The following is a 111,612-nucleotide window of genomic DNA, read 5'->3' as shown; positions in this document are numbered from 1 at the left end:
ACAAGCTGCCGCCGAAACAGCCTCCCCTGCCCGTGGTGGCGGATTTCGTCCGCCACGCCGCCGAACAGTTCCAATTCACGCCATCGCGTCCCCGCAGCGAGAGCGAGTTCAAGAAAGCCTATGCCGCGGTCGCGGCCTCACTCGGCGTGAGCCGCGAACAGGCGGTGCGAGTCTACTGCTTCGAGGCGGGCGGCAACGGCAAATACGACGTACAGGCCGGTCTCGAATTCCCCCGACCCAATGCCCGCGCGATCTCGACCGCGCTCGGTTACAACCAGCTGCTGACGACCAATACCGTCGAGGTTCTGGCCGAACAGGGCGACGGCATCCTCGCCGGTCTCACCGCCGCCATGCATCGCGCACCGGAGCCGCACCGGAAGGTCATGGCCAGCAAGATCGCCATGTTGCGCAGGATGATTGCCTTCGCCAAATCCGTGCCCGACGACTGGAGCGCGCATGCGCGGCTTGCCAAGACACCCAAAGGTCTCGCCATCCACGCGCTCAATCTCGATGTCGATATCGGGCCATGGCTGCAGACGCACAAGCTTTTGACCTCGGTCCACTTCGCACGGCACAGGGGCTACACCCGGCCGTTGAGCGCCGCCGAACTGGAAATGATGAACCTCACCGGCGACGGCAATGGTTTCGATATGGTCTCGATGCCGCAAGCATTGCGCATGCAGGTGCCGACCTCGAATTTCTTCCAGCGTGGCGGCTATGAGCGGAATCCGGTCGCAAGCCGCAACAACACGGTGGCGAAACTGATTGCCGCCACCAACGCGCGAATGGACAGCGAAAGCAGCCGCCCCGGCGCAAAAGAACTCGCCGCCGCGTTTTGAAGCACGGCGGCGAGGGATCAGCCTAGCAGTTGCTCATGCACGCCTTGTTATGTGCATCCGGGCGCGGGTCCTGAACGAACCCGTTGCGGTTTGGCATCTTCACAGCAGCGAGCGACTTGGCATCGAGCGTCGCGTTGTCCGGTACCAGACCGTTCAGATTGAGAACGTAGGCCGACACCGCATAGACCTCATCGTTGGTCAGGGACTGCGGTGCGTTCAGCGGCATCGCCCGGCGGATATAGTCGAACAGCGTCGGCGCATAAGGCCAGAAGCTGCCGACGGTCTTCACCGGCTTCGGCGTGGCGAGCGTGCCCTGCCCGCCGACGAGCTTGTCGCCGAGACCACCTTCGCCCTTCTCGCCGTGACATGACGCGCACTGGGCCGCAAACACCTCGTGCCCCTGCGCGACACTTCCCTTGCCCGGCGGCAAGGCCTTGCCGTCGCGGTCGACGTCGATATTCCACGCGGCGATTTCCGCCGGTGTCGCCGGGTTTCCGAAGCCGTATTTCGGCTGCGCATCGGCGGCCGTCGCCGCGGCGAGAACAACAATCGCGGCACCTGCCAGCTTAAGCCTTGACGTTCGCATTGCTGACCTCCCCGCTCTCCGCGACCTTCCACGGCTGCATCGCATTGTTGTGGTAAAACGACTTCAATCCGCGCACCGCCTTCAACTCATCGAAGCTCGGCTGCACATAACCAGTTTCATCCGTCGCACGGCTGAGAATGACAGTGGGTTTGCCATCCCACGTCCATGGGAAGCGGAAACGCACCAAAGCACGGGTGAGAACCGGCTCCTGTAGCTTGGCCGTCTGCCAACTCTTGCCGCCATCGGTGGAAATATCGACCTTGGCGATCTTGCCGTGGCCGCTCCAGGCGAGGCCGGTGATCTCGTTGAAGCCCTTTTCGATCTTCTGGGTGCCTGACGGGCGCGTGATGATCGACTTCGCTTCCATATAGAAAGTGAATTGCCGCGCCGTCCCGTCCGGCATCAGATCGGTATATTTCGACGTTTCCTCGCGAGAGTAGACCGGCTCGGTCACGACATGCAGCCGGCGCAGCCATTTGACGTTGGTGTTGCCCTCAAAGCCCGGCAACAGCAGGCGCAGCGGATAACCCTGCGCGGGGCGCAACCGCTCGCCGTTCTGGCTGTAGACCAGCATCGCGTCGTCGAGACATTTCTCGATCGGAATGCTGCGGGTGAGCGCCGCCGCATCCGCGCCTTCGGCAACGATCCATTTTGCACCGGGCTTCAAGCCGACATCATCCAGCACCGTCTTGAGCGGCACGCCAGTCCATTCGGCGCAGCTCAAGAGCCCGACAAGATCAGACGCCGTCTTGCTGTAGATCGCCTCGAAGCCTGGATTGCCCGAACATTCAAGGAAGTGAATCCGGGATTCGGAGGGATAGCGCCGGATCTGATCCATGGTGAAGATCATCGGCCGCTCCACGAGACCATGGATCATCAGCCGGTGCTGCGCCGGATCGATTTCCGGGATGCCGCCATGATGGCGCTCATAGAAAACGCCGTTCGGCGTAATGATGCCGTCCAATTCCTGCAAGGGCGTGCGGCTGGATGCCGATGTGTATTGCTTGAGTTTCTTCGGAACATTGCGCACCACCTTCTTCTCGAAGGGTGACGGCGTGCCATAGATCTGGCTGCCGACATCGGCGCCGGGCTGCTTCATCCACTCCGGAATGTTCGGCGGCCCGTTCGGATCGGCCGATGCATCAAGCGCAGCGGCCTTCCCTCCACTCGCCACCGCAATCGCCGCACCGCCCAGCATCGCGGAGCCCGCGCCGATAAACTGCCGCCGCGTCGCCGCAGACGCGCGGACGGAATCCTTCTGTCGTGATGTCACGTCGTCCTCCCTGCAAACATATTTCGCACGAGACACGCCGATCGCACTTGCCTTTGGGATTGCGCCCCGAGGAAGCCAACCGGCTCGAATAGATCGAAGACATCATCTCCGTGAGTCTTCGTGCTTCGATACTCATCCAGGATCGGGAGAGCGTCAATTTTCCCACTATGCGATACAAATGGCGCCAGAAGCGCACCTGCCATTCGCAACGAAATTGCCAAAAGCGTTACGCCGGTAGTAAAGGGATGCCACGCGGCGGCGCATGCTTCCCGAACCGCCATACGATCCGTTTCAATGAAAATCATTCCGGCGATTTCGTTCAAGCTTTTCAGCACGATCATGTTCGCGCTGATGGGCGCCCAGGCACGCTATCTGGAAGGAGCCTATCCCGCCGGAGAGGTCGCATTCTTCCGCTCGCTGTTTGCCCTGATTCCCATCTTTCTTTTCTTCGGGCTGCGCGGCGAACTCGATCAGGCGTTCAAGACGAAAAATCCGGCCGCGCACCTCATTCGCGGCAGCTTTGCCGTTGTCGGCACCTTCTGCACCTTTGCAGCACTCGCGCGGATGCCGATCGGCGATTACACCGCCATCGTCTATATCGCGCCACTGCTGACGGTCGTGTTCTCGTGGCTGGTTCTCAAGGAAGAAGTGCGGGCCTACCGGTGGTCCGCCGTCGCCGTCGGATTCTGCGGCGTCCTGCTGATGCTCGTTCCATATTTCCGAAACCACGTCGCCTGGTCCTCGACGATCGGCCTCGGCATCATGTTCGCACTGATGAACGCATGCACGACCGCAGGCGCGACCATCCAGATCCGGCGCATCACGGCGACAGAGACGACGCCAGCCGTCGTGACTTTCATGGCGCTGATCGTGTTGACGTCTTCGCTGTTCACGATTCCGTTCGGCTGGACCCTACCGGCGACACCGCTGCACTGGCTGCTTCTGATCGGGATCGGAATCACCGGCGGGCTCGGTCAGATGGGCTTTACCGAGAGCTACCGTTACGCGCCCGCCTCTTTTCTCGCGCCGCTGGATTATTCCGCGATGATCTGGGCGTTCCTGCTCGGCTACTGGGTCTTCGACGAGGTGCCGACGGGTTATGTTCTCGGCGGAGCGGCCATCATCGCCGGCGCTGGCATTTTCGTGATTGTGCGCGAACGGCTGCTCGGCCTGAAACGCTTGCGGGAAATGCCCACGGCCGCCATCGGCTCAATGTCCGAGGACGAGAAGGACGCGCAATACTGAACCGCTGGTGGTTAGCGGCGGCGCGGCCGGTGAGCCAGCCGCTTGGCGATTGCGATGATCTGCGGGATCAGCGGCGACGCGGCATCGCGCCGCCAGACCGCATGAACCTCGACCGGAGCTTTTGAGCGCAACGCGACCGGCCGCATCACCACATTATCGAGGTGAAGTCCGGTCGCGGATTCCGGAACCAGCGCCAGCCCAAGCCCGGCCCGCACCAGTGACAGCAGGGAATGAACCTGCCCGAGATACTGCACATAGCGCGGCTGGACGTTGGCCTGCGCCAGTTGCGCCACAACCAGTTCATGGAAGTAGCGGGACTCATGCGGCGAGTACATGACGAAGGGCTGCTCGTGCAGATCGCGCAACGTGGGCGATCTCTTGCGCGCCAGCGGATGCCCGGCCGGGGCCGCCAGACACATGCCTTCGGCGAACACCTTCATGGATTCGATGCCGTGCCGGACCAGAAGCGGACGGATAAAGCCGATATCGATCTGACCCGAGCCGAGCGCCTCCATCTGGTCGCCGGACACCATCTCCTTCAGCGACAGATCGACATCCGGCAATTCCGCCTGACATGCCGTCACCAAGCGCGGCACGAAATCGTAAGCGGATGCGGCGGTGAAGCCGATCCGGATCGAGCCGGTTTTCCCGAGCGCCACTTTCTTGGCGAGCGACGAGGCTCCTTCCGCCAGCCGCAGGATCTGGCGCGCCTCGACGAGAAACCGCTCTCCCGCAGGCGTTAAACGCACGGTGCGACTGGTGCGGTCGAACAGTTTGGTATCGAGGTGATGTTCGAGAAGCTGAATCTGCCGGCTGAGCGGCGGCTGCGTCATCGCCAGCCTGCGCGCGGCGCGGCCGAAGTGCAATTCTTCCGCCAGCGTCACGAAACAGACAAGCTGATTGAGTTCGAACAACGGACGCTCCTCGCGGCGGCCTTTTCATCAATACAAGAATTGTATCGATCCATCTACCCTTTGGATTAGACCCGCCCGCAGCACCCGGATAGCCTTCTCGCCAAGACATAACCCCTCGCGAAAGGGGACGTAAAGTCCGCGACAGCCGGACCATGGGACGAAACAACAGGGAGGATAAGGCAATGAGGGCACTGCCGAGCAAGATTTATCGTACCGCAATATTGGGGCTGGCACTTCTCGGTGCAGGCCCCGCATTCGCACAGGAAAAGACCGAGATCACCATCACCCGGCAACCGGGCATCGTGTACCTGCCAAGCCACGTGATGGAGAAGATGAACCTGATCGAGAAGCAGGCCGCCAAGCTTGGCCTGAAGGATTTCAAGGTCAACTGGGTCAACCTCAGCGGCGGCGGCGCGCAGACCGATGCGCTGCTCGCGGGCAACATCCAGGTGGTGAATACCGGCGTCGGCAATCTGCTGCTTCTCAACGACCGCACCAAAGGCGGCGTGAAGGCGATTGTCGCAAGCTCCGCCCTGCCGCTGGCCCTGATCTCGCGCGATGCAAACATCAAGACGCTGGCCGACATCAAGCCCAGCGACAGGATTGCCGTGCCAACCATCAAGGTCTCGACTCAGGCCATTCTGCTGCAAATGGCCGCCGCCAAGATGTTTGGCGACAAGGAATATGCCAAGTTCGACGCCAACACGGTTCAGCTCGGGCATCCCGACGCATTCGGCGCCATGACCAATCCAACGAGCGAAATCCGCAACCACTTCGCCGCACCGCCCTTCCAGTTCCGCGAGTTAAAGAGCGTCCCCGGCGCGCACATCGTCGTCCAGTCGCAGGACATCATCGGCAGCCCGCTGACGCAGTCGCAGTTCTTCTGCACGACCAAGTTCGCCGATGCCAATCCCAAGGCCATTCAGGCCATTTATGCCGCGACGCTGGAAGCGCAGGCCTTTATTCGCGAACACACTGCGGATGCGGTCAAGATGTATAAAGAGGTCACGCACGACACGACCAGCGACGTCGATCTGCTGTCCTATCTGAAAGAACCCATGATGATGGAGTTCAATCCGCAGCCGCAGGGCGTTATGAAGTTCGCGCAGCATCTCTACAAGATCGGTACGTTGAAGACCGAGCCGAAGTCATGGAAGGATTACTACCTTCCCATCGCCCACAGCTTGCCGGGCAACTAGCACCTACCCCACGATTGAATGACGAAGGGATGAACGTGACACAGACTTCGACACCAATCGTGACGAACATGCGTGTTATCCCGGTCGCGGGCCGGGATAGCATGCTGCTCAATCTCTCCGGCGCGCATGGCCCGTTCTTCACCCGGAATATCGTCATTCTCACTGACAATTCGGGCCATACCGGCGTCGGTGAAGTGCCGGGCGGCGAGAAGATCCGCAACACGCTAGAAGACGCCTGCGAGCTGGTGATCGGCAAACCAATCGGCTCCTATCAGGCGATCCTGAACGCAGTTCGAAAGGCCTTCGGAGACCGGGATTCCGGTGGCCGCGGCCTGCAGACCTTCGATCTGCGCACCACGATTCACGCCGTCACCGCGCTTGAGGCGGCCTCGCTCGATCTGTTGGGACAGCATCTTCAGGTGCCCGTTGCAGCTTTGCTCGGCGAAGGACAGCAACGCGACGCCGTCGAGATGCTGGGCTACCTGTTCTATGTCGGCGACCGCAACAAAACTAACCTGCCCTATCATCACGAGTCCTCGGCCAGGGACGACTGGACCTCTCTGCGCCATGAGGTTGCGCTGACGCCTGAAGCCATCGTCCGGCTCGCCGAAGCCACAGAGCAGCGTTACGGCTTCAAGGATTTCAAGCTGAAGGGTGGCGTGCTCGCGGGCGAGGACGAAGTCGCCGCCATCGCCGCGCTGAAGAAGCGCTTTCCCGATGCGCGCATCAATCTCGATCCCAATGGCGCGTGGTCACTCGAAGAAGCGATCCGGCTTTGCAAGGGACGCGGTGACATCATGACTTACGCCGAAGACCCCTGTGGCGCCGAACAGGGATATTCCGGCCGCGAGATCATGGCGGAGTTTCGCCGCGCCACGGGTCTTCCGACCGCGACCAACATGGTCGCGACCGATTGGCGCCAGCTCGGCCACGCGATCCAGTTGCACGCCGTCGATATTCCGCTCGCCGACCCGCATTTCTGGACGATGCAGGGCTCGGTGCGTGTCGCGCAGATCTGCCACGAATGGGGCCTGACATGGGGCTCGCATTCCAACAATCACTTCGACATTTCCCTTGCCATGTTCACGCAGGTCGGAGCGGCCGCGCCGGGACGGATCACCGCGCTCGACACGCACTGGATCTGGCAGGACGGCCAGCGCCTCACCAAAGAGCCGCTGCAAATCAGGAATGGCATGATCAAGGTGCCGGAACGTCACGGCCTCGGCATCGAACCCGACATGGCCGAGATCGAGAAAGCGCACGCGCTTTACAAAAAGCATGGGCTGGGCGCGCGCGACGATGCCGCCGCCATGCAATTCCTCATCCCGAACTGGACGTTCAATCCCAAGCAGCCCTGCATGGTGCGCTAGTTTTCATCGAGGACAAAAATAATGCGTGAAAACAAAATTCGCTCGATCTGGAAAAGCGGCGGCGCTGTCGTCAACGGATGGCTCGCCATTCCAAGCTCGTTCTCCGCCGAGGTCATGGCCCATCAGGGCTGGGACACGCTGACCGTCGATTTGCAGCACGGCGTCACCGACTATGCATCTGCGGTCGCGATGTTCACCGCGATCTCGACGACACCCACGGTCCCGATCGCGCGCGTGCCATGGCTCGATCCCGGCATCATCATGAAGACGCTGGATGCAGGCGCCTATGGCATCATCTGCCCGATGGTGAATTGCCGCGAGGATGCCGAGAAATTCGTCCGCGCCTGCCGCTACCCGCCGGACGGCGGGCGCAGCCTGGGTCCCATCCGCGCGACGCTTTATGCCGGTGCCGATTATCCGCAAAAGGCGAACGAAACCATCGTCACGCTGGCCATGATCGAAACCCAGCAGGCGCTCGACAAGCTCGACGAAATCCTCTCGGTCAAAGGGCTCGATGCCGTCTACATCGGCCCAGCTGATCTGTCGCTGTCACTCGGATGCGCGCCAACCTTCGACGACGTCGACAAGCCCGTCGCGGAAGCCATCGACATGGTCCTCGCCAAAGCCAACGAGCATGGCGTCATTCCGTGTATTCACAACGGAACGCCCGAGATGGCGCTGAAGCGCATCGAACGCGGCTTCCGCCTCGTGACCATCGGTTCGGATTCACGCCTGATGACCGCCGGTGCCCAGCAGGTGATGTCGAAGATGCGAAGCGGCATAAAGGCCCCTGCCGCGTCGGCTTATTGACCGGCTAGCGCCTTCAATTGCTCAGCGCATAGATTCCCTCTGCATCCTTCTTGAGCCTGTTCCGGCATGTCCGGATGACGGACGGAACTTCGGATGCGGCAACCGGTTTGCTGAAGAAATAGCCCTGCACCTCATTGCAGCCTTCCGCCGCAATATAATTGAGTTGCGCGATATTCTGCACGCCCTCCGCCGTCGTCCGCATACCGAGGCTCTTACCCAGGCTGACGATTGCTCGGATAATGACCCTGGAGCCTTCGGCATCGGTCAGATCGCGAACGAACGACTGATCGATCTTCAGCTTGTCGAAGGGGAAGCTGCGCAAATAACTCAACGACGAATAGCCGGTTCCGAAATCATCCAGTGCGATCCGCAGCCCGAGGGCGCGAAGCTTGTGTAGGGTTTCCGTGGTTTCGCCGTTGTTGGTGAGAAGAACGGATTCCGTGATTTCGAGCTCCAGCCGCTTCGGCGGAAGTTTCGAACTGGCCAAGGCGGACGAGAAAGCTTCCAGCAATCGCGGGCTGCGAAATTGCACGGAAGAGACATTCACCGCGACCTTAAGATCGTCCGGCCATAACGCGGCCTCCCGGCACGCCTGCTGGATCACCCATTCGCCCAGCGGGATGATGAGGCCGATCTCTTCGGCGACGGAGATGAACTGTTCGGGCGTCACCACGCCATGGACCGGATGACGCCAGCGCAGCAGGGCTTCGAAGCCGCAGACCTTGTCGAGATCGATGTCATACAGCGGCTGGTAAAAAAGCTCGAACTGCTTCTTGTCCATGGCCTCCCGCAGATCGAGCTCCAATGCGCGGCGCTTCTGCAGGCTTTCATCCATCTCGGTCTCGAAGAACCGCCAGATTCCTCGGCCCTCCGCCTTTGCACGATACAAGGCGACATCCGCGTTCTTCAGAAGCTTTTCGCCCGATGTGCCATCGCCCGGCGAGAGGGAAATGCCCACGCTGCAACCGATAACGATGCGTTGTCCGTCGAACTCATAAGGCTCGCCAAGACATTCGACAATGCGCCGCGCCAGCCGCGCGGCATCCTCCGGGCGCTGGGTGTCGGCCTGGATGATCGCAAATTCGTCGCCGCCAAGGCGGGCGACCGTATCGATCTCGCGAACACAGGACCCCAGCCTGTCAGCGACGGCACACAGCAATTCGTCACCCACCGCATGGCCGAGCGTATCGTTGACCTGCTTGAAATTATCGAGGTCGAGACAGAGGATCGCAAAGCCGGACCCGCGCCCGACTTGCGCAATCGCCTGTTCGATCCGTTCCGCCAACAGAACGCGATTCGGAAGACGGGTCAGCGCATCGTGGCGGGCCATGAAAGTAATCTTCGACTCCGCCTGACGCTGCTCGGTGACATCCTCACATGTCGTCAGCCATCCCCCATCGGAGGCCGGCCTGTGCCTGACGCAAATCACGCGATCATCGCTGAGTTGCTGATAGTAACTGTCGATCTTCTCGCGGGACAGGAAGCGTTGCCGTTCAGCCAAGAGGTCGCTGACGTTCTGACCCGCATGATTTCCAGCCATGACACTCAGCATCAGGACGGATTCGAAGCTCATGCCGGCATGAACGGAGCCCACCGGAATATTGAATATCTCGCAGAACCGGCGATTGACGACTTGAAGACGCGCATCCTTGTCATACAGGCACAGGCCTTGCGACATATTCTCGAGCGCGGCGTCGAGCCTCCGGTTGGTTTCGTGAAGTTGCTCTTCCTGCATCTTCAGGGCGGTGATGTCGCTGAAAACGACGATCACGCCGCGCTCCTGCGTCATGCTGCGGCTGACGCGCAGCCAGCGCCCGTTCGGAAGGCGAGCCTCGCTTGCCGAATCCCGCAGCGCCGCAGGCGCAAAATCGACCAGCGGGTTTTCAATCCACTGATCCTCGAATGGGCTGCAACGCAGCAGGTCTGGCGCCTCCGCCAGGAATTCGCACGCGCGAGAGTTAGCCAACGCAACCTGACCATCAGCCTGAAGCAGAACGACGCCTTCCTGGGAGGTTTCAAGTGCATCGGTGAGGCGCGCTTGCGCGGAGCGCCGCTGAGCGATCTCCCGCTCCATCATATCCCTGATGTTGTTACGCATGACGCCCATAGCGGTGATCAGCGTGCCGAGCTCATCCTCGCCTCCGGCGGGAATATCGACATCGAGCTTGCCCTCCGCGATGTTGCGCGCAGCCTTTGACGCCACCGCAACCGGCCCGATGATCCGGCGGCTTAACCGCCACGATAGGAATCCGGACAAGATCAGCGCCGCGGCCAGCGCGACCAGATTGAAGTTGATGTCGCGGTTGATCGCGGAAAGCGCATGCTGGCGAAACAGAAAGCCATCGCCCGCCGTGTAATTGATCAGCAGGTCAACCTGCTGGTCGACAACCTTGGCATAATTATCGAGACTGGCGGCCTGCGTGCTCTGCCCCTTCCCATCGGTCGGGTTGTCCGTCGCATCTTCCTCCAGCACGACCTTGTGATGCAGCGCGGTCCACGCGTCGGCGGCCTCCTGCACCTTCCTCGCTGAGGCGACGGCAAGAGTGGATTGAGAGCGTTCGGCAGCGATGTTGAGGTCTTCGTGGAGCGTCTTTCCGAGACTGTCGATTTCCTTGTCGAGGGCTGCGCGCGACGCAGGATCCGTACTCACCAGCCGGCGGGAGGAAGCCGCGCGCATATTGGAGAAGTCGGCAGCAGCCGCGCGCGCATAATTGATCGACATCAGCGATTCATCGAAGGTCTTGGCGACCAGATCCGCTGCGTGCCTAATGCCGGATGTCGCGTAGACGCCGAGTGCCGCTGTGATGGCGCTCATCAACAGGCAGCAGATCAGAATTTGCGTCCGAATAGTTCCTTTGACTGGCATGGCGGCCAGAAGACGGCGGGGCATCGCGAGAAACGATCCGCGATCGGCCCTGCGGCCCGGTAAAACCCTCATACTGAAACTTCGCTTTCTTCATTGGCTGAAGAAGACATTCTTGTCTCACGCCACTCTCCCTCGATGTGGCCTATTCTGAGGTGACATCGACTATCCAAATAGCCATATAACGTTTACAGGCAGTATCAGGCGGTATTGAGTAAAAGGCGTCGCGAGTCATGGTAACCAGTTGGTGCATCTTATCGTTCAGGGTTCCGCGATGAACGGGACCGCCAAGGAGAAGAAGATGCTTGGGCACAGACGGCTTCTCGCCATCACGCGGCATCTCGGGTTCCAGATTATTGCCGCAAGCCTCGGCGGCCTGCTCACGGGAGCGGCACTGGCGGTGGGTCCGTATCAGATTTCTCAAAAAAACCGGCAGTTCCAGCCGGGCCAGATCACCATAAATCGCGGTGAGGCCTTACGCTTCATTAACGATGATGGCGAACTGCTCCATCACGCCTATCTCAAGTCCCCGGAATTTCAATTTGATTCCGGAGACCAGAAGCCCGGCAGCAAATTCGAGGTGACCTTCCCGGTCGCGGGCAATTTCACCGTACTTTGCGCGATTCACCCCAAGATGAAGCTGCTCGTGAGCGTCAAATAAGCAGCTTCGAATCCGGCACCCGTTCGATTTTACAAAATCGTCGTGCTGAACAAATAAGCGTGCCCGACATAATAGACAAAAAGCGTCGTCGCGAGCGCGGCACAAAAAGTCGCCGGGGCAAGTATCGGCACGCGACGGTCGTTTTCCGCGACACGCCGGTTGTCAGCGATGATCGCAAATAGCACCGCAATGATGCCCGAGTGCCCGATCAGGTCGATCTTGCCGAACTCGAAACATGCGGCGATGAACATTCCGGCAAGGATGGCTGCCGCGCAACGCCGGACCAGCGGAGTCCACAACAGGGCGAACGCCAGCGTGAACTCAACGACACCCGCCGCACGCATATAGAAGTCCTGGTCGAACCCGAACGTGATGCCCGGATGGGTGACGAAAATCGGGAAGCTCCACTGCGGATAAGCCCACTTTTCGACGGAAGCCCACATCAGCGTGATGGCCGTCGCATAACGCATGACATCGATCGGCTCGATTCCGAAGAACTTCTTCTGAAGTCCGGTCAGAGCGAGATAGGCGGCGATACCGAGAAAGATCGGGTAATCGGCCAGATGAAAAATCCCGTAATCATGGACCGCGATGCCGAAAAGAGTGGCGATGCCGAGCGCGGAGATCGGCAAGGTGCGCCGCGACAACAGGCAGGCAATGATCACCAGTTGGATCGGGCCGATAATGGCTGACGTCGATTTCAGTTCCGGCGTCAGAATGATCCCGCCAATGGCCCATAACGAGACGAAAAAGAAAAAGACAGTCGCGCGGACGATCAGTTCGGTATTGACCTGCAATCCGCTGGTGACCCGATCCATCGAACGCAACATGGCATCGCCGACCGATGTCCTCTCGATCAGACAGCCCGCGAAAAGCCAGACGATGGCAACGAAGACCAGGATTTCAAAATCCTGGCACAGCACGTTCTCCAGCCCCTCTGGCTGCCCGGCGACGTTGTAGGCGCAGAACCATTTGACATGAGCGCTCGCACTTTCGGTGCCGATGGCGCCGAACAAGACAACAAGCGCGAAACGAAAGAACATCGAGGATGAACAACGGAGCGCGGAGCCAAGCCGCTCACAATAGGTCATCATCACCAGCCCCGATTTTTTTAGCGATTATATAAAGGGTTTGTTTACTATACTGGATTTTCAGAATCGAGCGAGCGTAGTCTGACGAGGCCTTGTTTTGTGGTTAACGATTGTTAAGGAGACGAATGAACTAGCCAGCTCAATAACTTGAGACGAATATTTCAAGCATTTCAAATTCTACGGATTCAAATCACCGAACTTAAGCTCATCAAGTCCATTTTGATGGCCGACCTATTTCAGGAGAGTGGAATGATTGCCTTGCTGAGTGTGGCGAGCGTTTTGGGCGGCTCTGCATTGGCGATCGCCGCCGACAGGCACATCCCACATCGCGAGATACTGGAAACCTGCGCCGGCACGCTCCTGTTCGCGGGCTTCGGCCTGCTGGGATCGGTGCTGCAGCATTACACCTGATCGTGCGGCTTAAGCGGCGCGCCGCCTCTCCTGCTCTCGCTTAACCTGTTACTTGGCCAGCTTCGGTGAGTGCGCTTCGACCGCGGGCGCCGAGAGTGTCTTGAGAAAAGCGATCAGCTCCGCTTTTTCCGCTGCCGTCAGTCCAAGAGGCTTGATCGAGGGCGAGCGGCTCGGACGATCGATGCCGCCTTTATTATAAAGCTCGATCACGCCTTCCAGCGTCGCGACCGAACCGTCATGCATATACGGTCCGCGGTCCGCGACATCACGCAATGTCGGAGTCTTGAAGGCGTATTGCAGCTTCTCGGAAGTCGGAAACAATCGGCCTCGCCCGATATCATTGCCGGTCGCAGAGCCGATATCCTGAAACGATCCATCAGTGAACGAAGGCCCGCTGTGGCAGCTTGAGCAGTGCGCCTTGCCATTGAACAAGGCGAACCCGCGCTTGGCCTGCGGGGAAATCGCGCTCTCGTCTCCCATGATCCAGCGGTCGAACGGCGCTTCGCCCGCAACAATGGTGCGCTCATAGGTTGCGATCGCCAGTTCGATGCGCCGCCGCGTGACGTGCTTGTCGCCAAACGCCTTGGCAAAGGCCGCGGTATAACGTGGCAGCGCGCGCAGCCGCCGCACCAGTTCGCGTTCGGTGATGTTCATGTTCTGCGGGCTCGTCAGCGGCCCGAAGGTCACCGATTCCAGATCGGAAAACTTTCCATCCCACCCAAGGATATCCACGAACGCGATATCGATCAGGGTCGGCGTACGGATTTCCATCCCTGCGGGATCTTCGCCGATCGCGTGCGGCAACCCGTCGCCCCATGACTTGGCCGGCACATGGCACGAGGAGCACGAATGCTTGCGCGACCCGGACAGCAGCGGGTCGAAGAACAGCATTTTCCCTAAGTGGGCCTTCGCCTTGGAATAGGGATTGTCGTCAGGGAAAGGGATCGTGGCGGGCCGGCGATATTTTGCCCGAACGGCATCGAGATCATGCAGCCCCGCGGCTGCCAGATATCCCATTGGCAGTCCGAAAAGCAGCAGCGCTGCAAAGGCCAGTCCCGTCCGTCGTTTCATCGCATTTCACCAAGCTAAACATTGGCTTGGATATGCTTTAGCAAGCCTTAAGGTTTGGTAGTGGCGCCCCTATCCCAAAGGCCTAGGGGGCAAACGATCCCTAGCATTCGCGTTTACTTAAAATTTTTCGCCATCCAGAGCTCAATGTAATGTCAGTTCCGGAACCTCTTAGCTCATCGCACTGGTATCCGGTTGCCACCCTAACCGAAAGCGGCGCGGGATACTTTGCCGCTCCTTACCTAGATCAACGCCTCACCGATTTCTCGGCACGGGCTTGATAATATCTCTATCGCCGTTCACGAAGCCAAGTGTTCAGTACTCCCTTCGATCAAAGCGACCGCAGCGCTTCGGTCGAGATAACGTGTTTATCGAGGCGCAATTCTTCATGCGACATGCCAAGCGCCAACCCTACGAGTTGGGGCAAATGAAGCACCGGCATATTGAGTTTCTTCCCGGCATCCTTCTCGATTTCCTTCTGGAAACTATCGAGCACCGTATGACAGAGCGGGCACGGCGTCACCATCGCATGCGCGCCGTTGGTCTTGGCAGACTGGATATGCTGGCCGGTCAGCTTGATCGCGATGCGCTCGTCATGCGCGGCAGTATGAAAACCGCAGCATTCGGTGCGGCCAGTATAATCCACCGGCTTGCAGCCAAGAAGCTCGGAAAGCTGCTCCAGCGAACGGTTGTTGCGTGAATCGATAAACCCATATTTCTCTGGCGGCCGAGTGATGTGACATCCATAGAAGGCCGCCACGGACATTCCAGTCAAAGGATTGACCACCATCTTCTGCAGTCGCTCGCTGCCGATATCTTCGAACAACATCCACAGGAAATGGGTCACACGGGTCGTACCCTTGTATTCAAGGCCTTCCTCCGCGAGCCGCTGATTCACCTGCCGGGCAAGATTCTTGTCTTCCGCGAAGGTGGCATTGGCATCGATCAGATTGAGCGTGCAGGTGTTGCAGACCGTCATCAACGGCAGTCCTTGCTGCTCTGCGAGTGCGAGAATCCGGACATTCAGCGTCAAAAAACCGACGGGATCGATGGCCCGCAGTTCCCGCGCGCCGGTGCAGGTTGCCGATTCAAGTTCGGTCAATTGCAGATCGAGCGCGACCGCGACCTTGCGCAACGCGACGTTCAATTCTGCACATGTGCTTTTCGCCGAGCAGCCGGGATAATACGCAAACTTCATGATGCGGCCTTCTACTGATCGAGGATGCGGGACGCGGCTTTCGCTGCGCCCGGGCTTTTCCCGAAGAGGGTTTTCCACGGATTGATCTTGCCCCGCACCAGCAATCGCCAGGCACGGACGATTTGCAGCAGCACTTTCGGCCCCTGTACGCGCAGGACGAGTTCGCTCGGATCGATCCGCCCCCGCGAAGCGATAATCGTCTTGAAGGCCAGCGAGTGTCGCGCCGCGTGCGGCACCAGCGCGGCTGTCTTTGCCTTCAGCGGCTCGATGATCCGCGTGACGATTGGAATTTTCGCCGGACAGGCCTCTTCGCACTTGTAGCAAGACACACAATTGAAAATGCCTGCGTGCTCGAGCGCGCGCGCCACCTTGGCCGGATCGTTCCGGGAATCGAGTGCGGTTTGAGCAAGCTGGACCAGGGGCGCCGGCCCGGCAAAATTCGTCAAGCCGCCAAGGCCGACAACCGGGCAAGCCGAAAAGCACGACATGCAACTGATGCAATCCAGCGCCTTCGAGGCATTCTTCATGTCCTTGTGGGACAACGGCTCCGGGAAGCCGGCATAATCGGAGGGGCGCTCAAGCCACGGCTCGAACTTTGCCACACGCGCTTCGTAGGGACTGCGGTCGACAACCAGATCGCGAATGACGGGTAAATTCCGCAGCGGCTCGATCGTCATCTCGGGCTCGACGCTTTCCCAGCAAGCCAGCACCTCGCGACCGTTCATCCTGACCGCACAAGTCCCGCACATCTTCGTTCCGCACAGCCAGCGATACGCCAGATCGGTCGCGAAATTCTCCGCGATGTAATTCAGCGCATCCAGCACCCGCATCGAAGTGTCGTAAGGAACAACGAAGCTTTCGAATTCGGACTGTTCGGGGTGTTCGGCATCAAACCTGCGAACACGAACGTGGACCGGATCGCCGAAATTGAGCCGCGTATTGCGCGCCAGCAACCCGTCCGAGTTTTCGACCTTTCCGATGCTCCGCGCGTCGATCTGCAGGTTCACCACGGCACCATCATGTTGTCGCGGCGTGCAAAGCCGGGCTGGAAGAACGTCAGTTCATAAGGATTTCGTTCAAACCGGAAGCCATTGTCGGTCTTGATCATGACATTCGCAGCCAGCCAGTTCTCATTGTCCGTCTCGGGGAAATCCGTCCGCATGAACGGGCCGCGGCTCTCGCGGCGCTCGATGGACGAATGAACGACCAGTTCCGCGGCGTCGATCATGTTGTGAACATCGATCGCATCGAGCCATTCGTAATTCGCGACGCGCGTCCGGTTCTTGACCTTCATGTTCGGCAGCACGGATGCACGAATGCGATCGAGATCTTCCAGCGCGCTCGTCAGACCGGCGTGATTTTTCTCAATGCCGGCTTTCTCCCACATGACCCGCCGAATCTTTTCCTTCACCACGACAGGCGTGAAGCCGTCTCCATCCATCATCAGCATCGCCTCGATACGGTGGCGCTCCCGCTCGATTTCATCGTCAGGCACCTTGCCGGACTGGAGCTTGTCGAAATCGGCAGCAATGCCGTCCGCAACGGTCTTGCCATCGAACGTCACCAGCGCGATCAAGCCGTTACTGTGACCGCCGACACCACCGGCGACATAAAGTCCCGGCACCGATGAGCGCATGTTGGAGTTATCGACCAGGATTCCGCCCTGCCGGTAATGTGCGGTAACGGCGGTTTCGATCGGCCCTTTGCGTGGGTCGAGACCAAGCTGGTAGAATGGCTTGCCGTATGTCGTGTAAGCGTCGATCTCCTTGAAATCGACGTGATCGAAACCAGCGTAATAGCCGCCGTCATAGCGCGCCTTTCCGGCATGCACCTGCTTCACCAGCCTCTTGAGCTGAATGGTGTAGGGCCCGAACGCCATCGGATCGTCGACCTGCTGGTTGAAAAACTCCTCGCCGGAAGAGTTCACCATCCGCGCCGAGTGATCCGACCCCAGAACCGGGTTGGGATAAATCTGCACCCGCTGCCAGGTCGGGGGGTGAGCCACATCGTTGGTGTGCCACCATTGCATTTCGAGATTGACGAGGCTGGCCCCTGCCCGCCATGCCATCGCAATGCCGTCGCCGGACATCTCTCGCGTGCCGGTCGAACGGATATGCAAGCGATCCGAATAGCCGGTGGCAAGAATGACAGCACGCCCGACAACGACGCTGTATTCGCCGGTCATGCAGTTAACGGCGAAGACTCCGCACACCTTTCCGTCGGCCCCGTGCAGTAGCGATGTGACGGTCGTTTCCTCAAGCCGGCGAATGCCTGCCTTCATTACCTGCTTGCGACGCAGATCCATGAACGGCACGCCGGAATTGCCCTGGATGTTCGCCGCAATGCTTCTGATCTTGCCGGGGCTGGTGACGACATTGCCATCGTCGTCGCGACGGAAATAAAGACCGGCCTCCTCAAGTTCGGGATAGTAGACGTTCTCGATCCACTGGCCGCATCGCTTGGCCCAGTTCTGATCGATCAGAAACTGATTATGATACTTGATCAGGAATTCTGCAGTGTTGCGGCCCTGCTCCGGTGTGTTGCCCAGCAGGCCGCCTCCGAGAACAAGATTTCCCGCGAAAAGTGAGGCGCCGCTTTTGCCGACCAATCCCTTGCAGACAATAACCGAGTCGATCCCCTTTCGGGACAGCTCAAGCGCCGCGTAGCATCCGGCCGCTCCTCCACCCACTACGACAACGCCGGTTGTTATGATCTGCATCGATCAAGTCTCTTGCCGCGCCTCAGCGGTCAACTCATATCGATCTGCATCACCAACCCTTCGCTGACAGAATTGAGGGCCAAAACGCAGATTTGCTTGCAAAGTAGTGTGGTATGCCAGCCCTCGCATTAGGCGTTTTTGCACCCGCCAGTGTTTGCGTGCAGCCAGCCTTGATCGAGGTTGCCGCAGTTGCGGTAATTGACGCGGTCGATTCGATAACTGCAATATCGGCGTCAAACTGCGCTCGTTGGCGGAGGCGCGGCGGAAGGAGTGACCATGTCTAAGCTGGACAGGCTCGCCTGGGACGACCTTCGGGTGATCCTCGAAGTGGCGCGTCAGGGCAGCATCTACAGCGCGGCAAAAATCCTGAAGGTCGATCACTCCACGGTGACCCGGCGGATCGCGCATGTCGAACTGATCCTGGAGCGGCGTCTCTTCGACCGCTCCAACCGCGGCATTACCGCGCGGCCGGAGACCGAGCACCTGCTCGAACATATTCGCCAGATGGAGGTGCATGCCGCCGCGATGCACGAGGCGATCGGACATGTCGAAACCCAGACCCGGGCCATCCGGGTGGCCACGATGGAAGGGTTGGCGAGCGGCTACCTCGCCCGCCGCATTCAGGATATCACGCTCGACGACCCCAGCATCCGGATCGAACTGTTCAGCAATCCTCACATCGTCGACCTCCTGAAGAAAGAGACCGACATCTTTCTGAGCTTTTTCGATCCCCAGATTCCCGGCCTTATCAGCCAGCAAATCGGCGAGACCGCGATCTATCTTTATGGTTCGGAGCGATACCGTGCGCATCATGGCCTGCCGACATCGCAAGCCGAACTCGGGTCGCACCGCTATGTCGGCTACATCCCCGAAATGATCACGATCGAATCGGTCAAATGGCTCGACCAGATCGTGCCCAACGCCCATCTGGCATTTTGCAGCAACAGCGTGATCGCGCAGCGCAACGCAGCCATCGCAGGCGCCGGCCTCGTCGTGCTTCCGACCTTTGTCGGCGAGGAGAACGAGGCACTGTTCCGGGTCATGCCGGATGAGATCCGCAGCCTGCGTCCTGTCTGGATGTCGGTCGGGCGCGATCAGCATGTCCTGAAAACCATCAGCCGGTCTGCGAAGGCCATCGCCCGTATCTTCGCAGCCGACAAACGGTTTCTTCTCGGAGAAACGCTGGCTCTCGAAGAGCGGGATCTGGCAACTGTCAAAATCTGAAGCAGCAAGCGGGCAATCACCTCTGGAGGGATGATTGCCCGCCGCGTGCCGCGTCACACCGGCATTGCCGACAGGTTGTGACGCACAGGCATGTTTTTCAGAAGGTCCTCTTTCGATACCTTCTTCTGCAACGTCAATTTGCCATTGACGACGCGGCTGATGTAGCAATCCATGATGCCGGCATGATCCTCCTTGCGGATCATTTTGTCGCCCTGCGGATGGCCGAGAGAATTCTTCATCTCCATGCCTTCAAGCACCCGAATGACACCTTCGACATCCTTGCGCGTCTTATAGCCGGATTTCTCAATGGCTTGCTTGAGCGCGAAGATATCTTCCCACGCCTGCCAGCAATGACTCTTGTCCATCACCGCCGTTCCGCCGATCTGGCGCGCATCGACATCGTCGATATTGAGCCGCTTGTTGAACTCCTTGTGATACTCGTCATTCTTCGACGTGAGCATGCGCGGGAAGTTCTCGAAGAAATAGACGCCTTCGGCCGCACCCTGAATGTCGTCCGGCGCGATCGATTCGATGCTCGCCGACGACGAGAACATCTTCATCTTCTTGTCGAGGCCCATGCTCTTCGCCTGGGTATAGAAGCCGAGCGACAGCGAGCCGATGAAGGCCGGCAGCAACACCTCGGTGTCCGCGGAAATCTGCGCCAGATAAGGTACGAAGTCCTTGGTATCGAGCGGCACCGCGATGCTGTTGAGAATCTTGCCGCCCGCTTTTTCGATGAAGTGGCGGGATTCCTGATTGGTGCTCTGGCCCCAGGCATAATCTGCGTAAATGATCGACCAGGTCTTGCCGAAGTTCTCGACGCACCACGGCATGCTCGCCGCAGCAATCGAGTAAGTATCGGTGCCGGTGCGGAACGAATAACGGGTGCCCTTGGAGCCCGTCGCCTCGGTTGCCTCGCCATTCGAGAAATAAATGGTCTTCAGTTCGGACGCGATCGGGATCGCGGCCAGCATGACGCCGGAGTGAACCGAGCCGATGATAAACTCGGCATTGGCGCGCTGGATCAGGTTTCGTAGTTTACGAGCACCGCTCGCCGGATTGGATTCGGTATCTTCCGTCGCAAGCTCGACCTTGCGGCCCGCAATGCCGCCACCCTGGTTGATGATATCGACGGCAGCGCGTGCGCATCTGTCATGCCACACGCCCCAAGACGAAATCACGCCGGTCAAATCGCAATGATGACCGATGACGATCGGACCGGATGCTTGCGCGAAAGCATCCCTCATGATTGTAAGGTTAGCGGTGCCCGCCGCTGCGCCGCCTGCGAGCGCGCATTCGAGGAAGCTGCGGCGCGTAAGTTTTTTGGCCATGATCTTCTCTCCTTGAAAGTCAGACTAACGGGACAGACCAAGATAACGGTGCACGATCGAGGTCTGCGATTTCAATTCGTGCGACGTACCGGAATAAACGACAGTGCCCTTTTCCATGAGGAACACACGCGGGCAAAGTTTGAGTGCGGTCTCGACATTCTGCTCGACCAGCAGGATCGATACCCCGCTTTGATTGATGCGGTAGATTTCGCGCCTGATCTGCGACACCAGTAGCGGCATGATGCCTTCGGTCGGCTCGTCCAGAATAATGAGCTTCGGCCGCATCATCAGGCACCGGGCAATCGCGAGCATCTGCTGTTCGCCGCCCGAGAGCGTATTGCCAGCCTGCTTGATGCGCTCCTTCAACCGCGGGAAACAGGTAAAGACATAGTCCTCCCGCTCGGTATCGCGCTTGCCGGGAAGCCCGATGCAGAGATTCTCCATCACCGACAGATTGGGGAAGATGCCGCGACCCTGAGGCACATAGCCGATGCCGGTGCGCGGCACCTTATGCGGCGCCATACCGGAAAGGTCAGTGCCGTCGAACTCAATCGAGCCGCTGCTCTTGGCAGCCAATCCCATGATCGCGCGCAACGTCGTGGTTTTTCCGACACCATTGCGTCCCAGTAGCGCCGCCGATTCACCCGGCTTGATCTCAAGATTGACACCCTGGAGGATATGCAACTTGCCGATATGGACGTGAACATTATGGAGGCTAAGCATGGGCCGCCTCCTCGAGGTAATCTTCATCTTCCGGGCGGCCAAGATAGGCTTCGCGCACCCGCTCGTTATTGGAGATTTCATCGGGATCGCCGCTGACGAGGATCGCGCCTTGCGCCAGCACAGTGATGTGGTCAGCGATGTTGAACACCACCTCCATGTCATGTTCGATGATGATGATATCGATCCTGCGTGCGAGCTCGCGAATCTTCTCAACCGCCCGCTCGGTCTCGGCGGGGCTCATTCCGCAGATTGGTTCGTCAAGCAACAAAAGCTTCGGGTCGGAAATCAAAGCCATTCCGATCTCAAGCATCGCGACATCGCCATAAGACAGCGTTCCCGCGATACGATTGGCGAGTGCAGTCATGCCGACCTGTTCAAGAGCCTGCTCGACGCGCTCGCGCGTGGCGTTGTCTCGCGAGGCGGGGCGGAACGGATGAAGAGACCGCTGCGAGGCCTGCCGCGTGATCCACAGGTTCTCCATCACACTGAGCTGATTGAAAACGCTTTTGATCTGCATGGTTCGCTTGACGCCAAGCCGGCTGATCTCGTGCGGCCGCAAACCGGTGATATCCCGGTCCCGAAAGAAGATGCGGCCGCTGTCAGGCCTCAACAGGCCCGAAATCAAATTGAACAGCGTTGTCTTGCCGGCACCGTTCGGCCCGATGATCGCCTGAAGACGACCGCCTGACAGATTGAGGCTGAGATTGTCCGTCGCCGTCAGACCGCCAAAGCGCTTCGTCAGATTTTCGGTTCGAAGGATCGTTTCGCTCATGACTCGACCCTTACTTTTGCGGGGCTGGCACGCTCCGCGCGCGGCGCCATCATCCGATCGACGGTCTCGCGCCACAGCCCGACCAATCCCTTCGGCGCGAAAATCACCACAAGAATCGCAAGTACGCCGACAATCAGCGAGTGATGCTCCCAATGTGACGAGACGACTTCCCGGATGATGATGAAAACCGTGGTGCCGATAACCGGCCCGAACAGCGTTCCCGCTCCGCCGACAATGGCCCACACCAACCCCTCACCGGAGACGTGATAGAACATGTAGGTGGCCGAGGCGTAACGGCCGAAGAATGCAAACAACACTCCTGATACGCCGGCCAAGAAGCCCGCCATCACAAATGCTGTCAGCCGGATCAGATAAACATTCAACCCGATCAACGAAGCTCTGACATCGTTCTCGCGAACCGCCAGGAACGCCTTGCCAAGCGAACTTCCGATCACGAGACGCATCAGCAAAAAGCAGACCGCGACCGTCGCAAGGATGAAATAGTATTGGAAATTCGCGTCCGCGAGACTCCATTGCGCCGAGCCGAGGGAGAATGTCGGCGGCAGCGAGAAGTTGATGCCATCGTCGCCACCGGTCAGCCATTTCATGGAGACCGCGAGGAAATAGAAAATCAGCGAGAACACGACGGTGATGATCGCGAAATAATGCCAGGTCAGACGAACCGCAAAAACGCCTGCGACCAGCGCCATTGCCATCGAAGCTGCAATTCCAAGGCCAAAGGCCGGCCAGAACGACAGGCCGAGCTGATCGATGCCAATCGCGACGCCATACATCCCGAAGCCGAAGAACAATGCCTGCCCGAATGAGAGCAATCCGACATAGCCGAACAGCAGGTTCGCGCTGGCCGCGAACAGCGACCAGATCAGAATTTCGGCGATGACGCTGACCCAAAAACTGTTGATGAGCGCCGGGATCGTCCACGGCACCGTCAACAGGAACGCGGCGAATGCCACCATGACACCGCGCTCGATTGCGATACGACCATTCGATGATGCCGTCACTTCGCAAATCCCTTGAACAGGCCTTGTGGCCGCAGCAACAACACAGCACTCATCAACACCAACGAAGAAATGCGCGCGACGGTGGGATTGGCGACGCTTTGAATGATGCCTTCCATCAGCGCCAGAAGGATCGCCGCGGCGGCGGTGCCCGGAAGGTTTCCGAGTCCACCGATAATGACCGCGATGAAGCACACCGGCAGCAGGTCTACACCACCCCTGAAATCAACCGTGGTGATGGGCGCCGCGACGACACCGCCGAAACCGGCAAGTGCGAACCCGACGGCGAATGTCAAAACGTAGACAAGCTTCGCCGGGATTCCCATTGCGGTCGCAGTTTCCCGGTCATGCCGCACCGCGCGCATCCATGTTCCGATTTTCGTGTAGTTCAGGAAAAGAAAGAACGCAGCCAGGGCAGCGATCGAAAAACCGGCGGCATAGAGCCGGTAGATGTCGTACTGAATTCCGAACAACGACAGCGTGCCTTCGACCGGCGGCAGAATGCGGCGCGGCGTCGCACCGAACGTCATGCGCACAACTTCCTGGAGGATCAGCGACACGCCGAAGGTTGCGACAATCGACAGCGCGGCCGCGCCGCGGATCGGCTGAATCACCACGCGCTGGATCAACGCACCGAGAATGAAGCAGATCAACGGCACGATCAGAAAGCCGATCCAGAAATTTCCAGTCGCTTCCAGCACGAACCAGGCCAGCACAGTGCCGACCATGAAGAAGTCGCCGTGGGCAATGTTGATGATGTCAAGGAGGCCGAATATCACCGACAGGCCAAGCGCGATGAGCGCGATGATCAGGCCCCAGATCAATCCGTTGAGTGCCAGCAGCAGCAATGTGTCCATCATGGCCGGCCACCGTCAGCGTGCGGTTTATTGAAAACCGCGCGCAGCCAGCCATCGGTTGACGGCACAAAAGACCTCTCGCGAAGCCACAAGATGTTCACAGTCCCCTCCCTGTCCGCTTTAACCGGATGCTCGATGGCTACCGGAATGCGAAATCTTTTATGGATGGCAGGCGACCATGGGTTTGCAGCTACCGCAATCGGCTTTTTTGCACCACACCGTGCATGATTGCAGCTCGTTCCAGCGCCGAAATATGCGCAATATCCTGCACTTGAAACACGATGCCACACGACGGCGGCGCCCAACATTGGGGGTGTGACGCACTGCCTCAGGCTTTGGCTTGCATCTTCGAAATGAGGTTATTGCGCCGCGAAAATGCATGAGCAATCGCAACACACTGACGTGCAGCGCAACAGGCATGAGTGAAAGGTGATGGCGCACCGAAGGATAACAACACAGGTTGCCGGATCCAATTCGCTCCAGCTAACCACGGGCGATCATGAACAGATCATCAAAGCATACCTGCCGAGACCTTGCACCACGAGGATTTCAGATTACGAGCGGCATACAATCAAGCGATCACGAGACGCCAATTGACACTCACATGCCCACTTGCGACGTTTTGAATCGACTTGCGAAGGACCGCCATGTCGCGCTCACCCGCAATCACCCAACAACTCTCACGACAAAAGGAAATTGGTGATGCCGCACGTTAAAGTCGCTGCCGTACATGCGGCGCCGGTTTTTCTCGATCGTACCGCGACCACCGCCAAGGCAATTTCGATTATCCGGGAAGCCGCTCGCGGCGGCGCGCAACTGATTGCGTTCCCCGAAACCTTTATTCCTGCTTTTCCGGTGTGGTCAGGACTGTGGGCGCCTACTGAAAACCACGATCTGTTCTCGCTCATGGCGAACCAGTCGGTGTCCGCGAACGGCCCCGAGATCGCCGCTTTGCGGCGCGAGGCAAAAGCACTTGGCGTCTGCGTTTCGATGGGTATCAGCGAAAGCTCGCCGGCCAGCGTGGGGGCGCTGTGGAATTCCTTCATCATGATCGGGCCTGACGGAGGCATTCTGAACCATCACCGCAAGCTGGTTCCGACGTTTTATGAAAAGCTGACCTGGGCTCCAGGCGATGGCGCCGGGCTCAAGGTTGTCGAAACGCCGGTCGGCCGTGTCGGTCAACTGATCTGCGGCGAGAATACCAACCCGCTGGCACGCTACGCTCTTATCGCGCAAGCCGAGCAGATTCATATTTCAAGCTGGCCCGCCTTATGGCCAACCCGCCCTGCCGGCAACGGCACCAATTATAACAATGTCGAAGCCAACCGCATTCGCTCCAGCGCGCATTCATTTGAAGCCAAGGCATTTGGAATGAACACCGCGGGATATATGGATTCAGCGATGCGAAAATTCCTGGTGGATCGAGATCCAAAGGTCGCGGACACCCTCGATCGCAGCTCGCGCGCCGCGAGCTTCTTCGTCGATCCCACCGGAGCACCTGTCGGCGATTTTCTTCAAGACGATGAAGGCATCGCCTACGCCGAGTTCGACCTAAGCCGCTGCGTGGAGCCCAAGCAATACCACGACGTCACCGGCTACTATAACCGGTTCGACATCTTTTCCCTGACCGTCAATCGTAAACGTCAGCATCCGATTACATTCGTTGATGACGTAGAGGCGTCATCTCAAAATGCGGACGACGCATCCTTTATGGAAGACAACTTCAGTCACGCGAAGCCATAACCGGGCCTCGAGCGCGTGTCATGCATCCTTGGAAGAATGGAGCACCTTGTCTGGCCCATATGCGCGCCCGAGAGATCTTCTCTTTTTCTTCCCGGTGAACATGGCAACAACGAGGTTTTGGCGTTGCATGATGCTAACCATCGCGACACCCAGAACATGCACGGCTGCCAAGGCAAGCAGGGCGTAAGATGACCACGTGTGCAGCACTTGAACCCACGCAACACCGAAAAACCTGACGGTAATCTGCATCCATCCGCTAATGCCCGAAATCAACGTCAGGCCAAGCGATGCCACAAGCATCACAGCTCCTGCGGGGTTGAGGCCGACGTAACCGCCGGTTCGACCCCGCATGAGTCTGCGTAGAAACCGGATTGCATTGGGCAATAGAAATGTCAGCCGGCTGAGGCGCGCGGAATCGGACCCTACGAAACCCCAGATGATCCGGAATGAGACAAGAGCGATTGCGATATATCCAGCCTGCCTATGCAACGAGTCGAAAACAACCGCGCTCAACCACGCCACGACAATAGACGCAGCTAACGACCAATGTACGATTCGAAGCGGCAGGTCCCAGACGTAAACATGGGACCGTGAATGATCGTCCTCTGTAGACATACAATCGCTAGCTAGCCTGTCCGCCGCCGACGGACGGCTCTTATTTTTTGATAGTGTGTTTTAGAGTAAGGTCTTCAGGGCTGTAAAACAGCTCGAACAGCTTTCCATCTTTTACGCCGTAAACTTCGTAACACGTACCTTCCACCTTGGAACGGCGCACCTCGTATCCGGCGGCGCTTGCCTTCGCCTCCGCTTCGCTGGCAGGCTTCCACTTCGCCTTTTCGAGCTTTGTGCAATCTTTAAATCCATCGGCGAGACAAGCTCCACCCAAAGCCAGTGAAAAGCCAGCGGCCAAAGCCAAGGGCATTGCGATCTTCATAATTACGTCTCCATGATTCAATTCGAGGAATTGTTTGCCACAACGAGTTCTGCACGAGAGTCTGGATTTTGTTCTAGCGCGAAATCGGACAGGCGCTCTGCTGGTCAGGCTGCGACACGCAGTCCCAGCAACGATGAGGGCGTTCAATACCCCTGCAAATGAATGACTTCGCAGTCGGCAGCTCCTTAGAATAGCTATAAATTAGAGATGCTCATCGCTTTCCATGAGTCCTCTCAGCGCTCCCTCACACAGAGTGACCGGGCGGCAATCTGAAACCCTTGGCCAATCCGAAAATGGCCGGGATGACGATCAGCGTGAGGAGCGTCGATGAAATCATGCCGCCGATCATCGGCACGGCGATCCGCTGCATGATTTCCGAGCCGGTGCCAGTGCTCCACATGATCGGCAGCAGTCCCGCCATGATGGCCACCACCGTCATCATCTTCGGCCGGACGCGCTCGACCGCGCCTTCCATGATTGCCTCGCGTAAATCGATCAGGTTTAAAGCCCGCCCTTCGGAGGCACAGCGCACTCTCATCTCCGCAAGCGCATGATTAAGGTAGATCAGCATCACAACGCCGGTCTCGGCAGCGACGCCGGCGAGTGCGATGAAGCCCACGGCGACAGCGACTGAAAGATTGAACCCCAACCACCACATGAGCCAGAGCCCGCCCACCAGCGAGAACGGCAGCGAGAGCATGACGATCATCGTGTCCGTGACCGACCTGAAATTAAGGTAGAGCAGCAGAAAGATGATCAGGAGCGTCGCAGGCACGACAATCTTCAGCCGGGCTGTTGCCCGTTCCAGATACTCGTACTGGCCGCTCCAAATTGCATAGTAGCCCGGCGGAAACTGAACGCTGGCCTGAACTGCATGTCGTGCATCTGCGACGTAGCCACCAAGATCGCGGTCGCGGATATCGACGTAGATATAGGTCGCAAGCTGGGCATTCTCCGTGCGGATCATGCTTGGACCACGCGTGAGCTGGACCGTGGCAACCTCTCCGAGCGGGACAGTCCCACCAGCCGGCATAGGCACGAGGACATCACTTGCGATCTTTTTTGGATTATCCCGCAAATCGCGCGGATAACGCATGTTGACCGTGAATCGCTCGCGGCCTTCAATCATCGTCGTGATTGCCTGCCCTCCAAGGGCCATTGCAATCGTGTCCTGGACATCCTGCATCAGAATCCCATAGCGCGTGAGCGCTGCACGATCGGGCGTAATTTCCAGATAGTAACCACCGAGACTGCGCTCGGCATATGCGGATGATGTTCCAGGCACCGCCCGCAATACCTGCTCGATCTGCTTGGCGAGCCTATCGATCTCGGCAAGGTCGGTGCCGATCACCTTGACACCGACGGGCGTTCGGATGCCGGTCGAGAGCATGTCGATGCGCGCCTTGATCGGCATCGTCCAGGCATTCGACACGCCCGGAAATTGTAGTGCCTTGTCCATTTCGGCGATCAGCCCATCAATCGTGAGGCCTGGCCGCCACTGCTCCTTCGGCTTGAGGTTGATGATAGTCTCGAACATCTCGGTCGGTGCGGGGTCCGTCGAGGTGGAGGCGCGGCCCGCCTTGCCGAAGACCGATGCAACTTCCGAAAACGACTTGATGATCCGATCCTGCGTCTGCATCAACTCAGCGGCCTTGGTGACCGAAATACCGGGCAGCGTCGTGGGCATATAAAGCAGCGTGCCCTCATTGAGGTTCGGCATGAACTCTGTGCCAAGCTGACGCGCAGGCCAGATTGTCACCACGAGAACGGCGAGTGCCAGCAGAACAACGAAGGCTTTTGCACGCAGTACGGCATTGATGATGGGACGATAAACCCAGATCAGGAAGCGGTTGATCGGGTTCTTGTGCTCGGAAATAATCCGCCCGCGAACGAAAAGCACCATGAGCGCCGGCACCAGCGTGACGGACAGCAACGCGGCCGCCGCCATCGCGAAGGTCTTGGTGAAGGCGAGCGGGCCGAAGAGACGCCCCTCCTGCGATTCCAATGTGAAAATCGGCATGAAGGACACGGTGATGATCAGAAGGCTGAAGAACAGCGCCGGGCCGACTTCGGAGGCTGCATCAATTAGAATGGCAACCCGCGGTTTTCCCGGCTCCGCACGTTCGAGATGTTTGTGGGCATTCTCGATCATGACGATGGCAGCATCCACCATGGCTCCTATGGCAATGGCGATGCCGCCGAGACTCATGATGTTCGACCCGATGCCCAGCAGCTTCATCGCCCCGAAGGCCATCAGCACACCGACCGGCAACATCACGATAGCAACCAGAGCGCTGCGAACGTGCAACAGGAACACGATGCACACCAACGCCACGACGAGGCTTTCTTCCATCAGCGTATGCTTGAGGGTGGCGATGGCCGCATAGATCAGATTCGATCGATCATAGACCGGTACGATCTCGACTGATTTAGGCAGGCTGGTCGCAATCTCCTTGAAACGCTTTTTGACATTCTCGATAACATCGAGCGCATTCATCCCAAAGCGTTGCAGAACGATGCCGCTTGCGACCTCGCCCTCACCGTTTAACTCGGTAATGCCGCGACGCTCGTCCGGCCCCAGTTCGACCCTGGCAACATTCTTCAGTAATACGGGCGTCCCCTTATCCGTCTTGAGGACGATGTCACCGAGATCGTCGATGCTTTTTAGATATCCTCTGCCTCGAATCACGTATTCGAACTCTGACAGTTCGACCGTGCGCCCGCCGACATCGGCATTGCTGGCCCGGATCGCGTCTCGAACCTTCTGAATGCTGATGCCAAGATCGCGCATACGCTGAGGATCGAGCACAACATTGTATTGCTTGACGAAGCCGCCAACGCTCGCGACTTCGGCGACCCCTTCGGCCTTTGCCAATGCGAATTTCAGATTCCAATCCTGAATGGTCCGTGTCTGGGCCAGATTCAGCTCTTTGGACGTGACGGCGTACTGATAAACCCAGCCGACGCCGGTAGCGTCCGGACCGATGGCCGGTGTCACACCCGCTGGCAGGCGCGACGCGGCGCCATTGAGGAATTCAAGAACGCGCGAGCGTGCCCAGTAAATATCGGTGCCGTCCTCGAAAATCACATAAACGAAGGAAACACCGAAGAAAGAGAAGCCGCGCACAACCTTGGATTTCGGCACGGTGAGCATCGCCGTGGCGAGCGGATAGGTCACCTGATCTTCAACCACTTGCGGGGCCTGCCCCGGATACTCCGTGTAGACAATGACCTGCGTATCGGAGAGGTCAGGAATGGCGTCCAGCGGCAGATGAGCTAGAGCGTAGATTCCGGCAGCAGCCGCAAAGCCGGTGCCGAACAGCACCAGCAGCAGGTTGCGTGCCGACCAGGCGATGAGGCGCGCAATCATGGATGCGCCTCCATGCCGTCCATCACCGGCTTGGCCGATTGTTCGCCGCTTGCTTCGGAAAATCCTTTCAAGGCGGCCTTCAAATTGCTCTCGGCATCGATCAGGAAGTTGGCCGAGGTGACGACACGCTCTCCCTCCGACACACCTTGGGTCACCTCAATGAGGTCTCCACCTCGACGGCCGAGCTTCACTTCGCGTGGTTCGAAACGCCCCTCCCCCTTATCGATCAGAACCACCTGACGGCTTCCACTGTCGAGCACGGCACTCTCGGGCACCGCCAAGACTGGCCCCGGCGTGCTGACCTCGATCTCGGCATCGACGTACATCTCGGGCCGCAACTGTTCGTCGGGATTTGGCACTTCGACCCGGATCTGCGCGGTGCGCGTCGCCGCGTTGAGATGCGGATAGATCAGCGCCACGGTACCGCTGAAAGTCCGCCCTGGAAACGCACGGGGTCTGATGGCAACCTTCGTCCCAACGGCAATCTGTGCGAGATCGCGCTCCGCAACATCGATGATCACCCAGACAAGCCGATGGTCGGCAATCCTGAACAGCACATCACCGGGCGCCGCACGCATCCCAGGTACGGCCTTACGCTCAAGAATCTCTCCGTCTTGCGGAGCGAGCCAGGGAACTGAAAGTGAAATTTCCCGGGTGCGTTCAAGCTCCTTGATGGCGGGCTCCGGCGTGGCCAGATTTTCCAACCTGCGGCGCGCGCCCTTAAGATCCCTTCCGGTGGCGCCCGCTGCGAGCGCAGTCAGATATTCGGCAGCGGCGCTCGACAACCCCGGGCTATAAACGTTCATCAGCGGTTGCCCTTTGTGAACATGATCACCCGTCGTGACGTTTGCGACGCTCTCGATAAATCCTTCGAAACGCAGCGTGACTACTGAGACACGCCTTTCGTCTTCCTGAACAGTCCCCGGCGCACGGATAAGAGATGTCACGAGTTGCCTCACGACGGGTTCGGATTTGACACCTGTTCGCTGAATCTTTCCCGGCGAGAGCTTTACCGAGCCGTCGTCACTGTCATCGCCTTCGTAGACTGGGATGTAATCCATCCCCATCGAGTCCTTCTTCGGCACGGGTGACGTATCCGGCAGGCCCATCGGATTCCGGTAGTATTTGATCTTCCGGCCGGCATTCGCTTCCGCGACTCCGGCCTTTGTGGCGGGGTCTTCGGGGGCGTCGAAGCCAACGTCGGCGCTCTCTGGTACAGGACGCCAATCGCGTCCATCCGGCGTCTTCTTCGGCGTAAGCGAGTAGAACGGCTTTCCGTCCGGGTCCTGATAGTAAACGGCCGCGCTGCCTTCGGCGGCCGTTGCCGGCGGCGCCAGAGTGTCGGCCTGTGGTTTCACAAGCGGGATTCCTCCCATGAAAAAGGTGACGCCGGCCGCCGCGCAAATCGCAGCGGCCGCGCCCAAGGCTATGGCGCGGCTCATTTCTGTGCCGTGACGACGAGTTTGCTTTCGACGGTACCGGTCTCGCCTTGCACCCGGGCGCGAAGCGATAACTGCCACCGTCCGGCCATGCTGAAGTTCGCCTTGAAGCGATAGCTGCCCGGCTCGGTCCCCGGCATGGGCACCACCTTGGTGACCATCTCTTGCATGCCGTCGGGTGCCATATCGAGCCGTGACGCAAAAATGACGGCATCCGAGACCGGCTTGCCCGTTTTCTTGTTGAGCAACCGGACCGTGACGATCCTGTCGGCACCGGCTTGAATCGTCGGCTCGATGAGCTGGAATTCGTAGTCATTGATGTCAGCGAGAGCAGCCTTCGGCGTGCTCATGATGAGAAGGCCAACCAGCGCGGCAAAAAGCAAGCGCGCAACAAAACTAGTCTTCATGATGTTTATCCTCGAAACGTCTGATGAGCCGCCGAAGCGACCCGATACGACGCGCGTCCTCAACGAGGCCGAGCGTCAACGCTCCGGCGCTGGAGCGCCGGTCAGACGATGATTCGAGGTGGATGGTCGGGGGGTGGCTGAGCGAGACCGTCGATCAGCAAATCGTCAGGCAGAGCGAAGACGTTACGTGAAAATGTGCGATCCACCAGCACACCGACGCCGTCCGGACTCGGCAGCGGGATCGTCAGCATACAGAGCGCGACGAAGGGACAGGATCCGCAGTCCTTGGACTTCTGGTCGTGCTGACCAGGGCAGCACGGCATATCATCCGCCATCGACTGCATGTTGTCGGCAACCGCCGTCGACTGCGTCGCGGCCATCACCGGCACCGACAAGGGCGCCACAAGAAGCCCTGCCACAACGAAGACAGCAATCAGCCAGTTAAAGATCTTTCTTGGACCCATGGCCCATTTTCGCACGCCCCGAGAGACTGCGCCAGCCACTAAACTGGTGTGAAAAATTCAACAACCATTTGGCGTTTATCGGGAAAATGGTGCCCAGGGGCGGGATCGAACCACCGACACTGCGATTTTCAGTCGCATGCTCTACCAACTGAGCTACCTGGGCATTGCTCCCGGGACAAAATCCAAGGGGAGCGCGCCGGTTTATAGAGAGGCTGGCGCGTCATGTCCAGCCACGCGGGGCCAGTTTTACCCCTCCCCGGGCATTCCTTGAGGCGTACGATAATAGAAGAAAATCAAGAGGATCGGCGAGCGCCCGGCGCGGACGGGGGCAACAGTTCTTCGTCGTCGTCCGCCTCTGTATCAGACGCCGGAATCGCGTAGGAACCGGACAGCCAGCGGTTGAGGTCGACATCGCGGCACCGCTCCGAACAGAACGGCCGCGAGGCCGCCGTTGGAGGCTTGCCGCAGATCGGACAGGGCTTTTGCGCCGCCATGCTTAACTCGCGTCGATCCAGCCTGCGCGTACCGGAAAGCCCTCGCCATCCAGCAACGCCGTGGACTCATATAATGGGAGCCCGACCACACTGGTGTAAGAGCCGACCATCTTCACCACGAATGAGCCGGCAATGCCTTGCACGGCATAGCCGCCTGCTTTGCCCCGCCATTCGCCGGAATCGATATAGGCCTGGATGTCCTCGGCCGTCAGGCGCTTGAAGCGCACCCGCGTCTCCACCAGACGCTGGCGGAAGGATTCCTTCGGCGTCACGAGACAGATCGCGGTGTAGACGCGATGGTTGCGCCCGGACAGCAATCGCAGGCACTGCACCGCCTCGTCCACCAGTTCTGCCTTCGGCAGGATGCGGCGGCCGACCGCGACCACGGTATCGGCAGCGAGGATGTACGCGCCGCGCAGATCGTCGTCGAGTTGCACCGATTTCAATGCGGCGTCCGCCTTGGCGCGCGCAAGCCGCGTCGCGCAGACGCGCGGCAGTTCGCCCCGCTTGGGGGTTTCATCGACATCGGCAGGGCGCAGCGCATCGGGCTCAATGCCGGCCTGGTTGAGCAGGCTGAGGCGGCGCGGCGAACCGGACGCAAGAACGAATTTGGGACGGCCAATCATGAGGGGCGATCTGGTCAGGGTGGGGTGCGCGGAAACTATCGGAACCGCTGTCCGCCGACAACCGGAGAAACCGCCGGGAACAGCTCCGGTACTCTATTCATTGGCGACAGGCGGGGGAGCGAACCGGGCGCGAATCTTGCGCATCAGTTCGTCGCGGGTGGCGCGGTAGGCATCGAGTTGCAATTCGCGGCGACCTTCGGTGCCGACCGGGTCCTGCGTTGGCCAGTATTCGACATCGGTCGCGAGCGTCGCCGTCATTTCCAGCGCGCGATGATGTGCCTGCGGCGCAAGCGTGATGATGAGATCGAAATTGAACCCTTCCCAGTTCTCCAGATCGTCCACCGTCCAGGGCCGGTGACCAGAGATGTCGATCCCGATTTCTTCCATCACCGCGACCGCGAATGGATTGGGCTCCCCGTGCGTGACCCCCGCCGACTGCACATAGAGCCCGCGCGGGCCGATCTGCCGCAGCAGCGCCGCCGCGATCGGCGAGCGCACGCTGTTCTGCCCGCACATGAACAGAACGGCCTGGGGCGCGCGGCGACGCGGCGCCTCGTTCATACGAGATCCGCCGGGCGCGCCGCCCTATCGCAAAATCGGGATTGACGGAAACGGGCCATACTCAGCCCTTCCAGTGCAGCACGCACAGCAGGGTGAACAGGCGGCGCGCGGTCTCGAAATCCATGTCGACCTTGCCGTTCAGGCGCTCCTTCAGCGTGTTCGAGCCTTCGTTGTGCACGCCGCGGCGGCCCATATCGATCGCTTCGATCTTGTCCGGCGTTGCGGTGCGGATGGCCTGATGGTAGCTGTCGCAGATCATGAAGTAGTCCTTCACGATGCGGCGGAACGGCGTCAGCGAGATCAGGTGCACGATCACCGGATCGCCGCTCTCCTTGCGGATATCGAACATCAGGCGGTTGCCGGTGATGCCGAGGCGCAGCGTGAACGGTCCTTTTGGTGTTCCCTGCGGCGCGAAGAAATTCTGTTCGATCAGGTCATAGATGGCGATGGCGCGCTCATGCTCGATGTCGGGACCGGAGCGCCCGATCGACTCCTCGTCCAGCGTCACCGCGATGATGCGGCTGTCGGGATCGTGGTCCTGATCGGGCTCGTTACTCATCGTAAATTCAGCCGCAGGCCGACCGAGCGCGCATGTGCGTCCAATCCCTCCGCGACGCCGAGCGTCATCGCCGCGGGGCCGAGCGCACGCAACTGGTCGGAACCGCACTTCAGGATCGAGGTGCGCTTCATGAAATCGAGCACACCGAGCGCGGAGGAAAACCGCGCCGAGCGCGCCGTCGGCAACACATGATTGGAGCCGCCGACATAATCGCCGATCGCTTCCGGCGTATGGGGGCCGATGAAGATCGCGCCGGCGTTGCGCACGCGCGCGGCCAAGGCTTCCGAATCCGCCGTCATGATTTCCAGATGCTCAGCCGCGATCGCATCCGCAAGCGGCAGCGCCTCCTCCATCGATTGCACGAGAATGATGGCGCCGAAATCGTTCCACGACGGGCGCGCTATGGCTGCGCGCGGCAATGTCGACAATTGCGACTCGATGGAGCGTTCGACATTCGCCGCCAGTTCTTCATCGTCCGTGAGGAGAATCGACTGCGCGTTGACGTCGTGCTCGGCCTGCGCCAGCAGATCAGCCGCGATCCAGTCAGCATTCCCGGTATGGTCCGCCATCACCAGAACTTCGGAGGGACCCGCGATCATGTCGATCCCGACCTTGCCGAACACGATGCGCTTGGCCGCCGCCACATAGGCATTGCCGGGGCCGACGATCTTCGCCACCGGCTTGATGGTCGCGGTGCCGTAAGCGAGCGCCGCCACCGCCTGCGCGCCGCCGACACGATAGACTTCCGTGATGCCGGCGAGCGAAGCCGCCGCGAGCACCAGCGGGTTGAGCTTGCCGTCGGGCGACGGCACCACCATCACCACGCGCGCGACGCCCGCGACCTTGGCGGGCACGGCGTTCATCAGTACCGAGGATGGATAGGCTGCCGTGCCGCCGGGAACATAAAGTCCCGCCGCATCGACCGCACTCCAGCGCCAGCCGAGTTCGACGCCCAGCGCATCGGTGAAGCGTTCGTCTTTCGGTAACTGGCGGCGGTGATAGGTCTCGATCCGGTCACGCGCGAGCTCCAATGCATCGACGGTCTTGGGATCGCAGGCCGCGGTCGCCGCCGCGATCTCCTCCGCGCTCACCCGCAACGTCTCCGCCGTCAGGGTCAGGCGATCATATTTCGCGGTCGCCTCAATCAGAGCGGTGTCACCTCGCGCGGCGACATCATCGACGATGGCGCGGGCGGCCGCATCGATATCCCGCGATACCTCGCGTTTCATCGACAGGAAGGCGGCAAAACGCTCAGCGAAATCAGGGCTACGGTGGTCAAGGCGGATCGGCATGGATGGCTTTCAAACAGGTCTTCCCACCTTCAATGGCGTCCCCGCGCACCGCCGTCAACAACCTGATTTCAGAGGGCTTCAGACGGGATCTCAGGCCCCGCCCTCCCCGCCGCCGGTTTCCAGCGCATCATCGCCGAACGCATCCTCACCGATATCGGCAAGTTCGCACTCGATGCATTCGACATCGAGCCGCAGCGCTGCCCCATCGGCGAACATCAGCACCACGCTGCCGCCGGGAGCCTTATCAGGGTGAAATTCAAGACCGAACAATTCCAGCACCGAATTGCGGTCGGTGAGGTCGATTCCACGTGCCTTGCAGGCCAGGACGCGATCGAACCGCAGCGCCGTCACCAGCCGGCGCTCGGACAGTTTTCCCGAGCAGACCGCCTGATCCCAGTCCAGCCGCTTCATGCCGATGACAAGTCGCTTTTCATTCTGGCGCCACAGGATATCGGCGACATGCACCGAGGCATCCTGCACATGGGCGGAAATTACCGCGAGGTCGTCCTCATCGAGCGCGATCAGTTTCCGCAAGGAAGCCATGTCTCTCTCCCAAAGGGGCACTCTCCCAAAACAACACGCGATACAAAAGCGGTCTCAGCCGCTGATCCGCTCAATGGTGGCGCCGCAGGCCGAGAGCTTGTCCTCGAGCCGCTCGAAGCCGCGATCCAGATGGTAGATGCGATTGACCATGGTTTCGCCTTCGGCGGCAAGGGCCGCGATCACCAGCGACACCGAGGCGCGCAGATCGGTTGCCATCACCGGCGCGCCGCGCAGCGTCGGGCGGCCTTCGATGGTCGCGGTCTCGCCGTCGAGCGTGATCCGGGCGCCGAACCGCGCCAGCTCCTGCACATGCATGAAGCGGTTCTCGAAAATCGTCTCGGTGATGTGAGAGGCGCCCTCGGCTCGGGTCATCAGCGCCATCAGTTGCGCCTGCAGATCGGTCGGGAAGCCCGGAAATGGTGCGGTCGACACCTCGACGGGACGAATGCCTGCGCCATTGCGCTGCACGCGGATACCTTCATTGTTCTGGGTGATGGTCACGCCCGCCTGCGTCAGCACGTCGAGCGCCGATTGCAGCAATTCCGGCCGCGCGCCCTGCAACTGCACGTCGCCGCCGGTCATCGCCACCGCCATCGCATAGGTGCCGGTCTCGATCCGGTCCGGCAGCACGGCATGACGCGCGCCATGCAGCTTCGCTACGCCCTCGATCACGATGCGCGGGGTACCCGCGCCGGTGACCTTCGCGCCCATCTTGTTGAGGCAATCGGCGACATCGGTAATCTCAGGCTCGCAAGCGGCATTGGTGATGACGGTGGTGCCCGCGGCCAAGGTCGCCGCCATCAGCGCGACATGGGTGCCGCTGACGGTGACCTTCGGAAAATCGATGGTCGCGCCATGCAGGCCCTGCGGCGCGCGCGCCACCGCATAGCCGCCGTCGATCACGATCTCCGCACCAAGCTTCTCCAGCGCCATGATGAGAAGATCGACCGGCCGCGTGCCAATGGCGCAGCCGCCCGGCAGTGAAACCTTCGCTTCCTTCATGCGCGCGAGCAGCGGCCCGATCACCCAGAAGCTCGCCCGCATCTTGGAGACGAGATCGTAGGGCGCGGTGGTGTCGATGATGTTGGCCGCCGAAATGTGCAGGGTCTGACCCTGATGCTCGCGGTCGCCCGGCCGCTTGCCGGCGGACATGATGTCGACGCCATGATTGCCGAGGATCCGCTGCAACAACGCAACGTCGGCGAGGCGCGGCACGTTCTCGAGGATCAGCGTTTCATCCGTCAGAAGAGCTGCAATCATCAGCGGCAGCGCCGCGTTTTTTGCCCCCGAAATCGGAATGGTGCCGTTGAGCTTGTTACCGCCGATGATGCGAATGCGATCCATGCTGGCCCTATCTTGTGAAGGGAGCCAGTCTTAGCGCGTTTTGGAATTCACGCAAACCGCACCGCTCCTTCCCAGTATCAGAAATATTCCAATGAATTCAATCTGATGGTAATTATTACCCTGTCTGACCGACGAAGAACCGGCTCAGGCAAGATGCATGGGGCTGGGCCGGAATCGCATGGCCCCGAGCACGGTTGCCGCCACGACCATCATCAAGGCCACGCCTTGGGTGGCCAGCAGCGGCCACAGCCCTTTCGTCAGCTCCAGTTCCGCGAGCGGCGCGACCTTCTCGAACATCTGGACGATCAGCACCACGACATTCAGATAAAGCGTGAGCATCGCCGAGACGACATAGGTCACGCGCCACCGGCCCTCCAGGCGCTTCACGACAAGCGCATGGATCACGAGCGCGAGCAGCACCAGTGTCACCACGCCGAAGACATGCGACGGCTTGATTTCGGTGACCGGAAACATGAAGCCAGTGACACTGGTCGCAATCGCCATCAGCAGAAACAGCCAAGTCCAGCCGCGCAGCAGGGTCGCGCGCAGCAGACCTCCCATCGCGATCAATCCGGCAACGATGCCGATCAGACTGAGCAGCACATGCACGGCGGTAAACGCCGGCAGGCTCATCCCCAGAACCATGGCCAGCCCCTCGCTGTGTCGAAATGATATGACGGCTTCACCGGATTGTCCTGCCCTCGAGGGACGACATCAACCTCTACCTCTCACGATGCGAGGCATCACCTTCGTTCTCACCGGCCGACAAGGCAGCCGCATCGTCCTCCGGCGTCACGATCGCCCGGCCGGAACGACCCTTGGCCTGCGATTTCCGCCGTTTCAGGTTCTCACGAAGCGCCGCACGCAGCCGTGCCTGCCGCTCTCGCTCTGCCCGGCTCGATTCACTGTTCATCACGCCCTGCCGCCCATATTCGCGCCCTGGGTTCCCATGCAGCCGTGCTGCCGGGCGCCATGGTCCCTAATGCCCTGATTTTTTGATCATAACACGGAAAATCCAGCATATTCGGCAGCATGGCCTCTCTCGCGCTTGCACGGAAAGCCTCGTTATGGCAAGGATCGCGCGCCTTCCGAGGCTTTTGGCCGATTCCGCCTCGGCCCGGCCGGTCCAGACCGGCCTTTGATGTCTGGCGTTCGCTGCCGTAGCTCAGTGGTAGAGCACTCCATTGGTAATGGAGAGGTCGACAGTTCAATCCTGTCTGGCAGCACCAGCCAACCCTCTCATTCAGGCTTGCCTCAAAACATCCGCTGACTGATTGCACTTGCCAAGTTCCTGCCTTGTGCAAGGATGGAACCGGACGGCCAGTGCCAATCCACACGTTGTTCGCTGAGCAATATTGGGGCTGCCATGAACGAGTCGCTGCATCCGCTCGCGCCGCATCATTTGCCACTGTTCATCACGGCGCCCGGCGATACCGACATACTCATGGTCGTCGTGGGCATCATTCTGCTCCTCTCTATTCTACTCGTCGGCAACATCTACCTGCAGATTCACTCCCTGCCGGAGCGGATGGCTCATAAATCGCAGAAGCTGCAGTTCGAAATCGTGGCGGTGCTGTGCCTGCTCGCGCTCTTCACACATAATCATTTGTTCTGGGTGGCCGGGCTATTTCTCGCCCTGGTCGACCTGCCCGATTTCAGCACTCCGCTGCGCAGCATCGCGGCCTCCGTTCAGAAAATAGCCGGCATTCCTCCCGACCCCGATCCATCGGAGCCGCCTGAGCCGACAACTCACGCGGCGACATCCATATCCGACAAGGCGCCGGACAGCGAGACGAGGGGGCAAGGCCATGCTTGAGCTGCTCCTTTGCTCGATTCTGACGGTGTTTCCCGACTATCTCTATCGCCGGTTTGCGCAGGACAAACGCATCGGGCGAGAGATCACGCTGTTTTCCGTCTGGTACGAATTGAGATGGGGCATCACCGCATGCGTGATGCTGACGGTCGCCCTGATCACCGTCATCTTCTATTTCCATCCCTCTACGACCAGCGCGACCTTGTACTTCAGAACCGTTCCGATCGTGCCCGAGACGATCGGGCGCGTCGCCTCGGTTCATGCCGACTTCAGCGCTCCTGTTCAAAAAGGAGAAGTCCTGTTCAGGCTGGACAGTTCAAAACAGGAGGCCGCACTTGAAGCCGCCCGCCGCAAGGTCGCGGAGGTCGACGCGGCACTTGTGGCGGCGCAAGCTGATGTCCTGAAAGCAGACGCGCAGATTCAGGAAGCCAAAAGCGCCTATCGGCAAGCCGCCGAGGAACTGGACGTCAAACGCGAATTGCAGAAGCGCAATCCGGGCATTGTCCCACAGCGTGACATTGAAAAGCTCGAAGTCGCCGCCACCGGTCGTCAGGCGTCCGTCGATGCGGCGACCGCCGCACATCAATCCATTATGGCGCGTGTGACGGCGCTGCTACCCGCGGAGAAGGCGAGCGCGGAAGCAGCGCTCGCTCAGGCGCAGGTGGATATGGACAAGACGTTCATTCGTGCCGGTGTCGCTGGGCGCGTCGAACAATTTTTGCTGCGGCCGGGCGATGTCGTTAATCCCATGATGCGGCCCGCCGGCATCCTCATCCCGGAAGGCGCGGGAAGGCGGCGACTCGCTGCAGGATTCGGGCAGATCGAAGCGCAGGTCATGAAAGTCGGAATGGTGGCCGAGGCCACATGCATTTCAAAGCCGTGGACCGTGATCCCGATGGTCATCACAAGCGTGCAGGATTACATCGCGGCGGGTCAGTTCCGGGGCGGCGAACAGCTCCTCGATGCCCAGCAAGCCATGGCGCCGGGTTCTATTCTTGTTGTGATGGAGCCTATCTACAAAGGTGGGCTTGATGGCGTGACTCCGGGCAGCCGTTGCATCGCGAATGCCTACACCAGCAACCATGATCTGATCGCCGCAAAAGAGACTGGTTTTCTCATGGGCCTCTGGCTACACGCCATCGATGCCGTCGGGATCGTGCATGCCATGCTGCTGCGTATCCAGGCGCTGCTGCTGCCGGTCAAGACGCTGGTGCTGAGCGGTCACTAACGCCATCGACGAAAGAGAAGCCGCATTTACTCTCGCAGCAACTCAAGAGCCCTGCCCTTGTGAGCCGCGACATGATCGGTCTTGTCGCTCTTGATCTCGTACTGGGGACACTCCTGCGAGGCGTAATGGGTGTGGCCCTTGTAATCGAAATCTTGCGTGTGGATGGCGATGACGGTCCCCGACACCCACCCCGCCTCGGAATGCCAGCCCACATGATCGCCGATCTTGAATCCTTCAGCCATGTCGCGAACTCCTCATTTTTGCAAAAGGACGTCCTTCAATACGACCGCATCGTTATGCTCTTCGTCATGCGCGCTGTAGACGAGAGTGACCGTCTTTGCCTTCGCCAGCGCGCGAATGTGCTCGAGTTCCTCAGCGTGTTGCCGTAATTCGCTCTTGTAGCGGCGCTGAAATTCCGGCCAGCGGGCAGGATCATGACCGAACCACTGCCGCAAGCCGGAGCTTGGCGCGATCTCCTTCATCCAGTCATCAAGCGCGGCTTTTGCCTTGCTCACTCCGCGCGGCCAGAGCCGATCAATAAGAATACGCACACCGTCCTCCGGTTCCGCCGGGGCATAAGCGCGCTTCAACCGAAGATGCGAGGCTGGAAACGGGGACTTTGTCATGCGCTAACCCTGCCGTGATGGGGTCATGCCTCGGGCGCACCGACCCTCAAGCAATACGACTGCACCTTTCCATTGGGGTCAAGGACCACGATAGCCCGTGACCCATCGGCACCGCTCCTATGAAAAAAGGGAGTGGCCATGGCCACTCCCTTCTTCAGACAGGCTTATTCCAGCAGGGCTGGTTAGAACTTGGCCCGCGCCAGCACGCGGAAGGTCCGGCCCTGACCGGGAGACAGGTTATTGTTGCCGTCCGCGCTCGCCCAGTAGCCCTTGTCGAAGATGTTTTCGACGTTGAACTGCGCGCTCCATGTCTTGTCGATCTTCCAATAGAGCGCCGCGTCGAACCGCACGAAGCCCGGCAATCTCACGGTGTCATCGTTACTTGCGTAGGAATTACCGAAATAGATCACACCGAGGGCCGCCGCCCAGCGTGGGTCGATCTGATACTTGTTCCACCACGAGAACTGGTTGTACGGCACGAGTTGAACGCGGTTGCCCGTCACAAAGACCGTCGACAGATCCCTCGCAACACGAGCATCGGTATAGGCATAACCGAGGATCGACTGCCAATCAGCGGTGACATAACCATTCAATGCAGTTTCAAATCCGCGAGTATGGGTTGCACCATTCGGGACGAAGAAGCCGTTTCCGACTGGGAATGGCTGATTGGTCCGGTTCAGATTATAGAGAGCCGCCGTCCACAGCAGCTTCGGATTGATATTCCACTTCGCACCTATTTCAGTGTTCTCGAACTTCTGCGGATCGAGAATGAGCGTCCCGTCCGACAGCGCACTGAACTGATCGCCCGACGCCGGAAGATAGGAAATGCTGTAGGCACCGTAGAGCGATACGTTATCGACCGGCTTGAAGATCACGCCAGCGCGGGGCGATACCTTGTCATCGACGCGATTACGCGTGACGCCTCCCGGAACATTCCGGTCGGTAGCTGTCATATCGAACCGGTCGAACCGCGCGCCTGCGATCAACTGCAACCAGCGCGTCACATCGATCTGGTCCTGCGCATAGGCCGACGAGATATTCAGGCGATAAACGCTATTGGAGTCACCGGTTGAGCCATTGACCGGCGGATTATTGATCAAATGATTAAACGTGACCGGCCCGAAATAAGTGGGATTAAACGGGTTGACCGCCACCGTCGTCGCGCCGTTGAAAAAGCCGGTATTACGAAGCCCGAGGCCGGTCTGTCTTCCAAATTCGGTTCCAAATGCAACCGTGTGGAAAATCGGCCCAGTAAACGTCTTGTAGGTAAAATCGGTCTGGTTGAACAGATTCTCGCGGTTCGTCGTATTCTGATAGGCGCTTAGATTCATCGTCCCGGTGCCGGGACCGGTCACGGTCGCCGCACTACCCGGATAGACATTGGTGTATCCGCGGTTGAAGTCGGCATACATCGTCGAGTTCTTGACGGTCAGGCCGTTGCCGAAGTCGTGGTCGATCACCGCCATCGTGGTCTGCACGTCGGCATAGGTGTTGTTGTAGATCGGGCTGCCGAAGAATTTCGAGAAATCGTTGCTCGGCACGAACGGCACCGTCGGGTTGAAACGGCTCGTCCCCGCCTGAGCGAGAGAGGGATTGCCGCGATCCGCCAATTCCTTGTCGTGGTAGTATTCGTAAGAGAGCTTGACCTTGGTGTCGTCGGTCGGCTTCCAGGTCAGCGTCGGATTGATGCCATAGCGCTCAAGCCGCCCGAAATCGCGGAACGTGTCCGAACCTTCATAGAACGCATTGAGGCGAACCGCGACCTTGTCGTTGACCGCCTGCCCCGCATCGATCGTAAAGCGACGATCGCCCCACGAGCCGGTCTGCGCGGTAGCCTCATAGATACGCTGGCCGTCCGCTTCCTTCAGTGTGCGGTTGACGAGACCGCCACCCGCCCCGCGCCCGAACGTCAGCGCGCTCGGCCCCTTGATCACCTCGAGGCTCTGCGTGTTGTAGAGATCGCGGAAATACTGGACGTCGTCACGGAAGCCGTTGACGAAGAAGTTCGCGCTGGAATCGACGCCGCGGATCACGAGTTCATCGCGGTTACCTTCGCCCTGATGCACCGAGACGCCCGGAATGTAGCGGGTGATGTCGGTGATGCTGCGGGTCGCCTGATCCTCGAGCATCTGCTTCGGAACCACATTGACCGATTGCGCAATGTTCAAGAGCGGCGTGTTGGTCTTGGTGGCGACCGACGTGCTGTTCGAATAATACCCCACGGTGCCGGTGCGCGCATCGAAGGTGGCCGTGTTCGCCACCGGCGCCGGTGGTTGCTGCGTCTGCGGCCGGCCTGAACGGCGCGCGGCGCGGCGCGTATTCGACGAGGATGATGCCGACCTTTTCCGCTTGTGCGTCCGCGGTTTCGCCGCATCGATTGTCACTGCCGGCAACGTCGCACTGGTTTGCCCGGCAGCCTGCTGGGCATGAGCAGGCCCGATAAAAATTCCGAGGCTCAACGCAGCACCCGCGGTTGACGCGAGCGCCACTCGTCGAACCATCTTCAACTCAAAGAGATGTTTTGAAACAGACACGGTTATTCCCCCAGTCAGTCGCCGTGCGGCGAGTATCATTGAGGGAGACAACCAACAACGGCAAAAATTCCTGGATATACCTTAGATGCCCTCTAAACCGTTTTGTTTAGATAGCTTCTAAGAAATCATACCAACACGCAACAATACCTCGCATCACGAGCGATCGTTATTCGACGCCGGTTTGAGAGAGATCATCCAGATCGTGAACAGACTGGGCGTCGCCGCGATCGCCACCGGCACGAATGCGAACACCGCCATGCCGCCGATGTCCCAGGCCATGCCGCTCACAAGCGAAACGAACATCGCGTAGGTGTAACTGATCGCCAGCGCCGCAGCGAGAATGCGCGCAACATCGTCCGGATTACGCGCGAGCAACGGCGGCAGCGCCATGCTGAGCGTCAGCAGCGCGCTGCAAGCCATACCCGTCACGCCCGCTGATATGGTTGTCCACCAGCCGGTCGAAAACACGACACCGAAAATGCTTGCCAGCATCATGATGCCAAAGAAGATGAACGGCCAGCGCTTGCTCTGAAACCGGTCCGCCAGCGCCACCATCAACAGCGAGATCGGAAACTGTCCGACGTTCAGCGCCGTCAGTGCAGCGCTGACGTCCGCGCTTCGTCCCATGCTCGTCAGGTAAGCAGGCAAGAAGGCGTTGGTGCAGAAATAGGTACTGGCGACACTCGCCAGGATCATGCCAATCTTCCAGTTCAGCTTGCTGGCAAGATCGGGCCACAGGCGTCCGGGCTTGCTGACCGCATGATTCTCCGTTCGCGGGCCGAAGGCGAACACCATGATCGCGATGACCAGCAGCGGCGCGGACCATGTCAGAAGACCAAGCCGCCAACTCTGGTTGAAATACGGCAGCAACACCGGAAGCATCAGCGCGACGGGGACGACCTCGCCGACGATGAGTCCGTTGGTGTAGAGCGCCGTGCCGAACGCTGCGCGCTCCGGCATCCACTGCCGGACGGCAGCACCCATCGCAGGCTGCATGATGGCGATACCGCCGCTCATCAGAACGGTCGCCGCGTAGAGCGAGTAGGCTTCCGGCGCCAGCGCGCGCAGGCCGGAACCAAGCGCCGTGATCGCAAGACCGCCAGCCAACGTCCATCGCACTCCGACATGCTCGATCAGCAATGAGCCGGGGGCGGCAGCAATCGCGAACAGGATCACAGGAATGCCGGTGAGAATTCCGATCTCCGTGCCGGACAGTTGCAGGTCCGACTGGATCAGCGAAATCACCGGCGGCACCGCGAGCACGCTCAGACGCAGACCGGCGCCGCAAATCCACAGCAGCAGACCCGACATATAGTTTCGATTTGTCATAATGACCGGAAATGGTGGAAAGGAAGCGCACAGCGCGGAGGCTGCTGTCTACCAGAACCGGCGAGTCAATACACCGGCCGAAAGATCTAAAATACGCTCAGGATTTTCTGTGAGGGGGAAGCACAGCATCGGTGCGCTGTTGCAGGCGCGCCAGCGTGCGGCCGAAGACGGCGTCTTCCTTCAGCGCGCGCGCAAGCGTGAGCGCACCCTGAATGCTTCCGACGATATCCTCTGCAAGAGACTTCGCAATGACTGCATCGGCGCCTGCCCGAACCAGCGCGCCGTCAAGCGCCTCGATCCAACGCTTGAAATAAAGTCGGATCGGCTTGGCGAAGCGATCCCGTGTCTCATCCAGCGCGAAGGCTCCAAGCAGGCAAACCCTGCGGCCGGAGCGAAAATAACTGTCAACCGTCCGCCACATCTGCGCGATCGCGGCACGCGGCTCATCGCGCTCCAGTGGTTCAAACACTTCACGCACGAACCATCCGTCGACATCGGCCAGAATTTCCGCCGCCATGCCTTCCTTCCCCTCGGGAAAGAAGTGATAGAGGCTGCCCTTCGACAGGCCAGTGCGCTCGGTGATTTCAAACAGTGACGCGCCCTCGAAGCCGAGTTCGCGAAAGACCTCGGCCACCCGTGTGATCGCGTCGCTTTTCTCGAAAACCGTGCGCGCCATGTCCTCTCTGTCAGCCCCCGTCAGTTCTGGTTCTATAGCCCAAGATCGGACAGACCCGGATGATCATCCGGCCGGCGGCCCAGCGGCCAGTGGAATTTGCGGTCCGTTTCCTTGATCGGCATATCATTAATCGAAGCGAAGCGGCGCTGCATCAGGCCCGCCGCGTTGAACTCCCAATTTTCGTTGCCATAGGAACGGAACCAGTTGCCGCTGTCGTCGTGGCATTCGTAAGCAAAACGCACGGCGATGCGGGTATCGGAAAAGGCCCACATTTCCTTGATCAGACGATAGTCCAGTTCTTTCGCCCATTTTCGGGTGAGAAACTCGATGATCTGCTTGCGTCCGACAGGAAATTCCGCGCGATTACGCCATTGGCTGTCTTCCGTGTAAACCAGCGCGACCTTTTGCGGATCGCGGCTGTTCCAGCCATCTTCCGCCATTCGCACCTTCGCGGTGGCGGTTTCAAAGGTAAAAGGCGGTACAAGCGGCGTGGCCATGGCGGCGTCCTTTAATGTGTGGGTGGCATGAACGGCGATGTTTAAACCAATGAGTTTTGACTATACCAATCGGTCTAGTATTGCAACCCTGTGGTCTAAAGCTGCCCGGGACCGGTCATGACCCATAATGAAACCTCGCCGTCCCGGACGGGGCTGTCCCGGCAGACACTCGGTATGGGGCTCGGCTTCATCGGAATAGCCATTTTCGGCGGCACGCTGCCCGCGACACGTCTTGCGGTGGAAGGACTCGATCCGTTCTTCATCACGGCCGGCCGTGCGGCCGCCTCCGGCCTTCTCTCGGCCGCGCTGCTTCTGATGTTACGGCGGCGCTGGCCGAGCATGCGCCAGATCCGCACGATGCTGATCTGCATCGTGACCATCGTTTTCGGCTTTCCGGGGTTGATGGCGCTGGCGATGCTGACGGTGCCCGCTGCACATGGCGGCGTCGTGCTCGGCATCCTGCCGTTGACCACAGCCGCAGCCGCCAGCGTGATCCTGGGCGAGCGTCCCTCGCTGCGCTTCTGGCTGCTGGCAGGACTCGGCACCACGGTGGTGGTGGCGTTCGCCCTGCGCGACAGCGGCGGCGAAATCGCAATCGGCGATGTCTATCTGTTTCTGGCCGCGATCTCGACCTCGATCGGCTACGTGTTCTCGGCCGACCTCAGCCACGAGATGCCCGGCTGGGAAGTCATCTCATGGATTCTGGTGCTGGCACTGCCGCTGACCCTGCCGCTCGCGATATGGCTATGGCCGACCAATCCCGGCGCGGTGCCGACCGCTGCGTGGGTCGCCTTTGCCTACGTCTCCGTCTTCAGCATGTTCGTCGGCTTCTTTGCGTGGAATGCCGGACTCGTGATGGGCGGCGTTGCCCGCGTCAGCCAGGTGCAGTTGCTGCAAACCTTCGTCACGCTCGGACTGTCCGCAGTTATCAACGGCGAACATGTCGGCCCTTCCACCATCGCGGTGGCGGCGCTCGTGGTGGCGATCGTTGCAGCGGGCCGCAACGCCCGTATCACGCAAAAAGTCCCGGAAGCCGTGTAGCGATCGCAGATCAGGACACCAGACTTGCATCGAGCGTAATCGTACAATTGAACAGCTTCGACACCGGGCAGCCGGATTTCGCTCTGGCGATTAAGCCATCGAATGTTTGCCGGTCGATGCCGGGAATCTCTCCCTTGAACGTCAGGTGCACGGACGTGATGGTGAAGCTGTCGCCCTCAATCTCCAGCGTGACAGCCGCATTCGTATCCATCTTATCGGCCTTGAAGCCAGCCTCGGTCAAAAGCCGCGACAGGTTCATCGTGAAACATGCCGCGTGCGCCGCGCCCAGCAGTTCTTCCGGATTACTTCCGGGCTTGCCTTCGTAGCGGCTGCCCAAGCCATAGGGGTAGTCGGTCAGGGCGCCGCTCTTGGTGGAAATGGCGCCCTTCCCGTCCTTGATGCCGCCGCTCCATGTCGCGGAGCCGAATGTTTTCACCTTCATCAGTCAACTCCTTGGATGCAGCGATCCGCCCGAGCGGAATTGCAGCCGTCTCAGGCGGCCGCGGATTTCAGCCTCTTCCGGTTCGCATCGAGTCTTCGGTCCACCAGCGCAACGATCTGGTCGACCGCCGGATGATTCATGCCCTTCTGCTGCGCCAGCAATTGCACGAGCTTGTCGGCGCGCTCGACATTCGCCGCTCCATTGGTCAGAGCGCGCGCCACCGATGCCGGCCGCGCGAGGCTTTTGGCCGCCGCAGCGTATTTCTCGAACGGCACGAGATCTTCGCGCTTCGCGCCGAGCGCGATGCAGACGTCACTCACGAACTCATACACCGCGCGCGATTGCGCGAGATCGGAATGAACCGCTTCCTGCGCGGTGCGCATGCCATCCGCCGTGATGCAGCGATAATTTCCAGCGAGCAGCATCGGCCATTTTGCCAGCGGCACGAACAGCGAATCGTGGAAGCGCAGCTTCACCGGCACTTCCGTCTTGCCTTCCGGCGTCTCCATGCGGATCGCATTGATGTCGCTCTCAAGTCGGCGCAGGATGGCGTTGCTGTTTTCGTTCTCAAACCGCGCGACCTTGAAGTTGGTCGGCAGCGTGACGTGCAGGAAGTTGACCTTTTCCTCCGGCGGACGGATCGCCTGCGGATCGGGGCTGCACAGGGTTAGCGTGCCGGGATCGAACGCGCTCCAGACCGACGGGTCGGTGTATGCGGCTTTCACGGCATCCGCATCGACACCCGACAGACGGGCGATATAGGGCAGCGGCGGCATGTTCATGATCGACATGCACGGCACGCGTGATCGCGCGATACGCTCCAGCAGTTCGCGTACGCCCGGCGCGCCGTATTGCGGCTCCTGCATCGCGAGGCCGATCAGGTCGTAGTCCGCCGGATTCACGTCCCCCGCACCCATCGCGGACACCTTGCCGGGCAGATTGCGTGAATCGATCAGAAGCGGTTGTTCGCGGCCGCGGACCGGCATCCGTACGCGAAAGCCCTCGCTGTTGATGAGATCGGCCTCCGCAGGCAGGCAGACCAGCGTGACGGAGTGTCCGCCGAACAGAAGTTTTGAAGCGAGCAGCGACCCATAGGACGCGCCGAGGATGAGGATTTTATAGTGTGACATCATTGTTCTCTTTTTTTTGCAACAGAGACGCTGCGCCCGGCCTTGCAGCCAGAACCCGTCCCCGTATGTCCCAAGGTGTTTTGTTTGAGCGCTTGTTGCGCCTGACGTGCACGCACGGTCATGGCCGTGCGAACGTGTATCGAATAGCCGGTAGAGGTGGAGCCGGCCTCAACGAGGCCGGCTCCTGATCCGTTACAGATCCTCGAAGGCGGTTTCCCGCGATACCAGCGTCGCGATCAGCGTGATGGCGCCGAGAGCGATGAGGTACCACGAAATCGCGTGCGTGGAGCCGTAATAAGCCAGCAGGCCCGTCGCGATCATCGGAGCAAAGCCGCCGCTGATCGCCGCCGATACCTGCACGCCGAGCGACGCGCCGCTATAACGCACCTTGGTGCCGAACAGCTCGGGGATGAAAGCAGCCTGCGGACTGAACATCAGCCCGTGGGTGATGCTCATGATGATCGCAATCGCGATCGCGATCGTCGTCGGGTCCTTGGTCTCGACAAACGTGAACAGCGGGAAGGCCGCGATCATCGAAAGAATGGTGCCGGCGATGTAAAGCGGCTTGCGGCCTACATAGTCCGACAACAACCCGAACAGCGGCAGCGTCACCAGTTCGAGCATCGCTGCGTAAAGCACCGCGTCGAGAATGACCGTTTTCGAGAGGTGCAGGTGTGATGTCGCATAATAGACCAGGAAGCCGATCAGCACATACACCCACGCCACTTCCGAGATCTTGAGACCCACCGCGACGATGAAATTCTTGAAGTCCTTGGTGAGCACGTCGACAAGCGGCGCCTTGGACACCTCACCCTGCTCCTGGACTTTCGCGAACTTCGGCGTCTCGACGAGCCGCATGCGCACGAACAGGCCGACGGCGACGAGAATCGCGCTCAGCCAGAACGGAAGCCGCCAGCCCCAGCTCATGAACTGATCATCGGGCAGCTTGGAGACCAAAAGGAAGACCAGCGTCGCGCACACCATACCGAGCGGAAAACCGACCTGGACGAGGCTGCCGAGGAAGCCACGGCGGTGCCGGTCGCCGCTTTCGATCACCATCAGGGTCGCGCCGCCCCACTCGCCGCCGATGCCGATGCCTTGCGCCATTCGCAGAACCAGCAGCAGGATCGGAGCGAGAATGCCGACCTGATCATACGTCGGAAGACATCCGATCAGGAACGTACCTGCACCCATGATGATCATGGTGAGTGTCAGCATCGCCTTGCGGCCGAGCTTGTCGCCGAAATGGCCGAACACCGCGCCGCCCAGCGGACGCGCGACAAAGCCCACTGCGTAGGAGCCGAATGCAGCGAGTGTGCCGACCAACGGATCGTAGTTTGGAAAGAACAGCTTGTTGAACACCAGCGCCGCCGCGGTGCCATAGATCAAGAAATCGTACCACTCGACCGTGGTGCCGAGCACGCTCGCCGTGACGATGTGCTTGATGCTGGACCCCTCCTTGGGCACAGCGGGGTTTAGTACCTCTGCTGTCGACATTTGTTTCTCCCTAGTTGACTTTGCGGGTTATGTTTCCCGGATTAAGAAACTTCAGCATCGTTGCTGAATAGAAAGTTGTCAACTAAGTTTCCTTCTGCGATACTTATTTAAGCAAAGTTTCTTAGAGCAGGAGACGTCTGGCATGCCAAACACCACGTTCATCATCCACGCCTATGATGATGTTGAACCGATCGACATCGGCGCAACATTCGGCGTTCTTTCAATGGCCAAGCGTGTCGATCCAGGCATCGACATGATCCTGGTGGCCAACAAGGCCGGACCGGTTCGGCTCTCTAATGGACTTGAGATCATCGCTCCCTACAGCGTGACGAATTGTCCCGCCGGAGACGTGTTGATGATTCTCGGCGGGGCCGCATGGCCTCAGGTCAGCAAGGATGAGCAGACCCTCGACTTCATTCGCACGTTCGCGCAGAAGGGCATCGTGGCTTCAGTTTGCACTGGGGCGCTTATACTTGCTGGCGCTGGCCTGCTCGACGGCAAGGGTGCAACCACGCGCCGCTTCGCGCCCACCGGCACCGAGACGCCGCTCGCCTTGATGAAAAAACTTTATCCCGGCGTGAAAGGCACCGAAGCACGGTTCGTCGATTCCGGCGCGGTCGTCACCGGCGGCGGTGTCGTTCTGGCAGTCGATACAACATTGCATCTGATCGCGCGGTTACGCGGCACGGACGTCGCGAAGGAGACTGCGCGCATCATCGAATACCCATGGAGCGGCAATGACGGCGCGTTTTCCGAAGCCGCCGGCACGCTCAAAACTGCGGCCGCATAACTGAGTTGACAGCTTCTCTCGTTTGTATCCTAATAGGATACTTATTTAACAAAGGAGGATACCCCGATGGACCCACGCTTCGTCACCAAAGAACCCACACCGGGCGGTTCGGTCTATGTGAAGGTCACCGACATGGACTGGAAGCCATCCCAGTTCGAAGGCATCCAGATCAAGGTGCTATACGAAAAGCCGGAAACCGGCGAACTGACCTGCCTGCTGAAGTGGGAACCGGGCACCACGCTGCCCTTCCACCAGCATCCCGAACTCGAGCAGAGCTATGTGCTCGAAGGTTCGTTCTACGATCACGACGGCATTTGCCGCGCGGGCAATTTCGTCTGGCGCCACCCCGGCTCCTATCACGAGACCAAGAGCGACGAAGGCTGCATTCTTCTCGCCGTCTACCGCAAGCCGAACAAGTTCGGCGAGACCGCGGGATTCGGCGTCGAGAAGGAAGGCGCTCTCGCAAGCTGATTCAAGGCGACTGATCGTTCCCCCAGCCTTGATCTCGGGGCGCTGCTCGCAGCGCCCCTTTTTTACGGCCCGGTGGCCCGCGCGGTTTTCCGGGGGAGCGAATTAGCTGCGGTTTTTGGGCTCGTACAACACCACGAGAGCCTTGGCCTCGCCGGACTTGCCGCGCCCGCGATGCCTCTGGCGAGGATCGAAATAGATACAATCGCCCGGCATCAACTCGAAGGTCTCGTTGCCAACCTCGAATTCCACAACGCCGCTGAGCACGAAGATCATCTCCTCGCCGCCATGCTCGAAGAACACTTCCTTGAGGATCTGCGAGGGGAAGGTGAACAGAAACGGCGACATGTGCTTGCCGGCGGCGCTCTGCACCAGCGACTGGTAGTCGTAGCCGAACGACGTAGCGCCGCGCACGACGTTACGCCGCTCATCGGCGCGCACCACGGAAACACCTTCATACCCGGGCTCGGAGCGCTCACCAGCTCCGTTTTCAACCAGCCCCGCGAGATCCGTGCCGAGCGCCTTGGCGAGTTTTGAGAGAGTCCCGAGAGGTGGCGTCTGACGGCCGGTCTCGACCTTGGAAAGATAACCCTTGGTGAGCCCGACCTCCTGGGCCAGCGAATCCAGCGTACGCTCCTGCATCTTGCGCAGTTGCCTGATCCGGCGTCCAAGCGTGTCGATTTCCTGCTCGCCTTTAAACCCGGTTTCCAAGATGTCGGTTGTTGTCATTTCGAATCGTTTATTGTGCCGGAAGCTCTTGATTATCAACAGTCCGGCTTGGTCGGAACCGTTTTCCATAGATAGTCCCATCTATAGCAGACTGCCAGCCGTCCCATATTTGATCCTTCGCAAGTTTCCTGATAAGAAACATTGGGAAGCCTAGGGACGACACCATGCAACGGCAGTACAAAATCGCCCGTAAAGTCAGAGAAACACCGAACACGATCTCCGTATTCCTGATCTCGGACGGCGCACTGGAGCGCTTTCAAGCCGGGCAGCATCTCGCTTTCGATATTCCAGGCGTCGGCGAGCGCCCTTATGTGTTGTCCGCCTTTTCTCCCGACCCGAAGATTTATCGCATCACGGTCGTCCACACCGATGCGACGGATGCCGCAAGAGCAGCCTCCTACTGGACCGACCATGCGGAAAAAGGCGGCCTCATTCGCGCGACCGGACCGCAGGGATCGTTTCATCTCACCGCCGAGCTTGACCGGCCCATCGTCATTCTCAGCAAGGACATCGGCGAAGCCGCCGTCACCGCGATGGCGGAAGAACTGGCCGTGAGGGCATCACGGCATCAGGCCGTGTTTCTGCACGCGACGTTCAACAGCTCGACATTCGCCCTGAAAGGCAAACTGGGATCGCTAAAAGCCGATCTGCCGAACAGCGTCTGGAAAGTCTGGTTCAGCAATCCGCGCCAGATCGACCGGCCGGGCAAGGAATACGACCTCAACGGCGACATGGACCTTGGCGAGTGCGCGGAATTCTTTCCCCGCGAGGAGTTCGACGCCTACATCTGCGGCCCGAGGGAATTCGTCGCCGCAACGGAAGCCGCAATGCGCGACAACGGCATCCCATGCCGCGATATCTACACACAGGAGATGGGCGCAACCCTCGCACCGCCTGCGGAGATCGCCAACGAAAAAGAATTGCCGACGCTCCATCCGCAACCGGTGACGTTCACGACCTCAGGCATCGCGGCGACATGGACGCCCGAGAAGGGCACGCTGCTGGAATTCGCCGAAAGCCTCGGGATCACCGCGCCTTTCAACTGCCGCACCGGAATGTGCGGCATGTGCGCGCGCAAGGTGACATCGGGCGACGTTATGAAAATTCGCGAGACCTCGGCGAAAACGCGCGAGCACTGCCAGTTGATGTGCTCCACCATCCCGATGAGCAGGGTCGAGATCGAACTGTAGCAGCGCTCGCGCGCTTCTTGCGTCTTATCGCGCAACCGGCGCCAGATTCGCGTGGTGCGTCTGCCGGCACCAGTAATCGAACGTGGCGTTCACGATCGACGGCTTCAGCAGATAGTCGTGCGCTTCCCTGGCGAGCACAGGATCGACCGGCGTCAGCGGGCCAAACACACGGGCACGAATCTGCATCCGCGCGGCACGCTCGAGATAGACCGACAGATAGGTCGCTTCCTCGATCGAGCAGCCCGCGGTGAGGTAGCCATGATGGGCGAGGATGATGGCGCGCCTGGAGCCGAGAGCCTCGGAAATCAGCACGCCTTCCTGATCGGCGATTGGCACGCCCGGCCAGTCTCCGAGGAACGCGCAATCGTCGTGCAGCGGCGTCATGTCCATCTGCGAGATCACCAGCGGCTGGCGCGCCGCCGCAAGAGCCGACGCCCAAGGCGAGTGGGTGTGGATCATCGATTGCACGTCGGGCCGCGCCTCATACACCCAGAGGTGAAAACGGGTCGCCGGATTGGGCATGCCGTGGCCGGTCAGCGTGTTCAGGTCGCGGTCGACCTCGATGAAGTCATCGGGCGTGGCTTCATCGAAGCCAAGACCGAAGCGAAGCGTCCAGTAGGCATCCGGCCGCTCCGAGCGCAGGCTGATCTGGCCCGCGAGGCCCGCTTCCTGTTCGGTCATCGCCAGAATGCGGCAGGCATAAGCGAGCTTTTCCTTGGGGCTGCGCTGTGTGCCTTTGAGGTGCTCCGCCATTTCCTTTGTCGCGCGGTCGTCGAAATATTCCTTGGCGCGCAAGCTCTTCACATCCACGTTCATGGGTTCCTCCCTGTTTCCGCCAATAAGATTTCCGGAGTATCGAAGGAAGGGCGATGCGCGGCCATGAAGCGGCGCTCATAACTGAGATGAGGTGCGCGTCGGCTAATGCGCTGCTGCGGTCGCGAGTTGCAGCAATTCCTGCACCAGCGGCGAGGACGGGCGGTCCGTCCGCGTGATGGCCACGATGCGCCGCTTGAGCACGGGGCTGGCGATTGCCGTTTTCACCAGATCGTGCTCTGCAAGCACCCGGTCCGGAATCCGCGACGGCAGCACGCACGCGCCGACGCCCGAGGCGACAAGCTGCAACATCGCATCGACGGTTTCCGCCTCCGCCACGATCTGCGGTTTCTTCACCGCCGCACGCAGCATCTTGTGCAGCGCATAGTGCGGCGGAAAGCCGACCAGCTTGATATCCGCCTTGTTCAAATCGACCGGCACCGGGAGCCGGTGCGACTTCGGAGCGATCAGGCACATCTCGTCGTCGAACAGCGGAGTCGCCGCGAGATCTGCGGAATTGACCGCAACATCATAGACAAAGCCCAGATCGGCCCGGCCGCTCTCCACCAGTGCGACTACGTCCGGCGAACTGCGGCCCATCAGCGAGAGATTAACCTGCTCATGCCGGCCAACGAATTGGGCCAGCACATCGGCGGTGAAATAGTAACTAAGCGTATGCACCGTCGCGACCCGGATGGTCCCGCGCGAAAGTCCCTCCCTCTCGCGGATGTCCTCCAGCGCCTCATCGATCGCGGCGTAGGCAGGTTTCGCCGCCGCCAGCAGCCTGCGGCCGCAATCGGTCAGTTCGACGCCGCGGCCGGTACGGACGAACAGGGCATTACCGACATACGCTTCCAGCGAGGCGAGCTGACGGCTGATCGCCGACTGGGTCAGATCGAGACCGTCGGCCGCGCGCGACAGCGATTTTGTCTCCGCGATCCTGACGAAATAACGAAGCTGGCGGTCCAGGCTCTCCATATCATGTGTGTGCTGCCGGGCGTGCGACCCGTCAAGCATCCTGCGGACCTGCGGCGTGTTGACACCCCGCGAGCCGCATGGTCCACCCTTGGTCGGGATCAGGGTGACCGGAAGGCGCCCGCGACACGCAGGATCGGCCATGAACGTCTCGTCTTTTTCGGTTGTCAAAGGATCGGTGCTGCCGCGCCATGACTGGACGCGCGACGAAGCGCAGGCGCTGTACGATCTGCCTTTCGCCGACCTGATGTTTCAGGCGCAGAGCATCCACCGCGCCAATTTCGACCCCAACCATGTCGAGACGGCGAGCCTGCTCAGCATCAAGACCGGCGGCTGCCCGGAGGATTGCGGCTACTGCTCGCAGAGCGCCCACTATAAGACCGACGTCAAGGCCACCAAGCTGATGGACCATGACGACGTGATCGCCACCGCGAAGCGCGCCAAGGAATCGGGCGCGAACCGTTTCTGCATGGCGGCGGCCTGGCGCAACCCGAAGGACAAGGATCTCGACAAGGTCTGCGACATGGTGAGCGAAGTGAAGGCGCTTGGCCTCGAGACCTGCGCCACGCTCGGCATGCTGACGCGCGAACAGGCCGACCGGCTGCGCGCCGCCGGCCTCGATTTCTACAACCACAATGTCGATACCTCGCCGGAATTTTACGGCCACATCATCACCACTCGCACGATGCAGGATCGCATCGAAACGCTGGCGCACGCCCGCGAATCCGGGCTGAAAGTGTGCTGCGGCGGCATCGTCGGCATGGGCGAGCAGGTCGAGGATCGCCTCGGCATGCTGATGCTGCTGGCGAACCTCGCCGAACACCCGGAAAGCGTGCCGATCAACCTGTGGAATGAAGTGAAGGGCGTACCCGTCAACGGTACCGCCAACGCGCCAGACCCGATCGAGATGGTTCGGATGATCGCGGTCGCGCGCATCATGATGCCGAAAAGCGTGGTGCGGCTCTCCGCGGGCCGCCAGTACATGACCGACGAGATGCAGGCGCTGTGTTTCCTCGCAGGCGCCAACTCGATCTTCATCGGTGACGTGCTCTTGACCACCAAGAACCCGCAGACCGACAAGGATGCCGCCCTGCTCGACCGGCTTGGCATCAAATCCCGGTTCGACGAGGTCCGGGCCGACAGCCAGCCCAAGGATCAAGCCAAGGACCAAATCGCGGGCTCAAGTCGCGCGATTTGATTTCGCGCAAGGCGGCGGGCGCGGCGATCCGCCACGGTCTGCGTGCCTGACAGTGCAGCTTCCCGATTCGACTCTCGACACCGAAGCTGGAAACACTCTAAAAAGGCATTCGAGAACGCCCGCCCCTCTCGTGGACGCTTTCTCGTCCATGGTTCCCGTGGGGTTTTTGGTATGGATTACAATAGGTTCTTCGACGGCGCCCTGAACCGTCTCCATGATGAACGGCGCTATCGTGTGTTCGCGGACCTTGAGCGCATCGCCGGCCGGTTCCCCCTCGCAACCTGGCATACCCCGAAGGGCGAGCGCAGCGTCGTGATGTGGTGCTCCAACGACTATCTCGGCATGGGCCAACACCCGAAGGTGGTCGGCGCCATGATCGAGACCGCGACCCGAACCGGCACCGGCGCAGGCGGCACCCGCAATATCGCGGGTAACAACCATTCCCTGATCCAGCTCGAGCAAGAACTCGCCGATCTTCACGGCAAGGAAGCCGCGCTGGTGTTCACCTCCGGCTACGTGTCGAACCAGACCGGCATCTCGACGCTCGCCAAGCTCATTCCGAACTGCCTGATTTTGTCGGACGCGCTCAACCACAACTCCATGATCGAGGGCATCCGTCAGTCCGGCTGCGAGCGCATCGTATTCCGCCACAACGACATGGCCCATCTCGAAGAGCTACTTCGCACCCATCGCGAACGGCCGACGCTGATCGTATGCGAAAGCCTCTATTCGATGGACGGCGACATTGCCCCGCTCGGCAAGGCCTGCGACCTCGCCGAGAAATACGGCGCGATGACCTATGTCGATGAAGTCCATGCGGTCGGTATGTACGGTCCGCGCGGCGCCGGCATCGCCGAGCGTGATGGCGTCATGCACCGTATCGACATTCTCGAAGGCACGCTTGCAAAGGCGTTTGGCTGCCTCGGCGGCTACATCGCCGGCAAGACCAACGTGATCGATGCGATCCGTTCACATGCGCCGGGCTTCATTTTCACCACGGCATTGCCGCCGGCGGTGTGCTCGGCCGCGACCGCCGCGATCCGTCACCTCAAGACATCGCAATGGGAACGCTCCCGCCAGCAGGACCGCGCCGCCCGCGTCAAGGCGATCCTGATCGCCGCCGGGATTCCGGTGATGTCGAGCGATACGCATATCGTGCCGGTTTTCGTGGGCGATCCTGAACTCTGCAAGAAGGCCAGCGACCTTCTGCTCGAAGAGCACGGCATCTACATCCAGCCGATCAACTACCCGACCGTGCCTAAAGGTACCGAGCGGCTGCGCATCACGCCCTCGCCCTATCACGAGGACGCGCTGATCGATCAGCTCGCCGAGGCGATGGTGTCGGTCTGGGAGCGGCTCGGCCTGCGGCTGAATGAGAAGTCGCTCGCCGCCGAATAACGGCGGACATCCATTTCTCGATATGAGCCCGTCACGTCGCCATGCTGCGCGGCGGATGTCTTTCCTTCGACAGCACGATGCGCATCAGGTCGGCGGCGTTCTTCGCACCGAGCTTGGCCATGATGCGGGCGCGATGAACCTCGATGGTCCGCGGGCTAATTCCAAGCCGCCGCCCCGCTTCCTTGTTGGACGCGCCGCTTGCGACCTGCCCCAGCACCTCACGCTCCCGGCTCGTCAGCAGATGGCGTCCGGAAAAATCTCCAAGACCCAGGATCGGCCCATCGGCAGACCGGCGATAGGCCAGCACCGCCTCGCGCACCCGATCGGCCATCATGCTCGCGGCGAAAGGCTTCTCCATGAAGTCGAGCGCGCCGCGCTTCATCGCAGTCACGGCGGTCGGGATATCCGAGTGCCCCGAAATCACGATCACGGGCGGGGCGAAACGCATCTCGGCGAGATCCCGCAACACGTCGAGACCCGAATATCCCGGCAATTGCAGATCGAGGATCACGCAGGCCGGCGGTTTCAGCCGGACCACCTCCAGAAACGCGTGGCCATCGCTGAAACTCTGGGTTGCAAACCCCTCCAGCCGAAGCAGTAGAGCCAGGGCGTCGCTAACCGATTTGTCGTCATCCACTATGAAAACGTACGCATCTCCAGGAAACGGATGGATTTGCCCCATAATTCCCCGGCGAGCATATCTATAAAATACAATCTATACGAGTATAGGCTGATTCGAGGTGGTTTACAAATCCGGCCACTTCGGCGTCCTGCTCGCGCAAAGCGCGCAACGACATGTTTCCGTCATGCCCAAAAAAAGGTTTGATGCGGCCTCGAGGGCCTGCAGGAAGGCCGTCTTCGGAGCGGATGGATGCTTGAAAACAGCACGGTAATCGCAGCGGCCTTCGGCTACATCGGCCTGCTGTTCGCGATCGCGTTCTACGGCGACCGCCTCAGCCCGGCGCAACGGGCGCGCGCCGGCATCCTGATCTATCCGCTATCGCTTGCGATCTATTGCACGTCCTGGACCTTCTTCGGCTCGATCGGCCTCGCGACCCGCACCAGCATCGAGTTTCTGGCGATCTATATCGGCCCGATCATCATGCTGGTGTTCTGCAAGCCGATCACCTTGCGAGTGATCCGGCTTGCGAAATCCCAGCACATCACCTCGATCGCCGACTTCATCGCCGCACGCTACGGCAAGAGCCAGGCGGTCGCGGCCACCGCCGCCTTCATCGCCATCATCGGCTCGGTCCCCTACATCGCCCTGCAATTGAAGGCGATCGCCTCCTCGCTCGAAACCATTCTCAACGGCCCCAACGATGTCGCGAGCCTGCCTTTCGCCGGTGACATCGCGATTTTCGTCACGATCGCGCTTGCGCTGTTCGCCGTGCTGTTCGGCACGCGGCAAAGCGATGCGACCGAACACCAGCACGGCCTGATGCTCGCCGTCGCCGCCGAATCCATCGTCAAGCTCGTCGCATTCCTCGCCGCAGGCATCTTCGTCACCTTCATCATGATGAGCCCGACCGAACTGATCCAGCGGGCGATGAAAACGCCGGAAGCGATCCGCGCGATCGAACACACGCCCTCGATCGGCAACTTCCTGGCGATGACGCTCCTGTCGTTCTTCGCCATCCTGCTGCTGCCGCGCCAGTTCCACGTCAGTGTTGTCGAAAACTCCAGCGAGGCCGAAGTGTCCCGCGCCCGCTGGCTGTTTCCGCTCTATCTCGTCGCGATCAACATCTTCGTCATTCCAATCGCGCTGGCCGGTCTCGTCACCTTCCCGTTCGGCGCGGTCGACAGCGACATGTTCCTGCTGGCGCTGCCGATCGAGGCCGGCGCGCACTGGATGAGCATCATCGTCTTCGTCGGAGGCCTGTCCGCCGCCACCGCGATGGTGATCGTGGAATGCGTGGCGCTCGCCATCATGCTGTCGAACGACATCGTAATGCCGCTGGTGCTGCAGGCCGATACCACGCCGCGAAACGGACGCGCCGATCTTGGTCGCCTGCTTCTGATCGTCCGCCGCGTCGCCATCGTCGCCATCATGACAATGGCCTATTTCTACTATCACGCGCTCGGCAACGCACAGCTCGCTGCCATCGGCCTTCTGTCCTTCGCCGCTGTCGCGCAACTCGCTCCGGCGTTCTTCGGCGGCCTGATCTGGCGGCGCGGCACCGCGGCAGGCGCCATCGGCGGTATGGTCGTCGGGTTTGTCATATGGGCCTACACGCTATTCCTGCCGAGCTTCATCGAGGTCGGACCGCTCGGAACGCAATGGCTGAAGGAAGGCCTGTTCGGCATCGCCGTCCTGCGGCCGCAGCATCTGTTCGGCAGCCAGATGTCGCCGCTGATCCACGGCCTGCTGTGGAGCCTCACGCTCAATCTTCTGGCCTACGTCGCGCTGTCGTTCTCAAAGGCGCAGACCTCGATCGAGCGATTGCAGGCGGACCTGTTCGTGCCGAGCGATCTCGCGCCGATCTCACCGAACTTCCGCCGCTGGCGCACCACCGTGACGGTGCAGGATCTGCTCACCACCGTCGCGCAATATCTCGGCCATGAACGCGCCAACGCCGAATTTGAGGCCTTCGCTTCCGCGAACCGCATCACGCTGGACCGCAACACCTCCGCCGACTTCCAGTTGCTCAGCCACGCCGAGCATCTGATCGCCTCATCCGTTGGCGCGGCCTCCTCGCGCCTCGTAATGTCGCTGTTGCTGCGCAAGCGCGCGGTGTCGGCGAAAGCCGCGCTGAAGCTGCTCGACGACGCCCACGCCGCATTGCATTTCAATCGCGAAATCTTACAGACCGCGCTCGACCATGTGCGCCAGGGCATCGCCGTCTTCAACCGAGAACTGCAACTGATCTGCTCCAACCGACAGTTCGGCGAGATGCTCGACCTGCCCGCTCATGTCGCGCAGATCGGCATTCCGCTTGCGGAAATCCTGGAATTCATCGGCGACAATCCGCGCAACAGCACCGAGACACGCGAGCAGCATCTGCGACGGCGACTCAACGCCTACACCACCGAAGGCGAGCCCTTCCTCGAACGGTTGCCCGGGCAGAATCGTGTCGTCGAGGTTCGCACCAATGCGATGCCTGGCGGCGGCCTCGTCGTCACCTTTTCCGACATCACCTCGAGCTTCGAGGCGGCCGAAGCGCTCGAGCGCGCCAACGCCACACTAGAACGCCGCGTGCGCGAGCGCACCGAGGAACTGACGCGGCTGAACAACGAACTGGCCCTCGCCAAAACCATCGCCGACGAAGCCAACATCTCCAAGACGCGCTTCCTTGCCGCCGCAAGCCACGACATCCTTCAGCCGCTCAACGCAGCACGGCTTTACGTGACAAGTCTCGTCGAGCGGCAGAGCGGCGGCGAGAACGCCCGCCTCGTCGACAACATCGACGAATCCCTCGAAGCCATCGAGGAAATCCTCGGAGCTCTCCTCGACATTTCCCGCCTCGACGCAGGCGCGATGACGCCTTCGATCTCGAGCTTCCGCATGAGCGACCTGATGCGCTCGCTGCAGGTCGAATTCATGCCGATGGCGCGGGAAAAGAATCTCGAACTGATCTTCGTATCATCGACACTGGCGGTGAAATCCGACCGCGTGCTGTTGCGCCGCCTGCTGCAAAATTTGATCTCGAACGCGATCAAGTACACGCCGACCGGCAAGGTGCTGATCGGCTGCCGTCCGCGCGGCGCGAAGCTGCAAATCAGCATCCACGACACCGGACTCGGCATTCCGCAACACAAGCGCGGAGAGATCTTCAAGGAATTCCACCGGCTTGATCAAGGCGCGCGGATCGCACGCGGCCTCGGGCTCGGCCTGTCGATCGTCGAGCGCATCGCGCGCGTGCTGGAACATCATATTTCCATCACCGCCAACAAAAGCGGCGGCTCGCACTTTGCCGTGACGTTGCCGGTCGCGAGCGGCTACAATCAGGTTCAGGTGCCGACGAACGGCTCGGTCATTTCCTCGAAGACGCCGATGAGCGGCACAACCATCGTCTGCGTCGAGAACGACCCCGCCATCCTCGACGGCATGAAGACGCTGCTGCGCGGCTGGGACGCCAATGTGATTGCGTCCGTCGATCCGAAGCAGGCGTGCAGGGCCATTGCCAGTTCGAACGAGCCGATCACCGGTCTTCTAGTCGACTATCACCTCGACCGCGGCAACGGCATCGCCGCGATCCGCGACATCCGGCACAAGTTCGGTGCACACATTCCGGCCATTCTGATTACGGCGGATCGCAGCCCGCCGGTGCGGGAGGCCGCGCGCGCCTATGGCATCGTCGTGCTGAACAAACCGGTGAAGCCCGCGACATTGCGCGCGCTGCTCAGCCAGTGGCGCAATCAGCAGATGGCAACGTCGCTGTCTCCGGCCGAGGCCGGTGCAACTTCACAGACGGAAGCGGAAGTTCAGGCCGACGGCTCGTTCTGACGCCACTGGCTCCCGGAAATCTTCGCAGCCACGATCACCGCCTGGGTACGGCTCTCGACGCCCAGTTTCTGCAGGATGGCCGAGACGTGCGCCTTGATGGTGGCTTCCGACACGCCGAGTTCGTAGGCGATCTGCTTGTTGAGCAGGCCTTCCGAGAGCATCATCAGCACCCGGACCTGCTGCGGCGTCAGCGTGATGAGCCGGTCGCGCAGCTTGGCCATATCGGGATCGACGCCGGCGGTGAGGTCGACATCGGATGGCGTCCAGACATCGCCGTTCATCACCTTGCCAATCGCCTCGCGCAGGGTCTCGATCCCATAACGCTTCGGGATAAAGCCGGAAGCGCCGAATTCCATCGACCGGCGGATAGTGTCGCCGTCGTCGCTGGCCGACACGACCACCACCGGGATCGCGGGATATTGCGCCCGCAGATAAATCAGGCCGGAGAAGCCGCTGACGCCCGGCATCGAGAGATCGAGCAACACGAGGTCGATGTCGGATTCTTTCTCCAGCAGAGCCGTCAATTCACCGAATGCACCGGCCTCATCGATATTCGCAGCCGGGACAACACCCCTGACCGCTTCCCGCAACGCCCCCCGGAACAGAGGATGGTCGTCGGCGATCACAAGCCGGGTGGATGAGGAAGACGGAGCCATGTCTTTGTATCTCTTCAGTTTTTAACCTAACTCTCCGAAGTGATTAAACTATACCACTCCTGCGGGCGAGGGCCGAATCCAGCCTTTTGCGATCTGCCGGATTAGTAAATCGCTCCCCCAGCCGGAAAGCCCTCCTCTCATAGAGGCAAAGTCACTGGTGCCAAAGCCTTTAATGGCGGATGCCGGACCGGAAGTGGCCACCAGACCGTGCCGGTAGTCCTCGCTCAACGGGGTAAAGAGCGACCAGCCACGGACGATGACCTTGCGGATGTCGCCATCCCGGACGACAGAGTGGTCAGCCGCGATTCGTCTTTCGTCTGAAAGTCGCCACTCAATCCTTGATCTCGATCAATGTCTCGCGGCTTCCGGGCGCGCCTTCCCCGGACTTGCGAACGGCGCCGGCCCATTGCGTCGATTTGACACCATGCGCAAAACGCCCAGCAAGAACAGCGCGATGACACGAGACGATATTCATCGGCAATCACGAAACCGATCCGTCTCAACCAAAGTATATCGTACGATATATTTTCCCGACGAATACAGTGAAGCGTTACGATACGATCCGACAAACAACGGATCGTGCATGCAAAATTATTCAAATGAGATATTCGGGAGGGTTCAATGACCACACTGACCGCAGCCGCCCCGCGGCGCGGGGGAATGACCAAGGACGAGCGCTTCGTCATCTTTGCATCTTCCCTCGGCACCGTGTTCGAATGGTATGACTTCTATCTCTACGGCTCGCTTGCCGCGATCATCGGTGCGCAATTCTTCAGCGCCTACCCGCCCGCCACGCGCGACATCTTCGCGCTGCTCGCTTTCGCCGCCGGCTTCCTCGTGCGCCCGTTCGGCGCGCTGGTGTTTGGCCGCGTCGGCGACATCGTCGGCCGTAAATACACCTTCCTCGTCACCATCCTGATCATGGGCCTTTCGACCTTCATCGTCGGACTGCTGCCCAACGCTGCGACGATCGGCATCGCGGCCCCGATCATCCTCATCGGCCTCCGCCTGCTGCAAGGTCTGGCGCTCGGCGGCGAATATGGCGGCGCAGCCACTTACGTTGCCGAACATGCTCCTCCCGGCAAGCGCGGCTACTACACATCGTTCATCCAGACCACGGCGACGATGGGTCTGTTCCTGTCGCTGCTGGTGATCCTGTTCACCCGCACCATTGTCGGCGAAGCGAATTTCGCGGCCTGGGGCTGGCGCATTCCCTTCCTGGTGTCGGTCGTGCTGCTGGGCGTCTCCGTCATCATCCGGCTGAGGCTGAATGAATCGCCGATTTTCCAGCGCATGAAGGAGGAAGGCAAGAGCTCGAAGGCGCCGCTTACGGAAGCGTTCGGCAACTGGAGCAACGCCAAGCTCGTTCTCATCGCGCTGCTCGGCGGCGTCATGGGTCAGGGCGTCGTGTGGTACACCGGCCAGTTCTACGCGCTGTTCTTCCTGCAATCGATCCTCAAGGTTGACGGCTACACCGCGAACCTCCTGATCGCATGGTCACTGCTGCTCGGCACCGGCTTCTTCATCGTGTTCGGCATGCTGTCCGACAGGATCGGCCGCAAGCCGATCATTCTGGGAGGCTGCCTGATCGCTGCCCTGGTCTACTTCCCGGTCTTCCGCATGATCACCACCAACGCCAATCCGGCGCTGGAAAAGGCGATCGAGACCGTGACGGTCCAGGTCAAGGCCGATCCGAAAGGCTGCGGCGACCTGTTCAATCCGGTCGGAACGCGTGTCTTTACCGCTCCCTGCGATACGGCGCGCGCCTTCCTGTCACAGTCGTCGGTGAAATACTCAACCGTTCCCGCGCCGGCCGGTTCGCCGGTCGCGATCTCGATCAACGGCAAGGACGTTCCTTACACCAGCGCGAAGGACTCCAATCCGGCGGTGACGGCGGCCTTGCTGGCTGCGGGTTATCCGAAGGCGACCGACGCGGGCATCGTGAAGATGTCGAACCCGTTCGACATCTTCCGCCCGCAGGTTGCAGCCGTGATCGGCCTGCTGTTCCTGCTCGTGCTGCTGGTGACGATGGTCTACGGCCCGATCGCGGCGATGCTGGTTGAACTGTTCCCGACCCGCATCCGCTACACCTCGATGTCGTTGCCCTATCACATCGGCAACGGCTGGTTCGGCGGCCTGCTGCCGGCGACCGCGTTCGCGATCGTGGCCTCGACCGGCGATATCTATGCCGGCCTGTGGTACCCGATCATCTTCGCGGCGATCACTGTCGTTGTCGGCCTGATCGCGCTGCCGGAGACCAAGGACGTCGACATCACGAAGTAACCTGCCGCACCCAGGTGCGACAGACAGCGGCCGCGGAGCAATCCGCGGCCGCTTCTTTTTATAGCCAAGCGCTGGGTGCGAGCACCGTCTCAGCCTTCAGATATTTTCCGAAATTCTCTTCTGTACGCGAGCGGCTATTTCGATCAGGTGCTGCCAGACACGGTCGAGCGCCGCAGCAAGTTTCCGCTGCGAGGAGATTTGCGGCCCGGCGGCTGCCTCCTTGCCGCTATCGGCTGCCGCGAGATTCTTGTCCGCCTCGCCGTTCGCCGCGGATTTTTCCGGAGCATCCTTTTTCAGCGAATCGGTTTTGGCGAGCGGCTCGTCGATCTTGCCCTTTACCGTGTCTCTGTGGCTCGCGAGTTGTGCCTTCAGTGTGTCGACCTGCCTTTGCAGGCGTCCGATCTCCTGATCGAGCGCCGCGCGCTCGTCGGGCACAACGCGGCATGTCCAGCCGCCCTTGGGGGTACAAACCGACACCGCGCCTGTGCGGGTATCGAGGCGCAAATAGCCGTTGTCGGTCGCGGACAAAGTATAGCGGCCGTTTTCGTCGGCGGGCGGTGTCTGGGCGTACGCGACATCCGCGATCGCGAACAGGGCGACGGCAGCAAATCCGGCGGAGAGCTGTCCCATCATTCTCATATCCACATCCCGCGCCGCTTTCTCATACGTCTGCGCGAAAGGGCGCGCGGCCCGATGCCAACGCATCGGCGAGCAGATCGATGCGATCCTGCCCCCAGAAGACTTCGCCGTTGAGCACGTAAGCGGGCGAGCCGAACACACCATGAGCGATCGCGTCCTGACGGTTCTGCTCATAGATATCCTCGACCTCCACCGATTTCGACTGCTCGATCAGCGTCGTGCCCGGCAGACCGGACCGGTCCGCCAGCGCCATGACCGTATCGGGGTCCGCAAGATTGAGTTCGTGCTGCCAGATGCCCTCGAACACGCTCCACATGAACGGTTCCGGGTTTCCGCCCGATTCAGCGATCGCAATCGCCACGCCATCGGCCAGTCGCGCGTTGAAAGGCCAGTATTCCGGCTGCAAATTGAAATTCAGGCCCCGTTTCTCGCGCCAGCGCTGCAACTCGACCATGCGATAGCGCTGCCGCAGGGGATGGCGCTTGGCGAGCGGCAGACCGCCTGTTTCGGAGAACAATTCGCCAAGAAAAACCGGCTTGTAGTCGACGCTCAAGCCATGGGCGGTGACAAGATCAAAGAACGGCTTGTGGCCGATATAGGCCCAAGGCGACTGGAATGAGTAGTAGTACTCAACGGACTTGGCCATGCGAACTCCGCCCCGAAGCTAGGGGCATCCCAACAGAGCAGGCACGCCAGTGCAAGGTCATCCACGATAGTTGCATGCCACACCAACCGCGACGTTTGGACGGTCGTATTTCTTATATATATATCAATGTGTTATTTGGGATATGCAACCGTCGCCCAATCTTGACTTGCCAGAAGGCCGACAGTATGGTCCGCGCGGTTTCAGGGGTGTTTGGGACGTTTTTCCGAGATCTCGCGACGTAAAAGACAGTGTGCCGGCGCAGGCAGGCACGTCGCAACGGACGCGAAGACAATGGATGAAAAAGACAAACCATCTGCCGATGAAGCCGCGCTCTCCGCAAGGCTTCACCATCTGGAAGACCGGCTTTCCGAAACCAGGAAAGACCGAAATCTCCGGACAGGTCAGTCGGACGGCAGGGATGGAAACGCCTCAGCCAAAGCATCCGCAATGGCGCGCGGCTTCCGCCTCTCATCCGAATTGATTGCAGGCGTTCTTGTCGGAGCGGCCATCGGCTGGGGTTTCGACCGCCTGCTGTCCACGTCCCCCTGGGGACTGATCGTGTTCTTCCTGCTCGGCTTCGCGGCCGGCGTGATCAACGTGATGCGGACGGCGGGAGTGGCGGACAAGCCGGCGGACCGCCAATGATGCGCGGCATCGCCTGATCGATTGATGCAGCCGGTCCTGCCGGCATTTGAGAGAGATGTTTCGGAATGGCCGATCCGGTTGAACAATTTGAGATTCACAAGATCTTCTCGCTCGGCCACGTCGGCGGCCAGGAGATCGCCTTCACGAATTCATCGCTGTTCATGTTCATCTGCGTCGGCGCGGTCGCGGTGCTAATGCTCGGCGGCAGCACCCGTCTGGTGCCGACCCGCTACCAGTCGGTCGCGGAGCTGACCTACGAATTTGTCGTCGGGATGATGAAAGAAAGTCTCGGCGAAGAAGGCATGAAGTTCTTCCCGCTGGTGTTCTCGATCTTCATGTTCGTGCTGATGGCGAACGTAATCGGCGTAATCCCCTTCACCTTCAGCGTCACCAGCCATCTGATCGTGACCGTCGCGCTGGCGCTGATCGTATTCCTCACAGTACTGCTCTACGGCCTCTACAAGAACGGCTTCAAGTTCTTCAAGGTGTTCGTGCCGAGCGGCGTGCCGATGTACATCCTGCCGCTGATTACCGCGATCGAGGTGATCTCGTTCCTGTCGCGCCCGGTGTCGCACTCGGTTCGTCTGTTCGCCAACATGCTGGCCGGACACATCACGATCAAGGTATTCGGCGGCTTCGTTGCAGCCCTCGGCGCGCTCGGTGCGACCGGCGCTCTCGGCGCGACGCTGCCGTTCGCGATGACGACCGCGCTCAGCGCCCTCGAGCTTCTGGTGGCGTTCCTGCAGGCCTACGTGTTCGCCATCCTCACCTGCATCTATCTCAACGACGCACTTCACCCCGGTCACTGACCGGATCGAGTTCTACCTAACATCAGCATCCAAAAAGGAGTTTCACCATGGATCCAATCGCAGCAAAGTACATCGGCGCAGGTCTCGCCACCATCGGCATGGGCGGCGCTGGCGTCGGCGTCGGCATGATCTTCAGCCAGTTCCTGAACGGCGCGCTGCGCAATCCGTCGGCTTCGCAGGGCCAGTTCGCGAACCTGATTTTCGGCTTCGCCGTGACCGAAGCGCTGGGCATCTTCTCGCTGCTCGTCGCGCTGCTTCTGCTGTTCGCTGTCTGATCTTTCGCACCGGCATTTACGCGGGCTTTATCTGAGGCCCGCGTCGATTCCTTGAGGAGACATCTATGGCCGAGAGCCATGCAACGGGGACGACCGCGCACACCGAGGTTCCGATGAACCACGGCAAGCCGGAGTTTCCGCCGTTCAACAAAGATACCTTTGCCTCGCAATTGGTGTCGTTCGCGGTCGCGTTTGCGTTGCTTTACGTCATCGTCTCGCGATTTGCCCTGCCGCGCGTCGGTGGGGTGATCAAGGCCCGCGAAAACACGATTGAGAAGGATTTGACCGAAGCCCAGGCGCTTCGCGACGAATCCGACTTGGCGCTGAAGGCCTATGAGACCGAGCTTGCCGAGGCCCGTTCCCGGGCGCAGGCGATCGGTTCGGAAACCCGCGACACGCTTGCCGCGCAATCCGAAGCGGAACGCAAGGCACTCGAGATTAGTCTCTCTGCCAAGCTGGTCGAAGCCGAAAAAACCATCGCCGCGATGCGCGAAAAGGCGATGGGCAGCGTCAAGACGATCGCCACCGATGCTACGGCGGCGATTGTTCAGCGCCTTTCGGGCGTCACGCCGGACAATCAGGCTATCGACCGCGCCGTCGATGCCTCGCTGAAGGGTTGAAGCGATGCTGCATGAAGCAGAATTCTGGGTCGCAGTTGCCTTCGTCCTGATGCTGGCGATCTTCGGCTATTTCGGCGTCCATCGCACGATCGCTGCTGCTCTCGATAACCGCAGCGCGCGCATCCGCAAGGAGCTCGACGACGCCCGCCGCCTGAAAGAGGAGGCGCAGAGCCTCGTCGCCGAATATCGCGCCCGCCGCCAAAGCGCCGAGCGCGAGGCACAGGAAATCGTCGCCGCCGCCAAGGCGGATGCCGAGCGGATCGCCGTCGAAGCCAAGGCCAAGATGGAAGATTTCGTCGCCCGCCGCACCAAATCGGCCGAGAACAAGATCGCGCAGGCCGAGACGCAGGCCGTTGCCGATGTTCGCGCCGCCGCTGCCGAGGCCGCCGCTACCGCAGCCGCCAGCGTGCTGTCGCAGACGGTCAAGGGCGACGTCGCCAACGGGCTGATCGAGAAGAGCATCAAGGAGCTCGGCTCGAAGCTGAACTGAGCTTCTCCCTCATCAGAAATAAAAAGGCCGGTCGAAAGACCGGCCTTTTTATTTTGCCCGATGACGGCTCGATGGCGGAAAGCTAATGCTTGCGGCCGCGCGCGCGTGGTGCGGGCTTTTGCCCTGCCGGATCGAAGCCGATGTAGAAAACATAATTGTCGCCCGTATCCCCCGGCGGCACCGGATAAACGATGTCTTCGATCACCGCGCTGAAATCGGTGTAACCCGCGTCGCCGGACAACGCGACCGAGGTCTGGAACGCCTTGGTGAAGATCACCTTCGTTGTGACGCCTTCCTGCATCACCGCAACGCGCAATGGAATATCCACGGTCGGCGGCGCGCCTGCCGCACCGGTAATGATCCGTCCCTGCACACCGACACGCGCGGTAATCTGCCCGCCGCTCAAGGTGCAATCGCGCGCGGTGCGCAGGATCGATGCCTGGTAGCGCAGGTCCATCCCGCTCGCAGGCTTGCCCGGAAGTCCCACCGCGAGCGTCGACGCGCCGAAGCGGACATTGACGGGAGGACAGGTCGGCCCGCTATTGTCTTCCGGCGGAGGCGGCGCCTCACCGAGTGCCTGCGACTTGGAGCCGAAAATCTGGCTGAACCGGCTGCCGAGCGAGGGGCTGCTGGCGGCCGTAGAATCCGCACTGGCGCTTGAGCCGCCGAACATGCTGCCGCCACCACAGCCCGCGAGCGTCATGCTCAACAGGGCCGCCATAAGCAAAGGCGAACGCGCGCGCACAAGCCGGCCATGAGGAAACTGCTGCGTCATTGCTGTTCGATATCCCCCGAAGTCTTGAAGTCCGGTCGCCTTATAACAGGCCGATCGCGGCGAACCCAAGGCATAAGGCGGGGCATGAACCATGCCTCATGGGCATCAGGTTGCACCGCAACTGGCGCTTCGCCCGCTTTCCTCAGCCGACGAAGTCGTCCTCCAGCAGCCCGTACAAATAATGGTCCTGCCAGGAGCCGTTGATGCACAGATATCGCCGCGCCACGCCTTCCCGGATGAAGCCGCATTTCTCCAGCACCCGCGCCGACGCCAGATTGCCCGGAATGCAGGCCGCCTCCACGCGATGCAGGTGCAGCTCGCCGAACAATGTCGGCAGCAGCACGCGCAGCGCCGCCGTCATGTAGCCCTGCCTGGCATAAGGCTCGCCGATCCAGTAGCCGATGGTGCCGCTCTGGACGATGCCGCGCCGGACATTGGCAAGCGTGACCGCGCCGAGCAGCTTCTGATCGCCCTCGCGGATGATGATGAAGGGATAGGAGCGGTCTTCGGCGATGTCTTCGGTATAGCGGCGCAACCGGCGGCGAAATCCCGCCCGGGTCAGATCATCGGCGGGCCAGATCGGCTCCCAGGGCGTCAGGTAAGCCCTGCTCATCTGCCGTAGTTCCGACCACTGTTCGTAATCCGCCATCGCCGGCGGACGCAGCCAGAGCCCACGCGCGCGCGGCATGAGCACGGGCGGCAAGGTGAGGGGCAACCGGAATAACGCCATGGCCACTCTCTTCTCATCGCATCGAGCCGGATGGGCTCGATCAACACATTCAACTCGCAACGTTGGAGGGCGCTTAATGCGGCGCCCTCTTAGTGCAGAAGTGCCTTCTTAGTGAAGAAGTGCCTTGGCCTTCGGCCCGGACAATCCTTCCGCAAACGCCACCGCCTTGTCCAGCCCCCGGCCGCTGCCGAGCGCCACCACCGCCGGGCGGCTGCGGGCAAGCAACGCCCTCGCCGCATCACGGGCTGACTCCACGCTGACATTGTCGATCCGCGCGATCATTTCCTCAATACTCAGCGGACGGCCATAGGCCAGCACGTGGCGCGCCAACTGCTCGGCTCGCGCGCTGCAACTCTCCAGCGCCATTAACAATCCGGCCTTCATCTGCGCCTTGGCGCGTGCGATTTCCGCCTCCGTCAGCGTCTCGACCGCTTCGTTCATCTCGTCGACAATGACTTCCATCATCTCCGGCGCATCGGTCGGGTCGGTGCCGGTGTAGAGACTGAAGAAACCCGTGTCGGAATAAGGCTGGTGGAAGGTGTAGATCGAATAGCAAAGCCCGCGCTTCTCGCGCACTTCCTGGAACAGCCGCGACGACATTCCTCCGCCGAGGATGTTGGTGAACACCTGCAGGCTGAACAAGGCCGGGTCCGATTGCGGAATGCCTTCCAGCGCCAGCGTCAGATGGGCCTGCTCCAGATCGCGGCGCACAACGCGCGAGCCACCCTTACCGAATACAGCTGGCTTGGACTTCGGACCTTCATCAGCACCGAACCCCGCAAACCGCTGCTCCACATCGGCGACGATCCGGCGATGATCGATCGCACCAGACGCCGCCACCACCATGTCGGGGCCGCGATAATGCGTGGTGAGATAGCCGCGCAGCTTGTCGCGTGTGAAGGTCGCGAGCGTCTCCGGCGTACCGAGCAGCGAGCGCCCCATCGGCTGGTCGGGATAAGCCAATTCGCCAAGATATTCGAACACGGCATCGTCGGGCGTATCCATCGCCGCGCCGATCTCCTGCACGATGACGCTTTTCTCGCGCTCCAGCTCGTCCGTATCGAAGGACGGATTCGCCAGAATGTCGGACAGCACGTCGATCGCAAGCGGCACGTCCGCCTTCATGACGCGCGCGTAATAAGCGGTGCTTTCCGAACTCGTCGCCGCATTGAGATCGCCGCCGACCGCTTCGATCTGCTCGACGATCTCGCGCGAGGTACGGCTCGCTGTGCCTTTGAACGCCATGTGTTCGAGCAGATGCGAAATGCCGTGCTCGTCCAGCTTTTCGTCGCGGCCACCGACCCCGGTCCACACGCCGAGCGCCGCCGTTTCCAGATGCGGCATGGCATCGGTGACGACGGTGAGCCCGGAGGGAAGCTTGGTGATTTCGACAGCCATCAATGAACCTCTTGCTTGGCGACCCGGCCCGCCGAGAGCACGAAAGCCTCGATAGCCGCGGGATCGTTCTTCATGACGGTGATGTGCTCCTTGCGGCTCATCAGCCCGTCGAGCCAGACCGGCAGGCCCGGCCGCGTGCCGCAGGCTTTCTCGACCGCATCGGGGAATTTCGCCGGATGCGCGGTGGAGAGCACCACGTTCGGCGTTTTGGCGTCGGCGTCGTCGCGCTCGGCCACCGCCAGCGCCACGGCCGTGTGCGGATCGATGAGATCGCCCGCCTCGCGGAACGCCGCGCGGATCGTCGCCTCGACTTCCGTCTCGTCGGCGCTGCCAGCCTCGAAATCGGCGCGGATTGCGTTGAGCACATTGCCCGGCAGGGAGAAGCGCCCGGACTGGCCGAGCGAGGCCATCAGGCCGCGCACCAGTGCTGCGTCACGGCCGCTCGCCTCGAAAATCAGCCGCTCGAAATTCGACGACACCTGAATATCCATCGAAGGCGATTGCGTGGCGTGAACACCGCGCACTTCGTAAAGCCCGTTCTGCAGCGTCCGCGCGAGAATGTCGTTGACGTTGGTGGCGATGCGCAGCGTGCCGATCGGCAGGCCCATGCGCTTGGCGACATAGCCCGCGAAGATGTCACCGAAATTGCCGGTCGGCACCGTGAAGTCGATCTCGCGCGCGGGCGCGCCCAGCGCTACCGCCGAGGTGAAGTAATAAACGGTCTGCGCCACGATGCGCGCCCAATTGATCGAATTGACGCCGGACAGTGACACGCGATCGCGGAATGCATGATGGTTGAACAGCGCCTTCACGATCGCCTGGCAATCGTCGAACGTGCCCTCCACCGCCAGCGCATGGACGTTGGCCGCGCCGGTCGTCGTCATCATCCGCCGCTGCACCTCGGAGATGCGGCCGTTCGGAAACAGCACGAACAGATCGACATTCTCGCGATTCTTGAAAGCCTCGACCGCCGCACCGCCGGTGTCGCCGGAGGTCGCAACCACGATGGTGGTGCGCGCGCCGCGCTTGGCCAACACATGATCCATCAACCGCGACAGGAGCTGCATCGCCACGTCCTTGAAGGCGAGCGTCGGCCCGTGAAACAGCTCGAGCGTGAACTGGTTGGTCCCGCTCTGGTCGAGCGGCACCACCGCCGGATGGCGGAACGTGGCATAGGCTTCGTTGGTCATCCGTCCGAGATCGGCATAGGAGATCTCACCTGCGACGAAGGGGCGGATCACCTCGGTAGCGACCTCCCAATAGGGTCGGCCGGCAAAACCGGCGATGGCCTCGCGCGAGAGCGTCGGCCAGACTTCTGGCACGTAAAGGCCGCCGTCACGGGCAAGCCCGGTCAGCATCACGTCGCAAAAGCCGAGCTTGGGGGCCTCGCCCCGGGTCGAAAGATAAGTCGTCAACGGTACCTCCAAAGGCGCAGGGTTCCGCAAGCCTTTGACAAGATTGTTAATTTTATCCACGCCGGGTGGAATTCCGCACCATACCGGCTGGCCTTCCTCCCGACAAGGAAGTGAAATGGCAGGCCTCAGGCCCGTCGCCTGCCGAACAGCCAGAAGCCGAACGTGCCGAACACGGCAAGCGCGAGGCCGAACCAGGTGATCGCGTATTGCAGATGGTTATCCCGCAGCTTGGGCACGAGAGCGCCGGGCCTCGGCACCGCTCCCGCGGGCACCGGCGTTTCAAGGTCGATGTAGAACGGCGCGATCTTTCCCCAGTTCAGCGATGCGGCGATGCCGGGGACATCGCGAATGAACCAGAGCCGCTTCGGCTCATTTTCGTGCGCGGTGAGAAATCCGGGATGCTCGGGGAAACGCAAATACCCCGTCAGCGTCTCCGGCTTGCCGGTCAGCAGGGGCGCGACCGCGCGATCTTCCTCGGCCCGGCCCTGCATCTCATTCGGCACGAAACCGGCATTGACCACCACCTGCTCGCCGCTCTCGAGCCGCGCCGGCAGGAAAGCCCAGGCACCCGGCGTCTTGATGTCCGTGCGCACCGCCGAGCTGGATGTGTAGATCATCGCATCCGGCTTGTTCTCGAACGTCGCCGTGAAGCGCACCCGGCGGAATTCATCGTCACTCCGGTTCAGGTGCGGCCAATCGCTCGATGGCGGCAAGGCCACCGGCTCCGCCGCCAGCCGCGCATTCAAAGCGGCGATCAGCGCGTGCTTCTCATCGCGGCGTTCGAGCTGCCAGAAGCCCAATCCGGTGAGGAGCGCCGTCATCACCAGCGCAAACACGGTCATGCTGATCGTACTGCCCAAGGACCTCGCTTGGCTCATGCCTGATCCCGCTTCACGAACTGCCCTTCGGCTGCCTTGTGGTGATATTGCAGCGCGATCATCAGCGCCTTCATCGGCCGCAGCGGCGCCAGCGTCACGAGCAGGATCAACGGCAGCCACAGGGCGGCATGAACCCAGAATGGCGGCTGATATTTCGCTTCCACGATCAGCGCCGCACCCACCACCAGGAATCCCGCGAGCAGGATCACGAACACCGCCGGACCGTCGCCAGAGTCGATGAAGTTGTAATCGAGGCCGCAGACCTCGCATTCCGGCCGCAGCGACAAAAACCCGGCGAACATTTTCCCCTTGCCGCAGCGCGGGCAGCGGCAGCGCAATCCGGCGACGAAAGGCGAGACCGCCGGGGTAGCAGGCGGTGAGGACGGCAGGTTGTTCATGGGGGCTTTATGACAAAAAGGTACGGCAAAGTCTCGACGAAAGGCAGCCGGGAAAGTCCCGTCGAACCGGACAGGCCGGCCTCCCATAAAAAAAGCGGCCCAGAGGGCCGCTTTTTCGATGCAAGGATTGCCGGTCAATGGGCCGCGTGAGCCATGCTCTCCGCGCCATGTCCCCAGACATAGATGCAGATGAACAGGAACAGCCACACCACGTCGACGAAGTGCCAGTACCAGGCGGCGAACTCGAAACCGAGGTGCTGCTTCGGCGTGAAGTGACCCATATAGGCGCGGATCAGGCAGACGGTCAGGAAGATGGTGCCGACCAGAACGTGGAAACCATGGAAGCCCGTCGCCATGAAGAAGGTCGAGCCATAGACGTGGCCGGCGAAGGAGAATTCAGCGTGGCTGTATTCGAACGCCTGGCACAAGGTGAAGCAGGCGCCAAGCACAACGGTGAGGATCAGGCCCCACTTCAGCCCCTTGCGGTCGCCTTCCAGAAGCGCGTGGTGCGCCCAGGTGACGGTGGTGCCCGAGGTCAACAGGATCAGCGTGTTCAATAGCGGCAGGTGCCACGGGTCGAAGGTTTCGATCCCCTTCGGCGGCCAGACACCGCCGAATAGCGCGTCACGCGTGAACTGGATGGTATCGCCCGGGAACAGTGCGGCGTTGAAATAGGCCCAGAACCAGGCGACGAAGAACATCACCTCGGAGGCAATGAACAGGATCATGCCGTAGCGGTGATGAAGCTGCACGACGCGGGTGTGGTCGCCCTTGTACTGCGCCTCACGGATCACGTCGCCCCACCAACTCGCCATGGTGTAGAGCACACCGATGGTGCCGACGCCGAACACGATCGGAGCTGCGGCATAGAGATGATGCATCCACGAAATCGCGCCGACCGCCATGATGAACGCCGAGAGCGAGCCGACCACCGGCCACGGGCTCGGATCGACGAGGTGGTAATCGTGTTGTTTGACGTGCCCGCCAGCCATTTCGTTCTCCGTTTGCGGTGCCGGTCACCCGGCGCTCGTATCATTTATCTTAGCTTATAAATTACTTTTGCGCTTGTCCGGCTCCGACGCAGCAACCGGTTTCGGCGTCGGATTTTTCACCGGATAGAAGGTGTAGGACAGCGTGATCGTGTTGGTGCCGTTCTGGTCGGAATCCTGCAACATCGACGGATCGACATAGAACACCACCGCCATGTCGCGCTTCTCATGAGGCGCCATGGTCTGTTCGGTGAAGCAGAAACAGTTAATCTTGGTGAAATAGGCGCCCGTCGTGAGCGGCGTCACGTTGTAGCTCGCCTGCCCCGTGGTGGTGTACGCAGCCTGGTTGGTGACCGAATAATAGACCGTCGCCACTTCACCGATCTTGATATGAACTTCGTTCTGCTCGGGCACGAACTTCCACGGCAAACCGCCCTGGATATTGGAGTCGAAACGCACCGTCACGGAACGATTGGTAATGTGCGTCGGCGCCGATTCCGCAACCTGGGTCGTGCCGCCGAAGCCGGTGGCGCGACAGAACCAGTTGTAGAACGGCACCGCCGCATAGGACGCGCCGACCATCAGCGCGACCACGAAGCCGCAGATCGTCGCGACCATGACGTCGCGCGACATGCGGGGCTTGCGGGAAGGCGTGGATGGGGTTTCGTTGCTCATGTCACATCGGCCGGATCAGAACAGCCGGCCCCTTGACCAGGGTTACGGCGAAAAACAACACCACCAGGATTCCGAGCGCCAGCGCAATCGCGATCGAGCGTTCCCGCCGGCGGCGCTTTTGCGCATCCGTCAGTACGATCCCCTCTTCCTGGCCGGGCTCGTTGTCCATCCATGCCCTACCAGACCACCGCGATGAGCGCGTTTGCCGCCACTTCGAGGGGCAGCACTGCGAACAGCAGGAACAGATACAACAGTGAGAACTTGAACAGCGCGCGAGCGGCGCGATTGGCCTCCGTGCCGGTGCGCTTGCGATAGACATCGACTGCGCACCACAGCATCCCCGCGCCGAGTAGAACCGAAGTGATGCCGTAAGCCACGCCAAAATAGCCGAGCGGCCAAGGCGAGATCGCAACGGCCACCAGCACGATGGTGTAGAGCAGGATCTGCAGCCGCGTCGCGTCGGGCCCTGCTACCACCGGCAGCATCGGGATGTTGGCGCGGGCGTAATCGTCCGAACGGAACAGCGCCAGCGCCCAGAAGTGTGGCGGTGTCCACAGGAAGATGATGAGAAACAGGATGATCGGCTGCGGCGCAAGCGATCCGGTCGCCGCCGCCCAGGCCACCACCGGCGGCAATGCTCCTGCGGCACCGCCGATCACGATGTTCTGCGCGGTCCAGCGCTTCAGCCACATCGTATAGACGACCACATAGAAGAAGATCGTGAAGGCCAGCAGCGCACCGGCGAGCCAGTTCACCAGAATACCGAGCGTCGTCACCGAGAAGATCGCCAGCGTGATGCCGAAAGCGGCCGCTTCCGAAGACGAAATCCGGCCCCGCGGGATCGGACGGTTGGCGGTGCGCGTCATCAACGCGTCGACGTCGCGCTCGTACCACATGTTCAACGCACCGGAGGCGCCACCGCCGACCGCGATGCACAGGATCGAGGTGATGGCGAGAACCGGATGCAGATGGCCCGGCGCGATCACGAGACCAACAAGCGCGGTGAACACGACGAGCGACATCACCCGCGGCTTCAGAAGCGCGATGTAATCCGAAACGCCCGCCTCGGAAATGATGAGGGGAGAATATTCGACCGAATTTTGCTCGACCACGGACAAGTCCGAACGACTCCTTGGATAGACCCTATCCGCCATGGCTGAGCCGATACGGCTGAGCTATGGCGGATAGATTACGCTGGCGCGCCGTGCCTTCCCGGCACGGCAGCGCAGATTACTGAATCCGAGGCAGCACCTCGAACTGATGGAACGGAGGCGGCGACGTCAGGGTCCATTCCAGCGTCGTGGCACTCGGACCCCATGGATTGTTGCCGGCAACGCGCTTCTTCGCGAAGGCTTCGACCACGCCGTAGAGGAAGATCAGCACGCCGAATGCGGAGATGTAGGCGCCGATCGAGGACACCAGATTCCAGCCGGCGAAAGCATCCGGATAGTCGATATAGCGGCGCGGCATGCCCGACAAACCGAGGAAGTGCATCGGGAAGAACAGGATGTTCACGCCGATGAACATCACCCAGAAGTGCACCTTGGCGATGGTCTCGTTGTACATGTAGCCGAACATCTTCGGGAACCAGTAGTACCAGCCCGCAAAGATCGCGAACACCGCGCCGAGCGACAGCACGTAATGGAAGTGCGCGACGACGTAATACGTATCCTGGAGCACGCGGTCGACGCCGGCATTCGCCAGCACGACGCCGGTGACGCCGCCGACCGTGAACAGGAAGATGAAGCCGATCGCCCACAACATCGGCGCCTTGAACTCAATCGAGCCGCCCCACATCGTGGCAATCCACGAGAAGATCTTCACGCCGGTCGGCACCGCAATGACCATGGTCGCCGCGACGAAGTAGGCCTGCGCGGAGCTCGACATGCCCACCGTGTACATGTGGTGCGCCCACACGACGAAGCCGATGCCGCCGATCGCGACCATGGCGTAAGCCATGCCGAGATAGCCGAACACGGGCTTCTTCGAGAAGGTGGAGACGATCTGCGAGACCATGCCGAAGCCCGGCAGAATCATAATGTAGACCTCGGGATGACCGAAGAACCAGAAGAGATGCTGGTACAGGATCGGGTCGCCGCCGCCATCGGCCGCGAAGAACGAGGTGCCGAAGTTACGGTCGGTCAGCAGCATGGTGATCGCGCCGGCGAGAACCGGCAGCGACAACAGAAGCAGGAACACGGTCACCAGAATCGACCACACGAACAGCGGCATCTTGTGCATGGTCATGCCCGGCGCGCGCATATTGAAGATCGTGGTGATGAAGTTGATCGAGCCCAGGATCGACGACGCACCGGCGAGATGCATCGACAGGATCACGAAGTCCACCGAGGGGCCCGGATGGCCGGACGTGGATAGCGGCGCGTACATCGTCCACCCAGTGCCGGAACCGAGCGAACCCGGCTCACCTTCGACGAAGGTGGAAATGATGAGCAGCGCGAAGGACGCCGGCAGCAGCCAGAACGAGATGTTGTTCATGCGCGGGAACGCCATGTCCGGCGCACCGATCATGAGCGGCACCATCCAGTTGCCGAAACCACCGATCATCGCCGGCATCACCATGAAGAAGATCATGATCAGGCCGTGCGAGGTCACAAACACGTTGTAGGTGTGGTTCTGAGCAAAGAGCTGGACGCCCGGATACATCAGCTCGATGCGGATCGCGACCGACATCGCGCCGCCGATGAGGCCGGCGATGATCGCGAAGATAAGGTACATCGTTCCGATGTCCTTATGGTTGGTCGAATAGAGATACCGCCGCCACCCGGTCGGATGATCGTGCGCATGGTCGTCATGGGCGTGATCGGTGTGGGCGGGAGTTGCAGCGGAGGAAGCCATTTTCTAATCCTTTGAACTTTGCAGTTCGTAACCTTGCGGTTGCCTTCTCAAGTGTGACGCCGCGTCAGTGCGCGACAGCCTCGATAGAGGCGAAAGTGCTGTTGCGGGCGGACGCATACTTCTTCTGCGCGTCGGCGACCCATTTCTTGAATTCGTCCTCGGTGACGACGCGGACGGCGATCGGCATGTAGGCGTGATCCTTGCCGCAAAGCTCGGAGCACTGGCCGTAGAACATGCCGGTCTGTTCGGCCTTGAACCAGGTTTCGTTGAGACGGCCCGGAACCGCGTCGATCTTGATACCGAAAGCGGGGACCGCGAAGGAGTGGATGACGTCGGCGCCGATCACCTGAACGCGAACCACCTTGTTCACCGGCACCACCAGTTCATTGTCCACTGCCAGAAGGCGCGGCTGCTTGTCGGTGGCGAGCAGCGAATCGAATTCGAACTTGCCGTTGTCGGGATAGGAATAGGTCCAATACCACTGCTTGCCGGTGGCCTTGATCGTGAGGTCCGACTTCGGAACGTCCAGCTCGCTGAACAGAAGCCGGAACGAGGGCACCGAGATGCCGACCAGGATCAGCACGGGAACGATGGTCCAGATCACCTCGATCAGCGTGTGGTGCGTGGTCTTGGAGGGGACCGGGTTGGCCTTGGCGTTGAACTTGAAGATGACGACCACGATCAGGACGAGGACGAACAGAACGATCGCGGTGATGAGCCAGAGCAGGAAGTTGTGGAACCAGATGATGTTCTCCATGATCGGCGTCGCGGCCTTCTGGAGTTTGTATTCCCACTCCTGCGGCTGCCCCATGATCTCGGCCGCCATCGCCACGCCGCTCATGACAAAGGTCGCAGCGGCGACGCCCATCCCCATCAATACGCGGCTCATCCGGCCCCTCGACAACTTCATGCCGCTCACGCTCCTATATTCATAGCTCTTGTGGGCATGCCGCTCGGCAAGCCTCACTTCCCCGTCGCCATTCCTTTTAAGGCTGTCAGACCGCAATTAGAACGCGTCGAATTCCCGCTTCTCAAACCATAATTTGATGCCTACCGCAATGTACCTCATTCGCGAGCCAGCGTTGCGGAAATTGATCGCCGAAATCAGAGAAAAACCCAATCTTTCCGGGGGTCGGGCCCTTCCCGCTGGCGGATTGTACATTGCAGGCGCATGATCGTCCGTTGTAGGCAATCCGGGCGGCGCGGCGGTGGCCCGATTCGGCCGCTTTTCGCCTTGTGGCGCCTTTTGTCGCCCTCAAGGCGCCGTCATTGCCCTGTCAATGACCCAAAACGTGAATGGTCAGAAACGGACGAATGGCTCGAAAACCGACTGAGAAAGCGCCCGGAATGAAATTTGTCGACAAGCCCGGCACCGCCGCCGCCCGCCTGCGGAGCATCCTGTCTGTTTTGATGCTCGCGGCCTGCGCCTTCGGTTTCGCTGTTCCCGCTCACGCGCAAGGCGCGGTCAAATCGGTCAGCGGCGACTGGCAGATCCGCTGCGACACCCCGGCAGGCGCCCAGAACGAGCAATGCGCGCTGATCCAGAGCGTGGTCGCGGAAGACCGCGCCAATGCCGGGCTAACGGTCATCATTCTCAAAACGGCCGATCAGAAAAACAAATTGATGCGCGTGGTCGCACCGCTCGGCGTGCTGCTGCCCTCCGGACTTGGGCTGAAGCTCGACGACAAGGACGTCGGCCGCGCCGGTTTCGTGCGCTGCCTGCCGAACGGCTGCGTCGCCGAGATCGTGATGGACGACAAGCTGCTCGACCAGCTCAAGACCGCGAAAACCGCGACATTCATCATTTTCGAGACGCCCGAGGAAGGCATCGGCTTCCCGCTCAGCCTCAAGGGTCTGGGCGAGGGCTACGCCAAACTGCCGTAAAGGCCTCCCCTGAGCGACCAAGGCACCCTATCTGTTGCCTTGATACTTGCCTTGCCGCCTTTCCGCCCCGTTGCACCGGTTCGGTTGGCGGAGATTTATTGATGTCGCCGATGCGCGGAGCGCCCTGATGACCGATTCCCATTCCACGTCCCTGATCGAACGCGCAGGTCTCGACCGCGACGATGTCCGCAAGGAAATCATCCGCGGGCTCAACGGCGCCGACGACGGCGAACTGTTCATGGAATATCGCCAGTCGGAGGGACTCGCCTTCGACAATGGCCGCCTCAAGCAGGCGACCTACGACACCGCGCAGGGTTTCGGCCTGCGCGCCGTGAAGGATGATGCGGTCGGCTACGCCCATTCCTCCGACATGTCGCTGTCGGCGATCGCGCGTGCGGCCGATGCCGTGCATGCGGTGCGCGGCGGCTATTCCGGCACGTTCGCGAGTCCCCCGCCCCACACCAATGTGCGGCTTTATGGAGACGCCAATCCGCTCGACGGCGAAGCTTTTGAAACCAAGGTCAAGCTGCTCGCCGAGATTGATGCCTATGTCCGCGAGAAAGATCCGCGTGTACGTCAGGTTTCGGTCAGCCTCGGCGCGACCTGGCAGGTGGTCGAAATCGTGCGCCCGGACGGCGAGAGCTATCGCGACATCCGCCCGCTGGTCCGCGTCAACGTCTCGGTGGTCGCAGGCTCAGGTGACCGGCAGGAAACCGGCAGCCAGGGTTATGGCGGCCGCGAGGGCTATGCCCGCTTCATCGAAACCAAGGCATGGCGGACCGCCGCCGATGCCGCGATCCGTCAGGCGCTGCTCAATCTGGAATCGGTGCCCGCGCCCGCAGGCGAGATGGATGTCGTGCTCGGTCCCGGCTGGCCCGGCGTGATGTTGCATGAAGCCGTCGGCCATGGGCTGGAGGGCGATTTCAACCGCAAGCAAACCTCGGCGTTCGCGGGCCTGATGGGCCAGCAGGTCGCGGCTAGGGGGGTCACCGTGGTGGATGACGGCACCATTGCTTCCAGACGCGGCTCGCTGTCGATCGACGACGAAGGCACGCCGACCAACCGCACCGTGCTGATCGAAGACGGCATTCTCGTCGGCTATATGCAAGACCGCCAGAATGCGCGGCTGATGAACATGAAGCCGACCGGCAACGGACGGCGTGAATCCTACGCCCATGTGCCGATGCCGCGCATGACCAACACCTATATGCTGGCGGGCGAGCGGGACCCGGCGGAAATCCTCGCCTCGGTGACGAACGGCATTTATGCCGTGAATTTTGGCGGCGGACAGGTCGACATCACCTCAGGCAAATATGTTTTCGAGTGCACCGAGGCCTACAGGATCGAAAACGGCAAGGTCGGCGCGCCGCTGAAGGGCGCGATGCTGATTGGCAATGGCCCGACCGACCTGCATCGCATTACGATGGTCGGCAACGACCTCGAACTCGATGCCGGGATCGGTACCTGCGGCAAAAATGGACAGGGCGTACCGGTCGGCGTCGGCCAGCCGACCCTGCGGATGGACCGCATCACCGTGGGCGGGACAGGCGCATGACGACGACAACCACACCAGCAAAACCGCAACGCACCTGGACGCGTGCCATCAGCGAGATCGCGGCGGCCTTCCTGATCGTGATGGCGGGCAAGGCGGCGTTGGCCGAGCCGTTCTACGTTCCCTCCGCCTCGATGGAGCCGACGCTGCTGATCGGCGATGCGCTGCTCGCATCGAAATTCCCTTACGGCTACGGCACCGCCTCGCTGCCGATGAACGTTTCGGTACCGACCAGCGCGCGGCTGTTCGGCAAGCTGCCCGAGCGCGGCGACGTCGTCGTGTTCCGCTGGCCCGGAGACACTTCGCAGGCCTGGGTAAAGCGCGTCATCGGCCTGCCGGGCGACCGCGTGCAGATGCGCGAAGGACGCGTCTGGCTCAACGGCCAACCCGTGCCGGTTTCCGCCGATGGATTCGGCAATGCCGAGAACGAGGACGGCGGTACGCTGCCCGCTGCGCGTTACACCGAGACGCTGCCCGGCGGACATAGCCACACCTTCTTCAAGCTGCGCACCCATGGCGCACTCGACAACACCGATGAAATCACCGTGCCTGCCGGCAAGCTGTTCGTGATGGGCGACAACCGCGACAACTCCGCCGACAGCCGCGTGCCGGTGGCCGAAGGCGGTGTCGGGCTGTTGCCGGTCGATAATCTCGTCGGCCGCGTCGACACCGTGCTCGGCTCATGGGACATCGCGGCCAAACATCAGCCGATCTGGAACTGGCCGTCGGGCCTGCGCCTGTCTCGGACGTTTTCGTCGGTGCAGTAGGGACGGCGTTTAGCGCACCACGCCAGAGATGAATCCCGGCTTGCGGCGCGGCGGCTTGATGCGATCCTTCAGATAGCAGCGCGCATCGCGCCCGACATAACCGGGCCGCGCGTAGGTCCATGCGCGGCAGCGATTGTCGGCCTCGCACGCCGCCTTGCAATGATCGCCTTCAGTATCCGACGGCACCGAAATGCTGCGATAGTCGCCGCCATAACGGTCGGTCGCGATCTCGATCTTGCGATTGCGCAATTCGACGACACCGGCACCACGCACGCCCGAAACACAGCAGGTGTCCGCAGTGCGGCGCGGCACACTGTTTTTCAGCCAGCAGATCGCGCTGTCACGCTTGGCGGTCGGATAATTGAAGCTCCACGAGCGGCAGCGCCGGTCGCGTTCGCAAGCGAGCGCGCAGGCTGCCGGATCGCCGGACAGAATTTCCGAATGCGCGTAGTCGCCGCCGGGACGATCGAAATTGGCCTGCGCCTGTGCAGGCGACGACATCGCCACGGGCACCAGCACGGCAATGAGCGCAGCCATCGCCAGAAGCTGGGCGGGCAATCCTAGGAAATATCTGAAAGTACGAAAACCAGGCATGCCAACATGACTTTCAGAAACCGGACCGGCAGCTCGAGCAGTCCGCCACCCTACCATCCAAGCGCGGCTTTCCTGTATCGCAGATGAATGTCAGCGAGTGTGCTCGCTGACACGACGGCGAGCCATCGCAAATCCTCGATACCTCTAAAAAGCGTAGGCGTCATAAACTGGATCGACAGAGCCACCCCAGACCCCATTAAATTTTGTCAACATTTCCTCTGCCGGCGTGCGGCCAGCATCGATAATGCGATCGAGAGGCTCGAGGAATCGCGATTCATCGCGGCCAAGATGATCGACGCATGCGCGACGGCGCAGGCCGGCATGCGCAAGCACAAGACATTCACGGGCAACTTCAAAAATGTAGCGCTTGCCGACTGGTGTCTTGAAACCAAGACGCGGCACCGCATCGCGCATCGCCTGACGGGTCGCGGTATCCCAGTCCCGCACCAGTTCCCACGCCGCGTCGAGGCTGACATCGTCATAGAGCAGACCCGCCCAGAACGCAGGAAGCGCCGGCAATTGCTGCAACGGCACGCCATCGGAGCCGCGCATCTCGAGATAACGTTTCAGACGCACCTCGGGAAAGATCGTGGACAGATGATTAGCCCAGTCCGAGAGGGTCGGCTTCTCGCCCGGGAATTTTTCGTTCCTGCCTTCGAGGAAGTCACGGAAGGATGAGCCCGAGACATCGATGTAATCGTCGCCGCGCTTGACGAAATACATCGGCACATCGAGCGCGTAATCGACCCAGCGCTCGAACCCCATGCCATCCTCGAACGCCCACGGGATCATGCCGGCACGAGCGTTGTCGGTATCGCGCCAGATTTCCGAGCGAAAGGACAGAAAGCCGTTTGGCTTGCCTTCGGTGAATGGCGAGTTGGCGAACAATGCGGTCGCGATCGGCTGCAACGCCACCGCGACACGCAGCTTCTTCACCATGTCGGCTTCCGAACAAAAGTCGAGATTGGCCTGCACGGTGCAGGTCCGGTACATCATGTCGAGGCCGTAACGACCGACCTTTGGCATGTAGCGGGTCATGATGCCGTAGCGGCCTTTCGGCATCGCCGGGATTTCCTCGCGCGACCACGACGGCGTCATGCCAAGGCCGAGAAAGCCGATGCCAAGCGGTTCGGCGACCTCGCGCACCTGTGCAAGATGCGCCGCAAGCTCCACGGCGGTGTGATGCACGTTGTCGAGCGGCGCGCCCGACAATTCGAACTGCCCGCCCGGCTCCAGCGAAATCGCGCCGCCGCCGGTGACATCGTACAGGCCGATAATATTGCCGCGCTCAACGATCGGCTCCCAGCCGAGCAGAAGGCGCATGCCTTCCAAAAGAGCGTTGATGCCGCGGGTGCCTTCGTAAGGCACAGGGCGATGGCCGTTCAACGTGAACGGCGTCTTCTCATGCTCGGTGCCGATCTTGAATTCGGACTTCGGCTTGATGCCTACTTCAAGCCACCCGACCAGCGCATCGCGCGAGTCGAGCGGGGTCATATCGATCTGGTCACGCGCCATGCGGCACCTTTTCAAAATGCGTCGCGAACGACGCAGGCCGCCGGGGGCAACGGGCGCGCCCACCCGTAGACATAAGTGGTGAATAAAATCTCATTGCGAAGACGCAGCTTCTTTCACATCGGGCGCCGGCGTCTGGGCGCAACAGCCGAGACGGTCGAGCAGGCCGCACAATTTCGCGGCCTCCACGTCCGACAGCTTGGAGCCGACGTGGCGCTCGATCGCGATGGAATAAGCCTCTCCCATTCTCTTTTGCAGATCGCGTCCGGCATCGGAGATTTCCACGAACAGGCCGCGCTTGTCGTTCTTGCACTCGCGCCGCGCCGCAAGTCCCTCATCGACCAGACGCTCGATCAGCCGCGAGGTGGAATATTGCGGCAGCAGCATCTGTTTTTCGAGTTCGACCGGGCGCAGTTCGCCACCCGGCGCGCGCGACAATTCCAGCAGCGCCTCATACCAGGCGAGCGGCGGAAATCCGGCCTTCTTCAGATCCTGCTCGACGGCCTCGAGGACACAACTGCGCACCCGCATCAGGCGCAGCCATGCTTCCGTCACTTCGTCGGACGGGCGGCGCGCCGTCAGGCCGTTGCCATCGCTTGGGCGTGAAGATTTATGCAAATGCATCCACCTTGGCATTCATGCATCTGCATTAAGCCACGCCGGTGCAATTGCCAAGCGGCATGCGCTTTCCCGGCTATCTCCTGCTGCCGCGTAAACTTTTCCGCATCTGCACACTCCTCCTTAACCCGTTGTTTACCCTGACACGGAAAAGTCTCGCCTGAAGCAGTCTGTCTGCGCCGGAAATTCGTTTGTTTCTTCAAAGGGCGTAGCGACTGGAGACGGCAGGAAACCGGCGTCGGGTACCGGACAGGGCATGGCATTTCATCAATCATGGGGCGCTGAGGGTCTCGACCCTTCCGTCAGGGAACGCGGCACAAGCGCCACGCAGCGCACCGGCGCGCCGGGCGACTGGATGAATGCACCCGCCCAGCGCCAGCTTTCGCCGCATGAGACGCGCGACATCGCCGAAATCCACCAGCGGCTCGATTCCATCGCCCGTCAGGTCGAACAATTGTCCCAGCACCCAGCCGCGCGCGGCGAAAACGGCGTGGCGCGGCAACTCAACGACGCGATCTCGCGGCTCGACGCCCGGCTTTCGCATATGTCCGCGCCATCCCAACAGGTCCCCACCACCGCCGCGCCGCGGATGGCGCCGCCCGCGCCGACGCGCCCGGCAGGACTCGACCTGTCGATCGCGGAAATCATCGCCCGCCAGGGCGAACTCGATGGTCCAAGCCCCGCGCAGGAAGCGCTGAACCGCAGCGCGCCGAATTTCGTTCAGGCGCCGCCGATGGCGCCCGCGCCCGAACACCCTGGTTTCCTCAACATCGAGCGCCAGATCGCGGGCCTCACGAGCCAGATCGAAACGCTGCGCCGCCCCGATGGCATCGAACAGTCCATCGCCGCGTTCCGCTCCGAACTCGCCGAAATCCGCCACGCCATCACCGAGGCGCTGCCGCGCCGCGCGATCGAATCGCTGGAAGGCGAGATTCGCTCGCTCGGCCGGCGGATCGACGAAACGCATCAGACCGGCGGCGATGGCGCGGCTCTTGGCGCGATCGAGCGCGCTCTCTCCGAAATTCGCAGCGAATTGCGCTCGCTCACGCCGGCGGAACAGCTTGCCGGTTTCGACGACGCCATCCGCAACCTCGGCGGCAAGATCGACACCATCGTCCGCTCAAGCGGCGATCCCGCCACGCTGCGCCAACTCGACGAGGCGATCTCGGCGCTGAAGACCATCGTCGCCAACATCGCCTCGAACGAAGCGTTGGCGCAGTTGTCCGAGAATGTCCGCACGCTGTCGCTGCGGGTCGACCAGTTGTCGCAGAGCGGGCACAGCGACATGTTCGCAGCCCTCGAACAGCGCATCGCCGCGTTGACCACAACGCTGGAGCAACGCGAGCGCCCGGCAGCCGATACCGGCCATTTCGACAAGGCGGTTCGCACGATCTCCGATCGTCTCGACAATCTGCAGGTTGGCGGCGATGCCGCGTCGACATTCGGCCATGTCGAACAGCGTGTCGCGCATCTGCTGGAGCGGCTGGAAGCCTCGGAGACCCGTCCCGGCAATCTGAACCGCGTCGAAAGCGGCCTGTCCGAGATCATGCAGATGCTGCAACAACGCGGAGGCGACGCAGCCCCGGCATCAGCCGCGCCCGCGATGGACTCCGCCTTCGTCGACGCGATCCGGCGCGAATTGTCGGACATGCGCCAGAGCCAGGTGGACACGACCCGTCACACGCAGGATTCGCTGGAGGTCGTTCACAACACGCTCGGCCATGTGGTCGACCGCCTCGCCCAGATCGAAGGCGATCTGCGTCAGGGCCGTTCCACGCCTGCGCCTGCTCCCGTTCCGCCACCTGCGCCGTCACGGCCTGCAGCACCGCCGATTCCACCGCAGACACGGCCCGAGTTGCCGAACCCCGCGTTGCTGCAGAGCGCCGCTCGCCCAGTCACGCAAATGCCTGCGAAAGCAGAGCCGATCCCGTCCCAACTCCCCAAGGAGCCTGCATCCGTCGTCAACGCGGCTCCGTCGCGCCCTGCGCGTTCTCCGATCGATCCCGATCTGCCGCCCGACCATCCGCTGGAGCCGGGCAGCCGCAACAACGCACGGCCGTCGGCGGCGGAACGCATCGCCAGTTCCGAGAATGCGCTACGCGATATTCCGCCCCCAAAGGGGCCGGTCAGCTCGTCGAATTTCATTCAGGCCGCACGCCGCGCCGCTCAGGCCGCACAGGCCGGCGAAGCCAAGCCTGCGTCCAAGAAAGCCAACCGCGTCACCGCGCTGAACGATGCGGCGCGAGCTGTCGCGAACGCGAAAGAAACATCACCCGATACGTCCCGCTCGTCGCGGGTGCGGGCGCTTCTGGTTGGCGCCAGCGTGTTCGTGATCGTGCTCGGCACCTTCAAGATGGCGAGCAATCTGTGGCACAGCGGCGAGACGGGCCGCTCCGCGCCGGCGATGGAATCCCATGCCGTGTCGCCCGCGCCTGCAGCATCGCCCGCACAGACTCCAGACACGGACGACAACACCACACCAGCACCCGAACAATCGGCGCCGCCTGCTCCGTCGATGACGTCGCCCACGCCGATCGACAAGCAGTCGATGAACGCACCGGCCACGACGCTGCCGAGCTGGGCTTCCAGCCCGTCCATCACACCGGCGGCACCACCCGCGCAGCCTGCGAATGCCGACATCACCGGCTCGATCCCGTCTGTCAGTGGTGTCGTCGCGCCGCTGCCGGAGGCCATCGGCGGTCCGGTGCTGCGCGCGGCAGCCCTCAAGGGTGACGCGAGCGCCGCCTATGAGATCGCCCTGCGCTATGCCGATGGGCGCGGCGTGACCGCGAATTTCGAGGAGGCTGCGAAATGGTACGACCGCGCGGCGAAGGCCAACCTCGTGCCTGCACTGTTCCGCCTCGGCACGCTGTATGAAAAGGGCCTCGGCGTCCGCAAGGATATCGACACCGCCAACCGCTACTACCGCGCGGCTGCCGATCGCGGCAATGCCAAGGCGATGCACAATCTCGCGGTGCTGGAAGCCGATGGCGGCGGCAAGCCGAACTACAAGGCCGCTGCCTACTGGTTCCTGAAGGCCGCCGAGCATGGCGTCGCCGACAGCCAGTTCAATCTCGGCATCCTCTACGCGCGCGGCATCGGCGTCGAACAGAACCTCGCCGAATCCTACAAATGGTTCAGCCTCGCTGCCGCGCAGGGCGACACCGATTCCGCGCACAAGCGCGACGACGTTGCCAAGCGGCTCGACCCGGCCTCGCTCGCCAAGGCCAAACTCGCGGCACAGACCTTCAAGGTCGAGCAGCAACCGAGCGATGCGATCCGGGTCGCGACGCCGCCGGGCGGCTGGGACGCCAAGCGCGTGCAGAAGACCTCAAGCAGATCGGCCAAGCCCAAAGCCGCGAAACACTCGACGATCTGATTCGCTTGAAAACGCTGCAGGATGCTCACAGCATTCCGGCAAACATCGCGGCCACACAAACGGCCATCGCGACGGTCGACAGCCAGCCTAGCCAATAAAGCGCGCCGCCGACGAGGAACCGGCCCATCACATCGGTGCGCCGGACCATGACCATCAGCAGCACCATCACCGGCACCGCAAGCACGCCGTTGACGACCGCGCTCCAGTACAGCGCCGCGATCGGGCTGATCGGTGTGAAATTCAACACGATCCCGATTCCCGCCGACAGCGCCAGCACTGAATAGAACGACACTGCTTCCTTTGGCTTGCGCGCGAGACCGACCGGCCACTTTCGTCCCTCGCCGATCGCATAGGCCGCCGAGCCTGCCAGCACAGGCACGGCCAGCAAACCTGTGCCGATGATGCCCAGCGCAAAGATGACTTCCGCGAACGCGCCCGCGACCGGCCGCAGCGCCTCCGCTGCCTGCGCGGACGTCTCGATGTCGGTCTTGCCGCTGGCGTGCAGCGTCGCCGCCGCCGTCATGATGATCGCGAGCGCGATGACGGTCGAGAATACCATCCCCGCGACGGTATCGACCCGGATACGATGAAACTCCGCCCGCGCGCCATAATGCTTCTCAGCCAGCGGTTTCTTGCGGGCATCGATCCGCTGGTCCTCCGCCTCCTGCGAGGCCTGCCAGAAAAACAGATAGGGTGAGATCGTGGTGCCGAGGATTGCAACCAACGTGGTGAAGAATTCGGACTTCCACTGGAGCTGCGGAATGACGAGGCCACGCAGCGCCTCGCCCCACGCAACATGCGCGAACGCCAGCGCGCCGACATAGGCGAACAGACTCAATGTCAGCCATTTCAGCACCGCGCTGTAACGCCGATAGTCGAAGAAGATTTGCGCGGCGACCGAGACGACGCCGAAGCCCACGACATAGACGATGGCTGGTCCGCCGATCAGTAATTTCAGCGCGTCCGCCATCGCCGCGAGGTCAGCGGCGATGTTGATCGTATTCGCCACGAACAGCAGCGCCACGACAACGTTGAGGACAAGGGCCGAGTAAAACCGGCAGGCATTACCGGCGATGCCATGGCCGGTGACGCGCCCCACCCGTGCTGAAATCTCCTGGATCGCCACCATCAGCGGCAGCGTCAGCAGCATCGTCCAGGAAATGCTGTAGCCGAGTTGCGCGCCGGCCTGGCTGTAGGCGCCGATGCCCGAGGGATCGTCATCCGCCGCGCCGGTGATGAGACCGGGGCCAAGCGTTTGCAGAAAGCCGCGAACGCCGCCCGGCACCCCGGGCTGTTTGGGCGCAGGCGTCTGTCTCTTGCTGTCGATATGGTCTTTGGGATGCGTCATGCCCCGCCTCACCTGACAAGCACAGCCTATCCTTAAAGTTCCAGCCGTCAGGCCTTGCGCGCCACCGCGATCAAGCCCGGCACAGGCACATCGCTCTCCGTGCGCGTGGAAGCTTCCTCGATACTGCACAGCACAAGCCCGGCCCCCATGATTGCGTCGCGCACATGCACCGTGCCGTGCGCGTAACGCAGGCCCGCGCCGATCACAACGCCGTCGCCGGGATGCGTCTCGGTGGTGAACGCGACCAGCCCGTTCGGGCGCAGCACCCGCGCGACTTCCTTCAGCGCCGGAGCAAGATCAGGCAGATAGATGATCGCATCCGCCGACAGCGCGAGATCGAAGGCGGCATCTGCCTCTCCCTTCAAACCCTCGACCATGTCGGCCACTTCCAGCCTTCGATAGAGGCCGGTGGCTTCGGCTTTCGCGATCATGCCGGGCGACAGATCGATCCCGACGAAGGCATCGACATTCTTCTCGAAGGCGCGCGCGGCCAGGCCGGTGCCGCAGCCGAGATCGATCGCGGATTTGAAGAAGGCGGGCCGCTTGATCCCACGGCAGGCCGACAGCACGGCTTTCAACAAGAGGCTTGGGCCCCGGTAACTGAGGTTGTTGAGAAGCGCGTCCTCGAAGGTCGGTGCGTATTGATCGAACAGCGAGCGTACATAGGCCGGCGGCATGTCCGACACCTTCTCCACGCCAAGGCGTATCAGCCGCAATTTGGCACCGTGGCGATCCTGCGGGTCAGCCTCCTGCGCCTTGCGATAGGCCTGGATCGCCTCGCCATGCAGATTGAGTTGCTGCTTCAATTCGCCAAGCGCGAACCACGCCGACGCGAAATTGGGCGCGCGCTCGACCGCCTGCGCCATCAGATCGGCCGCACCGGCAATGTCGCCGCGCAGTTGCAGGTCGCGCGCGAAATCGTAGCGGCGGTCGGCGATCAGATCACCCGATGACAGGAAAAGCGGCGCGGGCATAAGGGCCTCGGAAATGGCCCCCTCTATAGCTTGACCGCGCGCCCGGCAACAGATCACGGCAGCTCGATTCTATCGCAGGCGATACGAAACCACCGGCTACCGGCCGTGAGACCGTAAGGTGCCGCCGGATTAAATTCAGGAAAGCTACCGCCTTCCCCCACGCCCTCCATTGACGGCAGTGCTTTGCGGCCCCACCTGCGCCAAAGTGTGCTAAAAGCAGCACACACGGATTCTGGAGACGGCAATGCAGAACGAAGCGAAGGAATTACCGGCACGCGACGATCAGTTCTCCCGCTTTCTGGGAGGCTCGCCGCTCGCGGTGGTGCTGAGGCTCATTCTGATGTCGGTTCTGGTCGGCATCGTTCTCGCCGCCATCGGCCTCGATCCCTGGAATATCGTCGAGAGCCTGCGCCGCCTCGCGGACTGGATCTGGAATCTCGGCTTCGATGCCATCAACAGCCTGTGGCGCTACTTCATCCTCGGCGCGGTGATCGTCGTCCCGCTGTGGCTGTTGTCGCGGCTGTTCGGCTCCAGGCCGCGCTGAGGTCGCCACCGCACATTCTTCCGCCTGAACGCATCTCATGAACGACCAGCTTACGCATGGCCGGGTCTTTGCTATCGCAGGGCCCGCGATGCTCGCGAACCTGACGACGCCACTGCTCGGCATCGTCGCGACCGGCGTGATCGGGCAACTGGGCGAAGCGCATCTGCTCGGCGGCGTCGCCATGGCGTCCGTGGTGTTCGACTGCATGTTCTGGCTGTTCGGCTTCCTGCGCATGAGCACGGTGGCGCTGACCGCGCAGGCGCTTGGCGCGGATAACCCGCTTGAAGTCCGCGCCACGCTCGCGCGCGGCCTGCTGATCGCGATTCTCTCAAGCGCCGTGCTGCTCATCGTGCAGAAGCCGCTGGCCGCCATCACCTTCGATCTGATGGGCGCGAGCGGGCCGGTGACGGAGGCGGCGCGACTCTATTTCGGAGTGCGGCTGTGGTCGTCGCCCTTTCTGCTCGCCAACTACGCATTGCTCGGCTGGCTGATCGGGCAGGCCCGTACCGGCTGGGCGCTCGCGATTCAGATCGCGATCAACCTCGTCAACATCGCCGCGACCGTGGTTCTGGTGATCGGACTGAAACAGGGGGTCGCGGGCGCAGCCCATGCCGCGATCATCGCCGAAGCCTGCGGCCTCGTGTTCGGGTTGACGCTCGCAGCGCGGATGCTCGGCCGCGCCGGCTTTCGCATTCCGCGCGCGGTGGTATTTGAGCGCGCCAAGCTCACACGGATGATGGCGATCAACCGCGACATCTTCATCCGCACCCTGGCGCTGACCGGCGCGTTCCTGTTCTTCACCGCGCAGGGCGCACGCGAGGGCGACGTGGTGCTCGCGGCCAACGCGGTGCTGAACAATTTCGCGCTGATCGGCTCGTTCTTTCTCGATGGTCTCGCCACTGCCGCCGAGCAGCTTTCCGGCTACAGCCTCGGCGCGCGCGACCGCACCCGCTTCCTGCGCACCACGAAGCTCGTGCTCGGCTGGAGCATGGTGTTTGCCATCGCCGTCGCGCTGGCGCTCGCACTGGGCGGTCCTGCGCTGATCGACCTGATGACCGCGAGCGCCGACGTGCGGGAGGCCGCGCGCACCTTCATGTGGCTCGCCACACTGGCGCCGGTCTGCGGCGTGATGGCCTATGCCTTCGATGGAATTTACATCGGCGCAACCTGGGCGCGCGACATGCGCAACCTGATGCTGGCGTCTCTGGCGCTGTATTTCGCGGCGTGGGCGGCGCTGCTACCACTCGGCAATCACGGGCTGTGGCTCGCGCTTCTGATCTTCCTGCTGGCGCGCGGATGCTTTCAGGCACTGCGCTACCGCGCGCTGCTGAAAGCCTCCTTCGCAGGAACGCTTACACCGGCCAATCTTCCGCGGTGATCATGGCGGCGTCCGCGCCGACGATTTCCGACAGCGATTCCCTGCCCGTTCGCCGCAACGTCGACAACAGATCGGTCTTGATCGCCTCGACAAGGCCAAGCCCCTTGTACACCAGCGACGAATACAACTGAATCAGCGAGGCGCCGGCGCGAATCTTCATCAGCGCGGCCCCGCCGGAATCGATGCCGCCGACGCCGATCAACGGGAAGGCGCCTTCAGTGCGCACATAGGTCTCAGCCACCATGCGCGTGGAGAGACGCAGCAGCGGCCGCCCCGACAGTCCGCCCTGCTCCAGCGCCAACCCGCGCTCGCGCAACGTATCGGGGCGCGCCAGCGTGGTATTCGACACGATCATGCCATCGACGCCGCGCGCGCGCGCGATATGCACGACATCGTCGAGTTCGGACAGCGTGAGGTCCGGCGAAATCTTCAGCAGCAGCGGCACCGCGCCCGCCTCGGTGCGCGCGCGATTGCGCGCGTCGATCACTCGCGCCAACAGATCGTCGAGCGCGGAGGCCTGCTGCAAATTGCGCAGGCCCGGCGTGTTCGGCGACGACACGTTGACGGTGAAGTAGCTCGCGACCGGCGCGAACATGCCGATCAGCTTGACGTAGTCGCCGGTGCGGTCCTCGGACTCCTTGTTGGCTCCGAGATTGACGCCGACGATGCCGCCGCGCCCGCGCCGCGCGTTGAGATGGCGCAGTGCCACCTCGGCGCCCTCGCTGTTGAACCCCATGCGGTTAATGACACCGGCATCTTCTTCGAGACGGAACATGCGCGGCCGCGGGTTGCCAGGCTGCGGCAGCGGCGTGATCGATCCCACCTCGACGTAACCGAAGCCGAGCCGCAACAGCGCATCCGGCACCTCGGCGTTCTTGTCGAAGCCCGCCGCCATGCCGATCGGGTTCGGAAAGTCGAGTCCAAAGGCACGGGTCGCCAGCCTTGGGCTGTCCGCCTTCGCGCGCGGCATCGGAAAGCTGCGCAGACCCTTGATCGCCAGCCGGTGCGCATCCTCCGGATCGAGTTTGCGCAGCAGCGGCAGCGTCAGGTGGTCGAAAGCACGAATCACGTCAAATTCTCCGGAAGCCGGTGCAGGCCGTCTGCGCCCACCGCCAGCGTGGCAATATTGTCGGCGGCGGCCGGATCGAGGTCTCCGTACAAATGGGGAAACAGATCGCCGCCACGCGAGGGCTCCCACCTCAACGCCGTACCCAGCGCATCGGCACTCACCGCGATCAGGAATAAATCAGCCTGCCCGGCAAAGTGCTTCGCCAGCGTGCCGGGAACCTGCGAGGCTGTGGAAAAGTGGATGAATCCATCCCGCACATCGTCCGGGCTGCCGCGATAGACGCCCGCCCGCTCAGCTTCCCGCCAGGCCGGTGCCGGACAGATTTTATAGATGGTCCGCACGGCGAGTTCCGGGAGTGCTTGAGTTCATTATTGTTTTTGATGCCGCCACCCTAGCCATGGCGAACCGCGACTTCAAGACTTGACGTTGGACATGTGGCGCAAGGCTGAAATGCAACGTCCAGCTCATTGCACAAGCCGCCCAATAAAGGTAATAATTCCTATAATCGAAACCCCGCCGAACGGTTCGACGATGCTGACACACGATCAAATCTGGACGGCGCTCGACAGGCTGGCGGCCCGCGCCGGGCTGTCGCCTTCGGGCCTCGCCAAGCGCGCGGGCCTCGATCCCACCACCTTCAACAAGTCGAAGCGCGTGACAAGCGATGGCCGCGAACGCTGGCCTTCGACCGAGTCGGTCGCGAAGGCGCTGGCCGCCACCGGTATCAGCGTCGACACCTTCGTGCATTTCATCGAAAGCTCGTCGCGTTCCGTGCAGGTGCCGCTGCTGGGTTTCGCCGAAGCGGGCAGCGGCGGCTATTTCGACGATGGCGGCTTTCCGGTCGGCAAGGGCTGGGACGAGGTCGGGCTGCCGTCCGTCAACGACGAGCATGCCTATGCGCTGGAAATTTCCGGCGATTCGATGAAGCCCGCCTACCGCGACGGCGATGTGATCGTCGTCTCGCCGAGCGCGCCGATCCGGCGCGGTGACCGCGTGGTGGTCAAGACCAAGGACGGCGAGGTGATGGTGAAGGAATTGCGCCGCCGCACCCAGAAGGTGATCGAGCTGCAATCGCTCAACCCCGCGCATTCCGACCGCACGCTGCCGACCTCCGAGATCGAGTGGATCGCGCGCATTCTGTGGGCGAGCCAGTAGCGCTCACGCCACCAGTTGCGCAACGATGGCATTCAATACTTTCGCTGCGTCGTGCGGATTAAGCCGCACCTGCAACCCGCGCTGTCCGCCATTGATGTAGACGAGGTCCTGCGCCATCGCCTCTTGCTCGATGGCCGCACGCGGCGGCTTCATCTGCCCGAACGGGCTGATGCCGCCGACCTTGTAGCCCGACAGCCGTTCGGCGTCGGCCGGCTTCATCATCTGCGCCGACTTGCCGCCGAAGGCAGCAGCGAGCTTTTTCATCGACACTTCACGATCGGAGGGCACGATGACGCAGACCGGTTTGCCATCGACCAGCGCCATCAGCGATTTCAGCACGCGCGCGGGCTCCTCGCCGATCGCCTCGGCCGCCTGCAGGCCGATGCGATCGGCACTGCTGTCGTACTCATATGTGCGCACTGAGAAGGCGACGCCCGCCTGCTCCAGCATTCTCGTCGCGCGCGTGGCCTTCGACATGACGCAGGGATCAGGCGCTGCGCGCGAGCGCCGCGTCGATCATCGTCATGGCATTGGCGAGGCCGTAGACCGCGACGAACGAGCCGAAGCGCGGGCCCTTCTCCTGCCCGAGCAGCACCTGATAGAGCATGTTGAACCAGTCGAGCGACACGCCCGGACGGCCATCCTTGCCCTTCTTCACCGGATCGAGGAACGGCTCGCGCCGCCCGATCTCGTAGACGACATTCTGGATGTCCTCGGCGGACGCGTCCGCAGGCAGTTGCGATAGCGCATCGCGCAGGTCCTGCAATGCCGCGCGCTCGTTCGCACTCGGCTCGCGGAATTGTTTCGTCGGCGCGACAAAATCGCGATAGTAGTTGATCGCGTAGCCGACCAGCGCGGCGAGCTTCGGGTGGGTCTGCGGCGTGACGCCGGGACGGTAGCGGCCGATGAAGCCCCACAGCGTCTCGGCATTCTCGGCGTTCGACGACGACACCAGCGTCAGCAGCAACTGGAACGTCACCGGCATCTCAGAGGCCTGCGGCCTGCCCGCGTGGATGTGCCACACCGGATTGCCAAGCCGCTGTTTCGCGTCCTGCCGCGCGAAGCCATCGAGGAATTGTTGATACTCGTCGACGTTGCGCGGGATCACATCGAAATACAGCCGCTTCGCCGCCTTTGGCTCGCGATACATGAACAGCGACAGCGATTCCGGCGAGGCGTAACGCAGCCACTCATCGATAGTGAGCCCGTTGCCCTTCGACTTGGAAATCTTCTGGCCCTTGTCGTCGAGGAACAGTTCGTAGTTAAAGCCTTCCGGTGGCGTGCCGCCGAGCGCGCGGCAAATCTGCCCGGACAGCTTCACCGAATCGATCAGGTCCTTGCCGGCCATTTCATAGTCGACACCGAGCGCAACCCAGCGCATCGCCCAGTCCGGCTTCCATTGCAGCTTGCAATGCCCGCCGGTGACCGGAACGGTGACACGCTCCTTCGTCTCGGGATCGTCGTAAGAAACCGTGCCAGCCTTCTTGTCGTGCTCGACGATCGGCACCTGCAACACCACGCCGGTGCGCGGACAGATCGGCAGAAACGGCGAATAGCTCGCGGCGCGTTCCTCGCGTAATGACGGCAGCATGATCGCCATCACCTTGTCGATGTTCTCAAGCACCTTCAACAGCGTCGCGTCGAACCGGCCCGAGGTGTAGTACTCCGTCGACGACGCGAATTCGTAATCGAAGCCGAAGGTGTCGAGGAAGGCGCGCAGCCGCGCATTGTTGTGCGCGCCGAAGCTGTCATGGGTGCCGAACGGGTCGCGCACCTTCGTCAGCGGCTTGCCGAGGTCCTCTTCGAGCATCTCCTTGTTCGGCACGTTATCCGGCACCTTGCGCAGGCCGTCCATGTCGTCGGAGAAGGCAAGCAGCTTCGTCTTGACCTTGTCTTCAGTCAGCACGCGGAAGGCATGGCGCACCATCGAGGTGCGCGCGACCTCGCCGAAGGTGCCGATATGCGGCAGGCCCGAAGGGCCGTAGCCGGTCTCGAACAGAACTTCGTCCTTCGGTTTCTTCTTCAGGCGATTGACGATCTGTTTGGCCTGCTCGAACGGCCAGGCATTGGATTGCTCGGCAACCGCACGCAGGTCGCTCGCCGACAGGTCTTCAAATCGCGTGATCGTCTCCGACATCTTCACTCCGCTGCACGCGAGCCAATCCCGCGCACCTTTATTTTCTCTCAGAACGGGCTAACGGAAAAATAGCGCAACCACAAATCAGTGTAGCGGCCTTTTTCCCAGACCCGGAACATGGCCCAGTTCAGTGCCTGACGCAGCACATCGTTGCCTTTCTTGACGCCGATGCCGATGCCCTCACCGAAATAGCGGCTCTCCACGAACGGTCCGCCGCTGAACGCGCAGCACCCCGCTGAATCGGTGCCGTTGATCCAGAATCCGAGCGAAATCGCGTCACCGAAAATCAGGTCGACCTCGCCACGGCGCAACGCCGAACGCATCGCATCCTCGGAGGGAAAGCCGACCGCGAGCGCATCGGTAAAGAGCGCTTTCAGATACGCCTCGTGCGCCGAGCCGGAAATGACGCCGACCTTCTTGCCTGTCAGGTTCTCCGGCCGCACATCGGCCAGAACCTCGCCTGCACGGGAGACGAAACGCGCAGGCGCACGATAATAAGGATCGGTGAAATCGAGCTTGGTGCGGATATCCGGCGTCATCGCGATCGAAGCGATCACCGCGTCGCCGCGCCCGGTGTTGATGGCATCGACCAGCGTCTCGAACCGCCGCATCTGGATGGTGCAGGGCACCTTGATCTCCTCGCACAGCGCGCGCGCGAAATCGACGTTGAAGCCTGCCGGGTTGCCGTCCGGACCGGTGAAGTCGAACGGCGGATAGTCGGTTTCCGTGAGGAAGCGGATCATCGTAATGCGCGACAGGTCCGGCCGGTCCGGCCGGCGGCGCGGGTCCCAGAAACCCGGCACGGCCTGGGGGGCTGCCGTCACAGCCGACTTCACCGCTGGTTGTGCGATGGCCTCAGCACCGAGCGATCCCGCAATGAAAATGCCGAGCAAAATCGCGCGCATCGTCCGGCTTAAGCCTTTCGGCCAGCCGCTCGATCTTTCATTGCCGGAAATTACCATCTGTGATTGCATTGGGAAGCATCCGCGAGGGGGTCTTATAGACCATCCGGCGGCGGAGGCGAGCGGCGTTTGAGTGGCAGCGTCTGGGGGGCGCATGGCTCCGATCTCCGGTCATCCGAACGACATGGCCGGACCGGGGCGGAAAATACGCCGCCGGCGCCCCGCATGGCCTCCCTCCGGACTTCTCGCTGACATCTTCAAACGCCCGCGCGCCCAGCCCACTGCCGCGCGGCCCCGGCGCGAGACCGGCCACCCATTTGAACTCGATTGCCTGCACGATGTCCTGCCGCCCGAAATCCTCGCAGAAGCCGCGCGTTGCGCCGCGCTGCTTGGCGTCGGTGCCGATCAGGTCCTGATCCGCCGCGGCATCATCACGGAAGCGGAATATGTGCTCCGGCTGGCGCATCATTGCGGGCTCGCCGTCGAGGATTTTCGCAATATCTCACGCGCCGACTGCCCGTTGAGCGACGCGCAACTGCGCTATGCCGCGCAGCACCGCCTGCTGCCGCTCGAGCGGCCTGACGGGCTTTATCATGTCCAGGCTCCGCTCGGCCTCGCTGCACGCCGGCTCGCCGCGTTGTGCGTGCGGCAGGCACGGCCGCGCATCCGGCTGGCCACGCGCGCCGCGTTCGACCGCTATCTGATGCGCCACGAGGCACTCGCTTATGACGCAGCCGAAGGCCTCGCTCTGCAAATGCCCGAGATGTCATGCGCGCCGATCCATCGCGACGGCGGCAGCAGGATGCGGCGCTACCTGCTGCACCTGCTGGGCCTCACCGGCCTCTTTGTCCTGGCGCCCGTTCTCATCATGCAGCTCTGCGGCGCAGTGCTCGCGATCTGGTTTCTGCTGTTCAACAGTCTGCGCCTCGCGGGCTCCTTCGCGGGCAACAAACGACCACACCCGCTCGACCGCCTACCCGACGAACATCTGCCGGTCTACACCGTGATGGTGGCGCTCTATCGTGAAGGCCGTTCCGTCGCGCATCTCTTACATGCGCTGGCGGCGCTGGATTATCCACGCGAGAAGCTCGACATCAAATTGCTGCTGGAAGCCGACGACCGCGAAACACAGGCCGCCATTGAGCGTCTCAATCTTCCGCCGAACGTCGAAATCCTTTTCGTGCCGCCATTCGGGCCGCGCACCAAACCGAAAGCGCTCAATGCCGGACTGCCGTTCGCGCGTGGCGACTTCGTCGCCGTGTTCGATGCCGAAGACAGGCCCGATCCCTCACAACTCCGGGCTGCGCTCGATACCTTCCGCCGCAACGGCGATGACGTCGCCTGCGCGCAGGCCAGCCTTTGCATCGACAACAGCGCCGATAGCTGGCTCGCCTGCATGTTCACCGCCGAATACGCAGGACAGTTCGATGCCTTCCTGCGCGGCTTCTCGCAATTCGGCCTGCCTTTGCCGCTCGGCGGATCGTCGAACCATTTCAGGACCGCGATCTTGCGCGAGGTCGGGGGATGGGACGCCTATAACGTCACCGAGGACGCCGATCTCGGATTCCGTTTGGCGCGGTTCGGCTATCGCGCGGTGATGTTCTTCTCGACGACCTATGAGGAGGCCCCGGCCCGCGCGGGCGCATGGCTGCGGCAACGCTCGCGCTGGATGAAGGGCTGGATGCAGACCTGGATCGTGCACATGCGCTCGCCGCGGCGGCTGATCCGGCAAAGCGGGCCTTCGGGATTCCTCACGCTCAACCTGCTCGTCGGCGGCAATGTCCTCACCGCGCTCGCCTACCCCGTGCTGATCGGCGCCTGCCTTCTGGAGCTCGGCTTCAGCGCAGCCGGCAGCACGGAGATCGAGATGTTCTCCGGACCGTTTGTCGAGCTGCATTTCACAACCATCGCCGCAGGCTACCTATCGACCATCGTCGTGTGCCTGATCGGCCTCGCGCGCCGCAGGCTTCTGCATCATGCATGGGTGTTGCTCCTGACGCCGCTCTATTGGGCCTGCCTCTCGGTCGCGGCATGGCGGGCGCTCACACAACTCCTCCACGACCCCTATCACTGGGAAAAGACCGAGCATGGGCTCGCGCGCCATTCGCGGCTCGCGGCGCGTTCAGCCCGGCGTCATGCCAAGGACCTTGAAGACGTCGCGCAAGAACGAAACGTCAGAAATAGCGCTTGAGATCGGTAGCCGCCTGCTGCGGCGTCTGCTTCAAATTGAACGGCACGACGAACCGGCCCTCGCGATCCAGCAGATAGACCGCTGCGGTGTGGTCCATGGTGTAGTCGCCGTCCTTCAACGGCACCTTCTTGGCGTAAACACGATACGCCTTGATCATCTTGGCGATGGCTTCGGGAGAACCGCTCAGACCCTTGAGGTGCGGATCGAAGCTCTGCAGATAATCCTTCATCACGGCGGGCGTATCGCGCTCCGGATCGACCGAGACGAAATAGGCGTTGATGCGCCCGGCATCCGGCCCCATCGCGCGCAGAATTTCCGATATTTCAAACAACGAGGTCGGACAGATATCCGGACAATGCGTGAAGCCGAAGAACATCAGCGTCGGCTTGCCTTGCAGGTTCTTCTCCGTGACGGTTGCGCCGGTCTGGTCCGTCAACTGGAACGGGCCGCCGATCGACGAGACCGGAGTGCTGCTGCGAAATCCGCCGACCAAAAAAAGAACACCCATCAACCCGATTGCAAGGCTGATGGCGAAGGCGGCGATGACGACGCCCGGTCGCGTTGAACTCGTTGCCATAGGAACCTGAAAACCTGAAATGCTGACAGGGTGGGCTGCCGATCCCGTTCAAATAGCCATGAAAGCACCTACGGGCAAGCAAACCGCTCGCGTACGAGCCATGCAGCGATCACATCATAGCGAGGCAAAATACCGCCAGAACGGCATCACCGGGCTCCTGCGGAGGCGTGCGCGTCCATATAGCAGGGCTTGTACATCGACGTCAGTTGGTGGCCGCGCAGGAAGATCATCCGTGGCTTCAACCCGCCATGCCGCGCGATCCAGTGGCGGATCGAGGCCGGGTACATCTTGTAGAGCATGTGGGTGGCCTCGACATTCGTGACCGGCCGCCCGCCCGCGCCCGGATCCCACGCGGCATGAAAGCCAAGGCTGGCGCGCGAGGTGACGCAGATGCGGTCGTGCGGAACCGCGCCGAGCACAATGGTACAGGCCGAGGCGCACAATCCGTCGATCACCACGGTTTCGCCCGATGTTCGGAGATTCTGATACTTGTCGACATAAGTACCGATGCGTCCGCCGCGATCATCGGCGATGCGGACCACCGCATGGCTCGCAGTCAACCCGGCCAGCAACAACACGCCCGCCAACAATCCGGTCACGAATCTCATCGTCGCGTCCCCCGCCCGGCTGTGTCACCGAGGCATCGACAGCGTGTTGCGAGTCCGGAGGTTTGTCCAGATCGGCCCTCTTAGATGCAGATGATTTCAATGCGGTGTTGCATGGCGGATGCAGTTCGGTGGAACTGCGTGGCCAAAGCGTCACTGCGGGAACGCAGGACGATTGGAGCGGGCGAAGGGAATCGAACCCTCGTATGCAGCTTGGGAAGCTGCCGTTCTACCATTGAACTACGCCCGCGAAGTCCGTTCCACCATCGCCCAACCGCTCGCCTTTTGCAACGACACGGAGGTGACGTTAACCAAACGCGCCTTTAGACAGGAGCGCGGAAATGCTTGGAGAGCTTCAGCCCCTGGCCCTGATAGTTCGAGGCAATGCGGGTGCCGTACAGCGTCTGCGGCGGCGCCAGCATCTTCTCGTACACAAGACGTCCGACGATCTGGCCGTGTTCGAGAATAAAAGGCACTTCGCGCGAGCGCACCTCCAGCACGGCGCGCGATCCCTGCCCGCCCGCGCCCGCATGACCGAACCCCGGATCGAAGAAGCCCGCATAGTGCACGCGGAATTCGCCGACCAATGGGTCGAACGGCACCATTTCGGCGGCGTAGTTCGGCGGCACCTGCACGGCTTCTTTCGAGGCGAGAATGTAGAACTCGCCGGGATCGAGAATGAGGCTATGGTCCGGCCGGGCGCGGATCGGCTCCCAGAAATCATCGACGGCGTAACCGCCGCGCCGGTCGATATCGACGACGCCGGTGTGGCGCTTGGCGCGGTAGCCGACGAAGCCATCCGAGCCCTCGCCCGAGAGGTCGACGCTGACCGCGACGCCGCCGGCAAGATCGGCATTCTCGCAATCGACAAGATGTTCGGCCTGATGCAGTGCCTCGAGTTCGTCGTTGTTCAACTGCGGCATACCGGTACGGAAGCGGACCTGCGACAGGCGCGATCCCTGCCGCAGCAGCACGGGAAATGTCTTCGGGCTGATCTCGGCATAGAGCGGGCCATGATAGCCCGCGCCGATCATGTCGAAGCGGCGCGTGCCATCCGCGATCACGCGGGTGAACACATCGAGGCGGCCGGTCGAACTTTTCGGATTGGCGGACGCCAGAATCGAAGGCGGCAGCGCCAAGCTCTCCAGCAGCGGCACGATGTAGACGCAGTTGGTCTCCAGCACCGCGCCGTCGGAGAGATCGACCTCGTGCAGTTTCAATTCGTCGATCCGCTCCGCGACCGTGACATCCGGCCCCGGCAGAAAGCTCGCGCGCACCCGGTAGGCCACCTCGCCCAGCCGCAGGTCGAGGCTCGCGGGCTGGATCTGGCTCTCCACGAACGGAAACGCCGGCAGGATCAGGCCGTCTTCTTCCATGGCCGCGATCATGCGATCGGGCAGAATACCGTTGGCGTTGGCTGGGAGAGAGAAGGCCAAATCCGGTCCCCTCGGGAGTGAGCTATGCATAGAACTTTACCCCGTTATCCGATGGGTTGCTTGACGGAAAGGGCCGTGCGGATTAAGCCTCGGACTTATCCCGTGGTGATTTGGGCCGGCCGGCTTGCAGCCACGTAAAATAAGTCGCTAAACAGGCCGCGGACCTTGTGCCCCCGGCCGTTGGATTTTTTCCAGGCCGGTTTTTTGCGTCTTGTTTCCAAGCGAGACGCTATTGGAGGTCCTGATGTCCGACACAAAGAACGCCCTGAACTCATCCCGCTACCGCCCTGAAACCCGCCTTGTCCACGCCGGAACGATCCGTTCCGACTTCGGCGAGATGTCGGAATCGCTGTTTCTGACCCAGGGCTTCACCTACGAGAGCGCGGAGGAATGCGAGGCGCGTTTCAAGGGCGAGAAGCCGGGCTTTCTCTATTCGCGATTTTCCAATCCGACGGTTGCGATGTTCGAGCAACGCATGGCCGCGCTGGAAGGCGCCGAAGCCGGGCGCGCCACCGCGACCGGCATGGCCGCGATGACCACCGCCATGCTCGCACCACTTCAGGCCGGCGATCACGTTGTCGCGGCAAGAGCGCTGTTCGGTTCGTGCCGCTACGTCATCGAAACACTGCTGCCGCGCTACGGCATCACCTCCACGCTGGTGGATGGCCGTGACCTCGACGCCTGGCGCAAGGCGATGCGTCCCAACACCAAGACGCTGTTCCTGGAGAGTCCAACCAATCCGACGCTCGAGGTGGTCGACATCGCGGAGGTAGCAAAGATCGCCCATCAGGGGGGCGCCCGCCTCGTGGTGGACAATGTGTTCGCAACGCCTCTTTACCAGAGCCCGCTCGAACTCGGCGCGGATGTCGTTGTCTATTCGGCGACCAAGCACATCGATGGACAGGGCCGCTGTCTCGGCGGGGTCATCCTGTCGACGCAAGAATTCATCATGGAGCACATCCATAATTTCTTCCGCCAGACCGGGCCTTCCATGTCACCGTTCAATGCCTGGGTGCTGTTGAAGGGGCTTGAGACGCTCGGCGTGCGCGTCAAGGCGCAGACCGAAAGTGCGGCGAAGATCGCCGACATCCTCGCCACGCATCCGAAAGTGACGCGGCTGATCTATCCGGGCCGTGCCGACCATCCGCAGGCCGATGTCATCAAGAAGCAGATGCGCGCAGGCTCGACGATGATCGGCTTCGAGGTGAAGGGCGGCAAGGCTGGCGCATTCCGCGCCCTGAACGGCTTCCAGGTCGCGCGCATTTCCAACAATCTCGGCGACTCCAAGAGCATCGTCACTCATCCCGCCACCACCACGCATCAGCGTCTGACGCCGGATGAACGCGCCGAACTCGGTATCGGCGACGGGTTCATCCGCTTCTCGGTCGGCCTCGAACACGTCGACGACCTGATCGAGGATGTTCAGGGCGCGCTGGAGAAAGTCTGAGGCAAGCTCGCCGCCATCAAAAAAGCCCGCCATTTGGCGGGCTTTTTCACGACCTCACATCGGCCTGAAGCTCATGACGCTTCCCGGCCTCTCGGTGCCGGGTTCGGCTTTGGCTTCTCCGACCGACTTGATGATGGTGTCGCCGAGCAACTGGGCGAAACAGGCATATCCCCAGTCGTTCATGTGCAGCCCATCGGAGATCGAGAAACTCTCGAACGGCAGCTTCTCGTCCTCATGCCACTGCCGCATCACTTCGAAGCGCGGGAAGACCGAAGCATGACGCAGCCGTCCGACTTCGCGGATCAGCTTCACCATCTTGTTCGCGCCCTCCTTCTTCGCGGTCACGGCGGGCACATATTGCGGATCGATCAGCACCACGTCGGCGCCTGTGGCCTGTATCCTGGCGACGCCGGCCTCCACCATCGCGGCGAGGCCCGATGAATCCTCACCGCGCACCACCGTGTTCGTACCGAGCTGCCAGATCACGAGATCCGGATTTGAATCGAGCACGCTCGACTGCAACCGCTGGACCATCTGCGGCACTTCCTGACCACCCATGCCGCGATTGATGACGCTGATGCGCGCCCTCGGATATTTCCGCCGAAGCTGTTCGGCCAAGCGACTCGGATAGGTATAGGTGGACGACGTCGTCCCGTAGCCTGCGGTGGACGACGATCCTAGCGCCACGATGGTGATCGGCTCTCCCGCGTTGAGCTTGCGCGCCACGCGCGGCAGCGAGGCGGAGACCGCACCAGCGCCTTTCGGCGGCAGGCACGGAATACGCGTGAGAACATCGCCGGCCCGGCTCGCAGCATTTTTCGCGGCATCAATCGCCTTGCCGGGAAGGCTACGCTTTGCAGGTACCACATCGGTTGTCGCCGACGTCGTCTCTGACTGCGCGGACATCTCGCCCGCGGCAAGACACGGCGCGCTCGCAAGAATACCGAAAAGCCCCACAGCGACGAGCAACTTGCGATGGCGCTGCCGCATCGTCAGCGCACCCCGAGCTCGGACGGGTTGATATGGGCGGCCTCGATCACGAGCTTGGACAGCGCGCGCCCAAGGCAATTATGCACCCGCGCGGCAACGCCGATGCTGTGGGCCTGCGCGAACAGGTCGAAATCTCCCGCCTCGCTCCAGGCGCGCATGATCGAAAAACGGTCGAACAGCGGCGCACCGTGCTCCTGCGCCACGACACGGATCGTATCGTTGTAGTTGGTCGCCGCCAGCACCGTTTCCATGCGCGGACTGAATTGCAGATTCATCAGGATCACGTCGGCATCCGCCTTCTGCAGAGCGGCAAGGCCGGTATCGAGCGCTGCGCGAAAATCGTCCGGGTCGATTGAGCGCATCGCGTCGACGGTGCCGGTCTGCCAGACCACCAACGTCGGTGTCGGCTTCCGCTCCTGCATGATCTTCTCGACCTTCCCGGCGACATCCGCGGCCGTCTCCTTGGGATGAAGTTCGGTCGTCACGCTGATCTCGATGCCGGGCAGCTTGCTGCGCAGCGCCGCCTCGAAGCGCGTGGGATAGGAACTTGCGGCGCCGTCCGGCCCGCTCAACGCGGAGGAGCGGCTGCCGATCACCAGCACGCGAATGGGCGACCGCGCCTTGAAGGCCTCCGCAACCTTCGGCAGCGTTGCGTCGGTGCTGAGCAGATAAGCGGGCACGGAGCAGAAATGGTCATCGTCGGCCACGGCCGGCGTCACCGCCAGCCAGGCCAGAACCGCCACTCCCGCGATCCGCACGATATTCATCAATTACTCCCGACCATATCGGCACTGACTGCCAAAACGGGCCGTTTACCGCTCTTGTTCACTTCGGCTTTGTACCATGACAGCAGCCACGCCGCGCAGGACATGATGACCAAACCGATCATACTAATGACGAAATGCAGCCCTGCCCCGCCCGAGGTTTCCGCCAGGACGAAGTGACCGGCGAAGGCCAGAAACACGCCGATGCAGAAAATTTCCAGCGAATGCTGCCCGCACAGGATAATCGGCCGCAGCCATGGAGATTTCAGCCCCGGCCAGTCCTTCCGCAGGAAGTAGACCGTGACCGCCGCGAGCGCGAGGAAGTGAGCGAACCGCAGCACGTCAAGATCGGTCTTGTTGATCGGATACATCCAGCTTTCCAGCCACCCCGGCAGATAGCCGTGCAACTGCGGAACATGCCATGTCAGCGTCACGTAGAAAGCGAACAGCAGATAAGCCACCGCCAGCACGAGCGTGACGCGCGAAGCGAGGATCGGCGCCATCCGCTGCGCCCCGCCCAGCGCGCACCATGCGCCGAACACGAACAGCAACTGCCACGCGAACGGATTGAACACCCACACCCCGTTCGGGTAGGCAGGCAAGGCAAAGCCGTACTGCCAGGTCAGCGCATAGAGGAGGACCGCCAGCGCCAGGGTGACATCTGGGATGCGGCGCATCAGCCACAATACGAACGGCAGGAACAGCATCAGCACGATATAAAGCGGCAGCACGTCCATGTTGACCGGCTTGAACTTCAAAAGCAGCGCCTCCATGATCGTGGTGTCTGGATGCTTGAGAAAATCGAGGATTCCCATTTCCTCCGAATAAAGCGGGTTCTCGAAGCTGGTCGCGATGTAGGAAATTTCCGCGAGATAGATCATGAACAGGAAGACGTGTGCGACGTAGATTTGCCAGACCCGCTTGAAGATGCGCGCGCTCGAAATGATGAAACCGCGCTCGTCCATCGCCCGGCTGTAGACGAAGGCGGCGGTATATCCCGAAATGAAAATGAATATCTCGGTCGCGTCGGAAAAGCCGTAATTGCGGATGGTGAGCCAAGTCAGGATGTTCGGCGGCAGATGATCGATGAAGATCAGCCACAGCGCGAGCCCACGAAACAGATCGAGCCGCAATTCGCGCTCACCCGCTCCCACCGGAAGAACGATTTTTCCGGCATCCCGTGGGATGATCTTGGGTTCGGGCGCTGAGGTGGTCAGGGTTGTCATCGGCTCGAACCGTTCAGGGAAACGCGCGACAGACATCGCTGCAGGATAGAGATTCCGCAAGCAACCGCAAACCGCCACCGTGGAACCCCACCGCGATTTGCACAAAGGCCATGCACAGCCCAATATGAACCCGGCTTGAACGAAATCGCGTCAACAAGGCTCGGCGTCATCACGCGCGGCGTTTTGCCATTGTCGTCGCTTGGGTCTATCATCGATATCGAACCATCCGATTGAAGCAATGTACCGCGCCGTCACCCGCCAAATCGAAGTCCTCGTCGAACCCGAGTTCCTTCCCGAACGCTCATCCCCTGAAAACCGGCAATTTTTCTGGGCCTACAGCATCGTGATCGTGAACAAGGGTAGCGAAACCGTCCAGCTCAAGACCCGGCACTGGATCATTACCGATGGCCTTGGCCAGCAGCAGGAAGTCCGCGGCGAAGGCGTGGTCGGCGAGCAACCCGTCATCGCGCCGGGCGAGCGGTATGAGTACACAAGCGGCGTGCCGCTCACGACGCCCTCTGGCTTCATGACCGGCAGCTACCAGATGGTGACGGAAAGCGGAGAGAAGTTCGACCTCGCGATCCCGCTGTTCTCGCTCGACAGCCCGGACGCCAAGCGTACGCTGAACTGACAAAGCCGGTTCAGCGTCATTACGCCCTCAGTCCTCGACGCCCGCTTCCTGCGGCGTGAACTCATAAATCGAGCTACAGAACTCGCACGTCACCACGACCTTGCCGTCCTCCACCATGTCGGCGCGATCCTCCGGGTCGAAGCTCGCCAGCATGCCGGCCACCGCATCCCGCGAACAGGTGCAGCCCGCATGCAACGGCAGGCTCGGAAACACGCGCACGCCGCGCTCATGAAATAGCCGGAACAGGAGCCGCTCGCCGGACAGATCAGGGTCGATCAGTTCGACATCCTCGATGGTTGCGAACAGCGACTGGCTTTCGGTCCACGCGTCATCTTCTTCCACCACATGCGACACGCTGCCTTCCGGGGCATCGCCGGGGTGGAGATCGGCCTGCTTGGCGCGCTCCGGCGCCTTTGGCAGAAACTGGATCAGCGCGCCACCGCCACGCCAGCGATGCTTCGGCCCGTCGCTGCCGCCGCGCAGCTCCTCACCGACGGCGAGGCGCACGCGGGTCGGAATCTGCTCCGAGCGCAGGAAGTATTCGTGCGCGGCATCTTCCAGCGATCCGCCCTGCAGGGCGACGAGGCCCTGATAGCGGCTCATGTCCGGCCCCTGATCGATGGTCATCGCAAGGTGACCATGGCCGAGCAATTCGCCGGAGGAAAGACCGGGTTTCAGCTGCGTCTTGTCGAACCGTGCATAGGCGCGGAGCCGATCCGGCGCGATGAAATCGACCACCAGAAGCGACACCGGACCGTCGGTCTGGGTCTGCAGGATAAAGCGACCCTCGAACTTCAGCGACGAGCCGAGCAGCGTCGTCAGCACGATGGCCTCCCCGAGCAGCTTGCCGACCGGCGCGGGATAATCGTGGCGCATCAGAATATCGTCGAGCGCAGGCCCCATCCGCGTCAGCCGCCCGCGAACATCGAGCGCGCTGACTTCAAACGGGAGCACCGCATCGTCGACCGGAACAGCCGACGGCGCGCGAATAGAACCTTGATCCGCCATGCAGGCGTCCTTTCTTGAGCAAGACCGCAATTTAGGAAGCGCCAGCGGCGATTCAAGCGTAACCGTGCTTAGCCGACAGCCCCGAGGCACCAGGCGAGAATGCCCTTGTGCGCGTGGAGGCGATTTTCCGCCTCATCGAACACCACCGATTGCGGGCCGTCGATCACCTCATCGGTGACTTCCTCGCCGCGATGCGCGGGCAGGCAATGCATGAAGATCGCATCCGGCTTCGCCAACGACATCAGCTTCTCGTCAACCTGATAAGGCTTCAACAGATTGTGCCGGTGCTCGGCATCCTTGTCACCCATCGACATCCATGTGTCGGTCACCACACAATCGGTGCCGCGCACGGCTTCCTGCGCGTCGGTGCCGAGCACGATCGGTGCATTGGTAGCCTTGATCCAGTCGCGCAACCGCTTGTTCGGCGCGAGCTGCGGCGGCGTCGCCACCCGCAGGGTGAAGCCGAAACGCTCGGCCGCATGCGCCCATGAGGCCATGACGTTGTTATCGTCGCCGACCCACGCCACGGTGCGGCCCTTGATCGGCCCGCGATGCTCCTCAAAGGTCATGACGTCCGCCATCACCTGCGTGGGGTGCGAACGCCGCGTCAGGCCGTTGATGACCGGCACGGTCGCGAACTCCACCATCTCCGCAAGCGCGTCATGGCTGAGAATCCGGATCATGATGATGTCGACGAAACGCGACAGCACTCGCGCGGTATCTGCGAACGTCTCGCCGCGGCCGAGCTGCATCTCCTGCCCGGTCAGCATGATCGCTTCGCCGCCGAGCTGGCGCATGCCGACCTCGAACGATACGCGCGTGCGCGTCGAGGGACGCTCGAAGATCATCGCCAGCGTTTTGTCTTTCAGTGGACGGTCCGGATGACCCGCTTTCAGATTCTTCTTCATCGCGATCGACGCATCGAGAATCGCGCGCAGGTCATGCACGGGCAGTTCGGACAGATCGAGGAAATGGCG

109 protein-coding genes, 3 tRNA genes and 1 riboswitch (2 of these 113 running past the window's edge) are annotated in these 111,612 nt (G+C 61.4%); of the genes, 35 read left to right on the top strand and 77 right to left on the bottom strand.

Annotated features, from left to right (window positions below; translation table 11 throughout):
• Positions 1–839 carry the 3' portion of a hypothetical protein gene (locus AFIDRAFT_RS12260; RefSeq protein ID WP_009339792.1) on the top strand. The gene continues 376 nt to the left of window position 1, outside the view, so 839 of the gene's 1,215 nt are visible here — the last part of the coding sequence; the start codon falls outside the window, past its left edge; the stop codon is at positions 837–839.
• Between the two features lie 22 nt (positions 840–861).
• On the opposite strand, the gene AFIDRAFT_RS12255 is transcribed toward AFIDRAFT_RS12260, so the two are convergent.
• Together AFIDRAFT_RS12255 and soxC are read right to left on the bottom strand one after the other, a co-directional pair.
• A complete protein-coding gene (locus AFIDRAFT_RS12255) occupies positions 862–1,425 on the bottom strand; it encodes a c-type cytochrome (RefSeq protein ID WP_009339791.1) in 564 nt (187 codons plus the stop codon).
• A complete protein-coding gene (gene soxC, locus AFIDRAFT_RS12250; protein WP_009339790.1) occupies positions 1,406–2,698 on the bottom strand; it encodes a sulfite dehydrogenase in 1,293 nt (430 codons plus the stop codon). The genes AFIDRAFT_RS12255 and soxC overlap by 20 nt, the downstream gene beginning before the upstream one ends.
• A 294-nt stretch (positions 2,699–2,992) precedes the next feature.
• On the opposite strand from soxC, the gene AFIDRAFT_RS12240 reads away from it, so the two are divergent.
• The gene (locus tag AFIDRAFT_RS12240; protein ID WP_009339789.1) at positions 2,993–3,943 is read left to right on the top strand and encodes a DMT family transporter; all 951 of its coding nucleotides are present in this window, start codon (positions 2,993–2,995) and stop codon (positions 3,941–3,943) included.
• An 11-nt stretch (positions 3,944–3,954) separates the two neighbouring features.
• On the opposite strand, the gene AFIDRAFT_RS12235 is transcribed toward AFIDRAFT_RS12240, so the two are convergent.
• Complete coding sequence (locus AFIDRAFT_RS12235) at positions 3,955–4,857, bottom strand: LysR family transcriptional regulator (RefSeq protein ID WP_009339788.1); 903 nt, start codon at positions 4,855–4,857, stop codon at positions 3,955–3,957.
• A gap of 182 nt (positions 4,858–5,039) precedes the next feature.
• On the opposite strand from AFIDRAFT_RS12235, the gene AFIDRAFT_RS12230 reads away from it, so the two are divergent.
• Genes AFIDRAFT_RS12230 through AFIDRAFT_RS12220 form a run of 3 tightly spaced genes read left to right on the top strand, consistent with a single transcriptional unit; the run spans position 5,040 to position 8,236 of the window.
• Positions 5,040–6,056 carry an ABC transporter substrate-binding protein gene (locus tag AFIDRAFT_RS12230; RefSeq protein WP_009339787.1) on the top strand — a complete coding sequence of 339 codons (1,017 nt, stop codon included), beginning with the start codon at positions 5,040–5,042 and terminating at the stop codon, positions 6,054–6,056.
• Positions 6,057–6,085: 29 nt separating this feature from the next.
• Positions 6,086–7,426 carry a glucarate dehydratase gene (gene gudD / locus AFIDRAFT_RS12225; protein ID WP_040298396.1) on the top strand — a complete coding sequence of 447 codons (1,341 nt, stop codon included), beginning with the start codon at positions 6,086–6,088 and terminating at the stop codon, positions 7,424–7,426.
• A 21-nt stretch (positions 7,427–7,447) separates the two neighbouring features.
• The gene (locus tag AFIDRAFT_RS12220; RefSeq protein ID WP_009339785.1) at positions 7,448–8,236 is read left to right on the top strand and encodes an HpcH/HpaI aldolase family protein; all 789 of its coding nucleotides are present in this window, start codon (positions 7,448–7,450) and stop codon (positions 8,234–8,236) included.
• Between the two features lie 13 nt (positions 8,237–8,249).
• Here the strand turns inward: AFIDRAFT_RS12220 and AFIDRAFT_RS12215 are convergent, their stop codons facing one another.
• Entirely contained in the window at positions 8,250–11,126 is a 2,877-nt protein-coding gene (locus AFIDRAFT_RS12215; RefSeq protein ID WP_009339784.1) for an EAL domain-containing protein, read from the bottom strand.
• A 247-nt stretch (positions 11,127–11,373) separates the two neighbouring features.
• Between AFIDRAFT_RS12215 and AFIDRAFT_RS12210 the strand changes: the two genes are divergently transcribed.
• Complete coding sequence (locus AFIDRAFT_RS12210; protein WP_009339783.1) at positions 11,374–11,760, top strand: cupredoxin domain-containing protein; 387 nt, start codon at positions 11,374–11,376, stop codon at positions 11,758–11,760.
• Between the two features lie 29 nt (positions 11,761–11,789).
• Here AFIDRAFT_RS12210 and AFIDRAFT_RS12205 read toward each other — a convergent pair whose 3' ends face one another.
• The gene (locus AFIDRAFT_RS12205; RefSeq protein WP_009339782.1) at positions 11,790–12,854 is read right to left on the bottom strand and encodes a hypothetical protein; all 1,065 of its coding nucleotides are present in this window, start codon (positions 12,852–12,854) and stop codon (positions 11,790–11,792) included.
• A gap of 246 nt (positions 12,855–13,100) precedes the next feature.
• Here AFIDRAFT_RS12205 and AFIDRAFT_RS20040 point away from each other — a divergent pair, with 246 nt between their 5' ends.
• The gene (locus AFIDRAFT_RS20040; protein WP_009339781.1) at positions 13,101–13,262 is read left to right on the top strand and encodes a hypothetical protein; all 162 of its coding nucleotides are present in this window, start codon (positions 13,101–13,103) and stop codon (positions 13,260–13,262) included.
• 48 nt (positions 13,263–13,310) lie between these two features.
• Here the strand turns inward: AFIDRAFT_RS20040 and AFIDRAFT_RS12195 are convergent, their stop codons facing one another.
• From AFIDRAFT_RS12195 to AFIDRAFT_RS12180, 4 genes are all read right to left on the bottom strand, one after another.
• A complete protein-coding gene (locus AFIDRAFT_RS12195) occupies positions 13,311–14,333 on the bottom strand; it encodes a cytochrome-c peroxidase (protein WP_040298393.1) in 1,023 nt (340 codons plus the stop codon).
• 328 nt (positions 14,334–14,661) lie between these two features.
• Positions 14,662–15,528: a CoB--CoM heterodisulfide reductase iron-sulfur subunit B family protein gene (locus tag AFIDRAFT_RS12190; protein WP_009339779.1), complete on the bottom strand. Its 867-nt coding sequence runs from the start codon at positions 15,526–15,528 to the stop codon at positions 14,662–14,664.
• Between the two features lie 11 nt (positions 15,529–15,539).
• Positions 15,540–16,538, bottom strand: a complete 999-nt coding sequence (locus tag AFIDRAFT_RS12185; RefSeq protein ID WP_040298392.1) for a succinate dehydrogenase/fumarate reductase iron-sulfur subunit — start codon at positions 16,536–16,538, stop codon at positions 15,540–15,542.
• Entirely contained in the window at positions 16,532–18,247 is a 1,716-nt protein-coding gene (locus tag AFIDRAFT_RS12180) for an FAD-dependent oxidoreductase (RefSeq protein ID WP_009339777.1), read from the bottom strand. Before AFIDRAFT_RS12180 ends, AFIDRAFT_RS12185 begins: the two co-directional genes overlap by 7 nt.
• 276 nt (positions 18,248–18,523) lie before the next feature.
• Here AFIDRAFT_RS12180 and AFIDRAFT_RS12175 point away from each other — a divergent pair, with 276 nt between their 5' ends.
• Positions 18,524–19,471: a LysR family transcriptional regulator gene (locus AFIDRAFT_RS12175; RefSeq protein ID WP_009339776.1), complete on the top strand. Its 948-nt coding sequence runs from the start codon at positions 18,524–18,526 to the stop codon at positions 19,469–19,471.
• A gap of 53 nt (positions 19,472–19,524) precedes the next feature.
• On the opposite strand, the gene AFIDRAFT_RS12170 is transcribed toward AFIDRAFT_RS12175, so the two are convergent.
• Genes AFIDRAFT_RS12170 through AFIDRAFT_RS12150 form a run of 5 tightly spaced genes read right to left on the bottom strand, consistent with a single transcriptional unit; the run spans position 19,525 to position 24,176 of the window.
• Complete coding sequence (locus AFIDRAFT_RS12170; RefSeq protein WP_009339775.1) at positions 19,525–20,802, bottom strand: ABC transporter substrate-binding protein; 1,278 nt, start codon at positions 20,800–20,802, stop codon at positions 19,525–19,527.
• 24 nt (positions 20,803–20,826) lie between these two features.
• Positions 20,827–21,525, bottom strand: a complete 699-nt coding sequence (locus AFIDRAFT_RS12165) for an ABC transporter ATP-binding protein (protein ID WP_009339774.1) — start codon at positions 21,523–21,525, stop codon at positions 20,827–20,829.
• Positions 21,518–22,297 (bottom strand): ABC transporter ATP-binding protein, encoded by a 780-nt coding sequence (locus tag AFIDRAFT_RS12160; protein WP_009339773.1) that lies wholly within the window; start codon positions 22,295–22,297, stop codon positions 21,518–21,520. Before AFIDRAFT_RS12160 ends, AFIDRAFT_RS12165 begins: the two co-directional genes overlap by 8 nt.
• The gene (locus AFIDRAFT_RS12155) at positions 22,294–23,319 is read right to left on the bottom strand and encodes a branched-chain amino acid ABC transporter permease (RefSeq protein ID WP_244469177.1); all 1,026 of its coding nucleotides are present in this window, start codon (positions 23,317–23,319) and stop codon (positions 22,294–22,296) included. The genes AFIDRAFT_RS12160 and AFIDRAFT_RS12155 overlap by 4 nt, the downstream gene beginning before the upstream one ends.
• The gene (locus AFIDRAFT_RS12150; RefSeq protein WP_009339771.1) at positions 23,316–24,176 is read right to left on the bottom strand and encodes a branched-chain amino acid ABC transporter permease; all 861 of its coding nucleotides are present in this window, start codon (positions 24,174–24,176) and stop codon (positions 23,316–23,318) included. Before AFIDRAFT_RS12150 ends, AFIDRAFT_RS12155 begins: the two co-directional genes overlap by 4 nt.
• Positions 24,177–24,875: 699 nt before the next feature.
• Here AFIDRAFT_RS12150 and AFIDRAFT_RS12145 point away from each other — a divergent pair.
• Complete coding sequence (locus tag AFIDRAFT_RS12145) at positions 24,876–25,916, top strand: carbon-nitrogen hydrolase family protein (RefSeq protein ID WP_009339770.1); 1,041 nt, start codon at positions 24,876–24,878, stop codon at positions 25,914–25,916.
• A gap of 18 nt (positions 25,917–25,934) precedes the next feature.
• On the opposite strand, the gene AFIDRAFT_RS12140 is transcribed toward AFIDRAFT_RS12145, so the two are convergent.
• The 16 genes from AFIDRAFT_RS12140 to AFIDRAFT_RS12065 form a co-directional block, all read right to left on the bottom strand.
• Complete coding sequence (locus tag AFIDRAFT_RS12140) at positions 25,935–26,531, bottom strand: cytochrome b/b6 domain-containing protein (protein WP_048757387.1); 597 nt, start codon at positions 26,529–26,531, stop codon at positions 25,935–25,937.
• A 40-nt stretch (positions 26,532–26,571) separates the two neighbouring features.
• Complete coding sequence (locus tag AFIDRAFT_RS12135) at positions 26,572–26,850, bottom strand: PepSY domain-containing protein (protein ID WP_009339768.1); 279 nt, start codon at positions 26,848–26,850, stop codon at positions 26,572–26,574.
• 244 nt (positions 26,851–27,094) lie between these two features.
• On the bottom strand, positions 27,095–30,220 hold the full coding sequence (locus tag AFIDRAFT_RS12130) for an efflux RND transporter permease subunit (protein WP_009339767.1): 3,126 nt from the start codon (positions 30,218–30,220) through the stop codon (positions 27,095–27,097).
• Complete coding sequence (locus AFIDRAFT_RS12125; RefSeq protein WP_009339766.1) at positions 30,217–31,662, bottom strand: efflux RND transporter periplasmic adaptor subunit; 1,446 nt, start codon at positions 31,660–31,662, stop codon at positions 30,217–30,219. The genes AFIDRAFT_RS12130 and AFIDRAFT_RS12125 overlap by 4 nt, the downstream gene beginning before the upstream one ends.
• The gene (locus tag AFIDRAFT_RS12120; protein ID WP_009339765.1) at positions 31,659–32,066 is read right to left on the bottom strand and encodes a FixH family protein; all 408 of its coding nucleotides are present in this window, start codon (positions 32,064–32,066) and stop codon (positions 31,659–31,661) included. Before AFIDRAFT_RS12120 ends, AFIDRAFT_RS12125 begins: the two co-directional genes overlap by 4 nt.
• Positions 32,067–32,167: 101 nt before the next feature.
• Positions 32,168–32,530, bottom strand: a complete 363-nt coding sequence (locus tag AFIDRAFT_RS12115) for a hypothetical protein (RefSeq protein WP_009339764.1) — start codon at positions 32,528–32,530, stop codon at positions 32,168–32,170.
• Positions 32,531–32,617: 87 nt separating this feature from the next.
• Positions 32,618–32,693, bottom strand: a tRNA-Phe gene (locus tag AFIDRAFT_RS12110).
• A gap of 130 nt (positions 32,694–32,823) precedes the next feature.
• The gene (yacG, locus tag AFIDRAFT_RS12105) at positions 32,824–33,024 is read right to left on the bottom strand and encodes a DNA gyrase inhibitor YacG (RefSeq protein ID WP_040298389.1); all 201 of its coding nucleotides are present in this window, start codon (positions 33,022–33,024) and stop codon (positions 32,824–32,826) included.
• A gap of 2 nt (positions 33,025–33,026) precedes the next feature.
• A complete protein-coding gene (locus tag AFIDRAFT_RS12100; RefSeq protein WP_009339763.1) occupies positions 33,027–33,650 on the bottom strand; it encodes a Maf-like protein in 624 nt (207 codons plus the stop codon).
• 93 nt (positions 33,651–33,743) lie between these two features.
• On the bottom strand, positions 33,744–34,211 hold the full coding sequence (locus AFIDRAFT_RS12095) for an arsenate-mycothiol transferase ArsC (protein ID WP_009339762.1): 468 nt from the start codon (positions 34,209–34,211) through the stop codon (positions 33,744–33,746).
• Between the two features lie 61 nt (positions 34,212–34,272).
• Positions 34,273–34,770 carry a UPF0262 family protein gene (locus AFIDRAFT_RS12090; protein WP_009339761.1) on the bottom strand — a complete coding sequence of 166 codons (498 nt, stop codon included), beginning with the start codon at positions 34,768–34,770 and terminating at the stop codon, positions 34,273–34,275.
• On the bottom strand, positions 34,767–36,062 hold the full coding sequence (gene hisD, locus AFIDRAFT_RS12085) for a histidinol dehydrogenase (RefSeq protein ID WP_009339760.1): 1,296 nt from the start codon (positions 36,060–36,062) through the stop codon (positions 34,767–34,769). Before hisD ends, AFIDRAFT_RS12090 begins: the two co-directional genes overlap by 4 nt.
• Positions 36,063–36,152: 90 nt before the next feature.
• On the bottom strand, positions 36,153–36,605 hold the full coding sequence (locus AFIDRAFT_RS12080) for a DUF2948 family protein (protein ID WP_009339759.1): 453 nt from the start codon (positions 36,603–36,605) through the stop codon (positions 36,153–36,155).
• Between the two features lie 54 nt (positions 36,606–36,659).
• Positions 36,660–37,949, bottom strand: coding sequence for a UDP-N-acetylglucosamine 1-carboxyvinyltransferase (murA, locus tag AFIDRAFT_RS12075; protein WP_009339757.1), 1,290 nt, complete (start codon positions 37,947–37,949; stop codon positions 36,660–36,662).
• A gap of 144 nt (positions 37,950–38,093) precedes the next feature.
• Positions 38,094–38,594: a hypothetical protein gene (locus tag AFIDRAFT_RS12070; RefSeq protein ID WP_009339755.1), complete on the bottom strand. Its 501-nt coding sequence runs from the start codon at positions 38,592–38,594 to the stop codon at positions 38,094–38,096.
• Positions 38,595–38,670: 76 nt separating this feature from the next.
• Positions 38,671–38,862 carry a hypothetical protein gene (locus AFIDRAFT_RS12065; RefSeq protein WP_009339753.1) on the bottom strand — a complete coding sequence of 64 codons (192 nt, stop codon included), beginning with the start codon at positions 38,860–38,862 and terminating at the stop codon, positions 38,671–38,673.
• A 241-nt stretch (positions 38,863–39,103) separates the two neighbouring features.
• On the opposite strand from AFIDRAFT_RS12065, the gene AFIDRAFT_RS12060 reads away from it, so the two are divergent.
• From AFIDRAFT_RS12060 to AFIDRAFT_RS12050, 3 genes are all read left to right on the top strand, one after another.
• Positions 39,104–39,178 (top strand) — tRNA-Thr (locus tag AFIDRAFT_RS12060).
• A gap of 137 nt (positions 39,179–39,315) precedes the next feature.
• Positions 39,316–39,765: a hypothetical protein gene (locus AFIDRAFT_RS12055; protein ID WP_009339751.1), complete on the top strand. Its 450-nt coding sequence runs from the start codon at positions 39,316–39,318 to the stop codon at positions 39,763–39,765.
• On the top strand, positions 39,758–40,990 hold the full coding sequence (locus AFIDRAFT_RS12050) for an HlyD family secretion protein (protein ID WP_009339748.1): 1,233 nt from the start codon (positions 39,758–39,760) through the stop codon (positions 40,988–40,990). Before AFIDRAFT_RS12055 ends, AFIDRAFT_RS12050 begins: the two co-directional genes overlap by 8 nt.
• Before the next feature lie 26 nt (positions 40,991–41,016).
• Here AFIDRAFT_RS12050 and AFIDRAFT_RS12045 read toward each other — a convergent pair whose 3' ends face one another.
• From AFIDRAFT_RS12045 to AFIDRAFT_RS12020, 6 genes are all read right to left on the bottom strand, one after another.
• Complete coding sequence (locus tag AFIDRAFT_RS12045) at positions 41,017–41,232, bottom strand: hypervirulence associated TUDOR domain-containing protein (protein WP_009339746.1); 216 nt, start codon at positions 41,230–41,232, stop codon at positions 41,017–41,019.
• A 12-nt stretch (positions 41,233–41,244) separates the two neighbouring features.
• The gene (locus tag AFIDRAFT_RS12040) at positions 41,245–41,616 is read right to left on the bottom strand and encodes a DUF488 domain-containing protein (RefSeq protein ID WP_009339744.1); all 372 of its coding nucleotides are present in this window, start codon (positions 41,614–41,616) and stop codon (positions 41,245–41,247) included.
• A 182-nt stretch (positions 41,617–41,798) separates the two neighbouring features.
• The gene (locus tag AFIDRAFT_RS12035) at positions 41,799–44,117 is read right to left on the bottom strand and encodes a TonB-dependent receptor (RefSeq protein WP_009339743.1); all 2,319 of its coding nucleotides are present in this window, start codon (positions 44,115–44,117) and stop codon (positions 41,799–41,801) included.
• A gap of 186 nt (positions 44,118–44,303) precedes the next feature.
• The gene (locus AFIDRAFT_RS12030) at positions 44,304–45,461 is read right to left on the bottom strand and encodes an MFS transporter (RefSeq protein ID WP_009339741.1); all 1,158 of its coding nucleotides are present in this window, start codon (positions 45,459–45,461) and stop codon (positions 44,304–44,306) included.
• 115 nt (positions 45,462–45,576) lie between these two features.
• Positions 45,577–46,155 carry a TetR/AcrR family transcriptional regulator gene (locus AFIDRAFT_RS12025; RefSeq protein WP_009339739.1) on the bottom strand — a complete coding sequence of 193 codons (579 nt, stop codon included), beginning with the start codon at positions 46,153–46,155 and terminating at the stop codon, positions 45,577–45,579.
• A 32-nt stretch (positions 46,156–46,187) separates the two neighbouring features.
• The gene (locus AFIDRAFT_RS12020) at positions 46,188–46,652 is read right to left on the bottom strand and encodes a nuclear transport factor 2 family protein (RefSeq protein WP_009339737.1); all 465 of its coding nucleotides are present in this window, start codon (positions 46,650–46,652) and stop codon (positions 46,188–46,190) included.
• A gap of 117 nt (positions 46,653–46,769) precedes the next feature.
• Between AFIDRAFT_RS12020 and AFIDRAFT_RS12015 the strand changes: the two genes are divergently transcribed.
• Positions 46,770–47,693, top strand: coding sequence for a DMT family transporter (locus AFIDRAFT_RS12015; protein WP_009339735.1), 924 nt, complete (start codon positions 46,770–46,772; stop codon positions 47,691–47,693).
• A gap of 10 nt (positions 47,694–47,703) precedes the next feature.
• Here AFIDRAFT_RS12015 and AFIDRAFT_RS12010 read toward each other — a convergent pair whose 3' ends face one another.
• The 3 genes from AFIDRAFT_RS12010 to AFIDRAFT_RS12000 form a co-directional block, all read right to left on the bottom strand.
• Positions 47,704–48,135, bottom strand: coding sequence for an OsmC family protein (locus tag AFIDRAFT_RS12010; RefSeq protein WP_009339733.1), 432 nt, complete (start codon positions 48,133–48,135; stop codon positions 47,704–47,706).
• A 50-nt stretch (positions 48,136–48,185) separates the two neighbouring features.
• Positions 48,186–49,265, bottom strand: a complete 1,080-nt coding sequence (locus AFIDRAFT_RS12005; RefSeq protein WP_009339731.1) for a ketopantoate reductase family protein — start codon at positions 49,263–49,265, stop codon at positions 48,186–48,188.
• A 192-nt stretch (positions 49,266–49,457) separates the two neighbouring features.
• Complete coding sequence (locus AFIDRAFT_RS12000) at positions 49,458–50,762, bottom strand: MFS transporter (RefSeq protein WP_009339729.1); 1,305 nt, start codon at positions 50,760–50,762, stop codon at positions 49,458–49,460.
• A 142-nt stretch (positions 50,763–50,904) separates the two neighbouring features.
• On the opposite strand from AFIDRAFT_RS12000, the gene AFIDRAFT_RS11995 reads away from it, so the two are divergent.
• Positions 50,905–51,552, top strand: a complete 648-nt coding sequence (locus AFIDRAFT_RS11995; RefSeq protein WP_009339727.1) for a DJ-1/PfpI family protein — start codon at positions 50,905–50,907, stop codon at positions 51,550–51,552.
• 66 nt (positions 51,553–51,618) lie between these two features.
• Positions 51,619–52,023 (top strand): cupin domain-containing protein, encoded by a 405-nt coding sequence (locus AFIDRAFT_RS11990; RefSeq protein ID WP_009339725.1) that lies wholly within the window; start codon positions 51,619–51,621, stop codon positions 52,021–52,023.
• 102 nt (positions 52,024–52,125) lie between these two features.
• On the opposite strand, the gene AFIDRAFT_RS11985 is transcribed toward AFIDRAFT_RS11990, so the two are convergent.
• Complete coding sequence (locus AFIDRAFT_RS11985) at positions 52,126–52,749, bottom strand: helix-turn-helix domain-containing protein (RefSeq protein ID WP_040298437.1); 624 nt, start codon at positions 52,747–52,749, stop codon at positions 52,126–52,128.
• 164 nt (positions 52,750–52,913) lie between these two features.
• Between AFIDRAFT_RS11985 and AFIDRAFT_RS11980 the strand changes: the two genes are divergently transcribed.
• Positions 52,914–53,939, top strand: coding sequence for an iron-sulfur cluster-binding domain-containing protein (locus tag AFIDRAFT_RS11980; RefSeq protein ID WP_009339721.1), 1,026 nt, complete (start codon positions 52,914–52,916; stop codon positions 53,937–53,939).
• A 24-nt stretch (positions 53,940–53,963) separates the two neighbouring features.
• On the opposite strand, the gene AFIDRAFT_RS11975 is transcribed toward AFIDRAFT_RS11980, so the two are convergent.
• Positions 53,964–54,755 carry an aldolase gene (locus AFIDRAFT_RS11975; protein WP_009339719.1) on the bottom strand — a complete coding sequence of 264 codons (792 nt, stop codon included), beginning with the start codon at positions 54,753–54,755 and terminating at the stop codon, positions 53,964–53,966.
• A 102-nt stretch (positions 54,756–54,857) separates the two neighbouring features.
• Positions 54,858–55,871: a LysR family transcriptional regulator gene (locus AFIDRAFT_RS11970; protein ID WP_245258171.1), complete on the bottom strand. Its 1,014-nt coding sequence runs from the start codon at positions 55,869–55,871 to the stop codon at positions 54,858–54,860.
• On the opposite strand from AFIDRAFT_RS11970, the gene bioB reads away from it, so the two are divergent.
• Both bioB and hemA read left to right on the top strand, forming a co-directional pair.
• A complete protein-coding gene (gene bioB, locus AFIDRAFT_RS11965) occupies positions 55,870–56,925 on the top strand; it encodes a biotin synthase BioB (protein ID WP_009339715.1) in 1,056 nt (351 codons plus the stop codon). The two genes, AFIDRAFT_RS11970 and bioB, sit on opposite strands and share 2 nt — an antisense overlap.
• A 171-nt stretch (positions 56,926–57,096) precedes the next feature.
• Positions 57,097–58,323 (top strand): 5-aminolevulinate synthase, encoded by a 1,227-nt coding sequence (gene hemA / locus AFIDRAFT_RS11960; protein ID WP_009339713.1) that lies wholly within the window; start codon positions 57,097–57,099, stop codon positions 58,321–58,323.
• A gap of 31 nt (positions 58,324–58,354) precedes the next feature.
• Here the strand turns inward: hemA and AFIDRAFT_RS11955 are convergent, their stop codons facing one another.
• Positions 58,355–59,005, bottom strand: a complete 651-nt coding sequence (locus tag AFIDRAFT_RS11955) for a response regulator transcription factor (protein ID WP_009339712.1) — start codon at positions 59,003–59,005, stop codon at positions 58,355–58,357.
• A 189-nt stretch (positions 59,006–59,194) separates the two neighbouring features.
• Between AFIDRAFT_RS11955 and AFIDRAFT_RS11950 the strand changes: the two genes are divergently transcribed.
• Entirely contained in the window at positions 59,195–62,770 is a 3,576-nt protein-coding gene (locus tag AFIDRAFT_RS11950) for a hybrid sensor histidine kinase/response regulator (RefSeq protein ID WP_009339709.1), read from the top strand.
• Here AFIDRAFT_RS11950 and AFIDRAFT_RS11945 read toward each other — a convergent pair.
• Positions 62,749–63,426 (bottom strand): response regulator, encoded by a 678-nt coding sequence (locus AFIDRAFT_RS11945; protein WP_009339707.1) that lies wholly within the window; start codon positions 63,424–63,426, stop codon positions 62,749–62,751. The two genes, AFIDRAFT_RS11950 and AFIDRAFT_RS11945, sit on opposite strands and share 22 nt — an antisense overlap.
• Positions 63,427–64,086: 660 nt before the next feature.
• Here AFIDRAFT_RS11945 and AFIDRAFT_RS11940 point away from each other — a divergent pair.
• Entirely contained in the window at positions 64,087–65,709 is a 1,623-nt protein-coding gene (locus tag AFIDRAFT_RS11940) for an MFS transporter (protein WP_433994120.1), read from the top strand.
• A gap of 96 nt (positions 65,710–65,805) precedes the next feature.
• On the opposite strand, the gene AFIDRAFT_RS11935 is transcribed toward AFIDRAFT_RS11940, so the two are convergent.
• Complete coding sequence (locus tag AFIDRAFT_RS11935) at positions 65,806–66,342, bottom strand: hypothetical protein (protein WP_244469182.1); 537 nt, start codon at positions 66,340–66,342, stop codon at positions 65,806–65,808.
• Between the two features lie 28 nt (positions 66,343–66,370).
• Positions 66,371–66,994 carry a 2-hydroxychromene-2-carboxylate isomerase gene (locus AFIDRAFT_RS11930; RefSeq protein WP_009339702.1) on the bottom strand — a complete coding sequence of 208 codons (624 nt, stop codon included), beginning with the start codon at positions 66,992–66,994 and terminating at the stop codon, positions 66,371–66,373.
• A 291-nt stretch (positions 66,995–67,285) separates the two neighbouring features.
• Between AFIDRAFT_RS11930 and AFIDRAFT_RS11925 the strand changes: the two genes are divergently transcribed.
• From AFIDRAFT_RS11925 to AFIDRAFT_RS11905, 5 genes are all read left to right on the top strand, one after another.
• Positions 67,286–67,639 (top strand): AtpZ/AtpI family protein, encoded by a 354-nt coding sequence (locus AFIDRAFT_RS11925; protein WP_009339699.1) that lies wholly within the window; start codon positions 67,286–67,288, stop codon positions 67,637–67,639.
• Positions 67,640–67,704: 65 nt separating this feature from the next.
• Entirely contained in the window at positions 67,705–68,448 is a 744-nt protein-coding gene (locus AFIDRAFT_RS11920; protein ID WP_009339697.1) for a F0F1 ATP synthase subunit A, read from the top strand.
• A gap of 47 nt (positions 68,449–68,495) precedes the next feature.
• A complete protein-coding gene (locus tag AFIDRAFT_RS11915; protein WP_002717376.1) occupies positions 68,496–68,723 on the top strand; it encodes a F0F1 ATP synthase subunit C in 228 nt (75 codons plus the stop codon).
• A gap of 65 nt (positions 68,724–68,788) precedes the next feature.
• On the top strand, positions 68,789–69,343 hold the full coding sequence (locus AFIDRAFT_RS11910) for a F0F1 ATP synthase subunit B family protein (RefSeq protein WP_009339685.1): 555 nt from the start codon (positions 68,789–68,791) through the stop codon (positions 69,341–69,343).
• A 4-nt stretch (positions 69,344–69,347) separates the two neighbouring features.
• Positions 69,348–69,833: a F0F1 ATP synthase subunit B family protein gene (locus AFIDRAFT_RS11905; RefSeq protein ID WP_009339683.1), complete on the top strand. Its 486-nt coding sequence runs from the start codon at positions 69,348–69,350 to the stop codon at positions 69,831–69,833.
• An 82-nt stretch (positions 69,834–69,915) separates the two neighbouring features.
• Here AFIDRAFT_RS11905 and AFIDRAFT_RS11900 read toward each other — a convergent pair whose 3' ends face one another.
• The 12 genes from AFIDRAFT_RS11900 to coxB all read right to left on the bottom strand — a co-directional run bounded on the left by AFIDRAFT_RS11900 (position 69,916) and on the right by coxB (position 80,857).
• Positions 69,916–70,608, bottom strand: a complete 693-nt coding sequence (locus AFIDRAFT_RS11900) for a hypothetical protein (RefSeq protein WP_009339681.1) — start codon at positions 70,606–70,608, stop codon at positions 69,916–69,918.
• A 142-nt stretch (positions 70,609–70,750) separates the two neighbouring features.
• Positions 70,751–71,338: a GNAT family N-acetyltransferase gene (locus AFIDRAFT_RS11895; RefSeq protein WP_009339679.1), complete on the bottom strand. Its 588-nt coding sequence runs from the start codon at positions 71,336–71,338 to the stop codon at positions 70,751–70,753.
• Positions 71,339–71,446: 108 nt separating this feature from the next.
• Positions 71,447–72,736, bottom strand: a complete 1,290-nt coding sequence (locus tag AFIDRAFT_RS11890; protein ID WP_009339678.1) for a M16 family metallopeptidase — start codon at positions 72,734–72,736, stop codon at positions 71,447–71,449.
• On the bottom strand, positions 72,736–74,151 hold the full coding sequence (gene thrC, locus AFIDRAFT_RS11885) for a threonine synthase (protein ID WP_009339676.1): 1,416 nt from the start codon (positions 74,149–74,151) through the stop codon (positions 72,736–72,738). Before thrC ends, AFIDRAFT_RS11890 begins: the two co-directional genes overlap by 1 nt.
• Positions 74,152–74,276: 125 nt before the next feature.
• Complete coding sequence (locus AFIDRAFT_RS11880) at positions 74,277–75,029, bottom strand: SURF1 family protein (RefSeq protein ID WP_009339674.1); 753 nt, start codon at positions 75,027–75,029, stop codon at positions 74,277–74,279.
• Positions 75,026–75,427, bottom strand: a complete 402-nt coding sequence (locus AFIDRAFT_RS11875) for a DUF983 domain-containing protein (protein WP_040298386.1) — start codon at positions 75,425–75,427, stop codon at positions 75,026–75,028. The genes AFIDRAFT_RS11880 and AFIDRAFT_RS11875 overlap by 4 nt, the downstream gene beginning before the upstream one ends.
• A 134-nt stretch (positions 75,428–75,561) precedes the next feature.
• On the bottom strand, positions 75,562–76,419 hold the full coding sequence (locus tag AFIDRAFT_RS11870) for a cytochrome c oxidase subunit 3 (protein WP_009339669.1): 858 nt from the start codon (positions 76,417–76,419) through the stop codon (positions 75,562–75,564).
• 54 nt (positions 76,420–76,473) lie between these two features.
• Positions 76,474–77,091: a cytochrome c oxidase assembly protein gene (locus AFIDRAFT_RS11865; protein ID WP_009339667.1), complete on the bottom strand. Its 618-nt coding sequence runs from the start codon at positions 77,089–77,091 to the stop codon at positions 76,474–76,476.
• A 1-nt stretch (position 77,092) separates the two neighbouring features.
• Positions 77,093–77,260, bottom strand: a complete 168-nt coding sequence (locus AFIDRAFT_RS11860) for a cytochrome c oxidase system small membrane protein (RefSeq protein WP_009339665.1) — start codon at positions 77,258–77,260, stop codon at positions 77,093–77,095.
• A 7-nt stretch (positions 77,261–77,267) separates the two neighbouring features.
• Entirely contained in the window at positions 77,268–78,209 is a 942-nt protein-coding gene (locus AFIDRAFT_RS11855; protein ID WP_009339663.1) for a heme o synthase, read from the bottom strand.
• Between the two features lie 112 nt (positions 78,210–78,321).
• Entirely contained in the window at positions 78,322–79,947 is a 1,626-nt protein-coding gene (gene ctaD, locus AFIDRAFT_RS11850) for a cytochrome c oxidase subunit I (protein WP_009339662.1), read from the bottom strand.
• A 64-nt stretch (positions 79,948–80,011) separates the two neighbouring features.
• Complete coding sequence (coxB, locus tag AFIDRAFT_RS11845) at positions 80,012–80,857, bottom strand: cytochrome c oxidase subunit II (protein ID WP_009339660.1); 846 nt, start codon at positions 80,855–80,857, stop codon at positions 80,012–80,014.
• A 437-nt stretch (positions 80,858–81,294) separates the two neighbouring features.
• Here coxB and AFIDRAFT_RS11840 point away from each other — a divergent pair, with 437 nt between their 5' ends.
• From AFIDRAFT_RS11840 to lepB, 3 genes are all read left to right on the top strand, one after another.
• Positions 81,295–81,831, top strand: a complete 537-nt coding sequence (locus tag AFIDRAFT_RS11840) for an invasion associated locus B family protein (protein WP_009339659.1) — start codon at positions 81,295–81,297, stop codon at positions 81,829–81,831.
• A 127-nt stretch (positions 81,832–81,958) separates the two neighbouring features.
• On the top strand, positions 81,959–83,386 hold the full coding sequence (tldD, locus tag AFIDRAFT_RS11835; protein WP_009339657.1) for a metalloprotease TldD: 1,428 nt from the start codon (positions 81,959–81,961) through the stop codon (positions 83,384–83,386).
• Entirely contained in the window at positions 83,383–84,150 is a 768-nt protein-coding gene (gene lepB, locus AFIDRAFT_RS11830) for a signal peptidase I (protein WP_009339655.1), read from the top strand. Before tldD ends, lepB begins: the two co-directional genes overlap by 4 nt.
• 9 nt (positions 84,151–84,159) lie before the next feature.
• On the opposite strand, the gene AFIDRAFT_RS11825 is transcribed toward lepB, so the two are convergent.
• The 3 genes from AFIDRAFT_RS11825 to AFIDRAFT_RS11815 form a co-directional block, all read right to left on the bottom strand.
• Positions 84,160–84,744 carry a PAN domain-containing protein gene (locus AFIDRAFT_RS11825; RefSeq protein WP_009339653.1) on the bottom strand — a complete coding sequence of 195 codons (585 nt, stop codon included), beginning with the start codon at positions 84,742–84,744 and terminating at the stop codon, positions 84,160–84,162.
• A gap of 144 nt (positions 84,745–84,888) precedes the next feature.
• Positions 84,889–86,259 (bottom strand): glutamate--cysteine ligase, encoded by a 1,371-nt coding sequence (locus AFIDRAFT_RS11820; RefSeq protein WP_009339651.1) that lies wholly within the window; start codon positions 86,257–86,259, stop codon positions 84,889–84,891.
• A gap of 90 nt (positions 86,260–86,349) precedes the next feature.
• Positions 86,350–86,880 carry a MarR family winged helix-turn-helix transcriptional regulator gene (locus tag AFIDRAFT_RS11815; RefSeq protein WP_009339649.1) on the bottom strand — a complete coding sequence of 177 codons (531 nt, stop codon included), beginning with the start codon at positions 86,878–86,880 and terminating at the stop codon, positions 86,350–86,352.
• Positions 86,881–87,130: 250 nt separating this feature from the next.
• Here AFIDRAFT_RS11815 and AFIDRAFT_RS11810 point away from each other — a divergent pair, with 250 nt between their 5' ends.
• Entirely contained in the window at positions 87,131–90,253 is a 3,123-nt protein-coding gene (locus tag AFIDRAFT_RS11810) for a tetratricopeptide repeat protein (protein WP_009339647.1), read from the top strand.
• 25 nt (positions 90,254–90,278) lie between these two features.
• Here AFIDRAFT_RS11810 and AFIDRAFT_RS11805 read toward each other — a convergent pair whose 3' ends face one another.
• Positions 90,279–91,601: an Nramp family divalent metal transporter gene (locus AFIDRAFT_RS11805; RefSeq protein ID WP_009339644.1), complete on the bottom strand. Its 1,323-nt coding sequence runs from the start codon at positions 91,599–91,601 to the stop codon at positions 90,279–90,281.
• Positions 91,602–91,648: 47 nt separating this feature from the next.
• A complete protein-coding gene (locus AFIDRAFT_RS11800; protein ID WP_009339642.1) occupies positions 91,649–92,575 on the bottom strand; it encodes a class I SAM-dependent DNA methyltransferase in 927 nt (308 codons plus the stop codon).
• A gap of 244 nt (positions 92,576–92,819) precedes the next feature.
• Here AFIDRAFT_RS11800 and AFIDRAFT_RS11795 point away from each other — a divergent pair, with 244 nt between their 5' ends.
• Entirely contained in the window at positions 92,820–93,119 is a 300-nt protein-coding gene (locus AFIDRAFT_RS11795; protein WP_009339640.1) for a DUF6460 domain-containing protein, read from the top strand.
• Positions 93,120–93,156: 37 nt separating this feature from the next.
• Positions 93,157–94,497 carry an MATE family efflux transporter gene (locus AFIDRAFT_RS11790; protein ID WP_009339638.1) on the top strand — a complete coding sequence of 447 codons (1,341 nt, stop codon included), beginning with the start codon at positions 93,157–93,159 and terminating at the stop codon, positions 94,495–94,497.
• Here the strand turns inward: AFIDRAFT_RS11790 and AFIDRAFT_RS11785 are convergent.
• Together AFIDRAFT_RS11785 and AFIDRAFT_RS11780 are read right to left on the bottom strand one after the other, a co-directional pair.
• Positions 94,472–95,566: a quinone-dependent dihydroorotate dehydrogenase gene (locus tag AFIDRAFT_RS11785; RefSeq protein ID WP_009339636.1), complete on the bottom strand. Its 1,095-nt coding sequence runs from the start codon at positions 95,564–95,566 to the stop codon at positions 94,472–94,474. The two genes, AFIDRAFT_RS11790 and AFIDRAFT_RS11785, sit on opposite strands and share 26 nt — an antisense overlap.
• Positions 95,563–95,907, bottom strand: coding sequence for a DUF952 domain-containing protein (locus AFIDRAFT_RS11780; RefSeq protein ID WP_009339634.1), 345 nt, complete (start codon positions 95,905–95,907; stop codon positions 95,563–95,565). Before AFIDRAFT_RS11780 ends, AFIDRAFT_RS11785 begins: the two co-directional genes overlap by 4 nt.
• A gap of 190 nt (positions 95,908–96,097) precedes the next feature.
• Here AFIDRAFT_RS11780 and AFIDRAFT_RS11775 point away from each other — a divergent pair, with 190 nt between their 5' ends.
• Positions 96,098–96,721 (top strand): S24 family peptidase, encoded by a 624-nt coding sequence (locus AFIDRAFT_RS11775; protein WP_009339633.1) that lies wholly within the window; start codon positions 96,098–96,100, stop codon positions 96,719–96,721.
• A gap of 3 nt (positions 96,722–96,724) precedes the next feature.
• On the opposite strand, the gene ybaK is transcribed toward AFIDRAFT_RS11775, so the two are convergent.
• From ybaK to AFIDRAFT_RS11760, 3 genes are read right to left on the bottom strand one after another with little or no spacing between them, the layout of a single operon-like run.
• Positions 96,725–97,198: a Cys-tRNA(Pro) deacylase gene (gene ybaK, locus AFIDRAFT_RS11770; protein WP_009339632.1), complete on the bottom strand. Its 474-nt coding sequence runs from the start codon at positions 97,196–97,198 to the stop codon at positions 96,725–96,727.
• A gap of 10 nt (positions 97,199–97,208) precedes the next feature.
• Entirely contained in the window at positions 97,209–98,858 is a 1,650-nt protein-coding gene (locus AFIDRAFT_RS11765) for a lysine--tRNA ligase (RefSeq protein ID WP_009339631.1), read from the bottom strand.
• Positions 98,859–98,905: 47 nt separating this feature from the next.
• The gene (locus tag AFIDRAFT_RS11760; protein ID WP_009339630.1) at positions 98,906–99,832 is read right to left on the bottom strand and encodes a transporter substrate-binding domain-containing protein; all 927 of its coding nucleotides are present in this window, start codon (positions 99,830–99,832) and stop codon (positions 98,906–98,908) included.
• 82 nt (positions 99,833–99,914) lie between these two features.
• Here AFIDRAFT_RS11760 and AFIDRAFT_RS11755 point away from each other — a divergent pair, with 82 nt between their 5' ends.
• A complete protein-coding gene (locus tag AFIDRAFT_RS11755; protein WP_009339629.1) occupies positions 99,915–101,951 on the top strand; it encodes a glycosyltransferase in 2,037 nt (678 codons plus the stop codon).
• Here the strand turns inward: AFIDRAFT_RS11755 and AFIDRAFT_RS11750 are convergent.
• The 4 genes from AFIDRAFT_RS11750 to AFIDRAFT_RS11735 form a co-directional block, all read right to left on the bottom strand.
• Complete coding sequence (locus AFIDRAFT_RS11750) at positions 101,935–102,528, bottom strand: SCO family protein (protein WP_009339628.1); 594 nt, start codon at positions 102,526–102,528, stop codon at positions 101,935–101,937. The two genes, AFIDRAFT_RS11755 and AFIDRAFT_RS11750, sit on opposite strands and share 17 nt — an antisense overlap.
• A 146-nt stretch (positions 102,529–102,674) precedes the next feature.
• Positions 102,675–103,136 (bottom strand): hypothetical protein, encoded by a 462-nt coding sequence (locus AFIDRAFT_RS11745; RefSeq protein ID WP_009339627.1) that lies wholly within the window; start codon positions 103,134–103,136, stop codon positions 102,675–102,677.
• 173 nt (positions 103,137–103,309) lie between these two features.
• Positions 103,310–103,383, bottom strand: a tRNA-Gly gene (locus AFIDRAFT_RS11740).
• Between the two features lie 73 nt (positions 103,384–103,456).
• Entirely contained in the window at positions 103,457–104,599 is a 1,143-nt protein-coding gene (locus AFIDRAFT_RS11735) for a 2'-deoxycytidine 5'-triphosphate deaminase (RefSeq protein ID WP_009339626.1), read from the bottom strand.
• A gap of 62 nt (positions 104,600–104,661) precedes the next feature.
• A riboswitch (SAM riboswitch) is annotated at positions 104,662–104,741 on the top strand.
• A 72-nt stretch (positions 104,742–104,813) separates the two neighbouring features.
• On the opposite strand from AFIDRAFT_RS11735, the gene AFIDRAFT_RS11730 reads away from it, so the two are divergent.
• The gene (locus tag AFIDRAFT_RS11730; RefSeq protein ID WP_009339625.1) at positions 104,814–106,016 is read left to right on the top strand and encodes an O-succinylhomoserine sulfhydrylase; all 1,203 of its coding nucleotides are present in this window, start codon (positions 104,814–104,816) and stop codon (positions 106,014–106,016) included.
• A 54-nt stretch (positions 106,017–106,070) separates the two neighbouring features.
• Here AFIDRAFT_RS11730 and AFIDRAFT_RS11725 read toward each other — a convergent pair whose 3' ends face one another.
• The 3 genes from AFIDRAFT_RS11725 to AFIDRAFT_RS11715 are packed head-to-tail and all read right to left on the bottom strand — an operon-like array spanning position 106,071 to position 108,996.
• A complete protein-coding gene (locus AFIDRAFT_RS11725; protein WP_009339624.1) occupies positions 106,071–107,006 on the bottom strand; it encodes an SGNH/GDSL hydrolase family protein in 936 nt (311 codons plus the stop codon).
• A gap of 2 nt (positions 107,007–107,008) precedes the next feature.
• Positions 107,009–107,773 (bottom strand): SGNH/GDSL hydrolase family protein, encoded by a 765-nt coding sequence (locus AFIDRAFT_RS11720; protein WP_009339623.1) that lies wholly within the window; start codon positions 107,771–107,773, stop codon positions 107,009–107,011.
• A complete protein-coding gene (locus AFIDRAFT_RS11715) occupies positions 107,773–108,996 on the bottom strand; it encodes an OpgC domain-containing protein (RefSeq protein WP_040298430.1) in 1,224 nt (407 codons plus the stop codon). Before AFIDRAFT_RS11715 ends, AFIDRAFT_RS11720 begins: the two co-directional genes overlap by 1 nt.
• A gap of 238 nt (positions 108,997–109,234) precedes the next feature.
• Between AFIDRAFT_RS11715 and apaG the strand changes: the two genes are divergently transcribed.
• Positions 109,235–109,627: a Co2+/Mg2+ efflux facilitator ApaG/CorD gene (gene apaG, locus AFIDRAFT_RS11710; RefSeq protein WP_009339621.1), complete on the top strand. Its 393-nt coding sequence runs from the start codon at positions 109,235–109,237 to the stop codon at positions 109,625–109,627.
• Between the two features lie 27 nt (positions 109,628–109,654).
• Here the strand turns inward: apaG and AFIDRAFT_RS11705 are convergent, their stop codons facing one another.
• Positions 109,655–110,635 carry an Hsp33 family molecular chaperone gene (locus AFIDRAFT_RS11705; RefSeq protein ID WP_009339620.1) on the bottom strand — a complete coding sequence of 327 codons (981 nt, stop codon included), beginning with the start codon at positions 110,633–110,635 and terminating at the stop codon, positions 109,655–109,657.
• A gap of 68 nt (positions 110,636–110,703) precedes the next feature.
• On the bottom strand, positions 110,704–111,612 hold the 3' portion of the coding sequence (gene argF / locus AFIDRAFT_RS11700) for an ornithine carbamoyltransferase (protein ID WP_009339619.1). Its footprint extends 15 nt past the window's final position; 909 of the gene's 924 nt are visible here — the last part of the coding sequence; its start codon lies off the right edge, out of view — the gene reads right to left on this strand; it ends in the stop codon at positions 110,704–110,706.

Origin of the sequence: Afipia sp. 1NLS2 (genome assembly GCF_000178995.1) — a bacterium.
In the GTDB taxonomy this organism is placed as follows: Bacteria; Pseudomonadota; Alphaproteobacteria; order Rhizobiales; family Xanthobacteraceae; genus Afipia.
Note: the sequence above shows the minus strand (reverse complement) of the source record. Positions and strands in the feature narration are given on the sequence as shown.

Coding starts and splice junctions, on each gene's coding strand:
- AFIDRAFT_RS12255 (WP_009339791.1), bottom strand. CDS start 1,425: ATGCGAACGTCAAGGCTTAAGCTGGCAGGTGCCGCGATTGTTGTTCTC.
- AFIDRAFT_RS12240 (WP_009339789.1), top strand. CDS start 2,993: ATGAAAATCATTCCGGCGATTTCGTTCAAGCTTTTCAGCACGATCATG.
- AFIDRAFT_RS12230 (WP_009339787.1), top strand. CDS start 5,040: ATGAGGGCACTGCCGAGCAAGATTTATCGTACCGCAATATTGGGGCTG.
- gudD (WP_040298396.1), top strand. CDS start 6,086: ATGAACGTGACACAGACTTCGACACCAATCGTGACGAACATGCGTGTT.
- AFIDRAFT_RS12220 (WP_009339785.1), top strand. CDS start 7,448: ATGCGTGAAAACAAAATTCGCTCGATCTGGAAAAGCGGCGGCGCTGTC.
- AFIDRAFT_RS12215 (WP_009339784.1), bottom strand. CDS start 11,126: ATGCCCCGCCGTCTTCTGGCCGCCATGCCAGTCAAAGGAACTATTCGG.
- AFIDRAFT_RS12210 (WP_009339783.1), top strand. CDS start 11,374: ATGAACGGGACCGCCAAGGAGAAGAAGATGCTTGGGCACAGACGGCTT.
- AFIDRAFT_RS12205 (WP_009339782.1), bottom strand. CDS start 12,854: ATGATGACCTATTGTGAGCGGCTTGGCTCCGCGCTCCGTTGTTCATCC.
- AFIDRAFT_RS20040 (WP_009339781.1), top strand. CDS start 13,101: ATGATTGCCTTGCTGAGTGTGGCGAGCGTTTTGGGCGGCTCTGCATTG.
- AFIDRAFT_RS12195 (WP_040298393.1), bottom strand. CDS start 14,333: ATGAAACGACGGACGGGACTGGCCTTTGCAGCGCTGCTGCTTTTCGGA.
- AFIDRAFT_RS12190 (WP_009339779.1), bottom strand. CDS start 15,528: ATGAAGTTTGCGTATTATCCCGGCTGCTCGGCGAAAAGCACATGTGCA.
- AFIDRAFT_RS12180 (WP_009339777.1), bottom strand. CDS start 18,247: ATGCAGATCATAACAACCGGCGTTGTCGTAGTGGGTGGAGGAGCGGCC.
- AFIDRAFT_RS12175 (WP_009339776.1), top strand. CDS start 18,524: ATGTCTAAGCTGGACAGGCTCGCCTGGGACGACCTTCGGGTGATCCTC.
- AFIDRAFT_RS12170 (WP_009339775.1), bottom strand. CDS start 20,802: ATGGCCAAAAAACTTACGCGCCGCAGCTTCCTCGAATGCGCGCTCGCA.
- AFIDRAFT_RS12165 (WP_009339774.1), bottom strand. CDS start 21,525: ATGCTTAGCCTCCATAATGTTCACGTCCATATCGGCAAGTTGCATATC.
- AFIDRAFT_RS12160 (WP_009339773.1), bottom strand. CDS start 22,297: ATGAGCGAAACGATCCTTCGAACCGAAAATCTGACGAAGCGCTTTGGC.
- AFIDRAFT_RS12150 (WP_009339771.1), bottom strand. CDS start 24,176: ATGATGGACACATTGCTGCTGCTGGCACTCAACGGATTGATCTGGGGC.
- AFIDRAFT_RS12145 (WP_009339770.1), top strand. CDS start 24,876: ATGCCGCACGTTAAAGTCGCTGCCGTACATGCGGCGCCGGTTTTTCTC.
- AFIDRAFT_RS12140 (WP_048757387.1), bottom strand. CDS start 26,531: ATGTCTACAGAGGACGATCATTCACGGTCCCATGTTTACGTCTGGGAC.
- AFIDRAFT_RS12135 (WP_009339768.1), bottom strand. CDS start 26,850: ATGAAGATCGCAATGCCCTTGGCTTTGGCCGCTGGCTTTTCACTGGCT.
- AFIDRAFT_RS12130 (WP_009339767.1), bottom strand. CDS start 30,220: ATGATTGCGCGCCTCATCGCCTGGTCGGCACGCAACCTGCTGCTGGTG.
- AFIDRAFT_RS12125 (WP_009339766.1), bottom strand. CDS start 31,662: ATGAGCCGCGCCATAGCCTTGGGCGCGGCCGCTGCGATTTGCGCGGCG.
- AFIDRAFT_RS12120 (WP_009339765.1), bottom strand. CDS start 32,066: ATGAAGACTAGTTTTGTTGCGCGCTTGCTTTTTGCCGCGCTGGTTGGC.
- AFIDRAFT_RS12115 (WP_009339764.1), bottom strand. CDS start 32,530: ATGGGTCCAAGAAAGATCTTTAACTGGCTGATTGCTGTCTTCGTTGTG.
- yacG (WP_040298389.1), bottom strand. CDS start 33,024: ATGGCGGCGCAAAAGCCCTGTCCGATCTGCGGCAAGCCTCCAACGGCG.
- AFIDRAFT_RS12100 (WP_009339763.1), bottom strand. CDS start 33,650: ATGATTGGCCGTCCCAAATTCGTTCTTGCGTCCGGTTCGCCGCGCCGC.
- AFIDRAFT_RS12095 (WP_009339762.1), bottom strand. CDS start 34,211: ATGAACGAGGCGCCGCGTCGCCGCGCGCCCCAGGCCGTTCTGTTCATG.
- AFIDRAFT_RS12090 (WP_009339761.1), bottom strand. CDS start 34,770: ATGAGTAACGAGCCCGATCAGGACCACGATCCCGACAGCCGCATCATC.
- hisD (WP_009339760.1), bottom strand. CDS start 36,062: ATGCCGATCCGCCTTGACCACCGTAGCCCTGATTTCGCTGAGCGTTTT.
- AFIDRAFT_RS12080 (WP_009339759.1), bottom strand. CDS start 36,605: ATGGCTTCCTTGCGGAAACTGATCGCGCTCGATGAGGACGACCTCGCG.
- murA (WP_009339757.1), bottom strand. CDS start 37,949: ATGGATCGCATTCGCATCATCGGCGGTAACAAGCTCAACGGCACCATT.
- AFIDRAFT_RS12070 (WP_009339755.1), bottom strand. CDS start 38,594: ATGGTTCTGGGGATGAGCCTGCCGGCGTTTACCGCCGTGCATGTGCTG.
- AFIDRAFT_RS12065 (WP_009339753.1), bottom strand. CDS start 38,862: ATGAACAGTGAATCGAGCCGGGCAGAGCGAGAGCGGCAGGCACGGCTG.
- AFIDRAFT_RS12055 (WP_009339751.1), top strand. CDS start 39,316: ATGAACGAGTCGCTGCATCCGCTCGCGCCGCATCATTTGCCACTGTTC.
- AFIDRAFT_RS12050 (WP_009339748.1), top strand. CDS start 39,758: ATGCTTGAGCTGCTCCTTTGCTCGATTCTGACGGTGTTTCCCGACTAT.
- AFIDRAFT_RS12045 (WP_009339746.1), bottom strand. CDS start 41,232: ATGGCTGAAGGATTCAAGATCGGCGATCATGTGGGCTGGCATTCCGAG.
- AFIDRAFT_RS12040 (WP_009339744.1), bottom strand. CDS start 41,616: ATGACAAAGTCCCCGTTTCCAGCCTCGCATCTTCGGTTGAAGCGCGCT.
- AFIDRAFT_RS12035 (WP_009339743.1), bottom strand. CDS start 44,117: ATGGTTCGACGAGTGGCGCTCGCGTCAACCGCGGGTGCTGCGTTGAGC.
- AFIDRAFT_RS12030 (WP_009339741.1), bottom strand. CDS start 45,461: ATGTCGGGTCTGCTGCTGTGGATTTGCGGCGCCGGTCTGCGTCTGAGC.
- AFIDRAFT_RS12025 (WP_009339739.1), bottom strand. CDS start 46,155: ATGGCGCGCACGGTTTTCGAGAAAAGCGACGCGATCACACGGGTGGCC.
- AFIDRAFT_RS12020 (WP_009339737.1), bottom strand. CDS start 46,652: ATGGCCACGCCGCTTGTACCGCCTTTTACCTTTGAAACCGCCACCGCG.
- AFIDRAFT_RS12015 (WP_009339735.1), top strand. CDS start 46,770: ATGACCCATAATGAAACCTCGCCGTCCCGGACGGGGCTGTCCCGGCAG.
- AFIDRAFT_RS12010 (WP_009339733.1), bottom strand. CDS start 48,135: ATGAAGGTGAAAACATTCGGCTCCGCGACATGGAGCGGCGGCATCAAG.
- AFIDRAFT_RS12005 (WP_009339731.1), bottom strand. CDS start 49,265: ATGTCACACTATAAAATCCTCATCCTCGGCGCGTCCTATGGGTCGCTG.
- AFIDRAFT_RS12000 (WP_009339729.1), bottom strand. CDS start 50,762: ATGTCGACAGCAGAGGTACTAAACCCCGCTGTGCCCAAGGAGGGGTCC.
- AFIDRAFT_RS11995 (WP_009339727.1), top strand. CDS start 50,905: ATGCCAAACACCACGTTCATCATCCACGCCTATGATGATGTTGAACCG.
- AFIDRAFT_RS11990 (WP_009339725.1), top strand. CDS start 51,619: ATGGACCCACGCTTCGTCACCAAAGAACCCACACCGGGCGGTTCGGTC.
- AFIDRAFT_RS11985 (WP_040298437.1), bottom strand. CDS start 52,749: ATGACAACAACCGACATCTTGGAAACCGGGTTTAAAGGCGAGCAGGAA.
- AFIDRAFT_RS11980 (WP_009339721.1), top strand. CDS start 52,914: ATGCAACGGCAGTACAAAATCGCCCGTAAAGTCAGAGAAACACCGAAC.
- AFIDRAFT_RS11975 (WP_009339719.1), bottom strand. CDS start 54,755: ATGAACGTGGATGTGAAGAGCTTGCGCGCCAAGGAATATTTCGACGAC.
- bioB (WP_009339715.1), top strand. CDS start 55,870: ATGAACGTCTCGTCTTTTTCGGTTGTCAAAGGATCGGTGCTGCCGCGC.
- AFIDRAFT_RS11970 (WP_245258171.1), bottom strand. CDS start 55,871: ATGGCCGATCCTGCGTGTCGCGGGCGCCTTCCGGTCACCCTGATCCCG.
- hemA (WP_009339713.1), top strand. CDS start 57,097: ATGGATTACAATAGGTTCTTCGACGGCGCCCTGAACCGTCTCCATGAT.
- AFIDRAFT_RS11955 (WP_009339712.1), bottom strand. CDS start 59,005: ATGGGGCAAATCCATCCGTTTCCTGGAGATGCGTACGTTTTCATAGTG.
- AFIDRAFT_RS11950 (WP_009339709.1), top strand. CDS start 59,195: ATGCTTGAAAACAGCACGGTAATCGCAGCGGCCTTCGGCTACATCGGC.
- AFIDRAFT_RS11945 (WP_009339707.1), bottom strand. CDS start 63,426: ATGGCTCCGTCTTCCTCATCCACCCGGCTTGTGATCGCCGACGACCAT.
- AFIDRAFT_RS11940 (WP_433994120.1), top strand. CDS start 64,087: ATGACCAAGGACGAGCGCTTCGTCATCTTTGCATCTTCCCTCGGCACC.
- AFIDRAFT_RS11935 (WP_244469182.1), bottom strand. CDS start 66,342: ATGATGGGACAGCTCTCCGCCGGATTTGCTGCCGTCGCCCTGTTCGCG.
- AFIDRAFT_RS11930 (WP_009339702.1), bottom strand. CDS start 66,994: ATGGCCAAGTCCGTTGAGTACTACTACTCATTCCAGTCGCCTTGGGCC.
- AFIDRAFT_RS11925 (WP_009339699.1), top strand. CDS start 67,286: ATGGATGAAAAAGACAAACCATCTGCCGATGAAGCCGCGCTCTCCGCA.
- AFIDRAFT_RS11920 (WP_009339697.1), top strand. CDS start 67,705: ATGGCCGATCCGGTTGAACAATTTGAGATTCACAAGATCTTCTCGCTC.
- AFIDRAFT_RS11915 (WP_002717376.1), top strand. CDS start 68,496: ATGGATCCAATCGCAGCAAAGTACATCGGCGCAGGTCTCGCCACCATC.
- AFIDRAFT_RS11910 (WP_009339685.1), top strand. CDS start 68,789: ATGGCCGAGAGCCATGCAACGGGGACGACCGCGCACACCGAGGTTCCG.
- AFIDRAFT_RS11905 (WP_009339683.1), top strand. CDS start 69,348: ATGCTGCATGAAGCAGAATTCTGGGTCGCAGTTGCCTTCGTCCTGATG.
- AFIDRAFT_RS11900 (WP_009339681.1), bottom strand. CDS start 70,608: ATGACGCAGCAGTTTCCTCATGGCCGGCTTGTGCGCGCGCGTTCGCCT.
- AFIDRAFT_RS11895 (WP_009339679.1), bottom strand. CDS start 71,338: ATGGCGTTATTCCGGTTGCCCCTCACCTTGCCGCCCGTGCTCATGCCG.
- AFIDRAFT_RS11890 (WP_009339678.1), bottom strand. CDS start 72,736: ATGGCTGTCGAAATCACCAAGCTTCCCTCCGGGCTCACCGTCGTCACC.
- AFIDRAFT_RS11880 (WP_009339674.1), bottom strand. CDS start 75,029: ATGAGCCAAGCGAGGTCCTTGGGCAGTACGATCAGCATGACCGTGTTT.
- AFIDRAFT_RS11875 (WP_040298386.1), bottom strand. CDS start 75,427: ATGAACAACCTGCCGTCCTCACCGCCTGCTACCCCGGCGGTCTCGCCT.
- AFIDRAFT_RS11870 (WP_009339669.1), bottom strand. CDS start 76,419: ATGGCTGGCGGGCACGTCAAACAACACGATTACCACCTCGTCGATCCG.
- AFIDRAFT_RS11865 (WP_009339667.1), bottom strand. CDS start 77,091: ATGAGCAACGAAACCCCATCCACGCCTTCCCGCAAGCCCCGCATGTCG.
- AFIDRAFT_RS11860 (WP_009339665.1), bottom strand. CDS start 77,260: ATGGACAACGAGCCCGGCCAGGAAGAGGGGATCGTACTGACGGATGCG.
- ctaD (WP_009339662.1), bottom strand. CDS start 79,947: ATGGCTTCCTCCGCTGCAACTCCCGCCCACACCGATCACGCCCATGAC.
- coxB (WP_009339660.1), bottom strand. CDS start 80,857: ATGAAGTTGTCGAGGGGCCGGATGAGCCGCGTATTGATGGGGATGGGC.
- AFIDRAFT_RS11840 (WP_009339659.1), top strand. CDS start 81,295: ATGAAATTTGTCGACAAGCCCGGCACCGCCGCCGCCCGCCTGCGGAGC.
- tldD (WP_009339657.1), top strand. CDS start 81,959: ATGACCGATTCCCATTCCACGTCCCTGATCGAACGCGCAGGTCTCGAC.
- lepB (WP_009339655.1), top strand. CDS start 83,383: ATGACGACGACAACCACACCAGCAAAACCGCAACGCACCTGGACGCGT.
- AFIDRAFT_RS11825 (WP_009339653.1), bottom strand. CDS start 84,744: ATGCCTGGTTTTCGTACTTTCAGATATTTCCTAGGATTGCCCGCCCAG.
- AFIDRAFT_RS11820 (WP_009339651.1), bottom strand. CDS start 86,259: ATGGCGCGTGACCAGATCGATATGACCCCGCTCGACTCGCGCGATGCG.
- AFIDRAFT_RS11815 (WP_009339649.1), bottom strand. CDS start 86,880: ATGCATTTGCATAAATCTTCACGCCCAAGCGATGGCAACGGCCTGACG.
- AFIDRAFT_RS11810 (WP_009339647.1), top strand. CDS start 87,131: ATGGCATTTCATCAATCATGGGGCGCTGAGGGTCTCGACCCTTCCGTC.
- AFIDRAFT_RS11805 (WP_009339644.1), bottom strand. CDS start 91,601: ATGACGCATCCCAAAGACCATATCGACAGCAAGAGACAGACGCCTGCG.
- AFIDRAFT_RS11800 (WP_009339642.1), bottom strand. CDS start 92,575: ATGCCCGCGCCGCTTTTCCTGTCATCGGGTGATCTGATCGCCGACCGC.
- AFIDRAFT_RS11795 (WP_009339640.1), top strand. CDS start 92,820: ATGCAGAACGAAGCGAAGGAATTACCGGCACGCGACGATCAGTTCTCC.
- AFIDRAFT_RS11790 (WP_009339638.1), top strand. CDS start 93,157: ATGAACGACCAGCTTACGCATGGCCGGGTCTTTGCTATCGCAGGGCCC.
- AFIDRAFT_RS11775 (WP_009339633.1), top strand. CDS start 96,098: ATGCTGACACACGATCAAATCTGGACGGCGCTCGACAGGCTGGCGGCC.
- ybaK (WP_009339632.1), bottom strand. CDS start 97,198: ATGTCGAAGGCCACGCGCGCGACGAGAATGCTGGAGCAGGCGGGCGTC.
- AFIDRAFT_RS11765 (WP_009339631.1), bottom strand. CDS start 98,858: ATGTCGGAGACGATCACGCGATTTGAAGACCTGTCGGCGAGCGACCTG.
- AFIDRAFT_RS11760 (WP_009339630.1), bottom strand. CDS start 99,832: ATGCAATCACAGATGGTAATTTCCGGCAATGAAAGATCGAGCGGCTGG.
- AFIDRAFT_RS11755 (WP_009339629.1), top strand. CDS start 99,915: ATGGCTCCGATCTCCGGTCATCCGAACGACATGGCCGGACCGGGGCGG.
- AFIDRAFT_RS11750 (WP_009339628.1), bottom strand. CDS start 102,528: ATGGCAACGAGTTCAACGCGACCGGGCGTCGTCATCGCCGCCTTCGCC.
- AFIDRAFT_RS11745 (WP_009339627.1), bottom strand. CDS start 103,136: ATGAGATTCGTGACCGGATTGTTGGCGGGCGTGTTGTTGCTGGCCGGG.
- AFIDRAFT_RS11735 (WP_009339626.1), bottom strand. CDS start 104,599: ATGCATAGCTCACTCCCGAGGGGACCGGATTTGGCCTTCTCTCTCCCA.
- AFIDRAFT_RS11730 (WP_009339625.1), top strand. CDS start 104,814: ATGTCCGACACAAAGAACGCCCTGAACTCATCCCGCTACCGCCCTGAA.
- AFIDRAFT_RS11725 (WP_009339624.1), bottom strand. CDS start 107,006: ATGCGGCAGCGCCATCGCAAGTTGCTCGTCGCTGTGGGGCTTTTCGGT.
- AFIDRAFT_RS11720 (WP_009339623.1), bottom strand. CDS start 107,773: ATGAATATCGTGCGGATCGCGGGAGTGGCGGTTCTGGCCTGGCTGGCG.
- AFIDRAFT_RS11715 (WP_040298430.1), bottom strand. CDS start 108,996: ATGACAACCCTGACCACCTCAGCGCCCGAACCCAAGATCATCCCACGG.
- apaG (WP_009339621.1), top strand. CDS start 109,235: ATGTACCGCGCCGTCACCCGCCAAATCGAAGTCCTCGTCGAACCCGAG.
- AFIDRAFT_RS11705 (WP_009339620.1), bottom strand. CDS start 110,635: ATGGCGGATCAAGGTTCTATTCGCGCGCCGTCGGCTGTTCCGGTCGAC.